Annotated in this window: 103 protein-coding genes, 4 tRNA genes and 1 pseudogene (1 of these 108 cut by a window edge); 57 read left to right on the forward strand and 51 right to left on the reverse strand. The window is 54.7% G+C overall.

What is annotated here, in order from left to right; all coding sequences use genetic code 11:
- Positions 1-693, reverse strand: the 5' portion of a protein-coding gene (locus NIG5292_RS02500; protein ID WP_048597787.1) for a diguanylate cyclase. 690 nt of this gene lie to the left of the window's left edge; only the first 693 of its 1383 coding nucleotides appear in the window; its start codon is at positions 691-693; the stop codon falls past the left edge of the window.
- A 95-nt stretch (positions 694-788) separates the two neighbouring features.
- Here NIG5292_RS02500 and NIG5292_RS02505 point away from each other — a divergent pair, with 95 nt between their 5' ends.
- The 4 genes from NIG5292_RS02505 to NIG5292_RS02520 all read left to right on the forward strand — a co-directional run bounded on the left by NIG5292_RS02505 (position 789) and on the right by NIG5292_RS02520 (position 3558).
- The gene (locus NIG5292_RS02505; RefSeq protein WP_048597788.1) at positions 789-1070 is read left to right on the forward strand and encodes a DUF3572 domain-containing protein; all 282 of its coding nucleotides are present in this window, start codon (positions 789-791) and stop codon (positions 1068-1070) included.
- On the forward strand, positions 1061-1777 hold the full coding sequence (locus NIG5292_RS02510) for an HAD family hydrolase (RefSeq protein WP_048597789.1): 717 nt from the start codon (positions 1061-1063) through the stop codon (positions 1775-1777). The genes NIG5292_RS02505 and NIG5292_RS02510 overlap by 10 nt, the downstream gene beginning before the upstream one ends.
- Before the next feature lie 163 nt (positions 1778-1940).
- Positions 1941-2525 carry a heme NO-binding domain-containing protein gene (locus NIG5292_RS02515; protein ID WP_048597790.1) on the forward strand — a complete coding sequence of 195 codons (585 nt, stop codon included), beginning with the start codon at positions 1941-1943 and terminating at the stop codon, positions 2523-2525.
- Entirely contained in the window at positions 2491-3558 is a 1068-nt protein-coding gene (locus NIG5292_RS02520; protein WP_048597791.1) for a GGDEF domain-containing protein, read from the forward strand. Before NIG5292_RS02515 ends, NIG5292_RS02520 begins: the two co-directional genes overlap by 35 nt.
- Before the next feature lie 39 nt (positions 3559-3597).
- On the opposite strand, the gene NIG5292_RS02525 is transcribed toward NIG5292_RS02520, so the two are convergent.
- The 7 genes from NIG5292_RS02525 to NIG5292_RS02555 form a co-directional block, all read right to left on the reverse strand.
- Positions 3598-4617, reverse strand: a complete 1020-nt coding sequence (locus tag NIG5292_RS02525; RefSeq protein ID WP_048597792.1) for a Fe(3+) ABC transporter substrate-binding protein — start codon at positions 4615-4617, stop codon at positions 3598-3600.
- Positions 4618-4795: 178 nt separating this feature from the next.
- Positions 4796-4870, reverse strand: a tRNA-Glu gene (locus NIG5292_RS02530).
- A gap of 96 nt (positions 4871-4966) precedes the next feature.
- The gene (recJ, locus tag NIG5292_RS02535; protein ID WP_048597793.1) at positions 4967-6730 is read right to left on the reverse strand and encodes a single-stranded-DNA-specific exonuclease RecJ; all 1764 of its coding nucleotides are present in this window, start codon (positions 6728-6730) and stop codon (positions 4967-4969) included.
- Positions 6731-6736: 6 nt separating this feature from the next.
- Positions 6737-7699, reverse strand: a complete 963-nt coding sequence (gene glpX, locus NIG5292_RS02540; protein ID WP_048597794.1) for a class II fructose-bisphosphatase — start codon at positions 7697-7699, stop codon at positions 6737-6739.
- 38 nt (positions 7700-7737) lie between these two features.
- Positions 7738-9033 carry a homoserine dehydrogenase gene (locus NIG5292_RS02545; RefSeq protein WP_048597795.1) on the reverse strand — a complete coding sequence of 432 codons (1296 nt, stop codon included), beginning with the start codon at positions 9031-9033 and terminating at the stop codon, positions 7738-7740.
- A gap of 155 nt (positions 9034-9188) precedes the next feature.
- Entirely contained in the window at positions 9189-9488 is a 300-nt protein-coding gene (locus NIG5292_RS02550; RefSeq protein WP_048597796.1) for a hypothetical protein, read from the reverse strand.
- 94 nt (positions 9489-9582) lie between these two features.
- Complete coding sequence (locus tag NIG5292_RS02555) at positions 9583-10494, reverse strand: pirin family protein (protein ID WP_048597797.1); 912 nt, start codon at positions 10492-10494, stop codon at positions 9583-9585.
- A gap of 171 nt (positions 10495-10665) precedes the next feature.
- Here NIG5292_RS02555 and NIG5292_RS02560 point away from each other — a divergent pair, with 171 nt between their 5' ends.
- Complete coding sequence (locus NIG5292_RS02560) at positions 10666-11181, forward strand: hypothetical protein (protein WP_048597798.1); 516 nt, start codon at positions 10666-10668, stop codon at positions 11179-11181.
- Between the two features lie 10 nt (positions 11182-11191).
- Here NIG5292_RS02560 and NIG5292_RS02565 read toward each other — a convergent pair whose 3' ends face one another.
- The 4 genes from NIG5292_RS02565 to NIG5292_RS02580 are packed head-to-tail and all read right to left on the reverse strand — an operon-like array spanning position 11192 to position 14228.
- On the reverse strand, positions 11192-11773 hold the full coding sequence (locus NIG5292_RS02565) for a TadE/TadG family type IV pilus assembly protein (protein ID WP_048597799.1): 582 nt from the start codon (positions 11771-11773) through the stop codon (positions 11192-11194).
- Positions 11773-12309 carry a TadE/TadG family type IV pilus assembly protein gene (locus NIG5292_RS02570; RefSeq protein ID WP_048597800.1) on the reverse strand — a complete coding sequence of 179 codons (537 nt, stop codon included), beginning with the start codon at positions 12307-12309 and terminating at the stop codon, positions 11773-11775. Before NIG5292_RS02570 ends, NIG5292_RS02565 begins: the two co-directional genes overlap by 1 nt.
- Positions 12310-13611 carry a hypothetical protein gene (locus NIG5292_RS02575; protein ID WP_143081927.1) on the reverse strand — a complete coding sequence of 434 codons (1302 nt, stop codon included), beginning with the start codon at positions 13609-13611 and terminating at the stop codon, positions 12310-12312.
- On the reverse strand, positions 13608-14228 hold the full coding sequence (locus NIG5292_RS02580) for a TadE/TadG family type IV pilus assembly protein (RefSeq protein ID WP_082136600.1): 621 nt from the start codon (positions 14226-14228) through the stop codon (positions 13608-13610). The genes NIG5292_RS02575 and NIG5292_RS02580 overlap by 4 nt, the downstream gene beginning before the upstream one ends.
- 245 nt (positions 14229-14473) lie before the next feature.
- Between NIG5292_RS02580 and NIG5292_RS02585 the strand changes: the two genes are divergently transcribed.
- From NIG5292_RS02585 to ribD, 5 genes are all read left to right on the forward strand, one after another.
- The gene (locus tag NIG5292_RS02585) at positions 14474-15904 is read left to right on the forward strand and encodes a Glu/Leu/Phe/Val family dehydrogenase (RefSeq protein ID WP_048597803.1); all 1431 of its coding nucleotides are present in this window, start codon (positions 14474-14476) and stop codon (positions 15902-15904) included.
- Positions 15905-15958: 54 nt separating this feature from the next.
- Positions 15959-17938 carry a DNA primase gene (gene dnaG / locus NIG5292_RS02590; RefSeq protein ID WP_048597804.1) on the forward strand — a complete coding sequence of 660 codons (1980 nt, stop codon included), beginning with the start codon at positions 15959-15961 and terminating at the stop codon, positions 17936-17938.
- Between the two features lie 218 nt (positions 17939-18156).
- Entirely contained in the window at positions 18157-20127 is a 1971-nt protein-coding gene (gene rpoD, locus NIG5292_RS02595) for an RNA polymerase sigma factor RpoD (RefSeq protein ID WP_048597805.1), read from the forward strand.
- 208 nt (positions 20128-20335) lie between these two features.
- Complete coding sequence (nrdR, locus tag NIG5292_RS02600) at positions 20336-20806, forward strand: transcriptional regulator NrdR (protein ID WP_048597806.1); 471 nt, start codon at positions 20336-20338, stop codon at positions 20804-20806.
- Between the two features lie 35 nt (positions 20807-20841).
- Entirely contained in the window at positions 20842-21870 is a 1029-nt protein-coding gene (gene ribD, locus NIG5292_RS02605; protein WP_048597807.1) for a bifunctional diaminohydroxyphosphoribosylaminopyrimidine deaminase/5-amino-6-(5-phosphoribosylamino)uracil reductase RibD, read from the forward strand.
- On the opposite strand, the pseudogene NIG5292_RS02610 reads toward ribD, so the two are convergent.
- From NIG5292_RS02610 to NIG5292_RS02620, 3 genes and pseudogenes are all read right to left on the reverse strand, one after another.
- Positions 21867-23870, reverse strand: a pseudogene (locus NIG5292_RS02610) (capsule polysaccharide biogenesis protein). The gene ribD and the pseudogene NIG5292_RS02610 sit on opposite strands and share 4 nt — an antisense overlap.
- A 5-nt stretch (positions 23871-23875) precedes the next feature.
- Positions 23876-25009, reverse strand: a complete 1134-nt coding sequence (locus NIG5292_RS02615) for a polysaccharide biosynthesis/export family protein (RefSeq protein ID WP_082136601.1) — start codon at positions 25007-25009, stop codon at positions 23876-23878.
- A 95-nt stretch (positions 25010-25104) separates the two neighbouring features.
- Positions 25105-26397 carry a capsule polysaccharide biogenesis protein gene (locus NIG5292_RS02620; RefSeq protein ID WP_048597808.1) on the reverse strand — a complete coding sequence of 431 codons (1293 nt, stop codon included), beginning with the start codon at positions 26395-26397 and terminating at the stop codon, positions 25105-25107.
- A gap of 200 nt (positions 26398-26597) precedes the next feature.
- On the opposite strand from NIG5292_RS02620, the gene NIG5292_RS02625 reads away from it, so the two are divergent.
- The 5 genes from NIG5292_RS02625 to NIG5292_RS02645 all read left to right on the forward strand — a co-directional run bounded on the left by NIG5292_RS02625 (position 26598) and on the right by NIG5292_RS02645 (position 30170).
- Positions 26598-27203, forward strand: a complete 606-nt coding sequence (locus NIG5292_RS02625; protein ID WP_048597809.1) for a riboflavin synthase — start codon at positions 26598-26600, stop codon at positions 27201-27203.
- Positions 27203-28339 (forward strand): 3,4-dihydroxy-2-butanone-4-phosphate synthase, encoded by a 1137-nt coding sequence (gene ribB / locus NIG5292_RS02630; RefSeq protein ID WP_048597810.1) that lies wholly within the window; start codon positions 27203-27205, stop codon positions 28337-28339. Before NIG5292_RS02625 ends, ribB begins: the two co-directional genes overlap by 1 nt.
- Positions 28339-28869, forward strand: coding sequence for a 6,7-dimethyl-8-ribityllumazine synthase (locus NIG5292_RS02635; protein WP_048597811.1), 531 nt, complete (start codon positions 28339-28341; stop codon positions 28867-28869). The genes ribB and NIG5292_RS02635 overlap by 1 nt, the downstream gene beginning before the upstream one ends.
- The gene (gene nusB, locus NIG5292_RS02640; RefSeq protein ID WP_048597812.1) at positions 28866-29336 is read left to right on the forward strand and encodes a transcription antitermination factor NusB; all 471 of its coding nucleotides are present in this window, start codon (positions 28866-28868) and stop codon (positions 29334-29336) included. The genes NIG5292_RS02635 and nusB overlap by 4 nt, the downstream gene beginning before the upstream one ends.
- Positions 29337-29720: 384 nt before the next feature.
- Entirely contained in the window at positions 29721-30170 is a 450-nt protein-coding gene (locus NIG5292_RS02645; protein ID WP_048597813.1) for an MmcB family DNA repair protein, read from the forward strand.
- Positions 30171-30204: 34 nt separating this feature from the next.
- Here NIG5292_RS02645 and NIG5292_RS15020 read toward each other — a convergent pair whose 3' ends face one another.
- Positions 30205-30381: a DUF6324 family protein gene (locus NIG5292_RS15020; RefSeq protein WP_177193412.1), complete on the reverse strand. Its 177-nt coding sequence runs from the start codon at positions 30379-30381 to the stop codon at positions 30205-30207.
- Between the two features lie 262 nt (positions 30382-30643).
- Between NIG5292_RS15020 and NIG5292_RS02650 the strand changes: the two genes are divergently transcribed.
- Positions 30644-32206, forward strand: coding sequence for an asparagine synthetase B family protein (locus NIG5292_RS02650; protein ID WP_048597814.1), 1563 nt, complete (start codon positions 30644-30646; stop codon positions 32204-32206).
- Between the two features lie 63 nt (positions 32207-32269).
- Positions 32270-32346, forward strand: a tRNA-His gene (locus tag NIG5292_RS02655).
- A gap of 56 nt (positions 32347-32402) precedes the next feature.
- Here the strand turns inward: NIG5292_RS02655 and NIG5292_RS02660 are convergent.
- Positions 32403-32702 (reverse strand): DUF6476 family protein, encoded by a 300-nt coding sequence (locus NIG5292_RS02660; RefSeq protein WP_048597815.1) that lies wholly within the window; start codon positions 32700-32702, stop codon positions 32403-32405.
- Here NIG5292_RS02660 and NIG5292_RS02665 point away from each other — a divergent pair.
- Positions 32701-33720, forward strand: coding sequence for an RluA family pseudouridine synthase (locus tag NIG5292_RS02665; protein ID WP_048597816.1), 1020 nt, complete (start codon positions 32701-32703; stop codon positions 33718-33720). The genes NIG5292_RS02660 and NIG5292_RS02665 overlap by 2 nt on opposite strands.
- 119 nt (positions 33721-33839) lie before the next feature.
- The gene (gene rpoH / locus NIG5292_RS02670; RefSeq protein ID WP_048597817.1) at positions 33840-34736 is read left to right on the forward strand and encodes an RNA polymerase sigma factor RpoH; all 897 of its coding nucleotides are present in this window, start codon (positions 33840-33842) and stop codon (positions 34734-34736) included.
- Positions 34737-34828: 92 nt separating this feature from the next.
- Here the strand turns inward: rpoH and NIG5292_RS02675 are convergent, their stop codons facing one another.
- The 5 genes from NIG5292_RS02675 to NIG5292_RS02695 all read right to left on the reverse strand — a co-directional run bounded on the left by NIG5292_RS02675 (position 34829) and on the right by NIG5292_RS02695 (position 41009).
- Positions 34829-35593 carry a hydroxypyruvate isomerase family protein gene (locus NIG5292_RS02675; protein WP_048597818.1) on the reverse strand — a complete coding sequence of 255 codons (765 nt, stop codon included), beginning with the start codon at positions 35591-35593 and terminating at the stop codon, positions 34829-34831.
- Positions 35590-36489: an L-threonate dehydrogenase gene (ltnD, locus tag NIG5292_RS02680; protein ID WP_048597819.1), complete on the reverse strand. Its 900-nt coding sequence runs from the start codon at positions 36487-36489 to the stop codon at positions 35590-35592. Before ltnD ends, NIG5292_RS02675 begins: the two co-directional genes overlap by 4 nt.
- 1 nt (position 36490) lies before the next feature.
- The gene (locus NIG5292_RS02685; RefSeq protein WP_048597820.1) at positions 36491-38290 is read right to left on the reverse strand and encodes a M3 family oligoendopeptidase; all 1800 of its coding nucleotides are present in this window, start codon (positions 38288-38290) and stop codon (positions 36491-36493) included.
- Between the two features lie 92 nt (positions 38291-38382).
- On the reverse strand, positions 38383-39972 hold the full coding sequence (locus NIG5292_RS02690) for an ATP-dependent DNA ligase (protein ID WP_048597821.1): 1590 nt from the start codon (positions 39970-39972) through the stop codon (positions 38383-38385).
- On the reverse strand, positions 39972-41009 hold the full coding sequence (locus tag NIG5292_RS02695) for a ligase-associated DNA damage response exonuclease (protein WP_048597822.1): 1038 nt from the start codon (positions 41007-41009) through the stop codon (positions 39972-39974). Before NIG5292_RS02695 ends, NIG5292_RS02690 begins: the two co-directional genes overlap by 1 nt.
- An 89-nt stretch (positions 41010-41098) precedes the next feature.
- On the opposite strand from NIG5292_RS02695, the gene NIG5292_RS02700 reads away from it, so the two are divergent.
- A complete protein-coding gene (locus tag NIG5292_RS02700; RefSeq protein WP_048597823.1) occupies positions 41099-41857 on the forward strand; it encodes an HpcH/HpaI aldolase family protein in 759 nt (252 codons plus the stop codon).
- A gap of 6 nt (positions 41858-41863) precedes the next feature.
- Here the strand turns inward: NIG5292_RS02700 and NIG5292_RS02705 are convergent, their stop codons facing one another.
- Together NIG5292_RS02705 and NIG5292_RS02710 are read right to left on the reverse strand one after the other, a co-directional pair.
- Positions 41864-42802 carry an alpha/beta fold hydrolase gene (locus NIG5292_RS02705; RefSeq protein ID WP_048597824.1) on the reverse strand — a complete coding sequence of 313 codons (939 nt, stop codon included), beginning with the start codon at positions 42800-42802 and terminating at the stop codon, positions 41864-41866.
- Between the two features lie 5 nt (positions 42803-42807).
- On the reverse strand, positions 42808-43098 hold the full coding sequence (locus NIG5292_RS02710; protein WP_048597825.1) for an SCP2 sterol-binding domain-containing protein: 291 nt from the start codon (positions 43096-43098) through the stop codon (positions 42808-42810).
- Positions 43099-43255: 157 nt separating this feature from the next.
- Here NIG5292_RS02710 and NIG5292_RS02715 point away from each other — a divergent pair, with 157 nt between their 5' ends.
- From NIG5292_RS02715 to NIG5292_RS02735, 5 genes are all read left to right on the forward strand, one after another.
- Complete coding sequence (locus NIG5292_RS02715; protein WP_048598169.1) at positions 43256-43768, forward strand: tetratricopeptide repeat protein; 513 nt, start codon at positions 43256-43258, stop codon at positions 43766-43768.
- Between the two features lie 102 nt (positions 43769-43870).
- Positions 43871-46579, forward strand: a complete 2709-nt coding sequence (locus tag NIG5292_RS02720) for a helicase-related protein (RefSeq protein ID WP_082136618.1) — start codon at positions 43871-43873, stop codon at positions 46577-46579.
- A gap of 7 nt (positions 46580-46586) precedes the next feature.
- Entirely contained in the window at positions 46587-46988 is a 402-nt protein-coding gene (locus tag NIG5292_RS02725) for an RNA-binding S4 domain-containing protein (protein WP_048597827.1), read from the forward strand.
- A 51-nt stretch (positions 46989-47039) separates the two neighbouring features.
- Positions 47040-47378 carry a ferredoxin FdxA gene (gene fdxA, locus NIG5292_RS02730; RefSeq protein WP_048597828.1) on the forward strand — a complete coding sequence of 113 codons (339 nt, stop codon included), beginning with the start codon at positions 47040-47042 and terminating at the stop codon, positions 47376-47378.
- A 284-nt stretch (positions 47379-47662) separates the two neighbouring features.
- Entirely contained in the window at positions 47663-48181 is a 519-nt protein-coding gene (locus NIG5292_RS02735; RefSeq protein ID WP_048597829.1) for a CarD family transcriptional regulator, read from the forward strand.
- A 20-nt stretch (positions 48182-48201) separates the two neighbouring features.
- On the opposite strand, the gene NIG5292_RS02740 is transcribed toward NIG5292_RS02735, so the two are convergent.
- Positions 48202-48966, reverse strand: coding sequence for an adenosylcobinamide-GDP ribazoletransferase (locus NIG5292_RS02740; protein WP_048597830.1), 765 nt, complete (start codon positions 48964-48966; stop codon positions 48202-48204).
- A gap of 48 nt (positions 48967-49014) precedes the next feature.
- On the opposite strand from NIG5292_RS02740, the gene cobT (NIG5292_RS02745) reads away from it, so the two are divergent.
- Positions 49015-50025, forward strand: a complete 1011-nt coding sequence (gene cobT, locus NIG5292_RS02745) for a nicotinate-nucleotide--dimethylbenzimidazole phosphoribosyltransferase (protein WP_048598170.1) — start codon at positions 49015-49017, stop codon at positions 50023-50025.
- Positions 50026-50027: 2 nt separating this feature from the next.
- On the opposite strand, the gene NIG5292_RS02750 is transcribed toward cobT (NIG5292_RS02745), so the two are convergent.
- On the reverse strand, positions 50028-51926 hold the full coding sequence (locus NIG5292_RS02750) for a monovalent cation:proton antiporter-2 (CPA2) family protein (RefSeq protein ID WP_048597831.1): 1899 nt from the start codon (positions 51924-51926) through the stop codon (positions 50028-50030).
- Positions 51927-51934: 8 nt separating this feature from the next.
- A complete protein-coding gene (locus tag NIG5292_RS02755) occupies positions 51935-54184 on the reverse strand; it encodes a hypothetical protein (RefSeq protein WP_048597832.1) in 2250 nt (749 codons plus the stop codon).
- A gap of 142 nt (positions 54185-54326) precedes the next feature.
- On the opposite strand from NIG5292_RS02755, the gene NIG5292_RS02760 reads away from it, so the two are divergent.
- Positions 54327-55028, forward strand: coding sequence for an SIMPL domain-containing protein (locus NIG5292_RS02760; RefSeq protein ID WP_048597833.1), 702 nt, complete (start codon positions 54327-54329; stop codon positions 55026-55028).
- Between the two features lie 85 nt (positions 55029-55113).
- Here the strand turns inward: NIG5292_RS02760 and NIG5292_RS02765 are convergent, their stop codons facing one another.
- Positions 55114-56403 (reverse strand): O-acetylhomoserine aminocarboxypropyltransferase/cysteine synthase family protein, encoded by a 1290-nt coding sequence (locus tag NIG5292_RS02765; protein ID WP_048597834.1) that lies wholly within the window; start codon positions 56401-56403, stop codon positions 55114-55116.
- Positions 56404-56476: 73 nt separating this feature from the next.
- On the opposite strand from NIG5292_RS02765, the gene NIG5292_RS02770 reads away from it, so the two are divergent.
- On the forward strand, positions 56477-56890 hold the full coding sequence (locus tag NIG5292_RS02770; protein WP_048597835.1) for a VOC family protein: 414 nt from the start codon (positions 56477-56479) through the stop codon (positions 56888-56890).
- Positions 56891-56896: 6 nt separating this feature from the next.
- Here the strand turns inward: NIG5292_RS02770 and NIG5292_RS02775 are convergent, their stop codons facing one another.
- From NIG5292_RS02775 to NIG5292_RS14930, 3 genes are all read right to left on the reverse strand, one after another.
- Positions 56897-58507: a DUF8728 domain-containing protein gene (locus NIG5292_RS02775; protein ID WP_048597836.1), complete on the reverse strand. Its 1611-nt coding sequence runs from the start codon at positions 58505-58507 to the stop codon at positions 56897-56899.
- Positions 58504-59517, reverse strand: coding sequence for a GT-B fold glycosyltransferase domain-containing protein (locus tag NIG5292_RS02780; RefSeq protein WP_048597837.1), 1014 nt, complete (start codon positions 59515-59517; stop codon positions 58504-58506). Before NIG5292_RS02780 ends, NIG5292_RS02775 begins: the two co-directional genes overlap by 4 nt.
- A 177-nt stretch (positions 59518-59694) precedes the next feature.
- Positions 59695-59778 (reverse strand) — tRNA-Tyr (locus tag NIG5292_RS14930).
- A gap of 164 nt (positions 59779-59942) precedes the next feature.
- On the opposite strand from NIG5292_RS14930, the gene rlmB reads away from it, so the two are divergent.
- The 3 genes from rlmB to NIG5292_RS02795 all read left to right on the forward strand — a co-directional run bounded on the left by rlmB (position 59943) and on the right by NIG5292_RS02795 (position 61645).
- Positions 59943-60725, forward strand: coding sequence for a 23S rRNA (guanosine(2251)-2'-O)-methyltransferase RlmB (rlmB, locus tag NIG5292_RS02785; protein ID WP_048597838.1), 783 nt, complete (start codon positions 59943-59945; stop codon positions 60723-60725).
- Between the two features lie 4 nt (positions 60726-60729).
- Entirely contained in the window at positions 60730-61080 is a 351-nt protein-coding gene (locus NIG5292_RS02790) for a hypothetical protein (RefSeq protein ID WP_082136619.1), read from the forward strand.
- A gap of 97 nt (positions 61081-61177) precedes the next feature.
- Complete coding sequence (locus NIG5292_RS02795) at positions 61178-61645, forward strand: YHS domain-containing (seleno)protein (RefSeq protein ID WP_048597840.1); 468 nt, start codon at positions 61178-61180, stop codon at positions 61643-61645.
- Between the two features lie 368 nt (positions 61646-62013).
- Here the strand turns inward: NIG5292_RS02795 and NIG5292_RS02805 are convergent, their stop codons facing one another.
- From NIG5292_RS02805 to hisA, 3 genes are read right to left on the reverse strand one after another with little or no spacing between them, the layout of a single operon-like run.
- Positions 62014-62331, reverse strand: a complete 318-nt coding sequence (locus NIG5292_RS02805; protein ID WP_048597842.1) for a phosphoribosyl-ATP diphosphatase — start codon at positions 62329-62331, stop codon at positions 62014-62016.
- Complete coding sequence (gene hisF / locus NIG5292_RS02810; RefSeq protein WP_048597843.1) at positions 62328-63089, reverse strand: imidazole glycerol phosphate synthase subunit HisF; 762 nt, start codon at positions 63087-63089, stop codon at positions 62328-62330. Before hisF ends, NIG5292_RS02805 begins: the two co-directional genes overlap by 4 nt.
- Positions 63090-63125: 36 nt before the next feature.
- On the reverse strand, positions 63126-63845 hold the full coding sequence (hisA, locus tag NIG5292_RS02815) for a 1-(5-phosphoribosyl)-5-[(5-phosphoribosylamino)methylideneamino]imidazole-4-carboxamide isomerase (RefSeq protein ID WP_048597844.1): 720 nt from the start codon (positions 63843-63845) through the stop codon (positions 63126-63128).
- A gap of 123 nt (positions 63846-63968) precedes the next feature.
- On the opposite strand from hisA, the gene NIG5292_RS02820 reads away from it, so the two are divergent.
- Positions 63969-64352, forward strand: coding sequence for a DUF2147 domain-containing protein (locus NIG5292_RS02820; protein WP_048597845.1), 384 nt, complete (start codon positions 63969-63971; stop codon positions 64350-64352).
- Positions 64353-64458: 106 nt separating this feature from the next.
- On the opposite strand, the gene hisH is transcribed toward NIG5292_RS02820, so the two are convergent.
- The 4 genes from hisH to NIG5292_RS02840 form a co-directional block, all read right to left on the reverse strand.
- Positions 64459-65097 carry an imidazole glycerol phosphate synthase subunit HisH gene (gene hisH / locus NIG5292_RS02825; protein WP_048597846.1) on the reverse strand — a complete coding sequence of 213 codons (639 nt, stop codon included), beginning with the start codon at positions 65095-65097 and terminating at the stop codon, positions 64459-64461.
- Complete coding sequence (gene hisB / locus NIG5292_RS02830; protein WP_048598171.1) at positions 65098-65685, reverse strand: imidazoleglycerol-phosphate dehydratase HisB; 588 nt, start codon at positions 65683-65685, stop codon at positions 65098-65100. It abuts the gene before it with no gap.
- 207 nt (positions 65686-65892) lie between these two features.
- Positions 65893-65967: transfer RNA gene (locus tag NIG5292_RS02835), tRNA-Gly, on the reverse strand.
- A gap of 184 nt (positions 65968-66151) precedes the next feature.
- Positions 66152-69595 carry a pyruvate carboxylase gene (locus NIG5292_RS02840; protein WP_048597847.1) on the reverse strand — a complete coding sequence of 1148 codons (3444 nt, stop codon included), beginning with the start codon at positions 69593-69595 and terminating at the stop codon, positions 66152-66154.
- A gap of 173 nt (positions 69596-69768) precedes the next feature.
- Here NIG5292_RS02840 and NIG5292_RS02845 point away from each other — a divergent pair, with 173 nt between their 5' ends.
- A complete protein-coding gene (locus NIG5292_RS02845) occupies positions 69769-72129 on the forward strand; it encodes an ATP-dependent helicase (RefSeq protein ID WP_048597848.1) in 2361 nt (786 codons plus the stop codon).
- A 14-nt stretch (positions 72130-72143) separates the two neighbouring features.
- On the opposite strand, the gene NIG5292_RS02850 is transcribed toward NIG5292_RS02845, so the two are convergent.
- The 3 genes from NIG5292_RS02850 to NIG5292_RS02860 form a co-directional block, all read right to left on the reverse strand.
- Positions 72144-72740, reverse strand: a complete 597-nt coding sequence (locus tag NIG5292_RS02850) for a LysE family translocator (RefSeq protein ID WP_048597849.1) — start codon at positions 72738-72740, stop codon at positions 72144-72146.
- Between the two features lie 9 nt (positions 72741-72749).
- Positions 72750-73355, reverse strand: a complete 606-nt coding sequence (locus NIG5292_RS02855; RefSeq protein ID WP_048597850.1) for a LysE family translocator — start codon at positions 73353-73355, stop codon at positions 72750-72752.
- 163 nt (positions 73356-73518) lie between these two features.
- On the reverse strand, positions 73519-73737 hold the full coding sequence (locus tag NIG5292_RS02860; RefSeq protein ID WP_048597851.1) for a DUF1127 domain-containing protein: 219 nt from the start codon (positions 73735-73737) through the stop codon (positions 73519-73521).
- 282 nt (positions 73738-74019) lie between these two features.
- On the opposite strand from NIG5292_RS02860, the gene NIG5292_RS02865 reads away from it, so the two are divergent.
- The 9 genes from NIG5292_RS02865 (at position 74020) to murD (ending at position 84954) form a co-directional block, all read left to right on the forward strand.
- Positions 74020-75114 carry an Mrp/NBP35 family ATP-binding protein gene (locus NIG5292_RS02865; protein WP_048598172.1) on the forward strand — a complete coding sequence of 365 codons (1095 nt, stop codon included), beginning with the start codon at positions 74020-74022 and terminating at the stop codon, positions 75112-75114.
- A 647-nt stretch (positions 75115-75761) separates the two neighbouring features.
- Positions 75762-76256, forward strand: a complete 495-nt coding sequence (gene mraZ / locus NIG5292_RS02870) for a division/cell wall cluster transcriptional repressor MraZ (protein ID WP_048597852.1) — start codon at positions 75762-75764, stop codon at positions 76254-76256.
- A 3-nt stretch (positions 76257-76259) separates the two neighbouring features.
- The gene (gene rsmH / locus NIG5292_RS02875; protein ID WP_048597853.1) at positions 76260-77249 is read left to right on the forward strand and encodes a 16S rRNA (cytosine(1402)-N(4))-methyltransferase RsmH; all 990 of its coding nucleotides are present in this window, start codon (positions 76260-76262) and stop codon (positions 77247-77249) included.
- A 3-nt stretch (positions 77250-77252) separates the two neighbouring features.
- Positions 77253-77606, forward strand: coding sequence for a cell division protein FtsL (ftsL, locus tag NIG5292_RS02880; protein WP_048597854.1), 354 nt, complete (start codon positions 77253-77255; stop codon positions 77604-77606).
- Positions 77603-79396 carry a peptidoglycan D,D-transpeptidase FtsI family protein gene (locus NIG5292_RS02885; protein WP_048597855.1) on the forward strand — a complete coding sequence of 598 codons (1794 nt, stop codon included), beginning with the start codon at positions 77603-77605 and terminating at the stop codon, positions 79394-79396. The genes ftsL and NIG5292_RS02885 overlap by 4 nt, the downstream gene beginning before the upstream one ends.
- 74 nt (positions 79397-79470) lie before the next feature.
- Positions 79471-80940, forward strand: a complete 1470-nt coding sequence (locus NIG5292_RS02890) for a UDP-N-acetylmuramoyl-L-alanyl-D-glutamate--2,6-diaminopimelate ligase (RefSeq protein ID WP_048597856.1) — start codon at positions 79471-79473, stop codon at positions 80938-80940.
- A gap of 1 nt (position 80941) precedes the next feature.
- Entirely contained in the window at positions 80942-82384 is a 1443-nt protein-coding gene (locus tag NIG5292_RS02895) for a UDP-N-acetylmuramoyl-tripeptide--D-alanyl-D-alanine ligase (RefSeq protein ID WP_048597857.1), read from the forward strand.
- Between the two features lie 30 nt (positions 82385-82414).
- Positions 82415-83497 (forward strand): phospho-N-acetylmuramoyl-pentapeptide-transferase, encoded by a 1083-nt coding sequence (gene mraY / locus NIG5292_RS02900; RefSeq protein ID WP_048597858.1) that lies wholly within the window; start codon positions 82415-82417, stop codon positions 83495-83497.
- 56 nt (positions 83498-83553) lie between these two features.
- Entirely contained in the window at positions 83554-84954 is a 1401-nt protein-coding gene (gene murD, locus NIG5292_RS02905; protein WP_048597859.1) for a UDP-N-acetylmuramoyl-L-alanine--D-glutamate ligase, read from the forward strand.
- Positions 84955-84965: 11 nt separating this feature from the next.
- On the opposite strand, the gene NIG5292_RS02910 is transcribed toward murD, so the two are convergent.
- Entirely contained in the window at positions 84966-86144 is a 1179-nt protein-coding gene (locus tag NIG5292_RS02910) for a BaiN/RdsA family NAD(P)/FAD-dependent oxidoreductase (protein ID WP_048597860.1), read from the reverse strand.
- A gap of 169 nt (positions 86145-86313) precedes the next feature.
- On the opposite strand from NIG5292_RS02910, the gene ftsW reads away from it, so the two are divergent.
- The 14 genes from ftsW (at position 86314) to NIG5292_RS02980 (ending at position 102006) form a co-directional block, all read left to right on the forward strand.
- Entirely contained in the window at positions 86314-87480 is a 1167-nt protein-coding gene (ftsW, locus tag NIG5292_RS02915; protein ID WP_048597861.1) for a putative lipid II flippase FtsW, read from the forward strand.
- A 3-nt stretch (positions 87481-87483) separates the two neighbouring features.
- Positions 87484-88581 (forward strand): UDP-N-acetylglucosamine--N-acetylmuramyl-(pentapeptide) pyrophosphoryl-undecaprenol N-acetylglucosamine transferase, encoded by a 1098-nt coding sequence (locus NIG5292_RS02920; protein WP_048597862.1) that lies wholly within the window; start codon positions 87484-87486, stop codon positions 88579-88581.
- A 30-nt stretch (positions 88582-88611) separates the two neighbouring features.
- The gene (gene murC / locus NIG5292_RS02925) at positions 88612-90012 is read left to right on the forward strand and encodes a UDP-N-acetylmuramate--L-alanine ligase (RefSeq protein WP_048597863.1); all 1401 of its coding nucleotides are present in this window, start codon (positions 88612-88614) and stop codon (positions 90010-90012) included.
- Positions 90009-90263: a DUF2484 family protein gene (locus tag NIG5292_RS02930; RefSeq protein WP_048597864.1), complete on the forward strand. Its 255-nt coding sequence runs from the start codon at positions 90009-90011 to the stop codon at positions 90261-90263. The genes murC and NIG5292_RS02930 overlap by 4 nt, the downstream gene beginning before the upstream one ends.
- Positions 90260-90505, forward strand: a complete 246-nt coding sequence (locus NIG5292_RS02935; protein ID WP_048597865.1) for a DUF2484 family protein — start codon at positions 90260-90262, stop codon at positions 90503-90505. Before NIG5292_RS02930 ends, NIG5292_RS02935 begins: the two co-directional genes overlap by 4 nt.
- Entirely contained in the window at positions 90502-91428 is a 927-nt protein-coding gene (murB, locus tag NIG5292_RS02940) for a UDP-N-acetylmuramate dehydrogenase (protein ID WP_048597866.1), read from the forward strand. Before NIG5292_RS02935 ends, murB begins: the two co-directional genes overlap by 4 nt.
- A 107-nt stretch (positions 91429-91535) precedes the next feature.
- Positions 91536-92468, forward strand: a complete 933-nt coding sequence (locus NIG5292_RS02945) for a D-alanine--D-alanine ligase (RefSeq protein WP_143081926.1) — start codon at positions 91536-91538, stop codon at positions 92466-92468.
- Positions 92456-93385: a cell division protein FtsQ/DivIB gene (locus NIG5292_RS02950; protein ID WP_177193411.1), complete on the forward strand. Its 930-nt coding sequence runs from the start codon at positions 92456-92458 to the stop codon at positions 93383-93385. The genes NIG5292_RS02945 and NIG5292_RS02950 overlap by 13 nt, the downstream gene beginning before the upstream one ends.
- Positions 93382-94713, forward strand: a complete 1332-nt coding sequence (gene ftsA / locus NIG5292_RS02955; RefSeq protein ID WP_048597869.1) for a cell division protein FtsA — start codon at positions 93382-93384, stop codon at positions 94711-94713. The genes NIG5292_RS02950 and ftsA overlap by 4 nt, the downstream gene beginning before the upstream one ends.
- A gap of 226 nt (positions 94714-94939) precedes the next feature.
- Complete coding sequence (ftsZ, locus tag NIG5292_RS02960) at positions 94940-96505, forward strand: cell division protein FtsZ (protein WP_048597872.1); 1566 nt, start codon at positions 94940-94942, stop codon at positions 96503-96505.
- Positions 96506-96705: 200 nt separating this feature from the next.
- Positions 96706-97629 (forward strand): UDP-3-O-acyl-N-acetylglucosamine deacetylase, encoded by a 924-nt coding sequence (lpxC, locus tag NIG5292_RS02965; protein WP_048597874.1) that lies wholly within the window; start codon positions 96706-96708, stop codon positions 97627-97629.
- 111 nt (positions 97630-97740) lie between these two features.
- On the forward strand, positions 97741-98637 hold the full coding sequence (locus NIG5292_RS02970) for an outer membrane protein assembly factor BamD (protein ID WP_082136603.1): 897 nt from the start codon (positions 97741-97743) through the stop codon (positions 98635-98637).
- Between the two features lie 7 nt (positions 98638-98644).
- Positions 98645-100306 (forward strand): DNA repair protein RecN, encoded by a 1662-nt coding sequence (recN, locus tag NIG5292_RS02975; protein WP_048597876.1) that lies wholly within the window; start codon positions 98645-98647, stop codon positions 100304-100306.
- Positions 100306-102006, forward strand: a complete 1701-nt coding sequence (locus tag NIG5292_RS02980; RefSeq protein ID WP_143081925.1) for a chloride channel protein — start codon at positions 100306-100308, stop codon at positions 102004-102006. Before recN ends, NIG5292_RS02980 begins: the two co-directional genes overlap by 1 nt.
- Before the next feature lie 3 nt (positions 102007-102009).
- On the opposite strand, the gene NIG5292_RS02985 is transcribed toward NIG5292_RS02980, so the two are convergent.
- The 6 genes from NIG5292_RS02985 to NIG5292_RS03010 form a co-directional block, all read right to left on the reverse strand.
- Complete coding sequence (locus NIG5292_RS02985; protein WP_048597877.1) at positions 102010-102351, reverse strand: DUF427 domain-containing protein; 342 nt, start codon at positions 102349-102351, stop codon at positions 102010-102012.
- An 11-nt stretch (positions 102352-102362) separates the two neighbouring features.
- Complete coding sequence (locus NIG5292_RS02990) at positions 102363-104129, reverse strand: aminopeptidase P family protein (RefSeq protein WP_048597879.1); 1767 nt, start codon at positions 104127-104129, stop codon at positions 102363-102365.
- Positions 104129-106009 (reverse strand): cobaltochelatase subunit CobT, encoded by a 1881-nt coding sequence (gene cobT / locus NIG5292_RS02995; RefSeq protein WP_048597881.1) that lies wholly within the window; start codon positions 106007-106009, stop codon positions 104129-104131. The genes NIG5292_RS02990 and cobT (NIG5292_RS02995) overlap by 1 nt, the downstream gene beginning before the upstream one ends.
- A 112-nt stretch (positions 106010-106121) precedes the next feature.
- On the reverse strand, positions 106122-107108 hold the full coding sequence (gene cobS, locus NIG5292_RS03000) for a cobaltochelatase subunit CobS (protein WP_048597883.1): 987 nt from the start codon (positions 107106-107108) through the stop codon (positions 106122-106124).
- A 94-nt stretch (positions 107109-107202) separates the two neighbouring features.
- Positions 107203-109551, reverse strand: a complete 2349-nt coding sequence (locus NIG5292_RS03005; RefSeq protein ID WP_082136604.1) for a methyl-accepting chemotaxis protein — start codon at positions 109549-109551, stop codon at positions 107203-107205.
- 90 nt (positions 109552-109641) lie between these two features.
- Positions 109642-110271 (reverse strand): DnaJ domain-containing protein, encoded by a 630-nt coding sequence (locus NIG5292_RS03010; RefSeq protein WP_048597887.1) that lies wholly within the window; start codon positions 110269-110271, stop codon positions 109642-109644.
- Positions 110272-110370: 99 nt separating this feature from the next.
- On the opposite strand from NIG5292_RS03010, the gene NIG5292_RS03015 reads away from it, so the two are divergent.
- The gene (locus NIG5292_RS03015; RefSeq protein WP_048597889.1) at positions 110371-110619 is read left to right on the forward strand and encodes a BolA family protein; all 249 of its coding nucleotides are present in this window, start codon (positions 110371-110373) and stop codon (positions 110617-110619) included.
- On the opposite strand, the gene NIG5292_RS03020 is transcribed toward NIG5292_RS03015, so the two are convergent.
- From NIG5292_RS03020 to pepN, 3 genes are all read right to left on the reverse strand, one after another.
- On the reverse strand, positions 110620-110949 hold the full coding sequence (locus tag NIG5292_RS03020; protein WP_053084823.1) for a DUF4177 domain-containing protein: 330 nt from the start codon (positions 110947-110949) through the stop codon (positions 110620-110622).
- Positions 110950-110980: 31 nt separating this feature from the next.
- Positions 110981-112492 carry an Asp-tRNA(Asn)/Glu-tRNA(Gln) amidotransferase subunit GatB gene (gatB, locus tag NIG5292_RS03025; protein WP_048597891.1) on the reverse strand — a complete coding sequence of 504 codons (1512 nt, stop codon included), beginning with the start codon at positions 112490-112492 and terminating at the stop codon, positions 110981-110983.
- A 153-nt stretch (positions 112493-112645) separates the two neighbouring features.
- Positions 112646-115255: an aminopeptidase N gene (gene pepN / locus NIG5292_RS03030; protein ID WP_048597893.1), complete on the reverse strand. Its 2610-nt coding sequence runs from the start codon at positions 115253-115255 to the stop codon at positions 112646-112648.
- Positions 115256-115343 lie beyond the last annotated feature (88 nt).

Raw genomic sequence — 115343 nt, forward strand, 5'->3', positions numbered from 1 at the left:
CACGATTGCCGCGTGACGGGTGCTGCTGCGGCTGCGTAAGTCCGTAATGACCGAAAGATCGCAGCCCGCGCCCAACTGCGGTGGTGTTACTAAAAAGATGTCAGAAGCAGCAACGCTTTCATGCTCAGGATCGAAATTATTCCACATAAATGTCTGCGTATTGAATTGGTTGCTACGTTTAAGCTGTTGTTTGGTATGGCATAAAGCCTGCGCGTCAGGTGACAGAACAGTTAGGTTCATGCGGCGCTCAAAAGTACTGATGGGTTCTGCAAAACCTAAAACGCGGTCCGTATCTTCGCGTAGGCGTGCTTCCTCGCGTGTGGTTCTTGCCCGCATGACGCGGCGGATGCGCGCCAACAGATGCTGATCGGCAACAGGACGGAAAAGGACATCCTCGGCGCCTGCACGCAAAACATCTGTGACGATAGAACCATCGCCCTCGGCTGCCAGAATAAGTACCGGTACGCTGGCAAGCGCGTGATCTGAATTGATATGCTGGCAAAGCTTTTGAGCGGTCATATCACCGCAGTCAGGAGCACAGATCACCAGATCGGCACCTTGTTTGCGCAGAATGCGCAGAGCGTCGTGTCCATTCTCCGCAAGCATCACATCATAGTTTGCCCGCGCGAGCCGCACTTTCAGAACGATACGGTTTGTGGCGACTTGATCAATGATGAGAATGCGTTCAGTCATAGCGGGGCGATCACTAAGGTTAATACGGTTAACTCTTTGAACGCTAAAAACGTTAACAAACCATTATTTGTAGTAAACTTTTAAAGGATTGCTTCATGATTTCGCAAGATGCTGCCGAAACGTTAGGGCTTAAGGCTTTGGCATTCCTGATTGGCGATGAGGATTTACTGCCAGTCTTTATGGGGGCGAGCGGTGCTAGTGCGGATGACTTGCGAACCCGCGCATCGGAGCCTGAGTTCTTGGGGTCAGTTTTGGACTTTTTGTTGATGGATGATGTGTGGGTCATCCGTTTTGGCGATGCAGCGGATGTCAGGTATGATCAAGTGATGCAGGCGCGTGCAGCCTTGCCGGGCGGGGGGCAAGTGCATTGGACCTAAGCCATATTCGCGGAATTGTGTTTGATAAAGACGGAACGTTATTCGGTTTCAACGCAACGTGGACCGTCTGGGCCAAGACGTTTTTGACCGACCTTGCCAAAGGTAATTTACAAATTGCCACAGACTTGGGGCAGGCCATTGGCTATGATTTTGAAGCTGAAGCGTTTCTGCCGACCAGTGTTGCGATTGCAGGAACGCCAGAAGACATCGCCGACGCCCTGTTGCCGCATGTGCCGGATCGATCAAAGAAAGACCTGATCTGGGTTATGAATGTGGCCGCAAGCGAAGCACCTCAGGCAGAGGTCACGCCTTTGGCTGCGTTTCTGTCTAAATTGCGCGATCGGGGCCTTATGTTGGGCGTGGCTACAAATGATGCTGAGATGCCGGCGCGCACGCATTTGCGTTCAGCCAATATTGAAGGGCAATTTGCATTTATTGCGGGATCAGACAGCGGGTTTGGCGGGAAGCCGTCAGCGGGTCAACTGCAGGCGTTTTGTCAACAAGTGGGCCTGACGCCAGACGAGGTTTTGATGGTTGGCGACAGTTCTCATGACATTGCAGCGGGCCGCGCGCTTGGCTGTTTGACATGTGGTGTTTTGACCGGATTGGCAGCACGCAAAGATTTGGAGCAGATTGCTGATTTTGTATTGCCTGATATTTCGCATCTGCTTGTGGCATTGGGAAAGGGCATAGAGGCTGACCAATGAATTCGTTCATTGCTCCCTGTGAAGTGTGCCTAGGGTGGCTCAGACCCTTTAACGCCAGATGAACGGAAACTGGATTTTAGCTCTATAAATAAAGACAATTTGAAGTGTTGAGGGCATGTTAACTTAGCCCATGCATAGCTGTCTCCAGCAGTCTGGAGGCGGTATGCACGGGTTAATAAATCGGTCAATTCAGTGTTTTATACGTGACGCGTACGGCGTGTCTGCATGGCAAGATGTTGTGCGTCATGCTGATCTGCCTGTGAGTGAATTTGAGGCAATGTTACATTATGATGACGGGTTGACCGAGAAAATACTGATGGGCTGCGCTAAGGTGCTTACCCGTGATGTTGAGGATGTTCTCGAAGACCTTGGAACTCATCTGGTCAGTCATCCCACGACTGAACCGCTGCGACGCTTGCTTCGGTTTGGTGGGTTCGATTTTGTTGATTTTCTGCTTTCGCTTGATGAGTTGCCTGATCGTGCGCGGCTTGCTGTTGCTGATCTGGAAATGCCGATGCTGAGTGTTCGGGACTGCGGAGCTGGCGCCTATACCTTGCAAATACGGGGCGCAATCCCAGGGTTCGGCGCAGTCTTTGTGGGTATTTTGCGCGCGATGGCGGATGATTACGGTGCTTTGGCGGTGATTGAGAGGCGTGCATTGGATGATCGGTTTGACGCACTTGATGTGCGCTTGCTTGACGCGGGTTTTGCCGATGGGCGCAGCTTTGATTTGGCGCGAGGGGCCTGAAATGAATGTTGCGGTGTCCCCTGCGTTTGATGTTGTTTCAGTCAACTTACTCCAGACGCTTTTACCTCTGCACATCGTGGTCTCGGATGGCGGTTTCATTACCCAAGCAGGGGCTACGTTAAGCAAAATTTCAGGTGATGGCTCGTTAGTTGGTGAATTGTTCGACGATGTATTTGAGGTGATCAAACCGGCTGGTCTGCAGGGGCGTCGCGCTCTGTTGGCGACAGTTGGGTCTGCGGTTCATCTGCGCTTCAAAAAGCCACCCTACACGCGTCTCAAAGGCGTGGTTGCGGTTGACCACCGCGAAGGGCTCACGGTTTTGACGCTGTCATTTGGGATTGGCGTTGTGGATGCTGTCCAGCGCTTTGGTTTGACGAGCCGCGATTTTGCGCCGAATGATCCAACGATTGAGATGCTCTATGTCGTGGAAGCAAAGTCTGCTGCAATGAACGAGTCGCGAAAGCTAAACGACCGGTTGCAGCACGCTAAACTTTCAGCAGAACACGACGCGCAGACGGACCCGCTGACCGGGCTACATAACCGCCGTGCGCTTATTCAGGTTTTGGAAAGTGCCATTTCTGCTGCGCGGAAGTTCACTTTGATTCATATGGATCTTGACTACTTCAAAGCTGTTAATGACAGGCTCGGCCATGCGGCGGGTGACGCCGTGCTGTCAGCGGCAGCTGGTGTGATGCAGTCGCATTTTCGCGGCTCAGACTGCATTGCGCGCACGGGCGGCGATGAGTTTGTCGCGGTCATGATGGATACGACAGATGGCAATGCAGTTAAGAAACTCTGTGAAAGATTAATCACTGCAATTGAGGTCCCAATTGAAGTTGATAGTAACTCGGCCGCAATATCGGGGAGTATCGGGTTTACCTGTTCTGCCCAGTATAATGTGCCGCAGATTGGACGCATGATGAACGATGCGGATCACGCGCTTTATGCGTCAAAGCGTGGCGGACGGGCCAGGGTAACTCAGTTTGAGGGTCTGAGTGACGGGGCTACAAAAATGAACGGTGGCCCCTCTTAGGGCCACCGCATCTTGATCGTACTTAGTGCCTGAGTAACGCTATTCCCAACCAACTTTCGCAAATATTTTTTGCGCGGCAGGGATTTGTTTTGCGACTTTGCTAAGATCGACAGCGTCCGCTTTGAAGTCATCAAGCTTTGCTACTGATGGTGCAAGGTCGGTGCCCTTAACGGCAGGGTATTCATCGTTGCCTGCGGAGAAATAGACCTGTGCTTGATCGCTGGCCAGATATTCCATGAACTTGACTGCGTTGTCTTTGTTCGGTGCATGTTTGGCAACGCCTGCACCAGATAAGTTCATATGTGCCCCGCGACCGTCTTGGTTTGGAAATACCCAGCCAATTTTGTCGATGCTGTCAGAGACACCTTTAACATCACGGCGGATCGCGCGTGCAAAGTAGTATGTGTTGGATATGGCAATCCCGCATTCACCGGAAACGACACCGCGAATTTGGTCAGTGTCACCGCCCTGTGGGTCACGCGCCATGTTGGCGACCACGCCTGTCGCCCATGAGGTGGCGGCTTCTGGACCGTCGTTTTCGATGATCGAAGCGAGTAGCGTTTGATTATACGTGTTGGTCGAGGAGCGGATGCAAACGAGGCCTTTGTATTTGGGGTCCGCCAAATCAGCGTAAGTTTGCGGTGGGTTTTCTACAGTCGCTTTGTCGTAGAAAAAGATGCGCCCGCGCTGTGAGAAGCCGAACCATTCGTTGTCACTGTCTTGAAGGTTGGCAGGGATTTTTGCTTCAAGCACGTCGCTATCGATGCTTTGCAAAATGTCTGCATTTTTGGCGCGCTCAAGCCGAGATGTATCAACAGTCAGCAGAATATCGGCCGGTGAGTTGGCGCCTTCGGCTTCCATGCGGGCGATTAGCTCGTCTGCTTTACCCTCGATACGGTTGATTGTGATGCCAGTTTGGTCCTCGAAATCCGTATAGAGACGTTCGTCTGTATCATAGTGACGCGAGGAGTAGAGGTTCAGTTCCCCATCTGCGAAAGCTGGAGCCGCCGTAAGGGCGGTAGCTGAAATAAGTACGGCGCGGAGCGCGAAAGCGGCCATTGGTCAGGGTTCTTTTATATCTGATTATTTTTATCGGATACATCGGAAGGCTAATTCAGCGCAAGTAAAAACTTATAAAAAAAGGCAGAAATAAAGTTGAGTACACAAAAACACCAACGAGCGCGGAAAACTACGCTGGGTTCTCTAGTATAATGCTGTTTTGGGGGGAGGTTCCGCATGGCAGCCCGTAGGGGAATCGAACCCCTCTTTCCAGGTTGAAAACCTGGCGTCCTAACCGATAGACGAACGGGCCACTGTGCGTGAGGGGTCAATAGTGCAAACTGCTGGTGATGCGCAAGTGGCTTTTTGCGAAAAAATCACAAAAAATTTTATGACTGTTTTTGCGCTATTACGCGAACGCTGCATCCTCAAGGCGCAGCTGTACAGAACGCCGTCCACCCCATGTGTTCAGCTCAAGCCTCCCTGCCAAATGGAAGCGTTTGCCGCCGTGTTCCAGCAGGGTTTTACCAAGGTCTGTTTCCATCGCGCCAAAGCAAATCGCGTCAATCCGCTGGCCCATGCCGTCGCCAAAATTGATCTTGAGGTGCGTTTCGCCTACGCGCTTGGCAAATCCGATTGCGACATCGGGAAACGCAAAACGTGGTGCGCGGGCACCGGCGCCAAACGGCCCTGCATTTTCCAACTGTTCGATCAATTCAGTCGTTGCTGCGGCAGGCATCAACATGCCGTCAAGTTTCAGATCAGCAGGGCCCGCTGTGCCCGCACCTTGCTTTTCAAGCAGGTCAGACAATCGTTCCATCGCGGGCGCCAGCATATCTCGGGTAAGGCTAAGTCCCGCTGCCATTTTGTGACCGCCGCCTTTACTCAAAAGCCCCTCGGAAGCTAGTTTTTGAATGGACGCGCCAAGGTCCACACCAGACACACTTCGGCCAGAGCCTTTGCCATCATTCTCGTCGAAACCAATCACGATCGCGGGCCTATTGTAGGTTTCCTTCAGGCGCGAGGCCACAATTCCCACGACGCCAGGATGCCAATTATCGCCAGCTGCCCAGATGAGCGGCGCAGAGGTATCACGGCTTTCGACCTGCTCAATCGCGGCGGCGCGCACCGCTGCCTCAATCTCGCGGCGTTCTGTGTTCAAGACATCAAGACGCTCGGCCATTGCGGCGGCGTCATGTGGATTGTCGGTGGCCAAAAGGCGCGCGCCTAAGTCGGCTTGTCCAATGCGCCCGCCGGCATTCACCCGTGGCCCCATGACAAAGCCCAAATGATAGCTGCTTGGCGCTGTGTCCAGTTTTGCAACGTCAGACAGCGCAACCAATCCGGCCCGCGCCCGTTTGCCCATCACCGTAAGGCCTTGGCGGACCAACGCGCGGTTGACACCAATCAAAGGCGCTACGTCGGCAACAGTTGCAAGGGCGACAAGATCAAGCATGGCCAACAAGTCGGGCGTTGCGCCACCTTCGGCACGCGCTTGCCGGTTGGCCTCGACCAGCATCAAGAATACCACTGCCGCTGCGCATAAATGTGCAAGATCGCCGGTTTCATCCTGCCTGTTAGGATTAACGACTGCCAATGCGGGGGGCAGTGTTTCGCCGCCTAAGTGGTGATCAAGAACGATCACATCTGCGGCAGTTGCGGCCGCTAACGCCTTATGGGACAGGGTGCCGCAATCGACGCAGATAATTAGATCATGATCCGCTGCAAGGCTTGCCATAGCCGGTGCATTTGGGCCGTAGCCTTCGTCAATGCGGTCCGGAATATAAAGGGTCGCGCGAAGCCCGACCGAGCGTAAATAATCAAGGAGCAGAGCAGATGACGCGCCGCCATCCACATCGTAGTCCCCAAAAACCGCAATGCGTTCGCAGTTTTTGATGGCCTGCAAAAAGCGCTGCGCAGCCTTTTCCATGTCGCGCAAACTGCGCGGGTCTGGCAGCAAATCACGCAGTTGCGGGGCAAGGTAACTCTCGGCAGTTTCGGGTGTCACGCCTTGGCGTACTAGAACATTGCATAACACGCCTGGCAGACCCGTTTGCTGGGCCATTGCGGAGGCGTGCCTGTCAATGTCCGCGGTTGGGCCTACCCATTTGCGACCCGACAAAGATGCCTCGACCCCTAAAAAGCTTTTGGCTGTGTCACCGGCCCCCAGCATCACAACTTAAACAGGGTTGCGATATGTCATGCGCCGGACGGATCCGGTTTTGGAGCGCATGAGGATTGTTTCAGTGGTAATATACCCAACTTCACGCTTGATGCCCGACACAATTGAGCCGTCGGTCACGCCAGTTGCTGCGAAAATCACGTCATCGGTGACCATCTCATCGCGGGTGTAGACGCGGTCAAGGTCAGTGATACCTGCTTTTGCAGCGCGCGCTTTCTCATCGGCGTTGCGGAAAAGCAGACGGCCATACATTTGACCGCCCATGCATTTCAGCGCAGATGCGGCAAGCACACCTTCTGGTGCACCGCCCGAGCCCATGTACATATCAATACCCGTCAATGCAGGTTCGGCGCAGTGCATCACACCTGCCACATCGCCGTCTGTGATCAGGCGAATTGCAGCACCCGTCGAGCGGATATCTTCAATGACTTGCTCATGACGGGGGCGGGCCAGAACGCACACTGTAATGTCGCGTGCATCGCCGCCTTTAGCAGCAGAGAGAGCTGCAACGCGTTCTTTTGTGGTCATATCAAGAGTAACCGTGTCCGTGGCGTAACCGGGGCCAATGGCCAGCTTATCCATATATGTGTCGGGTGCATGTAGCATCGAGCCGCGTGGCCCCATGGCGATGACTGTCAACGCGTTTGGCATATCGTTGGCAGTCAGAGTTGTGCCCTCAAGCGGGTCAAGTGCGATGTCCACGCCGGGGCCTGTGCCACTGCCGACTTCTTCGCCAATATAAAGCATCGGGGCCTCGTCACGCTCACCTTCGCCGATCACAACAACACCCGCAATTTCCAGACGGTTGAGTTGTTCGCGCATTGCGTTCACAGCCGCTTGGTCTGCTGCCTTTTCGTCCCCACGCCCGATCCAATCGGCGCTTGCGATGGCTGCTTGTTCTGAGACGCGGGCCAAGCCCAGTGACAGCATACGGTCGTGAAAGTCTTTGGGTGCGGTCATGTTCTTGGCTTTCTTAAGGGAAGTATTCGTGTAGCGGGTTAGACGTTTTCGATGCGCAGGGCGACAGGCGCATCATCGACAACACCGGTTGTCCCAAACGCCGCAAGTGCTTCATCAAGGGCGGCGCGGGTCGTGTCATGTGTGACGATGATAACGGGCGCACTTGTGCCTTCGTGATCAATCTGGCGCATGCGATCTATGCTGATGCCATGATCACCCAAGACGGCGGCCACTTTGGCCAGCGCGCCTGGTTTGTCTGTCAGATGCAGGCGCAAATAATACGGCGCTACAGTGCTTGCTTGGGCACGCGGCGCGCTTGTCAGTGTTTTTGCAGGTTGGCCGAATGTGCTGATGCGAATGCCGCGGGCAATATCCATCACGTCTGACATAACCGCACTAGCCGTGGGGCCTTCGCCCGCACCAGGGCCGCGCAGCACGATTTGCTCAACGCTGTCGCCTTCCAGAACTACCATGTTCGTGCCGCCCTGAAGCCGGCCAAGCGGCGATGTTGCTGGGACCAAGCAAGGTGTCATGCGCTGGACCAAGCCGCGGTCAGACATTTGTGCGACGCCAAGCAATTTGATCTTGAAGCCCATCTCACCGGCACGGGTAATGTCATCAAGGCTGACGCGTTGGATGCCTTCAAGCTCAACACCGTCAAAATCTACCTGCGTCCCAAATGCAATGGATGCCAGCAGGGCAAGTTTATGACCTGCATCGATGCCGCCCACGTCCAAGTTCGGATCTGCCTCGAGGTAGCCTAGTTTGTCAGCTTCGGCGAAAAGCGCCTCATACCCTTGGCCGGTCGCTTCCATTTGGGTCAGGATATAGTTGCACGTGCCGTTCATCACGCCCATCACGCGGCCCATCGCGTTGCCTGCAAGACCCTCGGTCAGTGATTTTACAACGGGAATACCGCCTGCGACTGCAGCTTCAAAACGGATAACACGGCCTGCGGTTTCTGCTGCTAAGGCAAGTGAGTGTCCGTGAATAGCTAGAAGCGCCTTGTTGGCGGTGACGACATCTTTGCCAGCCGCAATTGCGGCCTCGGTTGCATCTTTCGCGGGGCCTTCTGAGCCGCCCATGACTTCGACAAACACATCGACATCATCACGTTTTGCCAAAGCAACAGGATCGTCTTCCCACGCATAGCCATCAAGAGGTGCGCCGCGGTCTTTACCTTTTGAGCGTGCGGAAACAGCGGTAATTTGCACCGCTCGACCACTACGAGCAGCAAGCAAATCTGCGTGCTGTTGAACAATTTTCACAACACCAATGCCAACCGTTCCCAAGCCAGCAATTCCGAGACGAAGTGGGGGGAGGGTCGTTGTCATTGTGAGATCTCCGCGCGCATGGCGAATGCGCTGATTAGTGAACACTTTTGTCCCTGTTATCGCAGGCGCAACTGGCTTGCAACGCGCCAAAGCAGACAGGCGCTGTGGTTTGCGCTAACGCGGTTCTATCCGGTAGTTTCGGGCTTTGTTTTTGCTTAGTTGCTGGCGGTGCCGCCCGTAAGGCGGGACTGGTCATCCGGAGTAATTACTTCGCCGCTAAGCCGTGCTGCTTTGGCGCGCAGAGACGATGACCGCGTTGCAAGATTTTCAGCTGCGGCTTTATCGGCCTCATCGTCTGTTGCGGAGGCGATGATAGTTTCGAGAGAGATCAGCGCGGGGTAGGGGGCGGCTTGGGCGCGCGCAGAGACGGATTGTTCCAATTGCGGAATATCTGTGCAGCCTGCAATCATGCTTAGGGCGGCTGTTGCGAAGGCGAGTGTGGTGGTGCGAAACATGCGTCTGTTAGATCGAAAAACGCATACCTTTACAAGCGCGCCACGTGGTTGCTGGAAAAACAGCAGGGGTCGCGGCGCGCTTGGATCGTTTATTTTAGTGCGCGGGTTTGATGAATGTGCCGTTGCGCAACTCACGTACGGCTTGGCGCAATTCATCTTCGGTGTTCATCACGATCGGGCCGTGCCACGCGACGGGCTCTTCAATTGGCGCGCCTGAAATCAGCAAGAAGCGAACACCTTGCTCGCCGGCCTGAACCGTCACTTCATCGCCCGTGCCAAACCGGATCAACGTACGATCGCCGGACATATCGCGGATGTTGACTTCCTCGCCCATGACTTCTTTTTCGAGTAACACGCCAGATGGGGCTGACGCATCTGCAAACGCGCCTTCACCCTCAAAGACGTAGGCAAACGCGCGACGGTAGGTGTCAATTTTGAAGGTTTTCTTCACGCCAGCAGGCACGAAGATATCCAAATATTGCGGGTCTGCGGCGATGCCATCAACCGGACCGGTTTTCCCCCAGAAGTTACCGACAATGATTTTGACCTGAGTTCCATCATCGTCCGTTACCACTGGAATGTCCTTGGCGGTTACGTCTTGGTAGCGCGGTGCGACCATCTTTTGTGAGGAAGGTAAGTTACCCCAAAGCTGAAAGCCGTGCATTTGGCCTGCGGCGTTTCCGTGTGGCATTTCTTGGTGCATGATCCCGCGACCAGCAGTCATCCACTGCACGTCACCCGCGCCCAAGGTGCCCGTGTTGCCAAGGCTGTCGCCGTGATCCACGGTGCCGTTCAGCACATACGTAATGGTTTCGATGCCGCGGTGCGGGTGCCATGGGAAACCCTTTTCAAAATGCGCCGGAAGATCGTTACGAAAATCGTCAAACAGCAGAAATGGATCAAGCTCTGACGGGTCTTGAAAGCCAAATGCACGGTGCAGGTGAACGCCGGCACCTTCCATGGTTGGAATGGCCGGGCGAGTTTCTAGAACAGGACGGATCGACATATTTTCAGCCTCCAGATTGTAGGATCGACATGGGGTGCTTCCCACGTGTTGGGCAGAATTTACGCCGTAACAGAGGCGCACACAATTGCCGTGTTTCGCAGATTTGCAGTGCGTAAATGCACATAAGCGATGTGCTCTTTCCCTTGGCGCAATGGGGGGGTATCAGGTCGCATGGAATTTCCTTTTGATATCCCCGCAGATGGTGTGATTGCACGTGTTCGTGCCAGCGCCGGTCGTCGCTTTTTTGGTTGTGGCACATTGCTGGCGTTAGGCGCTTTGTTGGTGTTGTTGGGCTTTACCCGCGCCGAGACAGGTTTGGGCTACCGTTTGTTTTTGGTCCTTGGTGGCGCAGGTGTGTTGGCGGCGGCAACGATCATGTGGCGCTCGACGCTCATCGCGGTTGAATTGACAGTTGAGGGGCTGCGCGACACGACGGGCCGCGTTCTTGCACCGCTGGATGATATTGTGGGCGTTGACCGCGGCGTCTTTGCGTTTAAACCGTCAAACGGTTTCATGGTGCGTCGCAAGACAGCGGGCCTTAAAGGGTGGTGCCCTGGTATTTGGTGGGCGACATCCAAAATGCTTGGCGTAGGTGGGGTGACGCCAGCCGGCGAAGCCAAATTTATGGCAGAGAGCCTGTCCATGTTAATTGCTGCGCGCGATGCCGGAAATTTGCCGCGCGGCTAAGCTGCTGGTTTTAAGACGCGGTGTATGTTGGTGGGTTAGGCGCGCGTGATCGGGCAAATGTGCGCGCTTTTAGATAGAGGTTGTTTTCAAAAAACCGGCCCCACGACAGGCTAAACCGCGAGACTGTCTCAACCATTACAATCTGATCCCCTGCTGCGATTGGCGGCATGTCTTCTTTCAAAACGTTGATGCTGTCATGGCTATAACTGCTAAGATCGGGTCCGCGCGCCTGTGACCATGCGGTTTTGTAGGGCTTGTTCGTTTTGCCAGTCGGAACCACCATGGTGATGCTGATCGAAGTTCCTTGCGCTGCAGGTGTCATATACTGTGCGGTTTGTTTCATGCTGGTCACGAAGGTCGGGGTGATGGTGCCCAGTTCGCGGCTGATCACATCGGCCACAACGTAGCTTGCCTTCGTGGTTTGCGCGTTTGTCCGGAATGCCTCAAAGAACGTAGCCATCGCCATAAAACTCCAAAACAACAGCGGAAAAACCAGCACGGTTTCAATGGCAAGCGTGCCTCCTGTGTCATCGCAGAAGGCTTTGAGGCGGGCGGTGAAGCGGCTCAATGAAGGGGGATGGAAACGTCGCATCACGCGGGCTCCGTCACATACGAAGTGATGGCAACAAGACGGTACTCGCCGGTTTCGGTTGTGGGCAGATATGGGTTCAAGCCGATGGTTGGCAGCAATGGTGGCTGCAGCACGCAAACCCGCAGGAACATTAATTCATTCTGTCCGCCCGGTGAAAATGGTCCGGCTGGGTTCACGGCACTTGGTTTATCATGGCATTGTGGCGCGTTCAGGGTCACGCCTACGCGCGGGTCGCGGCGTACCATTTCAAGCTTAAGGCTGTTCGAGCAATTATTTAGGAAGGTTGCCTCGGCACACATGACATCCCGCAAATCTTGATAGGAGGGGGGTGCAATCGTGTTGAGGCGCACGTGGCGCACTGTTCGGTCAAGCGCCATTTCCAACATAGCTTGACGTGCCTGCATCACACCAAGTTCAACGCCCATGAACAAAATCCAGTAGAACAAAGGATAGAGGATCACGAACTCAATCGAAGACACGCCGTCTTCGTCGCGCCAAAATTGGATGATGCGGCTAAATGCGCGGCGGCCCAGCATCTACTGCACCAAGCGCAACTGGTTGATGTGGTTTGCGATGGCAGCGAATGCGGTGCTGATCTCGCGTCCTGAAACGTCAAAGTAATAGGCATCCCCCTCCGTTGCGCAGTCACGCATCGGACCTTCGCCAGTGTTTACTTCAAAACCGATCGCGTAAATCAAGATGCCTTTCGCGCGGGCTGCGGCACAGATTTCGGACAAGTTTGTATTCGCTTGCCACCAATTTGTTTGGGTAATCATGGAGGCCTTTAGCTTGTCCTCCATAGGATCTTCGCGGGTGCTCCACCCGTAGTAGCTGTGATAGTACCGTTCAGCCTCGTCCCAGAAAAACTCGGCCATGTAATCCACGTGAAAATCATCAAGCAGATCAACCCAGTCCATCTGCGCGATGCCGTCCCATGGGATTTCGCTGGTGCTGTACCATTGATCATCCCAAGACGTGTTGGGATCGCCGGGGCGGTACCAGCGGTTGGACCAGCTGTTGCCGGGCACGTAGATCAGATATTGATCATACCATTCCATATTGCGGTTCACGCTCCATCGATCGTGACGCTTACCTTCATGTGTGGACCAGTTTTTGAAGCGCCAAACCGGTGCTGGGCTGTTTTTAAAGTTGATGTAGGGATACTGGTTTTCTGTGGTTTGCCCGTATTGGGTCGTATTCACACCGTCGGTCATCAGAACGATTACTTTGAGAGTTTCATCCTGTGGGTTCGCACTTACAGATGGCACCCAGTAGTTTGCGGGTCTGTCGTTGACCCGTGAAGGCACAGGAATTGTGGTGTCATCCGCAAGTGTTTTGACGGCGGGTTGAATTGCCGGATCAAGCAGAGCCACGCCCCACTTCATCCCTACATCAATCGCTGTGTTGCCGCTTGCTGTTAAGGTGTCGATGTGCGCGTCCAGCTGTGATTTTTCCGTGCGGTGCACCATAATGTGTGGGCGTGAGTTTGCGGCATAGCGCGTATCAAAGCGGTCTTCCTGACACTCGAACTGAAGATAATTGGGAAAGCGTGTACTGCTGCTGCCATAGGCGAAATGCGCTTTGCGGGTCAGCTTCTGGCTGGGTGTTATAGCGGTGGATTTGAAGTCGTTTGGCGTGAATTCAATGCAGCTGCTGAACTGCTGTTCGCTTTGGACTGACGTTAGTCCCGGGGGATTGGTGATCGGGTTTTGCACGGAAACTGTGCCGCCATTTGCATTGAGTTGATCCAGCAGATCCTCGCCCACGTGAACAGTGTGATAGTAAGGCACGATAGAAACAGACGTAATGGCCGAGTCGTCATCGGGATCGTTTTTCACCACCGCGGTGAAGAATTCTTTGGCAGCCTTGCGCAGCTCGAATATCCGGTGGTCTCACCGGATGTAGACGGGTTCCCCATGGAACCTGACACGTCCACGACAAGAGAAATCTCGATATCGGTGATCCGCTCTTCCGCAGCACCTGAAACGGGTAGGTCCATGTAGTCGATACCAACCCAATGCATGAAAAGCGTTGGCACGCGGATTGATGCTTCGGCTTCAACGCGGCGGTATCCGATGCCCTCAACCGATGCGACGTCCACAGCGATATCTGCATCCGGCTCCGCCACACCGCAGCTTTCATATTGTGCGCCGTTGCGGGTGTGGTTCACGTGGACATTGGCAAAGCCCGCTGAGCGAAATTGCCCCTCCATGATGTCACAAGCTTCAAGCGTTTGCTGCAAATCTGCCGCCGACAGGGTTGCGCCATCAATTGTAAACTGAATGCGTGCGCGGCGTTCTTCAGCCATCATGATGTCTACGGCAAGACCGCCAATCATGATTATCGCCATCAAAATATAGAGTGTGAAGATGATCAAGGCACCGCTTTCGTCGTGCGCAAAAGCACGACATTTGCGCAGCCCAAGCGCATTTTTGAAAAGGCGGTGCATTCTCATGGTTACTCACAACGCTAAAATCGCCGCATACGAATCTACGCAGTACGGCCGGTTACGAAGCGTTCATGCAGAAAGATTTGGTTTCAATTATGGCAAAATGATGTGCCGCAGATGTGCTTTTGCCTAAATTGTGATGAAGCTCATACCCGATAAGTTTTCAAACAGCCTAAATAATGGGCAAATTAACTTGCGTATAACCGCATCTGTGCCACGGTGCGGACGATGCGATTTAGGGAACTGTAAAGATGTCTAACCAAACTGAGCCAAGCTTTCGCGAGAGTGTCGATTTAATGTTTAACCGTGCGGTGGGATTGATGGATCTGTCCCCGGGCTTGGAAGAAAAAATCAGGGTATGTAACGCAACTTATACAGTTCGTTTCGGTGTGCGTTTGCGCGGTGAAATCAAGACGTTCACTGGGTATCGCAGCGTCCATTCCGAGCATATGGAGCCGGTAAAGGGCGGCATTCGTTTTTCGCTCGGCGTAAACCAAGACGAGGTAGAAGCGCTTGCCGCGTTGATGACGTATAAATGCGCGTTGGTTGAGGCACCTTTTGGGGGCTCAAAGGGCGGGCTATGTGTTGATCCGCGCGCCTATGATGCCCATGAAATGGAGGCTATCACCCGCCGTTTCGCATATGAGTTAATCAAGCGTGATCTGATAAACCCGTCCCAGAACGTGCCCGCGCCAGACATGGGCACGGGCGAGCGTGAAATGGCGTGGATCGCAGATCAATATGCGCGGATGAATACAACTGATATCAATGCCAAAGCCTGCGTGACAGGCAAGCCAACCCACGCCGGCGGTATTGCTGGCCGTGTAGAGGCCACGGGACGTGGTGTGCAATATGCGCTGCGCGAGTTTTTCCGCGATGAGCGGGGTATGAAAGCCGCAGGGCTCAGTGGGTCCCTGAAAGGTAAACGGGTCATTGTGCAGGGGCTGGGCAACGTCGGCTACCACGCGGCCAAGTTTTTGGCTGAGGAAGACGGTGCGTTGATCGTCGGCGTCATTGAGCGTGACGGAGCTATCGTTGACACGAACGGAATTGACGTTGAGGCTCTTCGTACTTGCGTGGCGGAGACCGGAGGCGTGGCACAGTTTGAGGCAGGTGAATACATCAAAAACGGTGCTGAAGTACTTGAACGGGACTGCGATATTCTTATTCCAGCTGCCCTTGAGGGTGTGATTAACAAATCCAATGCGGAACGCGTGCAGGCGCCACTTATTATTGAGGCCGCTAACGGTCCGGTGACGGCGGGTGCGAATGATATTCTTGTGGCTAAAGGCTGTGTTATTATTCCCGACATGTATGCAAACGCGGGCGGTGTGACAGTGTCGTATTTTGAATGGGTCAAAAACCTGTCGCATATCCGCTTTGGGCGGATGCAGCGCCGCCAAGAGGAATCCCGTCACCAATTGATTGTGGATGAGTTAGAGCGCCTGAGCGCCGATAGCGGTGTCGGCTGGCAGCTTAGCCCAGATTTCAAAGAGCGGTATTTGCGCGGTGCGGATGAGTTGGAATTAGTGCGTTCGGGGTTGGATGACACAATGCGGATTGCTTATCAGGCGATGCGTGACGTCTGGCACGGCCGCGATGATGTACCCGATCTGCGCACCGCTGCATATCTGGTTTCCATTGATAAAGTGGCACAGTCTTATCGCGCCAAGGGCCTTTAGGATTTCATCTTAGGCGGTGTAGACTTTGCGCGTGCTACAGCGGATATTGCGCTCATGAGTCTGCCGCCCGGTTTCCTTGATGAATTACGCAGCCGCCTGTCGATCTCCGACGTGGTGGGGCGCAAAGTTATGTGGGACGCGCGCAAGTCGAACCAAGGCAAAGGTGACATGTGGGCGCCATGCCCGTTTCATCATGAAAAAACGGCCAGTTTTCACGTCGATGACCGAAAGGGATATTACTATTGTTTTGGTTGTCAGGCGAAGGGTGATGCGCTTTCGTTTGTGAAAGAAACCGAGAACGTCAGCTTTATGGAAGCGGTGGAAATTTTGGCGGGTGAGGCGGGCATGCAAATGCCCGCGCGCGATCCAAAGGCCGCTGAAAAGCTGGACCGGGCCAGCAAACTTGCCGAAGTCATGGAGCAAGCGGTGCAGTATTTCCGTTTGCAACTGCGTACATCGACGGCCGCCGAGGCCCGCCGATATTTGCAGGGACGTGGTCTGTCTGAGACGGCTCTTGAGCGTTGGGAGATCGGTTTTGCACCTGATGCGTGGCAGGGACTTTGGGATCATCTTGTCGGCAAAAACGTACCTGAAGACCTGATTTTGGGTGCTGGTTTGGCCAAGCCCAGCCAAAAAGGTGGTAAGCCATATGATACATTCCGAGGTCGGATCATGTTCCCGATCCGTGACGCACGGGGGCGCGCGATTGCTTTTGGGGGTCGCGCGATGGACCCTAACGACAACGCAAAATACCTCAACTCTCCAGAGACGGAACTTTTTGATAAGGGCCGCAGTCTTTATAACCATAAGCCAGCTCGCGAGGCTGCAGGCAAGGGCCAGCAACTTGTCGTGGCTGAAGGCTACATGGATGTCATCGCGCTGAGTGAGGCGGGGTTTGCCGCGTCTGTTGCCCCCCTCGGGACGGCCGTTACAGAAAATCAACTGGCGCTTTTGTGGCGGATCACTGATGAGCCGATCATCGCCCTTGATGGTGATACGGCCGGTTTGCGAGCGGCGATGCGCTTGGTTGATCTGGCGCTTCCGTTGCTGCAATCGGGCAAGTCGCTGCGCTTTGCAATCATGCCAGAAGGCCAAGACCCTGATGATTTGATCCGTGCTTCAGGGGCTTCGGCAGTTCAAAATGTGATGGACGGTGCTATCCCGATGGTCCAGCTGCTATGGCGGCGTGAAACTGAAGGGCGCAATTTTGACAGCCCCGAGCGTAAAGCGGCCTTAGACAAGGCGCTGCGTCAGAAAATTATGCTGATCACTGACCCAAGCATTCGCAGCCACTATGGTCAGGCCATTAAGGATTTGCGGTGGGATTTGTTCCGCCCTCAATCAAAAGCGCGCCTATCCGGTGGCTTTACGCCGCGCGGTGTTAAGCGTGGAGGCGGGTGGAAAGCGCCTGCCGAAGGTGCGATGCCAACGACGCAATCAAGTTTTTTGGTGAGTTCTGAACGGGCCGCGGAGGGGCATTTGCGCGAAGCAGTGGTATTGGCAACTTTGCTGAAAAATCCAGCCGTTCTGCCCGAATTTGAAGACGCGCTTGAGCGGCTTGAGTGCCATGATCCGGACCACCGCCGTATTCAGGGGGCTCTGCTGCGCCACATAGAGGCCGATGCTGATATGCTGATCGAGAGTGTTGAGCATGAGATCGGTGCGGCGCTTTTGGAAAAACTATTTGCGAATAAGCACGTGGCGATCGCACCGCCTGTACGCCGCCCCGGAAACATCGATCTGGCGTCCATGTGCGTGAACGACGCCCTCGCAAAACTTACGGCACAGCGTGGTCATGAAGTTGAAGTACGCGAAGTTTCCCAAGACCTTGACCGCAATGATGGCGAACCCGTTGATGAAAACCTGACGTGGCGTTTGCGCGAGGCCGCAGAAGGTCTGCAAGGGGGCGGTGATGACGCGGATGATACCGCTGATTTTGACGTTGCCGATAATGGCGCCAAACTAAGTCGTGATGAACGTGATGCATTTGCAGCACTTCTGGGCAGCATCGGTAAGGCTGAAAATAGTAATTAACGAAGGCTTATCCTCTTACAATTAGGGTTTCCAATGCCCATGTCTCGGGGCATGTGGTTAAGTTCACACCGACCCATGGTCGAATCAGTCAAAATGTAAGATGATTCGGAGGTGGGTTGATTCGTTTTCCTGATTCGCGTGCGCGTGGATTACGGCAGCCTAAAGTTACATCGCGCGGCCTTCACGCCGCATCGCCTCCGCCGCAAAGGACTTTGCTCATGGCCAAAGACACCGACGACCGCAAAAACGAAGATCAGGAAAACGCGCACAACTTGGACATGTCCCAAGCTGCTGTAAAGAAAATGATCTCCGAGGCGCGTGAACGGGGCTACATTACGTACGAGCAACTTAACCAAGTTTTGCCACCAGAGCAGGTAAGCTCGGAGCAAATCGAAGACGTGATGTCGATGCTGTCGGAAATGGGCATCAACATTATTGAAGACGACGAGGCCGAAGAAGAAGACGCCAAAGGCTCTACAGCTGTCGTGACCAAAGATGGTGCGCGTGAAGTTGCTCTTGCTGGCGCTGAAAAAGAAAAGCTGGATCGCACCGATGATCCCGTCCGCATGTACCTGCGCGAGATGGGCAGCGTTGAGCTGTTGTCCCGTGAGGGCGAAATCGCGATTGCGAAACGTATCGAGGCCGGCCGCAACACGATGATTTTGGGCCTTTGCGAAAGCCCTCTTACATTCCAAGCGATCACCATTTGGCGTGACGAATTGTTGAGCGAAGACATTTTGCTTCGCGATGTGATTGATCTGGAAACGACGTTTGGCGAGCAGCTGGCAGAGGACGAGGAAGAAGCCGTTGTGCCGACGCCTGGAGCCGAGCCCAAGCAAGAGAGCACGGCGCAAGAATTGGATGCCGACGGTAACCCGATTCAGTCTGATGATGACGATGATGAAGACGAGCAGGCGAACCTGTCTCTTGCGGCGATGGAAGCTGCGCTTAAGCCGCGCGTTCTGGAAGCGCTCGAAATCATTGCGCATAACTACGGCAAGTTGAGCGAGATGCAGGATCTTCGGATGTCTGCCACGTTGAACGAAGACAGCTCCTTCAGCGAGAAAGCTGAAAAGAAATACCAAAAACTGCGCTCTGAAATTGTTGCCCAAGTGAACGAGCTTCACTTGCACAACAACCGTATTGAGGCGCTGATCGACCAGCTTTACGGCATCAACCGCCGTATCATGTCCATTGACAGTGCGATGGTGAAACTTGCGGACCAAGCGCGCATTAACCGCCGGGATTTCGTTGATGCGTATCGTGGTCGCGAGCTTGACCCAAACTGGCTAACTGACATGGGTGATAAACCCGGCCGTGGCTGGCAGGCGTTGATTGAGCGCTCAACCGATAAGATCGAAGAGTTGCGTTCTGACATGGCGCAAGTTGGCCAGTATGTTGGTCTGGATATCTCTGAATTCCGCCGCATCGTACAACAGGTGCAAAAAGGCGAGAAGGAAGCCCGTCAGGCCAAGAAAGAAATGGTCGAGGCAAACCTTCGTCTCGTTATTTCAATTGCCAAAAAGTACACCAACCGTGGTCTGCAATTCCTCGACTTGATCCAAGAGGGTAACATCGGCCTGATGAAGGCGGTTGATAAGTTCGAATATCGCCGTGGTTATAAATTCTCGACCTACGCCACATGGTGGATCCGTCAGGCGATTACGCGCTCAATTGCGGATCAGGCGCGTACAATCCGTATTCCTGTGCACATGATTGAGACGATCAACAAGCTGGTGCGCACGGGTCGTCAGATGCTTCATGAAATTGGTCGTGAGCCGACACCAGAAGAATTGGCCGAAAAGCTTCAAATGCCGCTCGAAAAAGTGCGCAAAGTGATGAAAATCGCCAAAGAACCAATCAGCCTTGAAACGCCCATCGGGGATGAGGAGGACAGCCAGCTTGGTGACTTCATCGAAGACAAAAACGCGATCTTGCCACTCGATAGTGCTATTCAGGAGAACCTGAAGGAAACGACAACCCGGGTTCTGTCATCGCTTACGCCGCGTGAAGAACGTGTTTTGCGTATGCGTTTCGGTATTGGCATGAACACAGACCACACCCTTGAGGAAGTTGGCCAGCAGTTCTCGGTTACCCGTGAACGCATTCGTCAGATTGAGGCTAAAGCGTTGCGCAAGCTGAAGCATCCGTCGCGTTCACGCAAGTTGCGGTCTTTCTTGGATCAATAAACTACCCTGTTGAACTCTGGTTTTGCGGATATATCTTTAAAACGGCGCCTCTTGCAGGCGCCGTTTTTGCATCTGACGGCTCGGTTTGCCCCCAGATGTTGTTTGTGAATTTTTCTTCTACCCAAATCTAGATTGCTGTCCTATAGTCTGTGGATAAGTAGGGCGCAGACCCTATCGAGGCAGTAATCAACGAGAAGGGGCATAGCCAATGCGCTGTCCATTTTGCGGTAACGTAGACACACAAGTGAAAGATTCCCGTCCTGCTGAGGACCACGTCGCCATTCGCCGCCGGCGTTTTTGTCCCGCGTGTGGGGGTCGTTTTACGACTTATGAGCGTGTTCAGTTGCGTGATTTGGTTGTCATCAAATCTAACGGACGCCGTGAAGATTTTGACCGCGACAAGCTGGAACGCTCAGTTCGGATTTCTCTGCAAAAACGGCCCGTCGAGCCCGAGCGCGTAGACCAGATGATCTCTGGAATAGTGCGCCGGTTGGAAAGCATGGGTGAGACTGACATCAACTCCAAGCAGATCGGTGAGATCGTGATGGAGGCTTTGGCCCGCATCGACACAGTCGGATACGTGCGATTTGCGAGTGTGTACAAAAACTTCCAAGCAGCTGATGATTTTGACAAATTCGTCAGTGAACTTCGCCCGAACGTGTCGGCGGAAAACGATTGATCAATAAAGCTTTAGCATCCGTGGATGAGCAACACATGCGCCACGCGCTTGCCCTCGGGCGGCGCGGCCAGGGTCGTGTGTGGCCAAACCCAGCGGTTGGTTGTGTCATCGTTAAAGACGGCGTCATTGTGGGGCGTGGCTGGACCCAAGACGGTGGCCGCCCACACGCTGAGCCGATCGCGTTAGCGCAGGCAGGACGTCTGGCACGTGGTGCGACGGCCTATGTGACTCTCGAGCCTTGCGCGCATCATGGTAAGACACCGCCCTGTGCGAATGCGCTTATTGAGGCGGGGGTGTCTCGGGTTGTTTGTGCGATTGAGGATGAAGACAACCGTGTTTCAGGGCGCGGATTTCAAGCGCTCCGCGATGCAGGGATTACGGTAGATATCGGCGTGCTCTCGTCAGAGGCTGCTGAAGATCATCGTGGGTTTTTCAAAGCTGCGCGTGAAGGTTTGCCTTTTGTGACACTCAAGATGGCAACATCTTTTGACGGAAAAATTGCCACTTCAACCGGAGACAGCCAGTGGATCACTGGGGCACATGCGCGGCGCGCTGTCCATATGATGCGCGCCCGACACGATGCAGTAATGGTTGGCGCGGGGACTGTGCGGGCTGATAATCCTTTGCTTAATGTGCGGGGCCTCGGCGTTTCACATCAGCCGGTCCGCGTTGTCATCAGCGAGACACTGCAGGGTATGGCGCGTAGCGATGTGCAAAACGGCGGTTGGTTTGTTCACCCGAAAACAGCAGATGTGAGTGCGCTGTCGCCAAATGCGAGATCTGTCCCCTATCAAGGCAGCCTGACCGACGCGCTGCGGGTGCTTGCAGGGCAGGGGCTTACGCGTATTTTTTGCGAAGGTGGCGGCGGACTTGCCGCGTCTTTATTGAGCGAAAACCTTGTGGATGATCTGGTGTGCATGACGGCTGGTGTTGTCATCGGAGGTGACGGATTGGACGCTGTTGCACCCTTTGGGCAGCGTGTTTTGGCAGATGCCCCGCGTTGGACACTTGTTGAATGTCGTTCCATTGGCGGTGACGTGTTGTACCGGTGGCGCCGCGCTTAACGCCAAAGATGTGCGTAAGTTGAAAGCGCGCCTTGTGCTTTAGCCAACAGACGCAAACCAAGCCCACTGTAATTGCCTTTGGACATGGCTAAACGGTCAACCGCAACTTCGGGGGGGCAGGGATAACCTGTCTCAGGATCGTAATAGCGCGGGTAGTCGATCAAAGTTGCATGTGTGAATTGATCAAGGCTTGGGCGTGCGGTGCGGCGGTCAGGGGTGGCTGCGATATCCCTTGTCAGGCCCCATCCCGCATAAAATGGCGCGCCTAAGCAGGTGACAGGCACACCGCGCAAAAGCGCTTCAAATCCAAGTGTTGAGGTCATCGTCCAAACACTATCGACGCAGGCCAGCAGGCCCAAAGCATCCGCGTTCGTGGCTATGATATCCGCGACTGCTGCGGCCTCATTACTTAAGCCTCCATCGCGCAAACCTGCCTCTACGTCGGGGTGTGGTTTGTAGATCAAGATGGCGTCGGGATTGGCGCGGCGGGTCTCAACCAGTAAGTCGCTGTTGGTCTGCCATTTCGACGTGCCTAGCTTGATCGAAGCATCATCTTCAACTTGCCCCGGGACCAAAATGCGGTGGCCCTTTGGGAGCGATGGTAAAGCAGCCTTAATCCCAAGATTATATTTGCTCACGCCGCTCTTAATAATTTTTTGGCGTAAGGCTTCGGCCCGGCGTAATGCCGCCGGCTCCAGACTAAGTGACTGGGCTATCAGCCTTTCAAGGCGACTTTCGCGGATTGGGTCATAGTAAATACCAAGGTCATCAAGAACCAGCGATAGGGGCGGGACCAAGTTAGCACCAAGCCCTTTTGAACGGAGAAATCCGTCTTCTACGGTTGCTTCAGGACTATCATGCGCGCCCCAACGCATGATGCGCCGCGTATGTATGTTGCCCCCGAATTTTACAGGTCGGACGCTGCCAAAGAATGCCTGTGTATGCTTGCGTTACCAGAGCCGCATATCTGGTGCAGCCCAGCCGTTATGATCTTCACGCCAAGTACGAGTAAGCGCTTCGAGGGTGCTGAGTGCATCTTCAAAGCTACAGAGCGCATCGCGGTAGGGGTCATACCACGTCGGATATAAGATCATCGCGCCTGCAAAAAGTTGCGTTCGGGTTAACGTGCGGGTGCGTCGATCAATCGGTGCGCGATCTTCGCTTAGCCCCCAACCGGCATAAAAGGGTTGTCCGTACAGGATTGGTTTGTGACCGGCCATTATAGCCTCAAAACCCATTTGCGAGCTGACGGCGTAGACTTTGATCGCGCCTTCAAGCAAGCGGTGCGGGTTGGTGTTTTGATCCAGCACGACCACGTTGCCACCAATGTTTGCAGGGTCGAAATGACCGCCCTTGTGACCGGTTCGGGTTTCGGGATGTGTCTTCAGCACAATCGTTGCGTGCGGGTTTTCAAGCCGCGCATCCAGTAGCATCTCGCGGAACGTATCTGCATTGGCGCCCGAGTGTGTGATGGAGGCATCGTCTGCGGTTTGATCAATCACAAGGACATACCCAGCGTCTGGAATACCTTTTGGAAAGGGGGTCTCAGGCGCGAAGTTGTTGTATTTCGAAAGCGCGCTTCGCTTCATGCGAGCCATGCCACCGCGTGCACGGTCAAGCAGAGCGGTGTCATCAAGGGGGTGCGTGGCAACCAGGACCTCAAGGTCACTGGGCGCGCTGCTATCAAAATGTACACCGCGGGTATCAATGTTAAGCCCGATGGGCAGATCACCACCACTGGCAGGACGCACTGACCTCAAAAAGGCGTCTTCCACGCGCACAAGCTTTGCGTTGGTGCGGGCTGCAATCTTTTCGCCGCGGTGCGCGGTTGGTGATTTCCCCCACACACCGACCAGATCAGTTTCCGACGGCATGCCAATGCGGATGTCATAGCCCTTTAGCGCAAGGATACGGCGCACGCGTTTTTGACGCAAAAAGCCGCCATTGTAGACAAACAGCCGCTGACGGGTTGGGTCAGCGGCCGAAAGTGGGGTCGTCATTGGGCTTAGTTACCAGCCAGTGTATTTAGGGTATTCACAGAGTTAAGAGATCCTGTGAGTGCGGCAATTGTTTTGTTCCATTGCACGAATGGTGCCTCGGTCACATAGACCGTATCGTCATCACGTATGGCGAAATCACGTGCGTTGAACATGCCGTTAGGCTCGGTCAGATCCAGCACATAGGCCACACGCTGCGCGCCTTGCAGATCATCGCGGCCCATTACTTGATTAGCAATTTCGGCGGGTTCATTGCGGAACACAAAAACGCCTGTGGGGTCTGCTACGTTACTGCTTAAGCCACCCACTTGTGCAAGTGCTTCAATGGCAGAGATCGTGCGTGTAGTGAATTCAACGCGGTTCTGGCTGCCAGTGGCGCCCAAAACCGTATAGGCGCGGGTGTCTCGCTCGACCAAAATGCGGTCTCCGCCACGCAGGGCGATGTCAAAGCGCGGGTCTTGGTAAAGATCTTGGAACCAAACCTGCCCGCGATGTGTACCGCGGATAACGGTGATTTGTGCCACTTCGGCCTCAAGTCCCACGCCACCTGCACGGGCAAGCATGGAGGAAAGCGTGCGGGTGGGGCGCTCAATCGCGTAGACGCCTTGCGCGCCAACTGCGCCAACCACAGTGACTGTTGCACCATCACCGGCTACGCGGCGGACCTGCACTTGGGGGTCGGGGGTTTGTTCGTTCAGGCGCGTGGTGATCAGACGACGTAGCGCTTCCGGAGATTTGCCAGATGCCTTTAGGGTGCCGGCATAGGGGACGAAAATATTGCCGTTTCCGTCTACTTGTACTTCGTCAAGAATGGTGGCGTTTTGCCCCGCACCGGCCAGCAGGCCGTCATCTACGTTTTCCCAAACAGTCAGCCCCAATACATCGCCAGGACGGATCACGTCAGAGCCAACAACACCTGCGTTGATGAACGCATCCGAAAAACCAAAAGCCGGGGTGACAGCTGTGGCGCGGGTCACGCGGTCGTTGACAGAGACGATGAACGCATCGCCTTCACGCAAAACGGATCCTTGAAAAATTTCGGCTTTGTTGGGGCCTACACGCGGCAGACCGCATGCAGAAACAGTCGCAACGAGGCTTAGCAAGGCAATGCCTTTTACCACACGGGACACATTAATTTTCACTGCTCTGGTCCTTTCGACCTTATAGAACTGCCTCAAGTTTTTCTATTACCTTACTGGAATCCCTCACAGAAAGCTACCGCTAGGGGTTGTGGTTGTTAGGGAATGACACGCAACTGTTGCCGTGGGGCCGCTTTGCCAACCTCAAGTGCTTCGTAGGGATCGTGGGGGTGCAACATCAGATCAACGACTTGTCGCAAAAGCTGTCTGCGGCCTTTGGCGGCGTAAAACCCACCGGCGATCTGGCTGGTCTCAAGCAAGTAGCGCCGGTAATCGCGGTAGGCGGCAGTGTCCGGTGTTGTGGGTAAGCTAAAAAATTCATGGAGCGGCTGAGACGACACAAACTCTGGTTTGTTATAGACCGCCGCGCCAAAAACCTTGAGCGGGATACCGCGCCAAAGCACTTGCTGGCCGGCGGTTGAATTGACTGTCACTGCACTTCGGGCATGGTCCAAAAGCTGGGCCAGTTTGCCGCCACGAACATAGTGGCACCGCCCCTCAACGCCGTGCTGGCGGGCTAAGTTTTTGATCAACCGGCGGATGTTTGTCTGACCGTTTTCAAGCGGGTGCGCCTTGAGCACAAGATGGTGATGCGCCGGTGCCCCTTTGGCAAAACCTTCGATGATTACTTCGATGAATTCGTCGATTTTGGAGAACGGAGAGTGGGCTTGAAAGCTGGCGTCATGTTCAAGTTGCAGCAGCGCAATATGGTAGGGGTACCCCCCGCGTTTAATGCGCAGTGTGGAAAACACGCGGCTAAGCCAATAAAACGGCATTCCTAAAAGGCGCATGAAATACAGGGCAAACTCGGTTTTTACATCAAGGGCGCGGTGGCGTTGCATCTTGCGGTAGTGGCCGTTTCGAAGCATCACAAACCAATGGTAAAGCGCGCCGTAAAACACGTGCTGGCGCATGTCGCCCCAATGTGCCGGTGCTTGTGGGATGTCTAAATCGGCGTCTGCCAAAGTCTCGCGCATCTGATCCACGCTAAGCTGCATGAGCGCGGAGTTTCCGTTGGAGCCATCACGCTCGTAGCTGACCCAATAGGGCCGTAGATACCCTTCTTCGAATACATGGATCCGGATGCCCATTTGTCGCGCCATTTCTGCTGCTTGGGCGTGAACAGGCCGCGTGTCACCGTAAAGCACAATGTCCGTGATTGATTTGTCGTGAAGGGTCTGACGTAGGGTTTCGGCCCAGTCGTTTAGCGTGCCGCAATACCCGATGTAAGTTTTAGGCGAGAACCAAAAGGCGCGGTCACCTGCGTTGAAACCGACCCTCCAGACCTGTGCGCCAGCACGCTCCAGCATCTGCCCAAGGCGCCAGAAAAAGGGACCATGCGGGCCTTGCAGAAAAAGAAAACGCTTATTTTCGCCGGTAATGAGCGCCATATGATATGCCGTGTGTTTAGGTTTTGCGTAGGTCCGCGCAGGATTGTGAGTGGCGTAGCCTGAATTATTGGCGAAAATGTGACCTGCATTATGATTGAGGCGATGTGCGAAAAGGTATCACTGGAATGGGCGGCAAAGCCCTTGTCCGGATGGGTGCGCCGTTATAGGTGGTTTGCAACACGAAATTCGGGACGAGATTTATGTTCACTGGCATTATCACAGACGTTGGTCATATCGCGCAACTGGAACAGCGCGGTGATTTGCGGGCGCGCATTTCAACGCTTTACGATATGAGCAGCGTCGATATGGGTGCATCAATCGCCTGCGACGGTGTTTGCTTGACCGTGGTTGGCAAAGGTCTGGCCGAAGGCGATCAGCTTGGGTGGTTTGATGTGGACGTGTCCGCAGAGACTGTCAGTAAGACCAATCTTGATACATGGTCCGAAGGGCGGCGCATCAATCTGGAGCGTGCCTTGAAAGTGGGCGATGAGTTGGGCGGACACATTGTGTCCGGTCACGTCGACGGCTTGGCTAAGATTGTCGCTATGCATGATGAGGGCGATAGCACTCGGGTCACGCTTGAAGCGCCAGCGGCACTTGCAAAATTCATCGCGCCCAAAGGCTCGGTTACGCTTAATGGCACGTCTTTGACTGTAAATGATGTTGAGGGCACTGCCTTCGGGATCAACTTTATTCCGCACACAAAAAGCGTCACCACATGGGGTGATGCAGCTGTTGGTGATGCGGTGAACCTCGAAATTGATACAATGGCCCGCTATGTGGCCCGATTGCAGGAGTGGGCGTAATGAGCGCTGAAAGCATGTTTGAAAAGCCCGGTCCTGTTGAGGAAAACCTCTCTGATGTGATCAGCCCCATTGAAGACATCATTGATGATGCGCGTAATGGTCGGATGTTCATTCTGGTGGATCACGAAGACCGCGAGAACGAGGGTGATCTTGTTATCCCCGCGCAAATGGCCACGCCTGATGCCATTAACTTTATGGCGACCCACGGACGCGGCTTGATTTGTTTGACGCTTCCATCTGACCGGATTGATGCGTTGGGCCTGCCGTTGATGGCGACGCAGAATTCATCGCGCCATGAGACCGCATTTACCGTTTCGATTGAGGCGCGCGAAGGTGTTACCACCGGTATTTCTGCGGCTGACCGTGCGCGCACAGTTGCTGTGGCGATTGATAGCAAAGCAACCTCAGCGGATATCGCAACACCGGGACATGTTTTCCCACTGCGTGCGCGAGACGGCGGTGTGTTGGTACGTGCGGGGCATACTGAGGCGGCTGTTGATGTGTCACGGCTTGCGGGCCTGAACCCTTCCGGCGTGATTTGTGAGATCATGAACGACGATGGCACCATGTCGCGTTTGCCAGACCTGGTTGGTTTTGCGCAGCTGCACGGGCTGAAGATCGGGACAATTTCTGATTTGATTAAATACCGCCGCCGCCATGACAATTTGGTGCGCGTGCGCAGCACGGACACGATCCAGTCCGAGTTTGGCGGCGAATGGGATATGCGCGTCTACACCGACGAGACCCAAGGCGCAGAGCATATCGTCTTGATCAAAGGCGACATTTCGGGCGATGAGCCTGTGCTCGTACGTATGCATGCCATGGATCCGATGCTTGACGTGATTGGCACAGGCGGTACGGGCCGTGCTGCTGAATTTGGCGATGCGATGAAGCTGATCGCGGACCACGGGCGCGGTGCGCTGGTTTTGCTGCGTGATCTTACCATGAAGATCGTGCGGGATGATGAGGTCAGCCCGCAGACGCTTCGCCAATACGGTTTGGGCGCACAGATTTTGTCGTCTTTGAACCTGTCGAAAATTGTCCTTCTGACCAATTCACCTGCGCCAAAAGTTGTCGGGCTGGACGCTTATGGTTTGGAGATTGTGGACACGATGAAAATTTCGGAGATCGGATAATGGCTGGCGCTTCTCACTACATCATGGATACACCGCGCTTCGAGGACGCTCCGAAAATTCTGATCGTGCGGTCTCCGTATTACAAAGACATCGCTGACAATTTAGTTGCCGGTGCTGTTGCCGAGCTTGAGGCAGCTGGCGCCACCCATGAAGTGATTGATGTACCCGGTGCGCTTGAAATACCCACAGCAATTGGCATCGCTGAACGTATGTCTAATTTCGACGGCTATGTGGCACTTGGCTGCGTGGTGCGGGGCGAGACAACCCACTATGAAACAGTGTGCAACGACAGCAGCCGTGCACTGCAATTACTGGGCCTTCAGGGGCTTTGTATCGGTAATGGTATCCTGACGGTAGAGAATCGCAAACAGGCAGAAGTACGTGCAGATCCTGCAGACCAAAACAAAGGTGGCGGGGCCGCTGCGGCAGCCTTGCACTTGATCGCTATCGCTCGTAAGTGGGGCCGCGCGGATAAGGGCGTTGGATTTACCAGCGACATTCTGCTTGCAGGCGGTACACACAAAGCATGACTGAACTTTCGAATAACCAAAAACGCAAAATGAAATCAGCGGCGCGGCTTTATGCAGTGCAAGCACTGTTTCAGATGGAACACTCGTCGCAGTCAGTCGATGTTGTTATGCGTGAGTTTGAAGACCATCGTTTTGGCGCGACCTATGAGGGACGTGAAATGATGGAAGGCGATATCGACGTATTCCGCATGCTGGCCCAAGACGCGGTTGAGCATCAGCGCCCTATTGACCAAATGACTGATCGTGCTTTGGTCGCAAAGTGGCCCATCGCACGCATTGACCCCACTATTCGCGCGCTTTTCCGCGCGGCCGGTGCGGAGTTGCTGGGTAAAGTGACACCGCCACGCGTTGTTATTAAAGAATTCGTTGACGTTGCTGGCGCGTTTTTCCCTGAAGGCGATGAAACGCATTTTGTGAACGGTGTGCTTGATCATATGGCGCGCGAAGTTCAGCCCGACGCATTCTGATCTGATTTCCGAAAACTACTGCTGGCCTAAACACTGAATCTAAAGCGGCGTGTCGTAACCCGCGGGTTTGCCACGGGGGCACATTGGCTGCACGCATTGCTAGGTTGGGACGTGGAAAATGGGTGGCGGGCCCGCAGCGACCGTTGGACGATTATTCCCGAGGACCTGTATATACAGGTGGGCGCCAGATAACGCGGCCAGGACCGTGACAGAGCCAGCTCCCTCGGATTTGCTTAAGGCCACTGGAATGTATCGACCAGCTTACGTGAAGAGCAGCACCCGCCACCGCATCACCTATGGCGCTTGGTAACGTCTGACAAGAGCGTTTGCAGGTTTGTTTGAGTTTCTCTTGCCTTTTGTTTCCGTTTTGTTCACTCTTTGCTTATGCAACATAATCCAACGCTACCTTTGCGCGCGGGCGATGTTCTGGCCCGCGGTGTGTGCCGGCATCTTCTGAGCCATAACTTTGTTTCTGTAACAGAACTTGTGCCGACGCGTGGACTGCGCGTTGATGTGATGGCGCTTGGGCCGAAGGGTGAGATCTGGATTATTGAGTGCAAATCCAGCCGCGAAGATTTTACCTCAGATCAGAAATGGCAGGGCTATCTTGAGTGGTGCGATCGATATTTTTGGGGGGTGGATGAGGCGTTCCCAACTGATCTTTTGCCAGATGAAACAGGTCTCATCATCGCTGACGGGTATGATGCAGAGATCATTCGAATGCCGGATGAAGTGCGGCTTGCCGGTGCGAGGCGAAAAGCGATGGTTCAAAAATTTGCCCGCCATGCAGCACTGCGTGCTCACGCGGCGCGCGATCCCGCCGCAACGCAATAACACTTTCAGAATGCCGTAAGCCATCGCAGATGCCTTAGCCGATAACTTTGGCTGCCGCCGTAATTTCTTCTGCAATTTCCAGCGCTTCTTCAGGTGTGAAATCCATCGGAATTTCAACGCCATTGGCCTCAACAAAAATACGCACCATGCCTTGATCGGTTGGGCCGATTTGCAAGTTGGCTTCGATGTCGCGCTCGCTATTGATCCCCATGGGTGCATCCTTTGCTATAACTGTTACGGCAATTACAGGGCAGGGCGCATCAAGACAAGGGGCTGTGGGCGTGGTCGGTTTTCCTTCACAGGCGATTCGTTTCTTGTTAGGCTTTCGAATGTATTTGTCCGTGTAAGAGACATTCAACGAGTGCGAGAGTAACGATGCCCCTACGGCCTATAATGAACCCAACTAAGAACCCGCATGTGGGGATTTTGGAACGTCTCGTCTATGCCGCGTCCTACAAAATTCGGGTGCGTTCATGACTGTCTACGCAGAGCATTTGATTGCGCAGCATGAGTTGAATTTTGGTAAGGTTTTCTCCCAGCAATACGTGCTGAGTAAAGAGGCCAGTTTTGCGGTGACTAGCTTTGCGCCTCACACCCTACAAAATGACTGGGTTCTTCACGTCGGGCGGGGCCTAGAAATGGCGCTGGCAACCGATAGGCGCGCAGGTATTTCTGTGGCCGTATTGGGACTTGCGGTGGATGCAAACGGATTTTTCATCGACACGCCGCATCTACAGTTGCTGTTGGACCGTGCAAAAAGCCCCGGCGCACTTGCTGATACGCTCGAGATGGCTGCGGGACGCTATATCTTTGTGATTACCGCGCCTGATTTCAACCGCGTCTACCTTGATCCAAGTGCGATGATCCCTGCCGTGTATAATCGTGAAACGGGGCGTGTTGCGGCCACACTTTATCTCGCCATTGATGATGCTCCGGTTATTGAGCGTGAGTATTCGCTTGCGGAAAATGCGGGTTCTGGTGGTGGTGCGCGCTTGGCGTTCGGGTATACGCCCGATGCCCGTGTGCGCCGTGTCATGGCCAACCATTACTTTGATCTTGATGCGCAACAAACTGTTCGGCACTGGCCAAAAGCGGATTGCGACTGGCGTATGGAGGTGACCGAGCACGGGATACGCGAACGGTTAGACCGCGTTGTGCAGCGCCATAAGCAAGTGATGAAGCCACTCATATCACGGCAAAGCCCCAGTATATTGCCCATTACAGGTGGTGCGGATTCACGTTTGTTGTTAGCTTTTGCGAAAGAACTTTGGGGCGATATTGATCTGTTTTGTGTGCACGCCAACAATGCCAATACCCGCCGTGATAGTGGCATCGCGGCCCAGCTCGCTGATATCGCGGGCCTTGATTTGGTGCGCTACAATCTGCGCAAAGACAAATCGCTGCAAAAACGCCCCAAGTTGATCCGGCGGGTAGATATTTCAGAACGGATTGCAGAGGGCATGATCGGTGATCCTGAGCCGCAGGGACCTTTGAAAATACTCGAGCGGCTTGCACTGCCCGCTGGTGGCGTCCTCATTCGCGGACAGGTGACATCCATTAGCAAAGCGGTGTGGTGGCGGCAGATTGGCATCAACGAATTCAAGCGGACACAAGGCACCGAACAATCCGCAAAGATTGGTGTGAAACTTTTGATGCTGAATAATCCGCCGATGACGTCGGACTCGTTTTATCTCGATCATTACGATGCATGGGTGCAGACAATTCCCACAGGTGCACGGTGCAGGGCGCTTGATTTGATGGGGTTGGAACATTTTTACTCACACGGCACTGGCCCGCTCTTCAGCGGTTTTTATCATAATTTTTATATGTCATCCAGTTGCGACCGGCTGATCATTGAAAACCTGTCGCAGATACCGCCGCAACTTCGGGCGGATTTTTATGTAAATGACCTTTTGATGGAGGCGACTGCGCCGGAATTGCGAGATGTTGAGTATACCCGCGCCATCGATAACGAGATACGCGTAAGGCGTGCGCCGCTTGCTGAAGCGATAGCACAGATCAAAGGCCCTCAATAATCGCGCATTTGCAGACAAAAGAGGCTTGCAATGCCGGTCGTGCTTTCGTAAGTCGAGCCTGTTGCCGCCTTAGCTCAGCTGGTTAGAGCGCTGGTTTGTGGTACCAGAGGTCGGTGGTTCGAACCCACCAGGCGGTACCATCCTTGGTATCAACCCACATAGTTAGAAGTGATTGCCGTGCCGGTGCTATATGGCGCTATTTCAGGGGTATGCGTTTGATCATCTGACCGGTGGTTCGGTTATACACCAAAATTTCGTTTTCTTCGGTCACAATCGCAAAAAATTCTGCTGTTTGGGTAAAGGCCGTAGCTGTAGCGCCATCCGGAAGTGTGATTGCGTCAGGGAACGTGACACGCGGGGCCTGTAAGCGCATGACAAGCAATGTAATGATCGTTATCAGGCCGATAATCATTGTGGCCGTCAACACGGTTACGAGCAATCTCAGGAACCTCAGGTTAGCGGGTTCTGGTACTTGATCCGGGGGATTTTGGTCCATGTCAGCCGTCACTTTTTCTATCGCGGAAGCCCCGCCGTCGCGCCTTGATAAGGCGTTGGCCCGCGATGTGCCAGTCACCGCGAACCTTTCACGCTCGCGGCTTGGCAAATTGATCGCACAAGGCGCGGTTGAGGTGGACGGGACTGTCGTGACAGACATCAAGGCACGCGCGGCCGAGGGGATGCAGATAAGCATCACTGTGCCCGAAGCCACCGAAAGCCATATGTTGCCAGAAGACATTCCGCTGAATGTGATCTTTGAAGATGATGATCTGATTGTGATCAACAAGCCTGCAGGCATGGTCGTACATCCCGCGCCAGGCACGCCGTCCGGCACGTTGGTCAATGCGTTGATGCACCACTGCGGGGAAAGCCTGTCCGGTGTGGGCGGTGAAAAGCGCCCCGGAATTGTCCACCGTATCGACAAAGACACATCGGGCATTTTGGTCGTCGCAAAGTCTGATCAGGCGCACCATGGGCTCGCGGCGCAATTTGAGGCCCATACAGTTGAGCGGTATTACCGCGCCGTCTGTTACGGTGTGCCGGATGCGAATGATCCCCGCCTGCGCGGTATTCGCGGTACGTCCTTTGAGCCAGGTAATATTCTGAAGCTTAACACCCATCTTGCCCGCCACAAAACGGACAGACAGCGTCAAGCCGTACTGTTTGACGGTGGGCGTCACGCTGTAACGCGCGCGCGATTGGTCGAACGTTTTGGCCAGCCCGAGACCCTCGCGCTTATTGAATGTTGGCTCGAAACCGGTCGGACGCACCAAATCCGCGTGCACATGGCCCATGCGGGTCATGGTCTGGTGGGGGATCCAACTTATGGTGGGCGGCGCAAACTGCCCCCCAAAGCGCTGAGTGCCGGTGCCCATGCGGCGGTGGCCGCGTTTAACCGACAGGCGTTACATGCGGCGGTTTTGGGGTTTGAGCATCCTGTTAGCGGCGAAATGATGCGTTTTGAGGCCCCGCTTCCGGAAGACATGGCAACGATGATCCAAGCGTTGCGCGGATAATTATTCTATTCATGAGTTGGTAACAGTTTCGCGAGGATACCCTTGCGGGGGCGCATTTGCGCACCCATATCTATGTCAACGCGGACACTTCCGCTGACTTTGACCACGAGGGGCTTACAATGGCGAACTACACAACTCTGCCTGCACCCACACCTGAGGGCGGGCTTAACCGTTACATGCAAGAAATCCGGAAGTTTCCAATGTTGGAGCCGGAGGAAGAATACATGCTGGCCAAGCGTTATTTGGACCATGACGACAGCGGCGCGGCCCATAAGCTTGTGACATCGCACCTGCGTTTGGCGGCAAAAATTGCCATGGGGTATCGCGGCTATGGCCTGCCGCAGGCGGAAGTAATTTCAGAGGCGAACGTGGGCCTGATGCAAGCTGTGAAGCGATTCGATCCTGAAAAAGGGTTCCGCCTGGCGACCTACGCGATGTGGTGGATCCGCGCGTCCATTCAGGAATACGTTCTGCGGTCATGGAGCCTTGTGAAGCTTGGTACGACATCCGCACAGAAGAAATTGTTCTTCAACTTGCGCAAAGCCAAGAAGAAGATTGGTGCGCTTGAGGATGGTGATCTGCGTCCCGAAAACGTCGCACGGATCGCACAGGAGCTCAGCGTGACAGAGGACGAAGTCGTGTCCATGAACCGCCGTTTGTCGGGTGGAGATGCATCGCTAAACGCGATGGTATCTAACGACGGTGAAGGCGCGATGGAGTGGCAAGACTGGCTTGAAGATGAAGATGCAACCCAAGCGGATGACTACGCTGAAAAGGACGAGTTGGATACGCGCCGTGCGCTTTTGAGTGAGGCGATGGTGGTGCTGAACGATCGCGAGAAAGATATCCTGACGCAGCGCCGTTTGGCCGAAAAGCCAGTCACGCTTGAAGATTTGAGCGGTCAGTATTCTGTGAGCCGTGAGCGGATCAGGCAGATTGAAGTGCGCGCGTTTGAGAAGTTGCAAAACAAAATGCGCGAACTTGCCGGTGCCAAAGGTTTGCTGGAAGAGGCGTGAGCCAGAGCAAAACGTATGATTTGAAGCGAAGTAATGTGTTGATTATCCCCGTCAGTGCCTCCGGCGGGGATATTTTTTAACAAAAGAAGAGTTTAGGATTTGTATTTTGTAAGCCAGTCAAGTGTGGGTGGCGTTGGACCATTGGGCTTATATTCTGCACCAAGCGGGGCGGCGTAACCTAGTGACTTCAAATGCGCGAAGATGTGGTCATATGACAGCTCTCCGCGATCCGGTGTGCTGCGATCCGGCACAGAAGCAAACTGAATATGGCCAATGATGCTTTGCAGCTTTGTAAGGCGGTTGGTGATATCACCTTCCATCAGTTGCACATGATAGCAGTCAAACATCAGCTTTAGATTTGGCGCACCCACTTCAGTGATGATTTGCTGTGCTTGGGATGTGGTTGACAGAAAATATCCCGGTGCATCGTAGTGATTAAGCGGTTCAATTACGATCCCAATGCCGTGCGGGGCAGCTTTTGCGCAGGCGTATGTCAGGTTTTCACAAAATACATCGTGCGCCTCAACGCCTTGGGCAAACCCCGCCATTGCATGGATATTTGCAGTGCCGGTGATGTGTGCGTACTCAATCGCTTGGTCGATCGCCACGCGTGCCTCGGTCATTCGGTTGGGCAGGGCGTTTAGGCCGTTTTCCCCCTTTGAAAGATCACCGCGGATAGTGTTGAGGCCCAGCATGTTGAGCCCCGTGTCTGTCAATGCCAGCGCGACATCTTCTGCTGGTGTGTCGTATGGCCAGTGGCATTCGACCGCATCAAAGCCGGCTACTTTGGCGGCGCGGATGGCATCCGTCAGGGGCAACTCGCTCCATAAAAAGCCAAGGTTGGCCGAAAACTTCACGAGGGCGTTCCGCTTGGCAGGTTTAGCCCCGCTTGGGCGGCGTAGACTTTTGCGACGGCTGCATCGTCTTCAAGACCCAAACCTGCTTCAACTGCTTTGGCGTATTGTGCCAGCGCAGTTTTGGTAATGGGGGCGTCAAAAGCTGCCTGATCCGCAATATCCAGAACAATGCCGAGGTCTTTGGGCCAGATGTTAACCGATGAGCGCGGCTTGTAATCGCCGTCTGCAATATGAGGCGCGCGGTTTTCCAGCATCCAAGACGTGCCAGCACATTTTGAGATAACATCGATGAACGACGTAGGGCTAACACCTTGGGTCATGCCGAAGGTGATGGCTTCGGCCATGGCTGCAATATGAACGCCCGCCAACATCTGGTTCACGGCTTTCATGGCTGATCCCGCACCGGCTTCATAACCCAATGGAAAAACCGTTTCCGCAATGCTGTCCATGACGTCTTTCGCGCCCTCAAATGCATCTGCGCTGCCTGATGCCATGACAGAAAGCGCGCCATTTGCGGCTTTTACGGCCCCACCTGAAATTGGCGCGTCCAAATAATGCAGGCCGAGCGATTGAGCGCGGGCTTCCATGTCGCGCGCAAATTCTGGTGGCACAGTTGCGCAAGCAATGACGGTAGCACCTTTGCGCATTTGCGCAGCGATACCGTTTTGGCCGAACAGAACATCCTCTGTTTGCGCCGCGTTCAGAACAACCAACACTGCCACATCAATGTCAGCGTAATCGGGCAGGCTTGCCTGACCGCCTTCCGCGATGAATTTGGCTGTGGTGGCCTCAACGACGTCACGCCCCCACACTTTGTGACCACCGCGCAGGGCAGATTGCGCGATGCCGTATCCCATTGAGCCAAGGCCGATTACGGCAACATTCTTGGGGCTCATATTAGGCGTCCTCCATCGCTTCAAGTTCGTCGATCATTGCGCTGATCATCGACAGGCCCTTGTCCCAAAACGCCGGATCGGATGCATCAAGGCCAAATGGGGCAAGCAATTCTTTGTGGTGCTTTGACCCGCCCGCGCGCAGCATATCGAAGTATTTATCCTGAAACTCTGCGCCGCTTTCCTCAAAGACCGCATAGAGTGCGTTCACAAGGCCGTCGCCGAAGGCGTATGCATAGACGTAGAATGGCGAGTGAACAAAGTGCGGAATATAGGCCCAAAATGTCTCGTAGCCGTCTTGGAACTCAAACACGGGGCCAAGCGAGGCCGCTTGCACGGACATCCAAAGTGCGTTGATGTCATCTGGCGTCAATTCGCCTTCGGCGCGTGCAGCGTGCAGCTTGCACTCAAAATCGTAGAACGCAATTTGGCGCACAACCGTGTTGATCATGTCTTCGACTTTGCCCGCCAGCAAGGTTTTGCGCTCGGCTTGGGTTTTCGCCGCGTCTAGCAATTTACGGAACGTGAGCATTTCGCCGAACACAGAGGCAGTCTCGGCCAAAGTAAGCGGGGTCGAGGATAGTAGCTCGCCTTGCTCTGCAGCAAGTACTTGGTGAACACCGTGACCCAGTTCATGGGCGAGCGTCATGACATCGCGCGGTTTGCCAAGGTAGTTCAGCATCACATAGGGGTGCGCATCAGTAACCGTTGGGTGAGCAAAAGCACCGGGTGCCTTGCCTGCTTTCACAGCCGCATCAATCCAGCCTTTTGTAAAGAACGGCTCAGCCAGATCGGCCATACGCGGATCAAAATCAGCATAGGCTTCCATAACGGTCCGCTGAGCTGTTTCCCAGTTTACCGGTGTTAGATCATCCTGGGGCAGGGGCGCGTTTCGGTCCCATGTTTGCATTTTCTCAAGCCCAAGCCACTTGGCTTTCAAGGCATAGTAGCGGTGGCTCAACTTGGGATAGGCGGCAACAACCGCATCGCGAAGCGCTTCCACCACTTCGGGCTCTACGTGGTTTGACAGATGGCGTCCGGTTTGCGGCGTTTCCATTCCGCGCCACTTATCCTCGACCGATTTTTCTTTGGCCAATGTGTTGTGGATGCGCGCGAAGGTGCGGATGTTTTTGTCAAATACGCGGGCAAGCTCGCGGGAGGCCGCTTCTCGTTTTGCGCCGTTGGGGTCAGTTAGCAGGTTCAACGCGCTTTCGATGTTGACGGTTTCGCCCTCAATTTCGAATTCCAAACCTGCGATGGTTTCATCAAACAAGCGGTTCCATGCGGCAGCGCCCACAACGGACTGATCATGTAGAAACTTCTCCAACTCGTCTGACAGCTGGTAGGGCTTCATCGCGCGCATGCGGTCAAAGACTGGTTTATAGCGTGCCAAGTCAGCGTTTTGTGCAAGTAAGCCCGCAAGATGCGCATCATCAAGGCGGTTAAACTCAAGACCATAAAACACCAGCGGTGTGGTAAAGTTGGTGATGTTGTCTTGGCAGTTTGACATAAACTGCGCGCGCTCACCGTCTGTGGTGTTTTGGTAGTAGCGCAGTCCGGCGAACGACATGATGCGGCCTGCGATCATGTCGATTTTTTCATAGCGACGCACGGCATTTAGCAATTCAACTGCGCTTAAGCCAGCCAACTTGCCCTCATAGTTTGCGGCGAAATCAGCGCATTCGGCTTCGAGCCAAGCCATGTCTGTGTGCAACTGATCCGCGTCAGAGCTTTCATAGAGATCAGACAAATCCCAGTTGGGTAGGTCACCGAAATCGGTTTGGGTCGTTGGTGCATCAAGCATGTCGGTGTCCTTTTGTGATTTGTTATGGCGAACTTATGGCCGCAGGGGGCGGGTTGAAAGAGCACGCAGATGGAATTTTGAAAAAACAAAGCCTATCCGAATTGGCGCAGCATTTCTTGAAGGTCCTCAAGTGTGTTGATCTCGTCCAGCGGCTTGTCTTGGCGCCACCGCAGCATGCGCGGAAAGCGAAGCGCGATCCCCGATTTATGGCGCGGCGAGGCTTGGATGCCTTCAAAAGCGATCTCAAACACATGCTGTGGTGTGACTTGGCGCACAGGTCCAAAACGTTGCAATGTGTTCTTCTTGACCCATGACGTGATCTGTTTGAATTCCGCATCCGTCAGGCCCGAATAGGCTTTGGTGAAAGGCACCAATTCGTTGCCGCTTTTGACCGCAAATGTGTAGTCCGTAAACAAGGTGGCGCGGCGCCCGTGACCCGCTTGGGCATAGATCATCACAGCATCAATCGTGAGCGGGTCGACTTTCCATTTCCACCAATCGCCTTTTTTGCGCCCTGCCAGATATGGGCTGGAAAGACGTTTCAGCATCAACCCTTCCGCATTCACCTCTCGCGCAGTTTCACGTGCCTCTGCCAGCGTATCCCAAGAAGTTGCAGGTACCTGTTTGGACAGTGCAATTGGCAAGTCGGTTGGCAGATTTTCAATCAAGCTTGCGAGTAAATGCCGCCGCTCTGACAGAGGTTTTTCGCGGATATCAGTGCCGTGCCATTCAAGCAGATCATAGGCTTGCAAAATTACGGGTGCCTCGATCAGCATCTTTTTGGGCACCGTTTTGCGACCAATCCGTTTTTGCAAAACGTTGAACGACAAAGGTACGCCGTCTTGAAAAGCGAGGACTTCACCGTCGATAACAGTACCGTCGGGAAGAAAATCGCGCAGCTGTGCAAATTCTGGAAAGCGGTCTGTCATCAACTCTTCCCCGCGCGACCACAGATGATGTGCACCGCCGCGTTTGATGAGTTGCCCTCGGATGCCGTCCCACTTTAGCTCGGCGCACCAATTACTTACGGGCCCAAGCTGATCTATGTCATCAACGCCGTGGGCCAAGTAAAACGGGTAGGGTTTGGATAAATCTGCCTCGGGGTCGTCTTGCAGAACGAGTTGGTCAAATGTGATGCTGTCAGGTGTCCAACTGCCCATTAACTTGTGGGTAAGGGCGGCTTCATCTTGGTCAGTGCATTGCGCAAGTGCGCGTGTCACCAGCTTTTGTGATACGCCAACCCGGAAACCGCCCGTCAGTAGTTTGTTAAACAAAAAGCGTTCAGTCGTGTTGAGCCGGTCCCACGCGTCCAGAATGATTTTCTTGCGGGCAGCCTCTTCTTGGGGGGCGATCGATTGTACGGTTTTGATCCAATGGGTCAGCGGTTGATCGTCGTGTTGCCGTGCTGGGGGAAGAACAAGGGCGATGGTTTCCGCCAAGTCGCCCACGATCGGGTAGCACTCCTCAAAAAGCCAAAGGGGGATGCCCGCAAGTTCTGCGGCCCATTCCCGCAGCAGGGTTGTTGTGACTGCACGTTTGGGGCGACGCCCTGAAAAAAGGGCGATGCACCAGAGTTTGTCGCTGTCTGAGGCGGCCTCGAAAAACGCACGCAGGGCTGCCACTTTGCTTGTGGTTTTGGTGGTCTGGTCAAGCGTGGTGAAAAGCGTCGCGAAATCCCGCATTAGACTGCCGCACCCGCGTCTTGAGTATCCTGTTGCGGGGCGTCGCTGTCATCTGCCTCATCACCGCCGTAGTCTGTGCTGACCACATGGGCATCATAGCCTTGGTCGCGCAGCCACTTGGTGAACACGGAGGTATAGCCGTGTGTGACGAAAATGCGCTCGGCTCCTGTTTCGGCGATGGCGCTGTTCAGTTCGGTCCAATCAGCGTGGTCAGATATGATGAAACCCCTTTCGGCGGCGCGGCGGCGCTTGACCCCGCGAAGGGCCATCCAGCCGCTTGCGAAGGCTTGTGATTGGGGGCCGAATTTCTTGGACCATGGGCCAAACGCCGAAGGGGGGCAGATGACCAATGCGCTCGGGTATTTCTTTAGACCCGTCTCAGCTGTGACACGCACCGTGTCGGGCAGGTGCAATCCTTGGGCGCGCAGAATGTCGTTGGTGTTTTCGATTGAGGCATGGGTCAAGATCGGCCCGATTGAGGCGTCAACGCAGGACATCAAACGCTGCGCTTTGCCTAACGCATAGGCCCCAAGAATTGACGCCTTGCCTTCCGCGCGGTTTGCGGTCCACCACGTATTGATCTGATCCGCCACCACTTGTTGCGGCTGCCATTTAAAGATGGGCAGCCCAAATGTGCTTTCAGTAATAAAAGCATGGCAGCGTACAGGCTCAAAGGGTTCTGAAAAGCCGTCATTCGTTGTCTTGTAATCCCCCGAGGCGACCCAAACTTCGCCGGCCACTTCTACCCTTATCTGGGCAGACCCGGGTACGTGTCCTGCGGGATGAAAGCTGACTCTCGCGTCGCCAATTTGTACGGTCTCTGCGTAATTCACTGTGTCAATCGACACATCCCCTAGCCTGTGTTGCATCACCGGAGCAGCGGCTTTGGTGGCCAGATAGCTGCCCATGCCCCAACGTGCGTGATCCGAGTGCCCATGGGTGATCAATGCGCGCTCAACACGGCCCCAAGGGTCAATATAAAAGTCGCCCGCCGGACAGTAGATGCCCTTATCGGTAAAAGTTAGCACGTTGCTCATGGCCTAAAGTGTAGTGCGGGTTGCGCAGGGTGCAATTTGTGTATTTGTCTGTTGGCAGATTTACCTAATTCAACGCGGAGAGCCGACACATGGGCATTGCAGATTTCAAACAAAGAATGGCGTCTGGCGCGCCCTTGGCGGGCACTTTCTTGAAAACCGCAAGCCACGAGTTGGTCGAGATTTTTGCGCGCTCAGAGTTGGATTTTATCTGTCTTGATGCAGAGCATGCACCGTTTGATCGCGCACGGATGGATGCCTGCGTGGCCGTATCCCGCGCGTTGGATTTCCCGGTGTTGGTGCGTGTGGCCGACGGCAGTGCCAAAGAGATTTTACAAGCGCTTGATATGGGCGCAACGGGCATCGTTTGCCCCCATGTGGACAGCGTGCAAAAAGCGCAAGAGTTGGCGAAGAATTGTCACTTTGGCTTGGGTGGCCGCGGATTTGCCGGATCAACCCGCTGGGCGGGATTTGCAACGCGACCCATGCCCGAGGTATTGGCGCAGACAGATCAAACCGTTGTGATTGCCCAAATCGAAGAACCCGCCGGTGTGGAAGACATTGAAGGCATTGCGTCAGTTGAGGGCGTTGACGGTATCTTTATTGGTCCGGCAGATTTATCTGTGGGCTACGGCTATAACCACCAAACAAGTGATGAACTTTTTGCGGCGTTTGAACGTTGCGGCGCCGCTGCTAAAGCCAATGGCAAAACCTATATGAGCTGGGTCCCAAACGGTGCCAAGGCGAAAGAGTGGTCAAAATACGGGATGAGCATGTTCTTCATCGGGTCCGAGCACAGCTGGATGCTGCGGGGCGCAAACGCAGATGCGGCAGGCGTGCACGAAATTTAAGCGGCGCTATCTGTTGGCGTCGAAGTGATCAGCGCAGGCCGCAAGGAAAGCGGTGCGCGTTGCTTCGACTTCCATCAAAACTTCATGCTCGCCCTCTGCGTATTCAATCAACTTTCCGTTAGGCCAGTTGGCCATGCGGTGATGAATGCGGGATGGGTCAACGATCTTTTCGACGTCCCCAAGTCCGCAAATGGTTGGCACGGCGGGGCTGGGCATCTTTGATAGGGTGCGCATTTCGCGCAGTGCCTCGTTCAGCCAAGCAAGTGTCGGTCCACCCAAAGCAATTTCAGGAATACCTGCGAGGTGGCTGCGCATATACGCGTACATCTCAGGGTCGCGGGTCAACTTGTTTTCATCAAAGCTGTTGGCTGTCACGACAGGCTCAGCGCTGGTGCCGGGGGCAAGCATCGTGCGCAGGGGCGTGGGTTTCAGCAGGCTTGAGATAACCCAAGCAAGGGGACGCAAATGCGTGGCAAGCTCAATCCCCCACATCGGCGCAGAAAAAGCAGCCGCCTTTACATCAAGCCCGTTCATTAAGGCGCGCAACCCGATGCAGCCCCCCATTGAGTGTCCGATCAAATAATAGGGTTTTGGCAGGTTCAGGTCTTCTACGGCTTTAAGGAACGCCCGAACATCGCGCTGATAGTCGGAGAATTTCTCAACGTGGCCTTTTAGCCGATCGTCGATAAGGCGGTCTGCAAGACCTTGGCCGCGCCAGTCAACGCTTGCCACAGCATAACCGCGCGCGGCAAATGAAACTGCGGTCAGCCCGTATTTTTCGATATACTCCGTACGCCCGGGAAACAGCAAAACTGTTCCTTGGTGGGCGTTTTCTGTGCCCCAATGGCCCACGCGAATACGAACGCCATCATCTGTGTGGGTCCAAAACGCACCGCCGCCATATGGCCCCAGAGCCAAATCATTATGGAACGGTGCGCTTTTCATGTCGTTCAGCCCAATACGGACGACAGGGCCATTGCCTTGCCCATGTCCCCATCCACGCTTAGCTTGCCTGTCATGAAGGCAGCGGTGGGGTTCAGGGATCCGTCGAGGATGGATTTGAATGTGTCTGTATCTGCAGTCAGGGTCACATCTGCGTTGTCATCGGCGGCCCGTGCGCCATCGGCGTCGATTATGATCGCGCCTTCACCTTCGATCACAAATTTCGCGATACCTGCAAAGCCGTCTCCCCCCATTTTTTCGTTCAGGGCTGCTACTGCGATTTCGATTACGTCACTCATCTTGAGGCTCCTTAAGTCAAATATTGCCCCAAAGACCGGTGATCGCAGGCAGGTTGCCAAGTTTGATCTAGCCAACGGGGGGCTGTGCGCTAAACTCAACTTCATGGGAGAGCATAGAAGACGCAACCACTTATCTGCTGTGACGTTAGGTTCATTTTTGGGCCTTCAACTCTTTGTCGCAAACATTGCAATGGCGGGGCCTGCAGCAGAAATTGTTGATCGGCTCAAGAACGCCACACCTGACAGTTATGCCGTGATTGAACGTGAGCTGGAAAATGCGTGGTCGCGCTCAGGCTCTGCAAGCGCTGATCTGTTATTGCAGCGGGGGCGCAACGCGATGGAGGCGGGTGAGTTCAAAGTGGCAATCGGACATCTAACTGCACTTGTTGATCATGCGCCAGAATTTGCAGAAGGCTGGAATGCGCGGGCAACTGCGTATTTCAACCTTGAAATGTATGGCCCCGCTCTTGATGACATCAGACAGGCACTTGTCCTGAACCCGAACCATTACAAAGCCATGAGCGGTTTTGGCATCATCCTTGAGCGAAGCGGCAATTTGCAGGCGGCACTGGATGCTTTTCGCAAGGCGGCCTCTATACATCCAAACCGCGAGGACATAGCAACAGCCATAGAGCGACTTGAGCGCGAAGTGGGCGGCCAGCAGGCCTGACGGCGGCAGGTTCAAAGCAACATCTGAGGGGCAGGTCACGTGGCAATTACCGCCGTTCTAGGGCCAACAAACACGGGTAAAACGCACTATGCGATTGAGCGCATGTTGGCGCATCGCACCGGTGTGATTGGGCTTCCGCTGCGTCTTTTGGCGCGCGAGGTGTATGACCGGCTGGTTAAGCTCCGCGGTCCCAATGTTGTTGCATTAATCACCGGCGAAGAACGTATTGTCCCTGATCGGGCTGCCTTTTGGGTGTGTACAGTTGAGGCGATGCCTGTGGGCATTGGCGCAGATTTTGTGGCTGTCGATGAGATACAGCTGTGCGCTGATCTGGACCGCGGGCATGTTTTCACCGATCGCTTGCTGCACGCGCGAGGCACTCGTGAGACGCTCTTTATGGGCGCGGAGACAATGAAGCCCGCCATTGCCGCGTTGGTGCCAAAAGTGCAATTTCTCAAGCGCGAGCGGTTTTCGGCGCTGACGTACACAGGCTCCAAAAAGATCAGCCGTATGCAAAACCGAAGTGCGATTGTCGGTTTTTCGGTCGACAATGTCTATGCGATTGCAGAGGTGCTGCGCCGGCAAAAAGGCGGCGCTGCTGTGGTCATGGGGGCGCTCAGTCCGAGGACGCGCAACGCGCAAGTTGAGCTCTATCAAAACGGCGATGTTGATTTTCTGGTGGCCACAGACGCCATCGGAATGGGGCTGAACCTTGATGTAAAACATGTCGCCTTTTCGAGCCTGACCAAATTCGACGGCCGCCGCATGCGCCAACTTCAGCCTAATGAGCTGGCACAAATTGCGGGACGGGCAGGGCGCTATCTGGATAATGGTACTTTTGGCGTGACTGGTGAGGCACCCGCCCTTCACGACGAGGTGGTCGAGATGATTACCGAGTCGCGTTTTCCGCCAGTGACCAAATTACAGTGGCGTAATTCTGCGTTGCGATACGGCTCGATCAAATCGCTGCTGGCGTCATTGCAGGACAAGACCAACAATGACTGGCTGACGCGTGTGCGTGACGCGGATGATCTGGTGGCGCTGAAGGCGCTGTCTGGTGAGGCGGAAGTGGTTGCGCGTGCAAGTGACGGCCCTTCGGTCAAGCTCTTGTGGGACGTTTGCTGCATTCCTGACTTTCGCGGCATAAGTAACGCCGAACACGCCCATATGTTGTTGCAGATTTACACCTTTTTGCATCAATCGGGCAAAATACCCGCAGATTGGATGGCCAGACAGGTTAATCGCCTCGACCGAGTGGAAGGTGACATTGACACCGTGTCGAAACGTCTGGCTTACATTCGCACGTGGACGTATGTGGCCCAACGTAAAGGTTGGCTTGATGATAACGACCATTGGCGCGGGGAAACCCGTGTTGTAGAAGACCGCCTGTCAGATGCTCTGCACGAGCGTTTGACCCAAAGATTTGTGGATCGCCGCACCAGTGTTTTGTTGCGGCGGCTCAAGCAGAAGGAGGCCCTTGTGGCTGATATTAACGACACCGGTGAAGTCACCGTAGAGGGCCAGTTCGTGGGCCGTATTGAAGCATTCCGTTTCCAGCAGGACACAAGTGCTACCCCCGACGAGGCAAAGACCCTTCGCCAAGCAGCGCTCGCTGTTTTGGCTCCTGAATTCCATCTGCGCGCAGATCGTTTTTATAATGCCCCCGACACAGAGATCGATTTTACCGAACAAGGTGGATTGATGTGGGGCAGCAGTGCCGTTGGCAAGTTGGTCGCAGGAAGTGATCCGCTGAAGCCCGTTGTGAAGGCATTCGTTGATGAAGAGGCAGGCCCAGATGTGGCCGCCAAAGTCCAGCGCCGCTTGCAACACTTTATTGATCGCAAGATCGCGACGCTTTTTGAGCCACTGACCAACCTGCAGGGCGATGACGCGCTGAACGGTTTGGCAAAAGGCTTTGCGTTCCGCATGGTCGAGGCCCTGGGCGTAGTGCCCCGTGGTGAGGTCGCTGACGATGTAAAAGCGCTTGATCAAGAAGCACGTGGCGCGCTGCGTAAACACGGTATTCGTTTTGGCCAGTTCACCATCTTCATGCCGCTTTTGTTGAAGCCTGCACCTACGCGTTTGCGTTTGGTTCTTTGGTCTTTGGCCCAATCGCTTGATGATTTCCCTGAAGCCCCCCCCGCGGGTTTGGTTACTGTTCCGGCAGTACGCGGCCGTCCACGTGGGTATCACTCAATGGCGGGCTACCGCGCAGCGGGTGAGCGCGCGATCCGCATCGATATGCTTGAGCGTTTGGCCGATATGTTGCGCGATCAAGACACCCGTGGTGGCTTTGAGGCGACGCCGGATATGCTGTCCATAACGGGCATGACCCTTGAGCAATTCGCTGATCTGATGGCCGGTCTTGGATATAAAGCCGACAAAGGTGAGCGTGTTAAGGTAAAGCAAGCTGCACCTACAGAGGCAAAGCCGAGCGAAGCTGCTGACACCGCGGATGTGCCGTCTGAGGTTACGGCTGAAGCTGATCCGGCAACTGAGCAGCAGGATGCGCCTGTTGATGCGGTTCAGGCGACTGATGCGCCATCTGAGGAAACTGCCCCAGAAATGGAAGTGTTCTATACTTTTGCTTGGGGTGGCCGTGCCGCTGCCAAACAAGGTGGTCGGGGCGGGGATCGTAATGGCGGTCAAAACCGTAACGCCAACAAAGCGCGTAAAGGCGGCAAGCCGAACGCGGGCAAAGGTGGCGATAAGCAGCGCGCTCAAAAGTTCAGCGCAAAGCCTGAAAAGAAAGCCAAGATCGATCCTGATAACCCCTTTGCCGCTGCGCTGATGGGGCTCAATAAAGGGTGAATAGACGGTGACTGCTGAGGGGCCAGTTCCAAGCCAACGCCTTGATAAATGGCTTTGGCATGCGCGTTTTTTCAAGACGCGTACATTGGCCGCTCGGGTTGTGTCGGAAGGTAAAGTACGCGTCGATGGTGCGCCTGTGTCAAAGCCGGCGCGCCAGATCAGCCGAGGCGTTACACTGACGTTTAGCAAGGACGATCGCGTTCGTGTTATTTACGTTTTGGGCATTGGTGACAGGCGCGGCCCTGCGCCCGAGGCCCAAGCGCTTTACGATGATCAAAGTCCCGCGCCAGTGTCAGTTGACCCTGCCGCACGTGGGGCAAATCCGCGCTTTGAGGGCGGCAAACATGGAACCGGTCGCCCGACAAAACGGGACCGGCGGCAAATGGACCGCTTTGATGGTCTTGAATGATAGCGAGTGCTGGATTAGTGAACGTGCACGCTCAGAAAACGGATTACGAATATGACTTATATCGTCACTGATAACTGTATCGCCTGCAAATATACCGACTGCGTGGAAGTCTGCCCCGTCGATTGTTTTTACGAAGGTGAGAACATGCTGGTCATTCATCCTGACGAGTGCATTGATTGTGGTGTTTGCGAGCCTGAGTGCCCCGCTGATGCGATCCGCCCTGATACGGAGCCGTATATGGAGAAATGGGTTGAGTTTAACCGCAAGTATTCCGAAAGCTGGCCTGTGATCATCACCAAAAAGGATCAGCTTCCAGACGCAGAGGCGCTGGACGGTGTGGCCAACAAGCTTGAGACGCATTTCAGTGAACAGCCGGGCGAGGGTGGTTGATTCGCCGCGCTGTTAGGTATTTATGAAGAACACACGATAGCCTCATGTTTTCATGGGGCTTTTGTGTTTTTAGCGGGTCTTTCGATAGACTCGATTTTATGATATGACTTCACCGTGTTTATGCTCGTTTCCACTACCCATCTGATCGCTTGGACCGGAATAGCGGATCGCCATAAGGCGCTTTAACACACATATTTAGCACCCTGTCACGTCGTTGCTTTGCACCGGCATGTGCAGTGGTTTTGTCGCCTTGCTAGGCGGCTTGGAACAAAGGAACAATAAGAATGAGTAAGTCAAAAAAGCTCGACTTCAGCCCCAATCAATACGTGGTGTATCCGGCACATGGCGTTGGCAAAATCGTCAACGTGGAAGAGCAAGAAGTGGCAGGCCTGACGCTCGAGCTGTTTGTTGTTGCGTTTGAGAAAGACAAAATGACCCTGCGCGTGCCGACACACAAAGCAGTTGATGTGGGCATGCGTAGCTTGTCCACGGGTGATGAAATCGCCCACGCGATGAAGATTTTGAAGGGTAAAGCGAAAGTGAAGCGCGCAATGTGGTCACGCCGTGCGCAGGAATATGAGCAAAAGATCAACTCGGGTGATCTGATTGCGATCGCCGAAGTTGTGCGCGACTTGCACCGCAACGATGACCAGCGTGAGCAAAGCTATTCAGAGCGTCAGCTTTATGAGGCAGCTCTTGAACGCCTGACCCGCGAAGTAGCCGTGGTTAGCAGCGAAGATGAGGGGCAAGCAGGTTCAAAAATCGAAGACGTATTGAACAGCCGCGCACCGGCTGCTGCATAAATGTAACCTGCTAGAAGGGGCTAGCTTGCGAGTACGATTAGTAGGCTAATTTCTGTAAGTTGTTGAGTGGCACCCAGGACATCTCCTGTGGTGCCATTTATTTTGCGCATTGCAATCAAGGCCACAGCGCCGGTCACCAGACCAGCAGCGATCATCATCATGATTGGGCTCGGCGCAAAGACTATGGTCACGACTATTCCGATCAGGGCGGCGGCACCCACATGGATTGGCTCAGGCTTTCCAACGGACGCGGCCAGCCCACTGGGGCGTGCGTTTGGCAGCGCATACATCAATGCAACCATGCCAACGCGGGACAAAGCCGCAGTCGCTACTAAGAAAAGTGGGCCAAAGGCGGCAAGAGCAAGCCAAAGTGCCCCCCACCGCAATCCTGTGCTCATGATCAACGCGAGGGTGCCGTAGCTGCCGATCTGGCTATCTTTCATGATCTCAAGGCGTCGCTCAATGGTGTAGCCGCCCCAAAATCCGTCTGCGCAATCAGCCAGCCCATCTTCGTGAAGTGCGCCGGTCAAGATCATGCCGGCTGCAAGAATAAGCCCTGCGACCAACGGCACAGGCACGCCAAGCCATATCAGTATGGTCGCCAGAGTTGCTTGCAGACCACCGATGACCAGCCCCACAATTGGATACGACCATGTTGCAAATGCCGCGCGCGCCATAGCGTGATCCGCATCAACGCGCACCGGCAGGCGCGACAGCAATCCGACCGCTGCGAGGATATCGCGCAAATCAAACAGATCAGGTCGGTTTCGTTCGTTGCCCTTCATGCTGGGATGGGTAAACAAGGGCACAACAAACTGCAATGAGGCCTGATGATGACTGTAACTTTTAACACCCTTGATGAGTTCCGTGCCCTTTTGAAAACGGCGCCCCATGCAGATCAAAACGCCCTGTCGGAAGCTGCTGATCGTAACGGTCAGTTGACCAAGCCCCCGGGCGCGCTTGGCCGACTTGAGGATGTAGCGCTTTGGTATGCCAGCTGGCGCGGTGAGGCAGCCCCGCAAATCAGTGCCCCGCAGGTTATCATTTTTGCGGGTAACCACGGTGTAACAGCGCAAGGCGTATCCGCATTTCCTGCTGAAGTAACCGCGCAGATGGTCATGAATTTTGAGCACGGCGGTGCTGCTATCAACCAGTTGGCCAAAACTTTTGGCGCTTCGTTGAATGTACACGCGCTTGACCTTGATCGCCCCACGGCTGACTTCACCGAAGGCCCAGCTATGACCGAGGCCGAGGTCGTGGCTGCGCTACAAACAGGTTGGAACGCCGTCGACGCAAACGCGGATGTGTTGGTGACCGGCGAAATGGGCATTGGCAACACCACGTCTGCTGCGGCCATTGGCGCGGCTCTTTTGGGCGGTGCTGCCGCTGATTGGACGGGACGCGGCACCGGTGTTGACGATGCGGGCCTTGCTAACAAAACCCGCGTTGTAGAACAGGGGCTTGCGGCAAACGCGGGGCGTGACGGGCTTGAGGTTCTGCGCAAATTGGGTGGGCGTGAATTGGCAGCGATGGTCGGTGCAATCGCACGTGCGCGGTTTGGGCAGATACCTGTCATCTTGGACGGCTTTATCTGCTGTGCTGCTGCGGCGTGTTTGGAAAAGGAAGAGGCAGGCGCACTTGATCACTGCGTAGCTGGCCATCTGAGCGCCGAAGGTGCCCATGAAAAACTGTTAGCAGGCATTGGCAAAGAACCACTTTTGTCCCTTGGTCTTCGCCTTGGCGAAGGCTCTGGTGCAGCTTTGGCCTTGGGCGTTCTTAAGGCCGCTTTGGCGTGCCACTCTGGCATGGCAACTTTTGCCGAAGCGGGTGTCTCAGACGCGTAAAGCTACTCAGTGTTATCTTTGGCCGTGCGCTCTTTGAGGGGGCGCGCGGCTTCAAGACTTTCAAGGATGGCTGTCTCAAAATCTTTGTTGAGGGCGCGGGATTTCTCGATGTAGGCCGTGTTCTTCTGCACTGGTTGGCTTGGATCCCACAACTCGGCCAATTCTCGCAATGCGACACGGTCAAGTTTGTAGAACGTCTTTTGCGCCTCGGCGGCCTCAAACTCGGTCAGTCCCATGTTTTCAAGCGCGTAGCGGCCCGCACGAAGCGAGCTGTCAAACATCTCACGAACGATGTCATTGGCCCCCGCTTGATAAAGCGCATACACATGAACGCGGTCATAGGCCCGCGCGATGATGTGCAAATCGGGGCGCTCTTTGCGGGCGTATCTGACGAGCTTTATTGCGGCGTCTTTGTCATCAAGCGCCACAACCAAAATCTTGGCGTGATGCAGCCCCGCCGCATGCAGTGTTTCAGGGCGGGTTGGGTCACCGAAAAAGCCCTTGAACCCAAAAGTGCGCATCAACTGAATTGTTTGCAGATCGTTATCCAGTACGACAGTCTTGAAACCAGCCATTTGCACAAGGCGGTTGATCACTTGTCCAAAGCGCCCGATCCCGGCGATCAGGATATGCCCTTGTTCCTCATCGATGTCGTCGGGGTTTTGGGTGTCTTTGCTTGCATCCATAAGATGCTGAAAGCGGTCATATGCGATAAAGAGTAGCGGTGTGATCAGCATCGATAGGGCCACGACAAATAACAGCTTATCTGCCAGTTGCGTTTGCAGAACGTGCGTCTGAAGCGCAAAGCTGATCAGGACAAACCCGAATTCACCCGCCTGTGCTAACCCAAGTGTAAACAGCCATCGGTCGCGGCCTTCGACGTGAAAAATGATCGATAGCCCATAAAGAACAGCTGCTTTTATCACCATCACGGCCAAGGTTAGACCAATCAGACTGAAGGGGGATTTATAGAAAGTCGCAAAATCAATACTGGCACCGACAGTGATGAAAAACAGCCCAAGCAGCAGGCCTTTGAACGGCTCCAGATCGCTTTCCAGTTCATGGCGAAACTCGGAGTTAGCCAGCACGACACCCGCAAGAAAAGCGCCTAAAGCGGGTGACAGGCCAACAAGGCTCATCAAAACGGCCGTACCTACGACAAGCAAAAGCGCTAGCGCCGTGTACATCTCACGAAGATGCGCGTGATGGATATAGCGAAACACCGGACGAACAAGGTACACACCGATCAGAATGACCAAGCCAACGGCGGCGATAGTGACCAAAGTAACGCCCCATCCAGGCAAGCCATCGACTAGCGACATGGAGTGATGAGCGTCTTCTTCGGGCTTCATCCGGATTGAGCCATCTGGCCCCAGAGACGGCACAAACTGCAGGGCAAGCAGTGGCAAAAACGCCAACATTGGGATGACGGCGATGTCTTGGGTCAACAAAACCGAAAAGATGTTTCGCCCGCCGCCCGTTTGGGTCAATCCCTTTTCTGACAGCGTCTGTAGAACGATCGCAGTCGACGAGAGTGAGAAGATCAGCCCGATTGCCAACGCAGTATTTACGGGCTGGCCCAAAATCATTGCGCCCCCCATGATCAACAGCGTCGTCACACCAATTTGCAGACCGCCGAGGCCGATCAGCCTGTCACGCATATCCCAAAGGGCGCGTGGCTCAAGCTCGAGCCCGATCAGGAACAACATCATGACGATGCCGAACTCTGCAAAATGTTGAAGTTCTTTGGTCTCGGCGCCAACAAGCCCAAGCAGCGGGCCAATGACGATACCCGCCCCGAGGTACCCCAGAACAGAACCAAGACCCAATCGGGCGGCTAGGGGGACAGCAATCACTGCGGCTGCAAGATAAATGCTGGCTTGAAATAAAATGCTGTCCATGTCGCCTCTTAGCCGGAAGGTATTTCCAGTTTAACTTGTCTGCCGGACTTTGAATACCGCAGATCAGAGCGGCCAATTGCCGTCACGCGTCCACCGTCCAAACGGTCGCCGACAGTGACTTTGCGGTAGCGCCCGTTTTTCAAGCGGACCAATGCATTGCGCGCATTTGGTTTACCGGACACACCGATCAGGTTGATCCGGTTGAAGCGGATTGCATTGCGTAGCGTCGCGTTGCGCGCCACGGTTGAATTTACCGCACCATTTGGGCGCTGCGTGACGGGGGCTGTTGCTGCGGCTTGGGGTGTTTGGGGCACCAAAGCAGCTGTCTGTGTTGTTTCCAAATCGCGCGGACGCAGGTTGGGCTTTGGTGATACGCGGACCGCTTGTGCAGTGCCTTGGGGTATTTGCGCCGCAGCAGTCGCCAGCGCAGCTTCCACGGCTGTGTCGACTTGTGCCTGATCCAGCGGCACGAGCGATGGGTTGTTTGGGCGCGCCGCAACTACGGGTGTTGGCGCCAGATCAGCGGGACGCAATTTTGGACGCAACGCCGCAAGTTCAGCACGTGAATACCCGCCCAGTGTTTCACGTTCATTCGCGTCTGATAACGAATTTGGCCGTAGCCGTGGCCTGAACGCTGCAAGCGGGTTTTCGGTCTCTGCGACCTCTGGCGACGGCTCTGGGACGACAACTTCGCGCACTGGTGGGACTACGGGCGGCTTGCCTGCAAATACAGTAATGCCATCGGGCGTTGCGGCACCGTTGGCGGTTGGTTTCACCAGACCATTTTCGTCAAAATCAAATGTTTGCCCTGCCGCTGCCGGACTGCCGATACGCGGCACCGCTGCGTCTTGGCGCAGCAGTCGCTCTGACGGCAGTGCAACCGCGTCTGAGAAATTGATAAGCGGGTCGAGCGAGGCAAAGTAAGTTGCCTCAAGGTCCGGGGCAGGCAAAAGAGCCGCCGGTTCTACGCCGCGCTGCCAGATGCCTGAACGCTCAAACAATGCCTGCGCATTGTTGACCGTCATGGTTTCTATGGGTGCAGGTAACACCCGGCGCAGGCTCAACCTGTCTGGATCAAGCGGTTCAACAGGTAAGGTGGCGATGCCTTCGAAATCTTCGCTTGCCGCATCGTCGATTTCATCGGCGGTCGGGAAAGCGGAGAATGGTCCGGGCAGTAGGCCGTTTTCATCACGCTGCGGGCCCTGCTCATCAGGAGCGGGGATACTGTCGGCTGGTGCCGCGATCTCTGTCGCGCTTTGCCTGTCTCCGAACAGCCAAGATACTGCCGGGTTTTCAGAATTTCCCCAAATGAGCGCCGCCGCAAACAAAGCGGCCAATAGAACACCTGTGAGGATCAGCCCCAGAAAGTGTGGTTTGCGGGGCGTGTCTGCTGTTTGACGGGCGCCGAAAACGGTAAGTGCTTCGGCTTCGGGTAGGTCTGTTGTTTCGGCTAGCGGCTGCGTTGAGGTGGCAAGGCTGGCTCTTTGTGGCACTGGCGTTTCAGTTTGGCTTAGCGGTGGCGTTGCGCCCCCGGGGGCTGCCTTCGTTGCTGCGCCCAAAGCAGGCGCGGCCCCAAGTTGATCTGATGAAACAGTTCGGCGGCTGGAGAATGTTACGGGCGCATTTGATGTGACCTCGTCAGGCTTCTCAGTGGGTTCAAGCGCTGGCACCGGCTCGCTTTGCGGCGCGTCTTCCCATGGTCCGATGTTGATGGCCGGACCCGTTTCCCGGTCAATGCGTTGTTGCGCATCCAGTAAATTGGCGGCGGCTTTCGCGGTGCCAAAATAGGGTTCTCTGCTAAGGTCTGCTGTCCCGAAGTTGCCGGTTTCTGGTACCCCCACAAAGCAAATGGGTTTCAGCCCGTATTGGGTTGCAAAAGCCTCTGCCTCGGTCAGGGTTTCCACAGCGACTGCGGCGATGTTGGTGGTGGTGCCGGTTGTGATCCAATCATACCGCAATTCGTTAACGGGATAGGGGGTTTGCCCTTCCAAAGCATGTGCGCAGGCAGTTTGCCCATCACTGATTTTTTCGGAAACCGCAGCTACTTCAAGAAAACGAATTTGATCGTTGGGGATTATGAGTTTGCTGCGCATCGGTGCGCCCAAGATGTCTTCGGCGCGCAGGCGCAACGCCTCAAGAGATCCGGTCAGGTCAGGGTCATCAAGCGGAACTTGGCCGATGCTGCGCCAACCGTCATCGGCCTTCAGCAGGGCCGTTATTCCGTCAACGCTCAGCGACATGGCAGCATTTGGAAACATACGTAACGAGGCCTTTTAAACAGGGTACGCCACAGATTTACCGTGTCTGCCCCCCAAGGGAAAGGAAAAGCCAAGCATTAGGCGGCAGTTTGCGTCATACTTGGCAAAGTAATTGGTCGCTTTGGTGAAAACGAGGTTGGTGATGGGACGAGTAATAGATGTTTGCGCCGCGTTGGCGCTTTGTGCGTTTGGGCTGGCAGCGTCTGCATCCGCGCAACAGATGACGGGCGGGGATGGTCAAAGAACAATCACAGTCAGCGGTCAGGGGCAGGTTAATGCTGTGCCTGACATGGCAGAGATCAGCGTGGGCGTGTCAGGACAGGCGATAAACGCGCGCGATGCATTCGGGATTGTGAACAACACCATGCAAGCGGTATTGGGGCGCCTTGCCGATTTGGGGATTGAGCCGCGCGATATTCAAACCCGTGATTTACGTGTGCAGCCTGAGTACGCCCGTGAGCCGTCTGCCACGCGCGAGATCATCGGCTATACGGCGCGCAATACTGCTGTGGTGCGCGTCAGAAACATCGCTCTTCTTGGCGATGTCATCGATGCAGCCATTGGCGCGGAGGCGAACGAGTTTTTCGGCATTCAATTTTCACTTCAGAACCCAGAGTCTCTTGAAGACCAGGCGCGGGTTGAGGCGGTCATGCAGGCCCATTCCAAAGCGCGCGTTTATGCTGAAGCTGCGGGTGTGACATTGGGTGCCGTGCTGTCGATCCGCGAGGGCGGCACATCCGTGCAAAGACCAAACCAATTTGCACTTGCGCGCAGTGCTGAAGCAATTGCCACGGGTGAGGTCGGGGTGTCAGTGGGCGTAACGGTGGTCTACGCAATCGAGTAGGTCGCCTGTTTGGTAGGAAACGTGATTAATAAAAAGCCCCCGCCAGCGATGTGCCAGCGGAGGCTTTAGATGGTTTGGACCGCGATTACGCGCTGGCTTTGCTCAAGGCCTGATCCAGATCGGCGATCAGGTCATTCACATCTTCAAGGCCGATTGATACACGCACCACATTTGGCCCTGCGCCAGCGGCCTCTTGCTGTTCAGCGGTAAGCTGGCGGTGGGTTGTACTGGCTGAGTGGATAATCAAGCTGCGTGTGTCGCCAAGGTTGGCCACGTGGCTGAAAATCTCAAGGCTATCAACCAGCTTAACGCAGGCCTCATAGCCGCCCTTGACCGCAAAAGTGAACAGCGCGCTGGCACCCTTGGGGCAAATCTTTGCCACCAAATGGTTGTAGGGTGATGACTTCAAACCAGCGTATGTGACGTAGTCGACGCGGTCATCTGCCTCAAGCCACTGCGCGATTTTCTCCGCGTTGGCTACGTGACGGTCCATACGAAGCGAAAGGGTCTCTGTGCCCATCAACGTGTAGTGCGCGGCTTGGGGGTTCATGGTCATGCCAAGGTCGCGCAAACCAATTGCGATACCGTGGAAGGTGAATGCCATTGGGCCAAATGTGTCGGCGAAAACTGTGCCGTGATAAGCGGGTTCTGGCTGGCTGAGTGACGGGAATTTGTCATTCGCTTTCCAGTCAAACTTGCCGCTATCCACAACGCAGCCGCCTGTGACCGAGCCATTACCCGTGAGGTATTTTGTAGTCGAGTGCACAACCAACGTCGCGCCATGCTCAATCGGGCGGCACAGGTAGGGTGTCGCAGTTGTGTTATCCACAATCAACGGAATACCGGCTGCATCTGACACTGCCGAGATGGCATCGAGGTCTGTGATGTGACCACCTGGGTTGGCGACGGCTTCGCAGAAAACGGCACGTGTGTCATCGTCGATGGCGGCTGCTACGGCTTTGGGGTCATCAAAGTCAACAAACTTGGCGGACCAGCCAAAGCGTTTGATTGTCTGGCTGAACTGGGTGACCGTGCCGCCGTAGAGGCGCGTTGATACGACAACATTGCGCCCCGGCTGCATGATCGGGAATAACGCCATGATTTGTGCTGCGTGACCAGACGAGCAGCACACCGCGCCAACGCCGCCTTCCAGCGTCGCGATGCGTTCTTGCAATACTGCAACTGTCGGGTTTGTCAGGCGCGAGTAGATGTATCCCACTTCTTCAAGGTTGAAGAGTTTCGCGGCGTGATCTGCGTCGCGGAAAACATATGCGGTGCTTTGGTAGATTGGTGTGTTGCGCGCACCTGTTGCGGGATCAGGGCGGGCGCCTGCGTGGATTTGCAGGGTATCAAAGCCGTAGGTCGTGTCAGTCATGGGGTCGTCCCTTTCTCTTTACGTTGGGATAATAGCTACGCTACGAAGGCGGCAGGCTCAACAGGAGGACGCTATGCTGCACCCATTTCATTTGGCCATAAATGTGCATGATCTTGATGAGGCGCGTTCGTTTTACGGCGATGTACTTGGCTGTACCGAAGGGCGCTCAACACAGACATGGGTCGATTATGACTTCTTTGGCCATCAGCTTAGCCTGCATCTTGGGCCTATTTTGAAAACGGAAAACACTGGGCACGTCGGCGAACACCTTGTCCCGATGCCCCACTTTGGTCTGGCGCTTCCTCTGGCTGACTGGACTGCACTGGCGGGACGCCTTGAGGAGGTTGCGACCGATTTTGTGTTGTCGCCTCAGGTTCGTTTTCAAGGGGAACCTGGCGAGCAGTGGACGATGTTTTTCCGTGACCCAAGCGGCAATCCGATTGAGGTAAAAGGCTTTCCTGAAATGAGCGGCGTTTTTGACAGCTAAGCAGGCTTATGAGGGTTTCGGACAGGTCCGCGTATAATAATGCAGCCAAGGTCCCGCGGTCTCTAACGTTGTGTTGTAAAGCCCTAAGACTGGTGTAGTATCAATTTCACGGGTGACCAATTGGTAACATTCAAAAAACTCAGGTTCGTCCAAAAGCTCAAAATCCATTCGAAAAACAGGCGTTTGCGCGGTGAAGCCAGTCGTAGGGCCAAAAACAATGATGTCGGGCGCACGGCGCAAAACATATTGAGCATCACCTTTTGCGTGCCCTGGAATTTCTTGGGCAAACCCAAGGGGCGGGCCAACGGGATGTTTAGCGATATGCGCGTCATTTAAACCAAGTGTATCGATAAAGGTATGATGTGCTGCAACAAACGGCGTGGCACCAGCGGTGGCCACAGCAATTGTAAGTGGCTCGGGGTAAGTGTCGGCTAAATGCTTTCCCATGATGGCGCCGAAAACAGCGGCGTTATCTGCGTGAAGCCGCTCAAGCATAGTTGCGGTTAAGGCGCTTGCTGTAATCAACGCCACCGCCGTAGCCGTGTGCATCATTGGCGTCATCATTGCCATGATCGAGACGGCGATGATGACCAAGAGCGGAGTTAGGGGCACGAAGAACCGCGCATTTGGCATATGATCACCACCTGCCCACGTGATGTAGCAAAGCGAAATTAGGGCTGCGAAAGATGCTGCCAAAAAAGCGCGCTTTGCTTTGAGGTTGTCAGTTGAACGCAGCAAAAGTGCGCCGACCGGTAGCAAAAATAACGTGGGCAGCAGAGGCAGGCTTTCGCGCAAATATTCCAACCCAAGCATCAACCGCGTGCCTGTAGAAACGCCGACTTTGGCATAAAACGTAAGCGGAAGGAGTTCGCCGTAAATTGCGTGCCGCACAACAATATGCCCGCATAGGGTCAACGCTGATACGCTGCCGATTGCGACAAAGTGAACAATCCGTCTGCGAACAGGCAAATTTGCAAATGCCAGCAAGGCCAACCCCATCGCAAAATTGCCGATCAATGCATCCGGACGTGCAAGATAGGCGGCGGCAAACAGCCCCGAGGCTGTCAGTGATAGCGGCAGGCTGTCATCGCCTTGCAATACTCGGAACGCCAAAACGTAGGCGCCCGCGGCAAGTGCCGCCACAAGCACCGGCTCTAATCCGCCAAAAACCCACGTGATAACTGGTGCGCTTATCACGGCGCACATCGCGGCTACTTTTGCACCCATTGGCATGGCAAAGCTTTGCGCCAATCGCCAAGCGATCACAACAAGGCCCAAAAAAGCTGCGGCGTTAATGAACTGTGCAGCTAACATAGGGCCGATACCGGCCATGATCAGCGGCGTCACCAACAAGATGTGCAACAGGTTGGTGTATCCTTCGGCGTATTCGCCCAAGTTCCAGACCAGTTGGCCGTACTCTGCCAAATTGCGTGCATACCTTAGTGAGATCAGCGCGTCGTCGTGAAAAAAGCTACGTATTTTCCAAAGCAAAATTCCAAAGATGGTGAACAGGGCGATAACTGCGGTCGTTGAAAAAGTAATGCCAGAACCACGGACCGTTTTGATTGCCGTGTCGCTGGGATCTGCGGGTGGCTGTGACGTTTCAGACGCGCTCATCGCATCCAAAACCCTTCACGTTTGAGCGTGTTGCGGATGGCTTGCTCGCGGCGGGGTAGGTCATTTTGGTTAAATAAGGCGCGGGCTTTTTGGCCCCGGCCTTGGTAAATCATGCGCAACATTGGCTCGTACTCTTTAAGGACTTTTTTAATTTTGTTGGGGGCTGTGACCGTCTCAAGCGTTTCAACGAGATGGTCGCTCTCACGTGCATAGAGCAGTGGAAGGAGGCGGTAATGACAACTTGTCTTCCCGTCGAGAAACCCGTTTGGCAATGCGTCGCGCTTGCCGCCAAGACTGTGGATCACAAGGGGCAGGGCGACCTGATCAAGCCATGGGTCGAGTTCTTGCAAAACCAGCTCGTCGGGACGGTCATCGCGGATGGCTAAGGCATACTCTAAAAACCGTTCACCGAATATTTTAGGGCATTTGTAGTAGAAAAAGCCCGCGTTGAAATAAAGATGCCGCCGCCAGAACTCTGCCGGCTCATTCAGATCAAGGCTGCTATCGTAATCAAGCCCGAACTTGTCATAAAGGGATTTCCAAGTGGCCGCATAGCCTGGCCAGTACAGGTCTTCTTTTGGCCAAGTGCCCGTGACGCGGGTTGATGCAGACGGCACGTTGAAATCAAATGGCACATCGGTCAGCTCCCCCGTGATCAATGTGTCAGTGTCGAAAAAGACAAAGGGTTCGCCAGCAGGCAGAATGCCAAGCGCCTCAATCTTGTTGCCATAGGGATAAGCCTGTCCAAAGTGTTTGTTCTCAAACGGAATGATTTCTGCGCCGAGGTTCATCAGGAGGGTCCTGACCTCAGGCGAGTTGATGGTGGGGTCTTTGCGCCACAACGCCCCTGCTTGGGGTTCTGCCAGAATCAACCGTCCGGAAAACTTTGGGCTTTTTGCCCGCAATGAGGCCGCGAAAACAATGGCTTCGTACATCAGCCGTCCATTTTGACCGACGATCAAAATGTTGAAATCAGCCCGAGGCTGTTGGTGATTTGTACGTGGCGCCATGTATGCTGATCTTTGTCAGGTTTGCTTGGCGAGACGTTATTGAGGTTTTATCAAAATGTCATTTAGAAATATCGATTGATATTAATAGCGGTTTAAGACGACTACGGGACACACCAAGAGTGCCGCAATCTGCAAATCCAATCGCGGCTTAAACAGTTATCAATTTCTGAATTGAAGTGGTGGGCGACCCTGGAATCGAACCAGGCGTGCGTCTCCGCGAGGGAGTTACAGTCCCCTGCCACACCTTGCGGCCTGTCGCCCACTGGTGGGTCGGATACCGTGGCACACCTGGGGCGTCAATAATGAAAATTCGGGTTTGCGACGGTTTATTTCAGTTTATCAGTTTTTATGAAGAAAAGATGCTCACTGGTTTTTTCTGAGCCAAGGGATTAGGTGGCTGGTAACCAAAGATTGGATGGATTGAGATGAAAAAGCCGAAGTGGGTCGTCAAAAAAGAACAAGATAAACGCGCCGCTGCGAATGAGACTGTGTGGCTCTTTGGCCTGCACGCTGTGCGCGATGCGCTGATGAACCCCGAACGGCAGAAACTGCGTTTGATTGTGACGCGTAATGCTGCGGATCGGCTGGGTGAGGCAATGGCCCACTTTGAAGGTGAGCCGGAGATGTGCGATGCACGTAAATTCACAGCGCCTCTTGACCCGCAATCCGTCCACCAAGGCGCTGCTTTGGAAGTGAAGCCGCTGAACTGGGGGAAGCTGGATGAGGTGGTTATTGGCGGTGATCCGGATGCAGGTGCGCTGCGTGTGGTTCTTTTGGACCGCGTAACGGACCCCCATAACGTTGGCGCAATTTTGCGATCAGCCGAGGTTTTTGGCGCTCGTGCTGTGATCGGCACCCACCGTGGATCTGCGCCTGAAACTGGTGCGTTGGCAAAAACCGCAAGTGGCGCCCTTGAACGGCAGCCTTATCTGCGGGTGCGTAATCTGGCCGAAACAATCGAAGCGATGCAGTCGATGGGTTATCTTGTGCTTGGTCTTGATGGCGAAGCAGAGATGAGCATTGAGCAGGCTTTAGAAGGCAAGCGGACGCAGCCCGTTGCGTTGGTGATGGGCGCAGAGGGGCCTGGTCTGCGCGAAAAGACCAAAGAAACGGTGGATCAGTTGGTGAAAATTGATTTTGCAGGCGCGTTTGGTTCGCTCAACGTGTCAAATGCTGCTGCGGTGGCGCTTTACGCGGCACGCGGGTAGCGCATTGGCCGCGCAGAAACTTGCTACGTGTTGTTATTGCGGTACCCGTGCGGCGCTGGTGCTGCGCGGTGATGTGCGTCACGAGTTGTCATGCGTAAGTTGTGGCGCGCCTTTGCATGACCTTAAATTGATGCCGGTCAGCGCCCCAGCAGCCCGTCCCGTTGAGACCACCGTTAAAAAACCTGCGGGGCCTGCTCAAAAGGCAAAGCGGAGCAAAGAGCAGAAAGTGTTCAAACCCAAAAAGGGCAAGCGGCGTAAATTTGGCGTGAAGCTTGGACGCAAGCTTAGTGTGTCTAGGCTCGTCTCAAAAGTATGGGACGAGATTGAAGATGTCGTTGAAGACATCTTTGACTGAGCGCTGTAACACAGTCTGACAATACCGTGTGGGGGCTGGTGTAAGCGACTGGCTGCGCGCATCCTTGGGCCAAATAGTAGTTGGTAAAGGAAACCCCATGAACTCATATATTTTAAACCGTCGCGCGCTTTTGTCTGCCGCTGTTGCAGCCCCTGTTTTGCCGTTGCTTGCAGGAATTGCACATGCAGCCAAGTCCGCTGTTTTCACAGACGGAGGCGTAGCCATTCGCGGTTACGATCCCGTTGCATACTTCACTCAAAGCGCGCCTGTTGCGGGTGATGCTGCCTATAGGGCGGCGTATAACGGCGCTACATGGCTGTTTGCGAGCGCAGAAAATCAAGCCATGTTTGAGGCGCAACCAGAAGCCTTTGCGCCCCAATACGGCGGCTATTGCGCTTATGCGGTCTCTAAAGGCGGGACAGTGACTACATCACCTGATGCGTGGACCATCGTAGACGATAAGCTTTATTTGAACTTCAACAAAGTTGTGCGCGGCATTTGGTCGAACGACATCCCCGGCAACATTGCCAAGGCTGATGCGAATTGGCCAAGCGTTTTGGCGTGACAGAGGGCTTAATCTTCTGTTCACGTTTTTGCGACAGGCTCTGAATTTCTAGAGCGCAGCGCTTATGTGCTGTCGTGGGCAGGGGATGGAACACACCCTGCCCATGTTTACTGTCCCTCGTTCCGCACCTTGCGCCCTTGGTTATTTGACCTTGGGCGCATTTTCTTTTGGGCGGTGTGGCCAGATATATCTTGTGATGAGAATACAAAATATGCCCGCCGTGATGTAAAGCGCAACGCTTAGTGCCGCGTCTCTACACTGTGATCCGGGGCAACGGTTTATCGCGTCTAGAAACGCGATGATCGCTAAAACAAACGCGGTAAACGCAAAAGCGGCGCCAAGGAGGGCGGCTGCTTTGCGAAAGCCGTTCACGTATTTGAGGGGCGGTTTGCTTTTTCGGTCAGGCCTGATTGTCCCTGCCGGCGTGCCAACTCATCCAGAACGTCGCCAAGCGGCACATCGCGCGACGCCAACATCACAAGCAAATGGTATAGGACATCGGCAGCTTCACCAGTAAGGCCCTGCTTGTCATTCTTCACGGCCTCGATGATCGCCTCAACGGCCTCTTCGCCAAACTTTTCAGCGCATTTTTCGGGACCTTTTGAAAGCAGTTTTGCGGTCCATGAGCTATCAGGATCTGCCGTCTTGCGGGCTTCGATGATGTCGTAAAGATCTTCTAAAGTCATGAGAGCCTCATCGGTATGCCAGCGGCGGACATGTGGGCTTTTGCTTCGGCGATTGTGTATGTGCCAAAGTGGAAAATTGAGGCTGCCAGAACGGCGGAAGCCCCGCCTTCCGTGACGCCCTCGACCAAGTGATCCAAGGTGCCCACACCACCTGATGCAATTACAGGTACGTTCACCGCGTCAGAAATTGCGCGGGTCAGGGGCAGGTTAAAGCCTTGTTTTGTGCCATCGCGGTCCATTGAGGTTAGCAGGATTTCCCCTGCACCTTTTGCAACAACCGCTTTTGCAAATTCCACCGCATCAATGCCCGTTCCTTTGCGCCCGCCGTGAGTGAATATTTCCCACTTTCCGGGGCTGACGGTTTTTGCATCAATTGCCACCACGATGCACTGGCTCCCGAAACGGTTGGCGGCTTCGGACACCACATCGGGGTCCGCAACGGCCGCTGAGTTGAAGCTGACTTTATCAGCACCCGCGAGCAACAGTTTACGCACGTCATGATGGGTGCGCACACCGCCACCAACGGTCAGCGGCATAAAACAGTGTTCAGCAGTGCGGCGTGCCAAATCATATAGCGTGCCGCGGTTCTCATGGGTGGCTTTGATGTCAAGAAAACACAACTCATCTGCGCCAGCAGCATCATAGGCCTTTGCTTGTTCCACAGGGTCGCCTGCATCAATCAGATCGACAAAGTTGACACCTTTGACCGTGCGGCCCTCGGCAACGTCAAGGCAGGGGATGATGCGGGTTTTTAACATATGATGTGTCTACTGGGTTGGGGCGTGAAACAGAAGTTATGATTTGAGCGCTGCAAGAGCCGCAGAAAGATCAATCGCGCCGTCATAAAGCGCGCGGCCTGAAATAGCGCCCGAGATCACGCCGGTGTCCTTCAAGGCGGTCAGGTCTGCCATGGATGATACGCCACCAGATGCGATGACTGGAATGTCTACGGCGCGGGCCAATGCGGCGGTTGCGTCGATGTTTGGGCCTTTCATGGCACCGTCGCGCATGATGTCTGTGTAGATGATCGCGGCGATACCTGCGTCTTCGAACTTTTTGGCCAGATCAACCACTTGGATATCTGTTTCCTCAGCCCATCCGCGCGTGGCCACAAAGCCGTTGCGCGCATCAAGTCCCACGGCCACTTTGCCAGGAAATGCACGTGCAGCCTGCCGAACAAGATCGGGGTTTTCTACGGCAACTGTGCCCAAAATTACCCGCGCAAGCCCTTTGTCGAGCCAGCGTTCAATGGTGGCCATGTCGCGGATACCGCCACCCAACTGTGCAGGCACGTTTGTCTGGCTCAATATCGCCTCGACGGGGGCGGCATTTACCGGTTCCCCCTCGAAAGCGCCGTTCAAATCCACTAGGTGCAGCCATTCGCACCCCGCATCAACAAACGAGAGAGCTTGCGCAGCAGGATTGTCATTAAAAACCGTCGTTTGCTCCATGTCGCCGTGCACAAGGCGAACGGCTTGGCCATCTTTAAGGTCGATTGCAGGATAGAGGATCATGAGGCATCTCTTTGTTAAACGGTGTTGGCGCGGTTATAGGCATTCGGCCCCGCAACGCAACGTCAGCCTTGTCCGCGCGCGCATCGCGGTTGCAGGATATCTTAACTTAGGGAGGAGCTTGGTATGAAAAAGGTGATTGGCGCCGCTGTTGCGTTGGTGATGGGGGCAGGCTTTGCCGCAGCGGACCCTGTTTTGGGGACGTGGAAAACAGAAGTGGACGATGGCAACTACGCCCACGTTGAAATGAGCACCTGCGGCGACAAGATTTGTGGTGTGATCGCACAGGCATTTAATGCGCAAGGCCCGTGGGCATCCGATAACAAAGGTAAAAAGCTTGTCTGGGATATGGTTGCGCGCGGCGGCGGGTCTTACAAGTCTGGCAAAATCTGGCAGCCATCCACGGATAAGGTCTTTAACTCGAAAATGTCACTGTCTGGCGATGTTTTGAATGTCTCAGGCTGCGTTGCAATTATTTGCAAAAAGCAGGTCTGGACACGCGTAAATTAAATTTGGTCACCCTATCTGAAACGCCAAGGCCCAAAGGTTGATCCAAACCTTTGGGCTTTTATGCTTTTAGCAACTGGGTCTTTTGATGCGGCTTACGGGGCCAAGGCTACGGGGCCCACGTCAAAAAGTTACCGATCATGCGCAGACCCGCGCTTTGTGATTTCTCGGGATGAAATTGCACGCCGATACGGTTTTGCATGCCCACAACGGCTGTTACATCGCCGCCATATTCCACATGGGCCAGCCGTTCGTCCATGCTGTGCATTTCCATCTGGTAGCTGTGCACAAAATAGGCATGGTCGCCGTTTGTGACGCCATCCAAAACGGGGTGGGGGGCATCGATGATTAACTCGTTCCACCCCATGTGCGGGATCTTAAGGTTAGAATTTTTTGGAGCGATGCGTTTCACATCACCGTTGATCCAACCAAAGCCGTCAACTTCTTCGTATTCAAAGCCGCGGTTCGCCATCAGCTGCATGCCGACGCAAATTCCCATAAAAGGGCGACCTTTTTGCGTGACTGCCTCGTTGAGCGCCTCAAACAAATCAGAGCGTTCAAAAAGCTGGCTGCGACAGGCGGGAAAAGCGCCGTCACCGGGTAGGACAATGCGGTCTGCGCTGGCCACATCTTCCGCTCGGTCACTGACAATCACCTCGCCCGCGTCACGTTCCAGCGCCATGCGCTGAAACGCTTTTTCTGCTGAATGAAGATTGCCGCTGTCGTAGTCGATCAGGACAGTGCGCATTTAGAGAATACCCTTGGTTGAAGGGATTGCATCCGCTTTGCGGGGGTCTTGTTCCATGGCGCTGCGCAGGGCGCGGGCCACTGCTTTGAAAGCGGCCTCGGCAATGTGGTGGCTGTTGAAGCCGTGCACTTGATCGATGTGCAACGTGATGCCGCCATGGGTCGAAAACGCTTGGAAAAACTCGCGCACCAGTTCGGTGTCAAACGTGCCAATTTTCTGCGTGGGCATATCGAGATTGCAGATCAAGAAGGGGCGGCCAGACAGATCAAGCGCGCAGCGTACTTGTGCATCATCCATGGCAAGTGCGCATTCACCGTACCGGTTGATGCCACGCTTGTCGCCCAACGCCTCATTCAAGGCTTGTCCAATTGCGATCCCCACGTCTTCAACTGTGTGGTGGTCATCAATATGCAAATCACCAGAACAGCGCACAGTCATGTCCATCAAGGCGTGACGCGCAAGCTGATCCAGCATGTGGTCAAAAAAACCAACGCCAGTTTGGTTGTCATAGGTGCCAGTGCCGTCGAGGGTCAGTTCAACAGAAATATCTGTTTCCGCTGTTTTACGGGCAACTTTACTTGTGCGCATCATTTCATCTCCGCTGTGATGGTGTGACAGGCTCTAGGCGGTTTTGGCGCAGCGCGAAAGATCAGCGCTACTGATTTTTCCGAGGTGCGGCTTTGGGGTTTCAGCGGGTGCCAGTTACGATCGACCAAAGACTACCTAGTAGAAACACAAAAGGCCGCCGATTAGGGCGACCTTTGTTTGTGTCCGGCTTGGGTGAAACCGGCTAACTGGAGCGGGCGAGGCGATTCGAACGCCCGACCCTAACCTTGGCAAGGTTATGCTCTACCCCTGAGCTACGCCCGCATCCGCTAGTGCGCTTGATTTAGGATTTTCACGGGGTGGCTGCAAGGCGAAAATTACGAAATATGACATTTTTTTGTAAATGCTTTTGCGAAGGGTGTTGTCTGGAGCCATCGCACAGCAAAAAGCCCCACAAAACAAAGGCTTGCGGGGCTTTGGTCTTGGGTCGGTAAGTTGGGTTGGCTGGTTATTCGAACTCAACCAGAAGGTCTTTGGCGTCAATTTGACCCCCAGCCGCGACGTGAACGGCCTTGATGACCGCGTCGCGCTCGGTGTGGATGCCTGTTTCCATCTTCATTGCTTCGATTGTCAGAAGCAAATCGCCCTCACTGACTTTTTGACCAACAGTGACGCCGACGCTTGCGACAACACCGGGCATGGGGGCGCCGATGTGGTCCGCGTTGCCCAACTCTGCTTTGGGGCGGGCGGCGGTTGTTGCTTTGATGGCGCGGTTTGGCACGCGAATGTTGCGCGGCTGGCCGTTTAGCTCAAAGAACACTTTTACTTCACCGTCTTCGTTGGTGTCGCCGATCGCCTGCAGGCGGATCTCCAGAGTTTTGCCTGGGTCAATCTCGGCTGCGATTTCATCGCCAACGTCCATGCCGTAGAAAAACACTGGCGTTGGCAAGGCGCGAACGGGGCCGTACATATCGTGGCGTGTCGCGTAATCTGTGTAGACTTTTGGATACATCAGATAGCCTGCAAGGTCTTCGTCATCGATGCTGCTGCCACCACAGGCCGTGCTTGCTGCCGCGCGTTCTGCTTCAAGATCGGCAGGTGCGAGGTGTTTACCGGGGCGTTCAAGGTTAGGGCTGTCGCCTTTGAGCGCTTTGGAAACGATCAGATCGGGGAAGCCACCTTTGGGCTGCCCCAAGTTGCCCTTCATCATGTCGATCACACTATCGGGGAATGAGACATCCTTTTTGGGGTTTTCCACATCCGCGCGGCTAAGCCCTTGGGAGACCATCATCAGTGCCATGTCGCCGACCACCTTAGAGGACGGTGTGACTTTGACGATATCGCCGAACATCTGGTTCACGTCTGCATACATTTGCGCCACTTCGTGCCAGCGTTCTTCAAGGCCCAAGCTGCGGGCTTGTGCCTTGAGGTTCGTGAACTGACCGCCGGGCATTTCGTGCAGATATACTTCTGATGCCGGTGCTTGGAGACCGCTTTCAAATGCTGCGTATTGTCCGCGCACAGCTTCAAAATAATCGCTGATCTGACGGATCGCTTTGATATCGAGGCCTGTGTCGCGATCTGTGTTGCGCAATGCTTCAACGACTGATCCCAATGTTGCTTGGGATGTGTTGCCGGAAAAGCTGTCCATTGCACAATCAACGGCATCTACACCCGCTTCGGCGGCTGCAAGAATTGTCGCAGTTGCCATGCCTGCAGTGTCATGGGTGTGGAAGTGTATCGGAAGGCCGACTTCTTCTTTGAGCGCTTTGATCAAGATGCGCGCTGATGCGGGCTTCATAAGCCCTGCCATATCTTTCAGACCCAGCACATGCGCACCTGCGGCCTTCAGCTCTTGGCCCATATCAACGTAATATTTCAGATCGTATTTGCTGCGCTCTGGGTTCAGCAGATCACCAGTGTAGCAAATAGTGCCTTCGCACACTTTGCCCGCATCAATCACCGCGTCCATAGCAACACGCATGTTCTCGACCCAGTTTAGGCTGTCAAAGACGCGGAATACATCAACACCAGAGGCAGCGGCGCGTTTGACAAAGAACTCAACCACGTTGTCGGGGTAGTTCGTGTAGCCGACACCGTTTGAGGCGCGCAGCAACATTTGCGTCATGACATTTGGAAGCTGTGCGCGGATGTCGCGCAAACGCTGCCATGGGCATTCCTGCAAGAAACGATAGGCCACGTCAAAAGTCGCGCCGCCCCAACACTCAACCGAGAAAAGACCCGATAGGTTCTGCGCGTACGCTGGTGCCGCTTTGATCATATCAATTGAGCGCATGCGTGTGGCCAACAAAGACTGGTGCCCATCGCGCATGGTCGTATCTGTAATCAGCAAGTGCTTCTGTGCCGCCATCCAATCGGCCACGGCTTGCGGGCCTTGGGCATCCAGAATTGTGCGTGTGCCATCCGGCGTGTTCTGCGCAATGCGCACCGGTGGCTTTGGCGCACGCGCTTCTGCGGCGGGCAGGGGGCGGTCAACGGTCTCGGGGTGTCCGTTTACGGTGATGTCCGCAATGTATGTAAGCAGTTTCGTCGCACGATCACGGCGCTTTTTGAAATCAAACAGCGCAGGCGTGTCATCGATAAACTTCGTGGTGTACTCATTGCTGAGGAACGTCGGGTGCTTGAGCAGGTTCTCGACAAAAGCAATGTTGGTTGAAACACCGCGGATGCGGAACTCCCGCAGGGCACGGTCCATCCGCGCAATGGCGGCTTCTGGCGTTGGGGCCCAAGCGGTGACTTTTTCCAACAGGCTATCGTAATACCGTGTGATGACCGCGCCAGAATAAGCGGTGCCGCCATCAAGCCGAATGCCCATGCCCGTAGCACCGCGGTACGCTGTGATCCGGCCATAGTCAGGAATAAAGTTGTTTTGCGGGTCTTCGGTGGTGACGCGGCATTGAATGGCATGACCGTCAAGTTTGACATCATACTGGGTCGACACGCCTGTCGCCTCAACAAGTGACTTACCCTCTGCGATCAGGATCTGCGCGCGCACAATGTCGATGCCTGTGACTTCTTCGGTCACCGTGTGCTCAACTTGGACGCGTGGGTTCACCTCGATGAAGTAGAACTCGCCGCTGTCCATATCCATCAAGAACTCAACAGTGCCGGCACATTCATAATTGACGTGCTGACAGATCTTTTTGCCCAAGTTGCAGATTTGCTCGCGTTGGGTGCCACTTAGATAGGGGGCAGGGGCGCGCTCAACGACTTTCTGGTTGCGGCGTTGGACAGAACAGTCGCGCTCGTAAAGGTGGTACATCTCACCGTGGCTGTCGCCAAGTACTTGTACTTCAACGTGGCGCGCGCGGGTGATCATCTTTTCAAGATAACCTTCTCCGTTGCCAAACGCGGCTTCAGCTTCGCGGCGGCCTTCGAGGACTTTTTCCTCAAGCTCGTCTTCGCTAAAGATTGGGCGCATCCCGCGGCCGCCGCCCCCCCATGACGCCTTAAGCATCAGTGGATAGCCGACCTCAGCCGCTTGTTTTTTGATCTCTGCCATATCATCGCCAAGCACCTCGGTGGCGGGGATCACAGGAACATTAGCGTCAATGGCGACGCGGCGGGCGCTTGCCTTGTCACCCAAAGCGCGCATCGTGTCAGCCTTGGGACCGATGAATGTAATGCCGTTTGCAGCGCATGCATCCACAAACTCGGGGTTTTCAGACAACAACCCATAGCCCGGGTGGATCGCATCTGCGCCGGCCTCAAGAGCGACGCGGATCATTTCGTCAATGCTCAGATAGGCTGCAACGGGACCAAGGCCCTCGCCGATACGGTATGCTTCATCCGCCTTGAAACGGTGCAGCCCCAGCTTGTCTTCTTCCGCAAATACCGCGACCGTCTTTTTGCCAAGCTCGTTTGCTGCGCGCATAATTCGGATCGCGATCTCCCCACGGTTGGCAATAAGAATTTTGTTGAAATCAGCCATGGGATCATCCTTGTGTAGTCATGTTGCAGTGCAGCAATTTGAGTATCTTCTATGACGTTTTTGTAAATCCGTAAACATCGTAGAATTGGGTATGTGTCTGAGCAGCGCCTGTGCTGCGAACAATGAGCGAACATGGGTTTTCACCGCAGGGCAACCGCGCTACATAATTACACATGAGCGATTTTTCCGAAGATGACGCCTTCGAGGCGGCAAGCATCCCGCTAAGTCAACGTGCCATGCAGGCGCGCCCTGCGCCCTATTTGGACAGCTTGAACCCCGCGCAACGTCAGGCCGTAGAGACCCTTGATGGGCCCGTTTTGATGTTGGCGGGTGCCGGCACCGGTAAAACCAAGGCGCTGACCTGTCGAATCGCACATCTTTTGACAACTGGCCGTGCTCGCCCGAACGAGGTCTTGGCGGTGACGTTCACCAACAAAGCCGCGCGCGAGATGAAGGACCGTGTTGGCGCACTGATGGGCGCAACGGTTGAGGGGATGCCGTGGCTTGGCACGTTCCACGCTATTTGTGTGAAGTTGTTGCGCAGACATGCCGAGCTTGCAGGACTGAAGTCCAACTTCACCATTCTGGACCGCGACGATCAGAACCGCCTGTTAAAGCAACTGATTGTGGCAGATGGCTTGGATGAAAAACGCTGGCCTGCGCGGGCGCTTGGGACGGTAATTGACGGTTGGAAAAACCGTGCGCTAACGCCTGAGAACGTGCCTGTTGCCGATAGCAGTGCCTTTGATGGGCGGGGCGTTGAGATTTACGCGCAATACCAAGCGCGTCTAAAAACGCTTAACGCCTGCGATTTTGGCGATCTGTTGTTGCACGTCGTAAGCATTTTCCAAAACCATTCAGATGTGCTGGCACAGTATCAAAGATGGTTCAAATACATCCTTGTGGACGAATACCAAGATACGAACGTGGCGCAATATATGTGGCTTCGATTGTTGGCGGCGGGGCACAAAAACATCTGCTGTGTGGGCGACGATGATCAGTCGATCTATGGCTGGCGGGGCGCAGAAGTTGGCAATATTTTGCGCTTCGAAAAAGACTTTGAGAACGCGCATGTGGTCAAGCTTGAGCAAAACTATCGCTCGACCCATCATATTCTGGGGGCAGCATCTGGTGTCATCGCTGGCAACAAAGGGCGTCTTGGAAAGACCCTTTGGACCGAACGTGACGAGGGCGACAAAGTACGCCTTATTGGTCATTGGGACGGTGATGAAGAGGCCCGTTGGATTGGTGAAGAAGTTGAGGCCATGCAACGCGGCACGCGCGGGCAGGCCCCAATCAGCCTTGATGATATGGCGATACTTGTACGTGCGTCGCATCAAATGCGGGGCTTTGAAGATCGCTTTTTGACCATCGGGCTGCCGTACCGCGTGATTGGGGGGCCGCGTTTTTACGAGCGGATGGAGATCCGCGATGCAATGGCGTACTTCCGCCTTGCGATTAGCCCCACGGACGATCTGGCATTTGAGCGGATTATCAATACGCCCAAGCGCGGCCTTGGCGATAAAGCCCAACAGAAAATCCAAGTGGCGGCGCGTAGTAATGGTGTGTCGCTTATTGAAGGCGCGCGTTTGCTGGTCGCGGCCAAAGGGATCACGGGCAAAGGGTTCAAGGAACTTGAAAAGTTCGTAGCGGGATTTGACCGCTGGCACAGTTGGATATCTGAGGCACGCCGCAGCCACATCGAAGTGGCAGAGCTTATCTTAGAAGAGTCTGGCTACATCGAGATGTGGCAAAACGACAAAACACCCGAGGGGCCGGGGCGGCTTGAAAACCTTAAGGAACTTGTGAAGGCGCTGGAAGGCTTTGAGAACCTGCAAGGATTTCTTGAGCACGTCAGCCTGATCATGGACAACGAAAGCGAACAAGACGGCGAGAAAGTCAGCATTATGACTTTGCACGGCGCCAAGGGTTTGGAATTTCCCGCGGTGTTCTTGCCTGGTTGGGAAGACGGCCTGTTTCCATCACAGCGGTCCATGGATGAAAGCGGTGTGAAGGGTCTCGAGGAAGAGCGGCGCTTGGCCTATGTAGGCATCACGCGAGCAGAGGCGATTTGCACGATCTCATTTGCTGCTAACCGCCGGCTTTACGGTCAATGGCAATCGGCGATGCCCTCGCGTTTTATTGACGAGCTACCTGAGGCACACGTTGATGTGCTGACACCGCCGGGTCTTTATGGTGGTGGTTTTGGTGCCGCAGCCGCACCGCAATCAACACTGCACGAAGAAGCGGCCTCGGCCAATGTCTACAACTCACCGGGGTGGCGGCGGCTTCAATCACGTGCAGCGCAGCGCGGCATGACCCAACCTGCAGAGGCGAAAAACATCACGATCGATGCAACAGCGGTCAGCGCGCATACTGCCGGTGACCGTGTATTCCACACCAAATTTGGCTACGGCACAGTGATGGGTATTGAAGGCGACAAGCTGGATATCGAGTTTGATAAGGCGGGTGCTAAGAAAGTCGTTGCGCGCTTTATTGTGGCGGCGGACCATGCGGGCGACGTGCCTTTTTGAGTGGGTATTGCGGACTAAACCGGTACACCAGCACGCAAAATAGGCAAGATCGATGCGATCAGCATAAGTGCCATGGTCATGTTGAATGCCCGCAATCTGCGCGGGGCATTGAGCCAGCGTTTCGTTTTTGAGCCAAGCACGGCCCAGACGGTGACGCATGGCGTGTTGATCAGAGGAATGACGATGATCACCGTGAGGAACCCAAGCCAGTCAGCTTCTGGTGGTGCGAAAAGTGTCAGTGCGTTGAGATGCATCGCCCATGCTTTGGGGTTTACCCACTGAAAGGCAGCAGCCTGCCATAACGTCATCGGCTTAGCGGTGCTTGCCACGCCGCTTGGGGGTGCAGCAGTTGCGATTTTATATGCCAAATACGTCATATAAATTGCGGAGCAGATTTTGAGCACCGTATGTGCCGCAGGCATCACCGCGAAGATTTGTGCAAGCCCAAGACCCAAGCCGCCAATCATTATGACATGACCCAGACTGATGCCAAATATGTGCCTTACGCTGCGGCGAAGGCCAAAATTGGCCCCCGATGCAAAGAGCATCAGGTTGTTTGGGCCGGGCGTGATTGTGCTGGCGACAGCATAGGTGATCAAAAGCCAAAGCATCGCTTAAACCTAGAGGGTGAAATCAGCTGTGAGCATCGGATAGAGCGTAGCGATCAAAATGCCTGCCATAGCGTAATTGAAAATCCGCAGGCGTCTTGGTGTGCTTAGTAGGGATTTGATTTGCACGCCCATATATCCCCAGATGGATACGGCAGGAAAATTTGCGGCCATGAACAGTAAGGCAATTGCGATGGGTCCCCAGATGCCAAATTCGGGCTGGGCGTATTGTGATTGCGCCGTAATGGCCATGAACAGCGCCTTGGGATTGACCCATTGAAAGGCCGCCGCTTGTAAGAATGTAAAAGGTTTGCTGTCAGGTTTCGCATCCGCTGGTGGGGCGGCATTTGCGATTTTGTAAGCTAGGTACAAAAGATACGCAGCGCTGAGAAATTTCATCACAATGAAACTGGCAGGATATGCGTTGAACAACTGCAAAAGCCCAAGCCCGATCAGCGCCACCTGAAACGAGTGCCCAATCGAAATGCCCAACATATGCGGAAGCGTTCGCCGAAAACCAAAGTTTGCACCAGACGCCAACAGCATCACGTTGTTGGGGCCGGGGGTGGCGGAGCTGACGAAGGCGAAGGCCAGGAAAGGCAGGATGAAACTATACATTCGCGGCACATTAGCGACGGCGCGTCAGAAGGAAATGGCAAAACCACCGACAAAAAAACAATCAGGCAAAAAAATAGCGGCGATACCAGGGAGGATGGTATCGCCGCCTTTTAACAGAACAACCCCGGGAGGAGGAAAGGGCGTCCTGATCTCGTGTTGGCGCTTAGGCGCCGTATGCAGCCTCAAGGGCGATGCGTTTGATGTCGCAACGGAAAATTCCGAGGTCTGCCAGTTCACGGTTTGAAAGTACCGCAAGCTCGTTGAATGTTGCTTTGTAAGTGCGGCGCTGAGCGATCGCTGTTTTTACGTCGTCAAATTTTGCGCGCAGGATGTCTGCGAAAGTTGGGCGGAAGATCGATGGTGTGCTAACTGTAAAAGCCATTGCTTTTGTCCTTGTAAGTTTTGCCGGCGTCTTGTCCGCCGAGCCATGCTTCGAATGTCTTGCACCCAAGATACGGGCCATGCTGCGTCCGCACAACGCACAATGCTGCATTGCAGCTATGCGTCTTTTGCAACGCTTCGTCACAGGTCTTTTGCCGCGTACCGTTAGCGCTAGCTGAAAATCGGCTGTAATGGGGCGGTGGATGTGGCTTGTGATCTTTGCAGAACGGGTTATTTGCCGAAGGGAATGCGCAATGAGCCGATGCCAAAGGAAGGTCCACTGATGTCCAGTAAAGAAGAAGTCCTAAAAGCCCTGTCATCTCTTACGCTGCCTGATGGGGGCGATTTGGTGTCGCGCGATATGATCCGCGCGTTAAGTGTTGAGGGCGGCACTGTTCGGTTCGTAATCGAAGCGCCTGATCCCGAAGCTGCTGCGCGCATGGATGGTGTGCGCCGTGCGGCTGAGGCGGTGGTTGGTAAAGTTGCTGGTATAAGTAGTGTGAGTGCCGTGCTGACAGCCCACGGGCCATCTAAGCCCGCAGCTAAACCACAAGCTGAACCTTCCGCGCCTCCCAGCCTGAAGATTGGCGGACACCCGACAAAGCAAGAGGGCGGTCCCAAGCCTGTCTCCGGCGTTGACCGTATCTTGGCGATTGGGTCGGGCAAAGGCGGCGTTGGCAAATCGACAGTGTCGTCAAATCTGGCGGTCGCTCTGGCCAAGCAAGGACGTAGAGTCGGGCTGCTTGATGCAGACATCTATGGTCCCAGTCAGCCGCGTATGTTGGGTGTTTCAAAACGTCCTGCCAGCCCAGATGGCAAAACAATCATTCCGCTGCAGGCCCACGGCGTCACAATGATGTCCATCGGTCTGATGCTTGACCCCGACAAAGCGGTTGTGTGGCGGGGGCCAATGCTAATGGGCGCACTCCAACAAATGTTGGGGCAGGTTGAGTGGGGTAAGCTTGACGTTCTGATCGTTGATCTTCCGCCAGGCACGGGTGATGTGCAGCTTACGCTTTGCCAGCGCGCGGCAGTGACGGGGGCAATCGTAGTGAGTACCCCGCAAGATGTGGCGCTTTTGGATGCACGACGCGCGCTTGATATGTTTGATAATTTGCGCACACCGGTTTTGGGTCTGATTGAGAACATGAGCACGTATGTCTGCCCTGAGTGTGGCCATGAGGCGCATCTGTTCGGGCATGGGGGCGTTGAGGCCGAGGCTGCGAAAATTGGCGCACCTTTCCTTGGGTCGTTACCACTTGATCTGGATACGCGGCTTGCAGGGGATGCTGGTACGCCCATCGCGGCTGGTGACAGCCCTATGGCGCAGGCTTACGCCCAATTGGCTGAACGCCTTGTCGCAGGCGGTATGGCTTAGACAGACACCTCAATTGTATTGAAGTTTAAGGCGCTCCTTCGGGGCGCCTTTTTTGCTGCATATGATAATGATATGTGGGAAATCATGGGAGTGATAGGTAGTTTTCTATCTGTATCTCGTAGATTTTATCAAATAACCGCTCAAATTAGGTGGGATAGGTCGGCTTTTTTAGCTGAAGTGATGAAAATTGGGATTTTTTGGTAATTATTTGAACAATAATGCTACTACTACATTTAGTGTTATGGGCCATATGCTTCTACATTATGATGTCATTAAGGCGGTCTAAAGTATAGTTTGCTTCATGATTTACTAAGTTTTTAAGGCGTTTAGCTCAAAAAAAGTTGTTGCTTCCCATAAATTCCCATGTATTCCTAAATCTATCGAAGCGGTGAGCACACATTTAAGGGGCGTCTTAAGAACCCCACCCGGCGACCGAAAAAGGTTTCATACAGGCCTCACTTCTTCGATCAACGAGATCCGGCGCGTGAGCGAGCAGACATCCCCCCAGGTGGCGCGCGCAGTCGGACTTCCCCGCAAAGGGGCACAGGCGGGTTGATCAGTGGCAGCAGATCAGCCCGCCTTTTTAATTAAAGGGCCGCGCATTTCAGTGCGTAGGTCGCAAGGTAGCAACAGGAGCCGGTTCCTCGATGGTCCGTGCGTTCAGAGGCGAATACCACCAGAAGGTGGATGCAAAGGGCAGGGTCTCAATTCCCGCGCCCTTTCGGCGTGTCTTGGAGGCAGGTGATCCGGCGTGGGAAAATGGCAAGTTGCCAGAGTTTGTTCTAGTTTACGGTGATGATCGGCGTGCCTTTCTTGAGGGGTTCACTGTGGATGGTATGGCTTCAGTTGATGCTAAAATTCGCAAATTACCCCGTGGTTCCAAAAAGCGTCACGCTTTGTCGCGCCTTTACAGTGGTCGTTCGGTAACGCTTAGCGTTGATGAAACGGGGCGGTTCGTTTTGTCCCCCAAGCTGCGCGAAAAGTTGGGTATTACGAACGAGGCCTACTTCATCGCCAACAACGATACATTTGAAATTTGGACGCCTGAGACATTCGAAGCTGAGAATAACCTCGCTTTGGATGACGAGGATTTCGATCCGGATTTGGACCCGTCCGTTTATCTTGATGGGGATGAGGAATAATCAATGGGCGCCGCTTCTACACCGTCCGCTGATCCGCATATTCCCGTTCTTTTGCGTCCTTTGTTGGAGGCGGTAGCGCCTGTAGGTGGTGTCTGGCTTGATGGGACGCTCGGGGCCGGTGGCTATACGCGCGGGCTGCTTGAGGCGGGTGCAGAGCAGGTGATTGGCGTTGATCAAGATCCGCTAGCACTTGAGATGGCAAAATCGTGGGCCGATGATCGTGTGACACTGGTTGCTGGAAATTTCGCCAAACTCGATACTTATGCGGAAAACCTTGACGGCATTGTTTTGGACCTTGGGGTCAGTTCGATGCAGCTGGACCAAGCCGAGCGCGGCTTTTCGTTCATGAAAGACGGCCCCCTTGATATGCGGATGGCCCAAGATGGACCTTCGGCGGCTGATCTGATCGCCACATTGTCCGAAGCTGAAATAGCGAATGTTTTGTTTCTATATGGTGAAGAACGCGCCTCTCGCCGGATCGCAAAGGCAATCGTGAAGGCACGCGCTGCGGCCCCTATTACGACAACTCTTGAGCTTGCCGACCTGATTGCAGGTCAACTGCCGCGCTCAAAACCGGGTCAAAGCCATCCTGCGACCCGCAGTTTTCAAGCGATCCGCATTGCGGTGAATGGTGAATATGATGCGCTTTATCAGGGCCTTATGGCCTCTGAGCGGGCGTTGAAGCCCGGTGGTAAGTTGGCGGTGGTCACGTTTCACTCTACTGAGGACCGGATGGTGAAACGCTTTTTGCAAATGCGTGCGGGCACGACAGGTAATGCAAACCGTTATGCACCGGAGGCTGAACAAGAAACCCCTGCGTTTACTCTGAAATCCCGCAAAGCAATCGGGCCAGATGCGCAGGAGCTTGAGGAAAATCCCCGCTCGCGCAGTGCAAAGCTACGTGTTGCGATCCGTAGTGATGCGCCGGCTGATGTGGCGGGCGAAACACTGGCGCCGCGCGACATTGGCATGCCGACGTTGGGAAAGGGCTAAGCGATGCGTACGTTGCTTTATATCAGCGCGGCACTTGCGGTCATGGGGCTGGCTTTTTGGGCCTATCAGGAAAATTATCGAACGAAAGACGCCCTGGCAGAAGTTCGGGTCCTACAGCGTGATATCGCTGAGGCGCGCGATACACTGGGCATTTTGCGTGGTGAGTGGGCATACCTGAACCGTCCTGAGCGGCTGCGAGATTTAGCTGAGATCAATTTTGATTTGCTGGGTCTTTTGCCGATGGAGCCGCAGCAATTTGGCCGCGTTGACCAGATCAGTTATCCCTCTGTGATTGCGCCGCTTGGATTGATCACGGGCGCCGTTGATACGAACGCGACACTTGGGGATGCACAATGATCCGCACGCCACTTCGCCCCCTTGCTCGAATCTTGAAAGCCCGCGAAAGCGGCGAAAATCCTGATGCGATTGAACGCGATAACAAGCGTAAGCGTCATGAAGAAATGCGCGATCAGTCCCGCCGCCGTGCAGAGGGCAGTTTGGTGGTGTTGGGGTTGTTCTTTTTGACCGCATTCGGTGCTGTAGGTGGGCGCATGGCGACGTTGTCGGCCTCGGACGTGGCAGAGCCGCGCAGCTCTGCGATGAATGTGCAAATCCGATCAAACCGTGCTGATATTCTGGACCGCCGTGGTCGTATTTTGGCGACAAATCACGATACCTATTCGCTGTATGCACATCCTCATCAGATGATTGATAAGGACGGCACAATTGCAAAATTGCTTGAGATATTTCCTGATCTGAACGAGCAAAAACTGCGCAAGGAACTTGGCGGCAATCGCAAGTTTGCGTGGGTTAAAAAACGGCTTAGTCCCGAGCAAAAGCAAGCCGCACATGATATTGGTGACCCAGGGTTGCTGTTCGGGCCGCGTGAGATGCGTCTTTACCCCAACGGCGCAATTGCGGCGCATATCTTGGGCGGTACGCGTTTTGGTGAGCAGGGCGTAAGTAGTGCCGAAGTATTGGGCGTAGCGGGTGTTGAGAAGTTCTTCGATGACCGTTTGCGCGACCCTGCCAAAGCCAATGAGCCGCTTGAGTTGTCGCTTGACCTGACGGTGCAGGCAGCATCCGAAGAAGTGCTGTTCAACGGTATGAAGATCATGAACGCCAAAGGCGCGTCATCGGTGTTGATGGATGCAAAAACCGGCGAGGTGATCAGCGTCGTTAGCCTACCTGATTTTGATCCCAACAACCGCCCGCGTCCTTTGACGGTTGCTGACAAAGACAAAGACCAAAGCGACAGCCCACTTTTCAACCGCGCATTACAGGGTGTGTACGAGCTTGGCTCGACTTTTAAGATTTTCACAGCCGCACAAGCTGTTGATCTGGGTATCGCTGATGCTGACACCATCATTGATACAAAAGGTCCGATGCGTGTTGGAAGGCGTTCTATCGGTGAGTTTGAGAACAAGAACTACGGCAAGCTCAGCGTGTCAGACATCATGGTGAAGTCTTCGAACCGCGGCACCGGACGTTTGGCGCTTGAGATCGGCGCAGAGCGTCAGCAAGAGTTCCTCAAATCCTTGGGCTTTTTTGAGGCCGCACCCGTGGAAACTGTTGAGCGTGGCACGCCTTTGCTGCCGCCCAAGTGGACCGAGTTAAGCACCGTGACCATCAGTTACGGCCACGGCTTGTCTACCTCACCCATGCAGCTTGCGGCGGGCTATGCGGCCATCGCGAATGGTGGCACGGCGGTCACGCCAACCTTGTTGAAACAAGACAGCACAGTGCCGCTTGGCCCCCGCGTTATGTCGCCCGAGGCGGCACGCGAGGCGCAAAAAATGCTGCGCGCTGTTGTCACTGATGGCACCGCAAGTTTTGGTGATGTACCAGGATATTCAGTTGCCGGTAAAACAGGTACGGCAGATAAGCCAAAACCAACGGGTGGATATTATGAGGACCGCGTCATTGCGACCTTTGCGACAATGTTCCCAAGCCATGATCCAAAGTACGTTTTGATTGTGACATTGGATGAACCCGAGATCATGGGACTGGGTCGGATGCGTCGCTCGGCGGGATGGACTGCGGTACCGGTGACCGCTGAAATGATCCGGCGTGTGGCTCCGCTTTTAGACCTGCGCCCAACTGTTGAGCCTGCTAGCCTTGCGCGTGTAACACTGACCTCACAGTAAGGCCTTCGCGGGAGCGACGCGTGGCCGTCAGGGCGGGGCATCACCGGGTGTGTTTCTGAGGAGCATTGGCTGAAATGACGACTAAAACACTTTCGCAACTTGGGCTGACGGCGGCACGGGATGTTGCCATCACAGGGGTGGCTTTAGATAGCCGCGTCGTGGAAGCTGGCTTTTTGTTTGCGGCTTTTGCTGGTGCACACGTTCACGGGGCCAACTTTATCCAATACGCCCTGCGCCAAGGGGCTGCGGCAATCTTGACTGACCCTATGGGCGCCGAGATCGCCAAGGAAGAATTGGCCGCCTCTGAGGCGGTGCTGATCATAGCAGATGAGCCACGCCAAACGTTTGCACGCGCCACCTCCCTTTGGTTCGGCGCCCAGCCCGAGACTATGGTGGCGGTGACGGGCACCAATGGCAAAACATCTGTCGCCACTTTCGTGCGGATGATTTGGGAAGAGATGGGCAAGCCTGCGGTCAACCTTGGAACAACCGGCGTTGAGGGGCACTGGACCGCACCGCTAGCGCACACGACCCCAGATCCCATTACGCTGCACGCGGCTTTGGCTGAGGCTACGCAGAACGGTGTGACATATGCGGCGATGGAGGCGTCATCGCACGGGCTGGATCAGCACAGGCTGGACGGGTGCCATATCAAAGTGGCGGGCTTTACGAACTTCACCCAAGATCATTTGGATTATCATGAGACGTTCGAGGCGTATTTCGCCGCCAAGATGGGTCTTTTTGAGCGCGTTCTGGTCGAAGACGGCACGGCGGTTATCAATATCGACGACGCAATGGGACCGCGCGTTAAGCAGCTTTGCGTCGCACGTGATCTTAAGGTTATCACCGTTGGCAAGGCCGAGGACGCGGACCTGCGCATATTGGATCACCGTCTTGATGCCACAGGCCAAACACTGCGGATCGCGTGGCAAGGCAAAGCGCGGACGCTGCGCCTGAACGTCATGGGGCAGTTTCAAGCAGAGAACGCCCTTGTTGCGGCTGGCATGGTCATTGCCGCAGCCGGTGCAGCGGATGAAGTATTTGACAGTCTTGCGCATCTTAAAACCGTGCGTGGCCGCATGGAGTTGGCCGCAACCCGCCAAAACGGTGCGGCGGTTTTCGTAGATTACGCGCATACGCCGGATGCGGTGCGATCGGCTATTGCCTCGCTACGCGGGCACATCATTGGCAAACTGGTTGCTGTCATCGGCGCCGGCGGGGACCGTGATAGCACCAAGCGCCCGTTGATGGGTGCCGCTGCGGCCGCGACTGCGGATGTGGTGATTGTGACTGATGACAACCCGCGCTCCGAAGACCCTGCAGCGATCCGTGCAGCAGTCATGGAAGGGTGTCCCGATGCGATTAATGTGGCCGATCGGGCAGAGGCAATTCTGCGCGCAGTCGATATGCTGGAAGAGGGTGACGCCCTTTTGATTGCAGGCAAAGGTCACGAGACGGGTCAAATCATTGGTGCGGATGTTTTGCCATTTGATGACGTGGAACAGGCCAGCATTTCAGTGGCCGCTTTGGACGGGATGATGTGAGATGAGCTTATGGACCAGTGCACAAGCGGTTGCAGCCACAGGCGGGGTCGCCCAAGGAAGCTGGGCCGTAGATGGCATTAGCATTGACACGCGCACGATTGAGGCGGGCGATTTATTCGTTGCGCTGAAAGACGTACGCGACGGGCATGATTTTGTGGCAGCTGCCCTTGAGGCCGGTGCGGGTGCTGCCATGGTATCGCGCGTACCTGACGCTGTGCCAAGCGATGCCCCACTTTTGATTGTTGATGATGTGTTGGCCGCGCTTGAGCGTTTGGCCGTCGCCGCACGTGCACGGACCAATGCCAAAGTTGTTGGTATCACGGGAAGCGTCGGCAAAACCTCCACCAAAGAAATGCTCCGCGATGTGTTGTCTGCCCAAGGGCGTACCCATGCGTCTGTTGCCAGTTACAACAACCACTGGGGCGTGCCGCTTACATTGGCGCGAATGCCTGCGGATACACAGTTTGCCGTCATTGAAATGGGGATGAACCACCCCGGTGAGATTGCGCCGCTATCCAAGTTGACCCGCCCTCATGTGGCGATGGTGACAACAGTCGCGCCTGCGCATCTTGAGGCTTTTGAAAATATCGAAGGCATCGCGCGTGAAAAAGCCTCGATCATTGATGGCTTGCTGGCAGGCGGCGTTGCTGTGTTGAACGCTGATATCGCGACGAGTGAAATTTTACAAAACCATGCGCTCAAATCAGGCTGCGAAATGCGGCTTTTTGGCGAAATGTCATCTGCTTACCAATTGCGTTCAGCCCGCGTTTTGAATGACCTAACAATTGTGGAAGCCCGCATTGAAATAGACACAGGCACAGAAGACATTTTGTTCAAAGTGATGTCCGCAGGCACGCATTTTGCCATGAACGCGCTCGGTGCGTTGGCAGTTGTGGATGCGCTTGGTGGTGATCTGGGCCGTGCGGCGATTGATATGGCACGCTGGCAGCCGCCTGCGGGACGCGGCATGCGCGAGCGGATTGTGCTTGATGTTGTTGATACGGATGCTGTGATCGACCTTATTGATGATGCCTATAACGCCAACCCTGCGTCCCTTGCCGCGGCCTTGGCGGTGCTAAGCAGTGCAGAGCCGCAAGATAATCTTGGGCGGGTCAGCTCAGGCAGACGCATCGCAATCTTGGGCGATATGCTTGAGTTAGGCAGCGACGAAATGGCCATCCACGCAAGTGTTGCCCAAGATCCAAATTTGGCCGCCGTCAGCAAAGTGCATTGTGTCGGACCGCGCATGAAGGCGCTTTATGATGCGCTTGGGGCACCACAGCGCGGGCGGTGGTACGAAACGGCCCAGGAACTTGCTGCCGAAGTGAGCCATATCGTCGATGCCGGTGATGTGGTTTTGGTCAAAGGCTCATTGGGCAGCCGTGTCACGCAGGTCGTTGATGCCTTGCGTAAATTGGGTCAAAGCACTACCAGTACCACCTAAATCCTGACGAAGAACGGGGACGACCACAAAATGCTGTATTGGCTGACCGAGCTTTCTGACGGGGGCGATTTTTTCAACCTGTTTCGCTACATTACTTTTCGCGCAGGTGGGGCGTTTCTAACGGCGCTGATTTTCGGGTTTGTGTTTGGGCCGACCCTCATCAACGTGTTGCGCCGCAGACAAGGCAAGGGTCAGCCGATCCGTGAAGACGGCCCACAAGGTCACTTTGTTAAGGCGGGCACACCCACGATGGGGGGCTTGCTTATTCTGTCAGCTGTCCTGTTTTCAACGCTGGTCTGGGCGCGTTGGGATAATCATTTCGTCTGGCTGGTTTTGTTCGTCACGATGACGTTTGGGGCCATCGGCTTTGCGGATGACTACGCCAAAGTCTCAAAGCAAAATACCGACGGGGTCAGCGGCCGCGTGCGGCTTTTGTTGGGCTTTGTAATTGCGGGTATTGCTGGCTTTTGGGCCAGTCAGGTGCATCCGGATCAATTGGCCAATCAACTGGCGCTGCCGATTTTCAAAGATACGCTGATTAACATGGGCTTTTTCTTTGTACCGTTTGCGATGATTGTCATCGTCGGGTCCGCGAATGCGGTGAACCTGACGGACGGTCTGGACGGTTTGGCGATCATGCCTGTTATGATTGCTGCGGGTACTTTGGGTGTGATTGCCTACGCGGTGGGCCGCGTGGATTTCACCGAATATCTTGATGTGCATTACGTGCCAGGCACCGGCGAAATTTTGATCTTTAGTGCGGCGTTATTTGGCGGCGGGCTTGGCTTTCTTTGGTACAATGCCCCTCCTGCGGCGGTGTTCATGGGGGACACAGGTTCGCTTGCACTTGGCGGCGCGCTCGGCGCGATTGCGGTGGCCACAAAGCACGAGCTGGTTCTTGGTATTGTAGGCGGTCTGTTCGTGGTTGAAGCGCTTTCGGTGATCATTCAGGTGCTTTATTTCAAGCGAACCGGAAAACGGGTTTTCTTGATGGCGCCTATCCATCACCATTATGAGAAAAAAGGGTGGGCCGAACCACAGATTGTGATCCGGTTCTGGATTATCTCACTTATTCTCGCGATGATCGGTCTTGCGACACTCAAAGTACGGTAAACTGTGAGCCGTCGGGCTTGGATATTTATAAACAAAAGAAAAAGTAGGGTGCGGCGATGATCCCTGTGCAAGGTTTTGAGGGTAAGCGGGTTGCGGTCTTGGGCCTTGGGCGCTCGGGATTGGCTGCGGCGCATGCGTTGGAAGAAGGCGGGGCGGAGGCGCTTTGCTGGGACGACAGCGAACAAGGGCGTCTGCGTGCCGAGGGGCAGGGGCTGTTGTTGCACGACCTGACCAAACAAGGCGCGTTTGAGAACGTGTCTGCCCTGATCGTTAGCCCCGGAATTCCGCATCTTTATCCCGCACCACACCCTGTTATTGCGCTGGCGTGGGCCGCTGGCGTGCCCGTGGATAACGACATCGGGCTGTTTTTCCGCAGTTACGCTACCAACGATTGGAACGCATTTGACCGCACGCCGCAGGTGATCGCTGTCACAGGTAGCAATGGAAAATCCACAACATCTGCGTTGATCCATCACATTTTGCAGGCAAGCGGCCGGCCTTCGCAGTTGGCTGGCAACATTGGCCGTGGGGTGTTGGACATTGAGCCCGCGCATGACGGCGAAGTGATTGTGCTTGAGTTGTCGTCTTATCAAACCGAGCTTGCGCGCGCTTTGACGCCTGATGTTGCGGTTTGGACAAATCTAAGCGCCGATCACCTTGACCGTCATGCAGGAATGGGCGGGTACTTTAACGCCAAGCGCCGACTTTTTGCAGAGGGCGGTCCAGAGCGGGCTGTCATCGGCATTGATGAAATTGAAGGGCAGTTTTTGGCCAATCAGACGGCGACAGCTGCGGGCGAGGATCGGGTGATTTCTGTTTCGGTTGAGCGTAAGCTGACGTCAAACGGCTGGAGTGTTTTTGCCAAGAAGGGCTTTCTTGCGGAATGGCGCAAGGGTCGCCAAGTCGCCAGCATTGATCTGCGCGGCATTGCGGGTTTGCCGGGTGCACATAATCATCAAAATGCCTGCTCTGCTTATGCCGCTTGCCGCGCGGTGGGTATCGGCCCGCGCCAGATTGAGGCCGCACTTCATACCTTCGCAGGTTTGCCCCACCGGTCCCAGACTGTTGCAGAGCACTGTGGAATTCGTTTTGTGAACGATAGCAAGGCGACCAACGTAGATAGTGCCGCCAAAGCACTTCAGGCATTCCAAAAAGTGCGCTGGATTTGTGGGGGCTTGCAAAAAGAGGGCGGTCTTAACGCACTTCTGCCGCATCTAGGAAATGTTAAGAAAGCTTACGTCATTGGGCGCGAGGCAGAGAATTTTGCCCGCCAGCTCAGCTGCGACACGGCCGTGTGCGGCTCAATGCAAGAGGCTGTCTCTCAGGCCTTAGCGGATGCGCAGGAAGGTGATGTTGTCTTGTTGGCGCCAGCGGCTGCAAGTTTTGACCAATACGACAGCTTTGAGGCCCGCGGAGATGATTTTGTGGATTGCGTCAATCGTGTGATCGCGGAGTAGGTGGCGCTGCCTTAGCCCGCGATTGCCGTCCCCGCGGCCCATCCAGATGACCATGCCCACTGAAAGTTGTATCCGCCAAGCCATCCCGTAACGTCGACAACCTCACCGATGAAATAAAGCCCCGGTACGGTGCGGCTTTCCATTGTTTTTGAGTTGAGAGCATCGGTGTTCACGCCGCCAAGGGTCACTTCGGCGGTTCTGTATCCTTCGCTACCTGTTGGGCGCATTTCCAATTCGGTCAGAACTGCTTCAAGCTGCGCCAGATCATTGTCGGATTGATCGGCTAAATTTCCGCTAAGCCCCGCAATTTCGATGATGTAGTTGGCAAGTTTTGAAGGCAGATGCGCGCCCAATGCTGTATGAACTGCCATACGTCCGGCTTGTTGACGCTGGTCTTTGAGCGCCTGCACAATGTCGAGCGCAGGCTCAAGATGCAGAAACAAACTGTCTTTTTCGTGCCAATAGGAACTGGCTTGTAAGATCGATGGTCCGGAAAGGCCGCGGTGGGTGATCAACAACCCTTCTTCAAAAGCGGCACCATTACAGCTGACCCGCGCATTGAGTGACACGCCTGCCATGGGCTTTAGGGCCTCCATGATATCTTGCCCGAAGGTAAGGGGAACCAGCCCTGCGCGGGTCGGCAACACATCAATGTCAAACTGTCGCGCGATGCGGTAGCCGAAGTCTGTAGCACCCATTTTGGGAATTGATTTGCCGCCAGTGGCCACTACCAAATTCGCGGTTGAGACGGATGTAAGCTTGCCTTCGTGCATTAAGGCTACATCAAAACCGTTTTCGGCCTTGGCGATATGCTCAACAGAGGTGTTGAGGCGAATGTCCGCACCGCGAGCTTCGGTTTTGAGCAGCTTGATGATGTCTTTGGCGGAGGTGTCGCAAAACAACTGACCCAACGTTTTCTCATGATAGGGAATGCCTGCTGCTGCGACCATCTCGATGAAATCCCACTGGGTGTAGCGTGACAGGGCTGATTTGCAGAAATGTGGGTTTGCACTCAGAAAATTCTGGGGCTCTGCGTACATATTGGTGAAGTTACACTTGCCCCCGCCCGAAATGCGTATCTTTTCACCGGCCGCTTTGGCGTGATCCACAACCATAGTTTTCGGGCCGCTGTGGGCGGCGCACATCAAGCCTGCGGCGCCAGCGCCAATGATGAGTGTATTAATTTGCATATGTGGTGAGTGGCTCAGCTTACGCCCGTTGGCAAGCGGAGTGCCGCTTGGCGTACTCAGAAACCTCAAATTCATGCGTAATTTCCGTAGAATCACACGCGGTTTCGTAGTATTGTCCCTTTAGAGACCCCGAAAACGGGGCGATTGAGGCGGTTAGAGTAGGTAAACCATGACAGAAATGGTCTATGGCACGGTCCCCGTGCGTAGCGGCGATGCTGTGCTTCCACGCTGGTGGCGCACGATCGACAAGTGGACAATGTCGTGCATTCTGATCCTGTTTGGGATCGGCTTGCTGCTTGGACTTGCGGCGTCCCCTCCGCTTGCTGCCAAAAATGGCTTCGCTCCGTTTCATTACGTAGAGCGTCAGATCATTTTCGGATTTATGGCGATGATCACCATGTTTGTCGTGTCGATGATGCAGCCCGATATGGTGCGCCGCTTGGCGGTTCTTGGATTTATGGCTTCATTCGTTGCGCTTGCAGCTCTGCCTGTTTTTGGAACGGACTTTGGAAAAGGTGCGGTGCGCTGGTATTCGCTTGGGTTTGCGTCTTTGCAGCCGTCCGAGTTTTTGAAGCCCAGTTTTGTTGTGATGGCGGCGTGGATGATGGCGGCCAGTCAGGAACTTGAGGGGCCTCCGGGTAAATCCATGTCATTTATCTTGTGCGTCATGATCGTTTTGATGTTGGCGCTACAACCTGATTTTGGTCAGGCGTGCTTGGTGTTGTTCGGCTGGGGCGTGATGTGGTTTGTCGCTGGCGCGCCTGCGGTTTTGTTGATCGGTCTGATGGGGTTGGTCATCGCGGGTGGCTTTGTTGCCTATTCCTCAAGCGAGCACTTCGCGCGCCGCATTGACGGCTATTGGTCATCTGAAGTTGATCCCACAACCCAGCTTGGCTACGCGACCAACGCTATACGTGAGGGTGGTTTTTTTGGCGTGGGCGTTGGCGAAGGGCAGGTTAAGCAATCACTACCCGATGCCCATACGGACTTCATTATTGCTGTCGCGGCTGAGGAATATGGCCTCTTTTTAGTGCTGATTATTATCCTTCTTTATACCGCAATCGTGCTGCGCTCGCTGCACCGCCTGACCCGTGAGCGGGATCCGTTCATTCGTCTGGCAGGTACGGGGTTGGCGTGCACATTCGGTATTCAGGCTTTGGTTAACATGGGTGTCGCGGTGCGGTTGTTGCCGGCAAAAGGTATGACCCTTCCGTTTGTTAGCTATGGTGGCTCGTCGTTGATCGCTGGTGGCATTGCAGTTGGGATGCTGCTCGCGTTCACACGCAAACGCCCGCAAGGTGAGATTGGTGATATCCTGTCCCGCCGGGGCGTGTAAGTCATGGCGGGCAAACCCCTCCTGATCATCGCGGCGGGCGGCACGGGCGGGCATATGTTTCCCGCGCAAGCACTGGCAGAGGCGATGCTTGCACAAGGCTGGCGCGTCGTTCTGAGTACGGACGCCCGCGGTGCGCGCTACGCCGGTGGCTTTCCTTCCGATGTGAAAATAGAGCAGGTCAGCAGCGCAACGCTGTCGCGTGGTGGTATTTTGGCAAAAGTGTTGGCGCCGTTTCAGATCATTGCAGGCTGTGTGGGCGCAACTTTTGCAATGCTGCGCGACCGTCCTGATGTGGTGGTTGGGTTCGGTGGTTATCCCTCAATTCCCGCTTTGACAGCGGCAACTTTGCTGCGTCGCCCCCGCATGTTGCACGAGCAAAACGGTGTGTTGGGCCGAGTGAACAAACTGTTTGCGTCCCGTGTAAGTCGCGTTGCATGCGGCACGTGGCCAATGAGCCTTCCAGATGGCATCGAGGGTGTTCCAACGGGCAACCCTGTGCGTGAAACCGTGCTGACCCGCGCTGCAGCGGGGTATATTCCACCCGGAGATTATCCGATGTCGATTGTCGTCATTGGCGGCAGCCAAGGCGCGCGTATTCTGTCTGATGTGGTGCCAGCGGCCATCGCGCGACTGCCGGAAAGTGTCCGCGCGAATGTGCGCGTCATCCATCAAGCACGTGGAGAGGACGAGGCGCGTGTTACAGAATTTTACGCACAACACGGCATCACTGCGCATGTACAGCCGTTCTTTGATGATATTCCCACTCTGTTTGCAGAAGCCCAGTTGGTCATCAGCCGTGCAGGCGCAAGTAGTGTGGCGGATATTTCTGTGATTGGCCGGCCATCGATTTTGGTGCCACTTGGCATTGCGACAGATGATCACCAAACCGCAAATGCGCGCGGGCTTGCAGAAGTTGGTGGGGCTGTGGTGATGGCCGAAGATACTTTTACGGTTGAGGCGGTCGCAGCGCAGATCTCAGCTATTCTCAGCAACCCGAAAAAAGCAACTGCGATGGCGCAGGCGGCGCTTGGGGCGGGGCGGCCAGATGCGACCCAAGCCTTGGCTGATCTCACATTAGAACTGGCGCAAAGCCAGCAATAAGTACAAAAATGAAAGACGGTAGGCACGGATATGGCAGCAACGAAACTTCCCACGAAATTAGGCGCGCTTCACTTTGTGGGGATTGGCGGCATTGGCATGTCCGGCATTGCGGAAGTGCTTCTGGATCATGGCTACACTGTGCAAGGCTCGGACCTGAAGGCATCCAAAATCACGGATCGTTTGGCCGGTTTGGGGGCTAAAATTTTCGTCGGGCAGGCTGCTGAAAACCTTCAGGATGCGGATGTTGTGGTGATCTCTAGTGCGATCAAGCCTGGTAACGCTGAGTATGATGCAGCACGTGCGAAGGGCCTGCCAATTGTGCGCCGCGCCGAAATGCTTGCGGAATTGATGCGCTTGAAATCTAACGTGGCCGTCGCGGGAACCCACGGCAAAACCACGACGACAACCATGGTCAGCGCGTTGTTGGACGCGGGCGGTGTCGACCCGACTGTTATCAACGGCGGCGTAATTCACGCCTACGGTTCTAACGCACGCGTGGGGCAGGGGGAGTGGATGGTGGTTGAGGCCGACGAAAGCGACGGCACCTTCAATAGGCTCCCTGCAACGATTGCTGTGGTCACCAATATTGACCCTGAACATATGGAGCACTGGGGCAGTTTTGATAACCTGCGCAAAGGCTTTCTGGACTTCGTTTCCAATATTCCGTTTTACGGCTTGGCGGTGTGTTGCACGGATCATTCCGAGGTACAGTCCTTGGTGGGCAAGATCACGGACCGGCGTGTTGTTACCTATGGTTTTAACGCACAGGCTGACGTGCGTGCAGTGAACCTGACGTACCGCAATGGGGCGGCGTATTTCGACGTGGCTTTGCAAGGTGAGGATCAGATGATTGAGGGCTGTATGTTGCCTATGCCCGGCGATCACAACGTATCCAATGCGCTGGCCGCAGTTGCGGTGGCGCGCCATTTGGGTTTGAAGCGTGAGGAGATCAAATCAGCGCTTGAGAATTTCCGCGGTGTGAACCGACGTTTTACGCGTATCGGTGAAGTAGGCGGCGTGACCATCATTGACGACTATGCACACCATCCCGTTGAGATTGCTGCGGCCCTTCGTGCAGCGCGGCAGGCAACAGAAGGCCGCGTAATTGCCGTGCACCAACCGCACCGTTATTCACGCTTGCACGATCTGTTCGATGACTTTTGCAGCTGTTTTAATGACGCAGATGTTGTGGCAATTTCCGAGGTCTTTGCCGCGGGCGAAGATGTCATCGAAGGGGCTACCCGTGATGATCTGGTGGCGGGTTTGATCCGGCATGGCCATCGCCACGCCCGTGCGGTTGTGGGTGAGGATGACCTTTTGCGCTTGGTACGCGAACAAGCGGTGGCAGGGGATATGGTCGTATGCCTTGGTGCCGGTACCATTTCAGCTTGGGCCAATGGCTTGCCCGCAAAAATGGGAGCCGATCAATGATTGTTAGTGCATCCATCGTGTCATGTTGTGTTTGGGCCTTACTGGCCAGTGTCACAGCGCTGTTGCCGTTGCGGGTCCAGTATGCGCCCGCAATAATGTTGGCAATCGTTGTGCCATTTCTGCTTATTTTCGTGGGGTTTGAACATGGTCTTGGTGCAGTCGCACTTGGTCTTGCGGCGTTTGTATCGCTGTTTCGCGTGCCACTTTTGTATGTAGCGCGTCAAATGATTGGCGAGCCTGTACGCTCATGATTGCGACTGTGTTGATCTGCGGTTGGGTGGTTCTCGCGCAAATCCTTCAATCGATCCCGTCCAAAGACAATCATTGGGGGCGGGCGTATTTCTTGATAGCGGTCGGTATTCCGACCCTCGGCATGGCAACGTATTCGGGTGGCGTTTGGGCGGCTGTGCTGGGCCTTGGTGTTGGTATTGCTGTGCTGCGCTGGCCGCTGTATCGCGGTGTGAATTGGCTCAAAGAGAAGGCACTACGATGACGGATTGGCCCGATGTGCGCGGACGACTTACCCAAGGGCGCGCCCTTGCGGACCTGACGTGGTTGCGTGTTGGTGGTCCCGCAGACGTGCTTTTCCAACCTGCTGATGTAGACGATCTTTGTTCGTTTTTAGCGGCCCTACCTGCTGAGACGCCGGTGTTCCCAATGGGTGTCGGTAGCAATCTGATTGTTCGTGACGGTGGGCTGCGCGCGGCCGTCATTCGAATGGGGCGCGGTTTTAATGACATAGAAATTAGCGGCACTACCGTGCGGGCAGGGGTTGCAGCACTTGATGCTCATGTGGCGCGTAAAGCAGCCGATGCCGGTCTTGATTTGACGTTCTTGCGCACAATCCCTGGTTCAATTGGTGGCGCTGTTCGGATGAATGCGGGATGTTATGGACGGTATACAGCGGATCACTTTATCAAGGCAGAAGCCGTAACGCGCAGTGGTGAACGGGTTGAGCTTGGTCCTGACGATTTAGCCTTTGGGTATCGAACATCTACGCTGCCCGAAGGCTGGGTGTTGACCCATGCGGTGTTTGAGGCACCTACGGGCGCTCCGCAAACCTTGCACGACACAATGGCAGTTCAGCTTGCCAAGCGCGATGAAACCCAGCCAACCAAAGACAGAAGCGCGGGCAGCACTTTTCGCAACCCTGCGGGGTTTAGCTCAACAGGGCGAGCGGATGATGTTCACGACCTCAAGGCGTGGAAGGTGATTGAGGATGCTGGCCTGCGCGGGTTCACTCTTGGCGGTGCGCAGATGTCCCCAAAACACCCGAATTTTCTCATCAACACTGGGGATGCCACCGCTGATGATCTGGAAAAACTGGGCGAGCTGGTGCGAAAAAAGGTTTACGAAAACAGTGGCCTGACGCTAGAGTGGGAAATTATGCGAGTGGGTGAACCCGCCGCAAAATAAGCACGCAAAAAGCGGACAATGATAAGAATGGCGGGCAGAGCAGCCCTCGGACATGAAAAGAAGCGTGCAACCATGCGCGCGCAATCCGTTCTGACGAGAGCGGGGAGATGAGGCAAGCGGTGGGTAAGTCAGGCAGTGACCCCCTTAAAATTGCAGTACTGATGGGCGGGCCAAGCGCAGAGCGTGAGGTCTCTTTGTCGTCCGGTGAGCAAGTGTGCGCGGCACTCAGCACTCTTGGTCATGATGTTCATCCGATTGATGCTGGCAAAGATCTTGGCGCGCAGCTGTTGGCGCTTGCTCCTGATGTGGCGTTCAATGCGCTGCACGGACGGTGGGGTGAGGACGGGTGTGTTCAGGGCCTGCTTGAATGGCTTAATATTCCCTATACGCATTCGGGTGTTATGGCATCTGCGATCGCGATGGACAAAACCCGCACCAAAGAGATTTATGCCGCGGCCGCGCTGCCTTTTGTACCGAGCGTGATTGCCCGGCGCGAAGATGTGATAGCGTCTCACGTGATGCCTGTGCCGTATGTGGTCAAACCCAATAACGAAGGGTCCAGCGTTGGGGTCTATCTGATTGCTGATGGCGCCAATGGTCCTCCGCAGCTGTCCGACGACATGCCAGATGAGGTGATGGTCGAAGCTTATGCCGAGGGTCGTGAGTTGACGGCCACCGTTATGGGGGACCGTGTTTTTGCTGTGACTGATATTTTGACCGACGGTTTTTATGACTATGATGCAAAATATGTAGCGGGTGGGTCGCGCCATGTTGTGCCTGCGAATATTCCGGATGACATCACCAAGGCGTGTCAGGATTACGCATTACGCGCCCATGCCGCGTTGGGCTGTCGTGGTGTTTCGCGGACTGATTTTCGTTGGGACGAGGCGCGTGGAATTGACGGTATTATCCTGCTTGAAACCAACACGCAGCCGGGGATGACGCCCACATCGCTTAGCCCCGAGCAGGCGCAACACGCAGGGCTTTCATACGCTGAGTTTTGCGAATGGATGGTGAGGGACGCCTCATGCAACAGATAGGCAAGCGCCCAATTTTGCGTGCCCGCACGTCCAATACTGCACAGCCTGAGGCGTCAGCGCCGCGCCGTGACCCCGCGCCATCAAAGTGGGCATATCGTTATCACCGTCTGCGACTGCGCCCCGGTTACCGCAATTTTGTGCGCCTTGGTTTGCCGTTGTGTGTCGCGGCGCTTGTTGCGGGTATTTATTTTGCTCAGTCAGATAACCGCGCCAAAACAGTTGCTGCGTGGCAGCAGGCCCGTGCACAACTTGAAACCCGACCCGAGTTCATGGTCAACGTTATGGCAATCGATGGGGCTTCTGATGCGACAGCCGCCGCAATTCGTGAAGTTTTGCCTGTTGATTTGCCTGTCTCCAGTTTTGATCTGGACCTTGAGGCAATGCGCCAAACAGTTGAAAGCCTTGATGCCGTGAAGACCGCATCTCTTGCGGTTCGTACAGGAAATTTGCTGCAAATAGATGTGTATGAGCGAGTGCCAGCTGTTGTTTGGCGTCACCACGAGGGGATGGAACTGCGTGATGATGCAGGCCACCGTGTGGCAGCAGTTGAGGACAGAAATGCTTACCCGCATCTCCCACTGATCGCAGGCATGGGGGCGCAAGACCAAGTAGCCGAAGCGCTGCAAGTGATCGCTGCCGCGGCGCCAATTGCTGATCGTGTTCAAGGTTTGGTCCGCATGGGCGAGCGCCGTTGGGACGTTGTTCTGCAAACGGGGCAGCGTATAATGCTGCCCGTGGATGCGCCTGTAACGGCGCTTGAGCGTGTGGTGATTTTGGACCGTGCGCAAGATATTTTGAACCGTGATGTCATGGCCGTTGATATGCGATTGTCATATCGCCCGACTGTACGGCTGGGCGAAGCGGCCCGCGAAGATATCCGTAAAATCAATGAAATTGAGTTTGGAGGCCAACGATGAGCCAGCCCTATGCCATGCAGCGCGCCATGCGAACCGCCCGCAAAGCGGCCCTTCAAAAAGGTGTCATTGCGGTATTGGACATCGGCACATCAAAGACAGCGTGCTTTGTTTTGCGTTTTGACGGCTCTGAAGGCCTGTCCTCCGAAGGGATCGGGTCACTGGCAGGACAGTCAAGCTTCCGCGTCATTGGTGTTGCGACAACCCGTTCACGTGGGGTGAGTTTTGGCGAAATCACCACAATGGCTGAGACCGAGCGCGCCATTCGTACCGCCGTGCAGGCCAGCCAAAAAATGGCTGAAACCCGCGTAGATCATGTGATTGTTTCCTTCAGCGGCGCAAACCCGCGTAGTTACGGCCTTGATGGTAAAGTTGAACTTGAGACTGGCGTTGTGACAGATGCGGACATTGGCCGCGTTCTGGCGATGTGCGATGAGCCTGATATCGGTGCGGGCCGCGAGGTTTTGCACGCGCAGCCTGTGAACTTTGCGCTGGATTACCGGTCTGGCCTTGCGGATCCGCGCGGTCAGGCGGGGCAAGAATTGATGACCGATCTGCATCTGCTGACAGTTGATGCACCTGTCATTCAAAACATCGTGCAATGCGTGAAGCGCTGCGACCTAGAGCTGGCTGGTCTTGCTTCGGCGGCATATTCCAGTGGCCTTTCTGCCTTGATCGAGGACGAGCAAGAATTGGGTGCTGCATGTATCGACATGGGCGGCGGCTCCACCAGTATTTCAATATTCATCAAGAAACACATGATTTACTCAGATGCGGTGCGTATGGGCGGCGATCACGTTACATCCGATATCGCGATGGGTCTGCGTGTGCCAACACCAACAGCGGAACGGCTTAAGACATATTACGGCGGCGTTCACGCCACGGGTATGGATGACCGTGACATGATCCAACTTGGCGGTGACACTGGTGATTGGGAGCTTGATAGCCGTCAGGCAAGCCGCGCGGAGTTGATTGGTATCATGCGTCCCCGCGTAGAGGAAATTCTGGAAGAAGCGCGCGCACGACTTGATGCGGCGGGCTTTGAGCATCTGCCAAGCCAAAAGATTGTGCTGACTGGTGGTGCGAGCCAAATTCCTGGCCTTGACGGGTTGGCCAGTCGCATTTTGGGGCAGCACGTCCGCATGGGGCGTCCGTTGCGGGTTCAGGGGCTTCCGCAGGCTGTAACAGGGCCTGCTTTTTCGTCTGCTGTCGGGCTAGCGCTTTTTGCGGCGAACCCTCAGGACGAGTGGTGGGACTTTGATGTACCAACTGAAATGTACCCCGCGCGCAGCCTAAAGCGTGCGTTCCGGTGGTTCAAAGACAACTGGTAACCCCGAAATCTATTGCTATACCCCCAGATGAGGGGCGTTTGAGCGGTTTTTTGCCGTTATTTTGTGCTGAAATCACCGTTTTTCAGGTGACGCGCGCCAATTGTCGCGGTATCATGGTTGCTAATGAAGGCAGTACGTACCTGTAAAAGCAGGGCGAGCACAATGTTGAAAACGAGCCGCATCCAGAAATTTGGGGGCTGCGGCGAACTCAGGCGGATATATCACTATGGCACTTAATCTCTCCATGCCCGGACAAGAAGATCTCAAACCCCGCATCACTGTTTTCGGTGTTGGGGGCGCTGGCGGTAACGCTGTTGATAACATGATCGAAAAAGCCCTTGAGGGTGTAGAGTTCGTGATCGCCAACACAGACGCGCAGGCATTGCAGCAGTCTGGTGCGCCATCGAAAATCCAGCTTGGTGTTAAAGTGACTGAAGGCCTTGGTGCTGGTGCGCGCGCTTCTGTTGGTGCTGCCGCTGCCGAAGAAAGCATTGAGCAAATCGTTGACCATCTCGCGGGTGCGCACATGTGCTTCATCACTGCTGGCATGGGTGGTGGCACAGGTACAGGTGCGGCGCCAATCATCGCGCAAGCGGCGCGTGAGTTGGGTGTTTTGACTGTTGGTGTTGTTACAAAGCCGTTCCAGTTTGAGGGTGCAAAGCGCATGCGTCAGGCTGAAGAGGGTATTGAAGCACTGCAAAAGATGGTCGACACGCTGATCATCATTCCTAACCAAAACCTGTTCCGCTTGGCGAATGAAAAAACTACGTTCACCGAAGCCTTCTCGATGGCTGACGATGTCCTTTATCAAGGCGTTAAAGGTGTGACTGATTTGATGGTCCGTCCCGGTCTGATTAACCTCGACTTTGCAGATGTTCGCGCTGTGATGGACGAAATGGGTAAGGCAATGATGGGAACAGGCGAGGCGTCTGGCGAGGATCGTGCGCAGCAGGCTGCAGAGAAAGCCATTGCTAACCCACTTCTCGACGAGATCAGCCTCAACGGCGCGAATGGCGTGCTCATCAACATCACTGGCGGTTACGATCTTACACTGTTCGAACTGGATGAAGCGGCGAATGTTATCCGTGACAAAGTTGACGCGGATGCAAACATCATCGTCGGTTCAACTTTGGACACAACTCTCGATGGCATCATGCGCGTAAGTGTTGTGGCAACCGGTATCGACGCTGCTACCAGTGTCCACGACATGCCTGCCCCACGCCGCGCCAGCGCTACACCTGCTGCGCCACAACAAGCCGCTCAGCCGGAGCCAGCTCAGCCTGCACCAGTCGCAGCGCGCGAAGTCACGGCAGAGCCTAGCCTGTTTAATGAACTCGACGCAGAGCAGCCTGCTGAGGCTGATGCTGCAGAGAACATTTTTGACGCTTCTTCTGCTGGCGGTGACGTACCTCCTCCCGCGTACCAGCCAGCACCTGAGGCGCCTGCGGCCGAGCAGTATGTCGCGCCGCAAGCGCCTGCACCTGGACAGCCCTCTGCGGAAGCGCTTGCGCGTTTGAATGCAGCCGTGTCCAACACCCCGGCACGTGAAGCGCAGCCTGCTCCAACTGCAGCCGCTGCGCCTCAAGCGCCCGAAGCAGCAGAGCGTCCTCGCTTTGGTATCAACAGCCTTATTGGTCGCATGACTGGTGGGGCAGAGCAGTCTGAGCGTTCTGCTCCGGCGGCGATGCGCCAGCAGCCTCCGGTTCAAGAGGCATATGATGATGAGCAAAGCACAAATGCCGAGCAGGACCGCATTGAAATTCCTGCGTTCTTGCGCCGTCAAGCAAACTAGGTTTAGCTAAAAAACTTCAATGGGCCGCTTCCTTTGGAGGCGGCCTTTGTTATTTGATATTAATGACTTAACGAAAAGTATGGCGAGGTTCCGCCGAGCCGCAGATCGACTGTTACAAAACGTTACAAACTGTTAATTGTGACTTCGGCAGACTTTTCATAGCAAGGTTGCACAAAAGCATCACCCGTCTGAGGCACATCTTGCAAACAACACTGCGTACCCCTGTCACATTTACTGGCACCGGCCTGCACTCTGGCCGCGCTGTGCGTATGACAGTCGCACCTGCCTCTACGAATTACGGTATCTGGTTTCGCCGCACGGATGTGGCGTCCTCGAAAGACAATCTGATCCCAGCAACTTGGGACCGCGTAGAGATTTCTCCGCTTTGCACGTTGTTGGTCAATGATGCTGGTGTAACGGTTTCCACGGTTGAGCACGTTATGGCGGCATTGACCGGCTGCGGCATTCATAATGCAATGATCGAAATTGATGGTGGCGAAGTGCCCATTCTGGACGGCAGTTCGGTCACTTTTGCACAATCTTTCCTGAACGCGGGCGTGCAGACTTTGGGCGCGCCGCTGCAAGCGATCCGAATTTTGAAAGACATTGAAGTTACAGTAGACGGTGCGACTGCATCACTCTCCCCTTCAGATGCGCTTGAAATAGATTTCTCAATTGATTTTGCGGACGGCGCGATTGGTCGACAGCGCAAGCATCTCAATCTGCGCAACGGCACGTTTGTGCGTGAGTTGTCAGACAGCCGTACGTTCTGCCGTCAGTCAGACGTGGATGCGATGCGCTCAAACGGGTTGGCGTTGGGTGGCACATTGACCAACGCGGTTGTTGTTGATGGTGACGCAGTCCTCTCGCCAGGTGGGTTCCGCCACGCGGATGAAGCGGTACGTCACAAAATGCTTGATGCGTTGGGTGATTTGTCGCTTGCAGGCCACCCTATTTTGGGTCGGTACACCGGCGTACGCGCAGGGCACGCAATGACGAACCGTCTGTTGCGCGCGCTCTTTGCGGACCCAAGCGCTTTTGAAGTTGTCACATGCACACCTGAAATGGCATCTGGCCTTCCGGGGGCGGGTGTTGAGGTGTTGGATCTGCCGCAAGCCTGCTGATCAATCGTTTTTGTTCGTGTTCTGGGCGCGTCACTGCGGATAGCCTCTGGATAAATCTTTGAGCAGTCTTTACACATTTTGTTAAAGGACCGAGAGAGGGATCGACGGGCCATGCGGGAACGCGCGACGCAGTCACGAGTAAAACGAAAATCGCCCCAGATACAGGGTCGCTACGCCCGTGCTGCGCGTGCGACTGTAGCGGTAGTTGGGCTTGTTGCTATTGCGGGCTGTGCGGCGCTGTCAAACGAAGGGCGTGATCGCCCGCTGGAATCTTACACCGCTGAAGAAATCTACCAACGTGGTGAATTTGAACTTGCCGAGAGCAACCCCGAAGAAGCCGCCCGTTTTTTTGGCGAGGTCGAGCGGCTTTATCCTTATTCTGAATGGGCCAAGCGCGGTCTGATCATGCAGGCATTCGCGTTTCACAAAGACCGTGATTACCCAAGTTCACGCGCAGCGGCACAACGGTTTATCGATTTTTATCCGGCGGATGAGGATGCGGCATATGCGCAGTACCTCTTGGCGCTTAGCTTTTACGACCAGATCGATGAGATCGGTCGCGACCAAGGTTTGACGTTTCAGGCGTTGCAGGCATTGCGCACTGTGATCGAGCGGTATCCTGATACGGAATATGCGCGTTCTTCGATTTTGAAGTTTGATTTGGCTTTTGACCACCTTGCGGCCAAGGAAATGGAAATTGGCCGTTACTACTTGCGCAAAGGCCACTTTACGGCGGCCATTAACCGCTTTCGCGTGGTTGTCGAAGATTTCCAAACAACTTCGCACACACCAGAAGCGCTGCACCGCTTGGTCGAAAGCTACGTATCCCTTGGCTTGGCTGATGAAGCAAAAACAGCCGGTGCGATCCTTGGGTATAATTTCCAGTCAACTGACTGGTATCAAGATAGTTTCAATTTGTTGACGAGTAACGGTCTTGAGGCAGAGGCCAGCGGAGACAGCTGGTTGCGCCAAATTTACCGTCAGGTTCTCAAGGGCGAATGGCTGTAGCACGAAGATGCTGCGCGGGCTCGACATACGGGACATGCTTATCATTGACCGACTGGAGTTGAACTTCAGCGCGGGGCTTAACGTTTTGACGGGCGAAACCGGTGCTGGTAAATCCATTCTTCTCGACAGTCTTGGTTTTGTATTGGGCTGGCGTGGACGTGCGGAATTGGTCCGTCAAGGAGCCGACCAAGGTGAAGTGATCGCGTGGTTTGAGCTGTCACCGGATCATGCGGCGTTTGATGTTTTGCGTGAAGCGGGATGGGACGTTGAGGATGAGCTGATCCTGCGCCGGGTGAATACTCGCGATGGGCGCAAAACCGCGTGGATCAACGATCGGCGGGCCAGCGGTGAGGTGCTGCGCGCAGTTTCTGAGACTTTGGTTGAATTGCACGGACAACATGATGATCGCGGTTTGCTGAATGCGCGCGGCCACCGTGCTTTGCTTGATGAATTTGCGGGCCTTGAGGCTGCGTTGTCGGATGTGGCGACCCATTGGCGAGATGTTCGTGCCGCAAACCGTGCGCTGGATGCGGCGCGGGCCGAGTTGGCCGCCGTTAAAGACGAAGAAGAATTTTTGCGCCACGCCGTGGCGGAGTTGGATGCGCTTGCTCCTGAGCCCGGCGAAGAAGCCGCACTCGATACGCGCCGACGTTTGATGCAAGGCGCAGAGAAAATTCGCGATGATATTGCCCGTGCGCACACTGCCATGGGGCGTGACGGCGCAGAAGCGCAACTGGATGCGGCGATGCGGTGGCTTGATGATGCCGCGAGCGGCGCAGAAGGCGGCCTTGATGAGCCTGTTGCAGCGCTTTCGCGCGCCATGTCAGAACTCGCTGATGCACAAGCCGGCGTAGACCGTGTGCTTGATAGTCTGGCGTTTAATCCGTCCGAGCTTGAAGACACCGAAGAGCGGCTTTTTGCGATCCGTGCTCTTGCGCGCAAACATGACGTGTTCTCCGATGATTTGGCCGCGTTTGCAGATGAGTTGCGTATCAAACTGCAGGCTCTGGACGGTGGGGCGCACAAGATTGCTGATCTTGAGGCAGCATTGGCTGCGGCGCAAAAGACGTATGATCGTGCCGCCGATGCATTGACCGCGCAACGCCAGCTGGCCGCAGCTAATCTTGATGCTGCAATGTCGGCAGAGCTAGCGCCTTTGAAGATGGAGCGCGCGGTTTTCACCACTGATGTCACGCCTTGTGATGCTGGGCCGACCGGCAAAGACGAAGTTGCTTTTCGCGTGGCGACTAACCCTGGCGCGCCCTCAGGCCCGCTTAACAAGATTGCGTCTGGTGGCGAATTGAGCCGTTTTTTGTTGGCGCTGAAAGTGTGTTTGACGCGGTCTACGACAGGGCTGACCATGATCTTCGACGAGATTGATCGCGGGGTCGGGGGTGCCACAGCGGATGCCGTTGGCCGCCGATTGGCTGAAGTCGCAAGTGCGGGACAAGTTTTGGTCGTGACACACAGCCCCCAAGTTGCGGCATTGGGCGCGCATCATTGGCGTGTGGAAAAACGCGTGACTTCAGGAACAGACGGGGACATTACCACGTCGACGGTTGTGCCATTAAACGCGGACGATCGCGTTGATGAGCTAGCCCGGATGCTTTCTGGGGACAAAATTACAGACGAGGCGCGTGGCGCGGCCCGCGCTTTGCTGGGGGGCTGATGCTTGGCGGCGGTACATCAGGGCTGTGGCAAAACCTGCGTGCGTCACTTCGTCAGGCAGCACACACGCTGCGTGATGTGGTCCGCCTGATCCGCGCGAACGGCCCCAGTCAAATCCAGTTTTGGTTCATCGCACTTGGGGTCGGTATTGCTGCGGGTTTTGCCGCTGTTTTCTTTCGTAAAGGCATCACCGTGTTGCAAAGCTGGGTCTACGGCGCGCCAGATATTCAGCGTATTCATTCGTTTGCGGCAGACCTGCATTGGATTTGGCTGGTGACGCCGCCCGTGATTGGTGGGCTTATCGTTGGACTTATATTGCATAACTTCACCGAGGATGGACGCGTGCGCAGTGTTGCGGACGTTATAGAAGGCGCTGCGATGAACGAGGGACGCGTTGAACGGCGTGCCGGATTGGCATCAGCGGCAGCGTCGCTGATTACGCTTTCAACAGGTGGCTCAACAGGCCGTGAGGGACCTGTGGTGCACATGGCTGCAGTTCTTTCGACGTGGGTTAGCAATTGGATTAAGGCAGACGGAATTACGGGGCGTGATCTGTTAGGGTGTGCGGTGGCCGCTGCTGTATCGGCCAGTTTTAACGCCCCAATTGCAGGTGCGCTTTTTGCGCTTGAGGTGATCTTACGACACTTCGCCGTCCATGCGTTTGCACCGATCGTGATCGCCTCGGCTGCGGGTACGGTGATCAACCGATTGATGTTTGGCGACGTGACCGAATTCACGCTGAGCCAAGCAAACACCCTGTCATTTTATCAAGAATTGCCTGCTTTCTTGATGCTGGGCCTGACATGCGGCTTGGTAGCCGTTGTCATGATGCGGACAATTTTTTGGGCGGATGATGTCACGACACGCTGGCAGGCGCGGTTTGCCATACCGCGGTATCTACGCCCTGCGTTTGCCGGTCTTGCTTTGGGCGTTTTGGCTATCGGCTTTCCGCACATCATTGGCGTGGGTTACGAGACTACTTCAGCGGCGCTTACAGGAAGCCTGCTCTGGCACGAAGCGCTTGTATTTGCAGTGCTGAAAGTGGTCGCTGTAGCGATCACCATGGCTGGCCGGATGGGGGGTGGGGTGTTTTCGCCGTCTTTGATGGTGGGTGCGCTGACAGGGCTGACATTTGGATATGTGGCAACCGCGCTGCTACCTGATGTTTCGGGTGCTACAACGCTTTATGCCTTGGCGGGCATGGGGGCTGTCGCAGCTGCAGTTTTAGGCGCACCGATTTCGACGACTTTGATTGTGTTCGAACTTACCGGAGATTGGCAAACTGGACTGGCCGTGATGGTTGCTGTGTCGCTTTCTACGGCTGTGGCCAGTCGGTTGGTGGATCACTCGTTCTTTTTGTCTCAGCTTGAAAGGCGTAACATCCACCTCGCGGCGGGGCCGCAAGCCTATTTACTGGCACTATTTAACGTGGCGAACGTCATGCGCCCCGTGTCCGACGAGAATGCCGCAAGCACAGAACACTGCTGGGAACTGATCGAACAGGGTGTATATGTGGACGGGAACGCGACGCTTGAGCAGGCAATGCCTTTGTTTGAGGCCTCAAATATCAGCTTTATTCCCGTCGTCACATTGGGTGGTGAAGATGCGCCACCTGAATTGTGGGGCGCGCTTTTTCAAGTGGATGCCCTACGTGCGTACAACAAGGCGCTGGCCGAAACTGCCGCCGAAGAGCACAGCTAAAGCTTAGACGTTCTCGACAGTGACCCGCGATGTGTCAAAAGCGATGTGCCCTTTGATGCGCATGGCTGCTTCGGTAGGGTTTTCATATGACCAAGCGGCGTCTTCAAGAGCACCGGATTTTGTCTGAATGGTGTAGTGGCTCGCAGCGCCTTTGGCGGGGCAGGTGGTCACTGTCTCTGACGCATCCAAAAAGGCCATCGCCACGTCTGTAACGGGAAAGTACATCACTTCTGCCAAATCACCTTCGCTCAGGATCAGCGCGTCGCGGGTTTCGCCGATGACGGCACCAGCCACACGGACGACTGTCGTTGTATCTGCACGGCGAACGTTAATGGTGTTGGTCATATGTGATCCTTTCAAAGAGGCGCCGTGGCCAGTTCAAGCCATGCCGCCGCTGATTTTGACAGTTTACCTGATAACTTACGACTAATGTCCGCGTGATATGCGTTGAGCCACGCGCGTTCATCAGCGCTCAGAGTGTCTGTATCTATCAATCGGCGATCAATTGGAACCCATGTCAGTGTTTCAAAACACATCATTGGCGTTCGGGTCTGTTCTGCATCACGTACAATCACCAAATTTTCGATACGGATGCCAAATTTTCCCTCAACGTAGTAGCCGGGCTCATTCGACAAAATCATGCCTGCTTGCAAAGGCTCATGCGAGGCGCGGCTAATCCGCTGCGGGCCCTCATGGACACACAGGTAGACGCCGACGCCGTGGCCAGTACCATGACCGAAATCCAGACCCTCTGACCACAAAAACTGCCGCGCGAGGGGGTCAAGATCACGGCCTGCGGCCCCTTTCGGAAATTTAACCCGCGACACAGCAATCATACCGCGTAAAACCGCCGTAAAGCATTTGGTCATTTCGGCAGTCGGTGTGCCAAGCGCAACGGTGCGGGTGATATCGGTTGTTCCGTCGATATATTGCCCACCGCTGTCGATCAGCAGCATTGAGTTTGCATCAAGCTTGCGGTTGGTTTGTTCAGTCACGCGATAATGAACAATCGCGCCATTTGGCCCTGAGCCACAGATGGTTTCAAAACTGATGTCGCGCAGCGCGCCGGTTGCTTCGCGAAAGCTTTCGAGTTTTGTGACAACGTCAATTTCACTAAGCGTGCTGTGATCTGCGGCGTCCAGCCATGCCAAAAACTCAACCATGGCAGCGGCGTCACGGATATGTGCGGACTTGGTACCGTTTAGTTCCGCCTCGTTCTTGCATGCTTTCGGCAAGATGCATGGATCACGGGCCAGCACAGGCTGGGCAAGCTGCGACACCACGGCGACAGGAATGCTTGATTTATCAACAAGCACATCACCTTGTAAGGCTTGTAGGGCTGGCTCAAATTTGGCCCACTCTCGCAAAGTCAGCCCTTCTTGAGGCTTAAGTTTTGCAAATTTTTGGGTATCGCTGAAAAGTTCAACAGCACCGGTGGCATGCAAAATCGCAAAGGCTTGGACAATGGGGTTGCGGGGAATGTCGCTACCACGAATGTTCAAAAGCCAACAAATGCTATCAGGGAGCGTTAGTACCGCAGCGCTGTGACCCGCTTTTGACAACTCAGCCGCCAAAGTACGACATTTTTCACGGGATGTTTTGCCGGCAAGATCTTCGGGGTAGGCGATAGCTTGACCCTGTGGTCTGTCAGGTTGGCCCGCCCAGATATTGTCGATCAGGTTCTCAGTTGCGCGCAACGCAATGCCCGACCCGTCCAATGCTTTTGTCAGCGCTTCAATCTCGCCGGCGGTGTGCAGCCAAGGATCATAGGCAACCGCGTTGCCGCTCTTGAGCGTGTTGCGCAGCCATTCGTGGCGGGGCGTTTCGGTGCTCAGGATCACCTCAAAGTCATCGGCGCATTGGGTGCGCGCTTGTAACGTGTAGCGTCCATCAACCAACATCGTGGCGGAGGTCGCTGTCACAAGACATTCACCCGCAGAGCCTGTGAAACTTGTCAGCCAGCTAAGCCGTGCGTCGTGATCATTTACGTATTCGCCCTGATGGGCGTCGGCGCGGGGCACAAGGAAAGCGTCCACCTTTGCGCGCTGCATTTCACTCCGGAGTGCGGCCAATCGTGGCGGTCCGTCTTTGGGGCGTGTGCGCGTTACAAAGGCTTGATGCATTATCCGGCTTTCCTCATTCCCAGTACTTTGGCGCGGGCGCGTGGGTCCGTGTCAAACAGCGAAGCCAGTTGTTCGGTCATCGCGCCAGCAAGTTGTTCAACGTCTGTGATTGTGACCGCGCGATCGTAATAGCGGGTCACATCGTGCCCAATACCAATCGCAACCAGTTCAACTGCCTTGCGCTTTTCAACCATAGCAATCACGTCGCGTAAGTGTTTCTCAAGATAGTTGGCAGGGTTGACGGACAAGGTCGCATCATCAACGGGTGCGCCGTCTGAAATCACCATCAACACTTTGCGCGCTTCTGGTCGCGAGATCATGCGCCGATGCGCCCACTCAAGCGCCTCGCCATCAATGTTCTCTTTCAGCAAGCCTTCTTTCATCATAAGGCCAAGGTTTGGTCGCGCGCGGCGCCAAGGTGAATCAGCCGATTTATAAATGATGTGACGCAAATCGTTTAGGCGGCCTGGCTGCTGTGGACGCCCATCCGCGAGCCAGTTTTCGCGGCAAAGCCCGCCTTTCCACGCCCGCGTCGTGAACCCCAGAATTTCTACTTTCACCTGACAACGCTCAAGAGTTCGCGCCATGACATCCGCACAAATTGCTGCAATTGAGATGGGCCGCCCGCGCATGGAGCCGGAATTGTCGAGTAGCAGTGTCACGACCGTGTCACGGAACTCGGTGTCTTTTTCAACTTTGAATGAAAGCGGTGTGGTCGGGTTCGCAATCACGCGTGCCAAGCGGCCTGCGTCCAAGGTGCCTTCTTCAAGATCAAATTCCCAGCTTCGGTTTTGCTGTGCTTGAAGGCGGCGCTGAAGCTTGTTCGCAAGGCGCGAAACCGCGCCCTTCAAAGGGTCAAGCTGCTGGTCAAGATAAGCGCGCAATCTTTCCAACTCGGCAGGTTCGGCAAGATCTTCGGCGCGGATTTCTTCGTCGTGCTCTGTCGACCAAGCCTCGTAAAGGGGATCTGCATCAGAGATGGGCTGCGGCGCCGGTGGCTCAGTAGGGGCCTCGCCTTCGGGCATTTCGGTCTCTTCGCCCATGTCTTGGTCAGCAGCATCATCAAGCTGAACTGATGACTGCGCAGCATCCTGTTGCTGTTCTTGGCTTTGCTCAGGGTTGGCCTCGGCCTCCTCCTCACCAGTGTCATCATCCGAGCCAGTGCTATCAGGCTCTTGGGGGTCTTCAGATGCGCCGTCGCTGTCGTCTGCTTCATCATCTTCAAAGTCGTCGGGGTCATCACCAAGCTGATCGCCGTAGCCCAAGTCTTCAATAATTTGACGTGCAAACTTCGAGAAACTTTGCTGGTCTTGCAGCATGTCTGACAGGTTTTCGAGGGTGCCACCTGCGCGGTCCTCGATAAAGCCCCGCCAAAGCTCCATCACATTTTGTGCACCCGCAGGAAGTGGGCGACCCGTTGCGAGATGACGGATCAGGTAGCCCGCGGCAACCGCGAGAGGCGCTTCTGCGGGTTCTTTGATTTGGTCATAGCCTTTGCGCAGCGCGTCATTAGTAATTTTCACATCGATATTCGAAGCTGTGCCCGGCATGTATTCAGCGCCAACAGCTTCAATCCGAGCCGTTTCCATAGCCTCGTAAATATCGCGGGCCATCTGTCCATCTGGAACGTAGCGGTTGTGCGTTGATGGATCGTGAAACTTATGGCGAAGTGCCAAAGCATCCGCAGTGCCACGCGCAAGCAGCACCTCATCGCGGGTCATGCGGCGGCTGATCTGGGGCAGACGGATCGTTTCGTTTGTTGCTCCGGGTGGGTCGACTGAAAAACTGACGGACAACTCTGGGTCGTTGGCCATTACTTTTGTGGCCTCGGCGAGTGCCTTTTTGAACGGATCCGCGGGGTTGTCGTTGTTTTTCGTCATGATCAGCAACCTAGTGCGATTGGCGTAGGGCACAATCGAAATATTGAGCAACAGTTGGGGTTTTGGTGGCGTCCCATTGGGACGCCTGTTGGCTTATCGTCAGCCCTTTGCCTCAGCCCACACTGGCGTTTGCAGCACTTTCAGGGAGCTCTTCGTCAAAGCAGCGTTGGTAGAATTCTGCGACTGTCTGACGTTCGAGCTCGTCACATTTGTTTAAAAACGAAAGTCTGAAAGCATAGCCAACGTTACCAAATATCTCAGCGTTTTGCGCCCAAGCAATGACGGTGCGCGGGGACATAACCGTTGAGAGGTCACCGTTCATAAACGCCGTACGCGAAAGGTCGGCGACCTGCACCATTTGTTGAAGTGTTTTGCGCCCGTGATCCGTGTCGTAGTAAGGCGATTTAGCAAGAACAATCGCGGCTTCTTTCTCAACAGATAGGTAGTTCAACGTTGAGACAAGTGACCAACGGTCCATTTGACCTTGGTTGATTTGCTGCGTGCCGTGATAAAGTCCTGTTGTATCGCCCAAACCGACGGTGTTGGCTGTTGCGAAGATACGGAAATAAGGGTGCGGTGTGATCACTTTGTTTTGGTCGAGCAGTGTAAGTTTGCCGTCTACCTCTAACACCCGTTGGATCACAAACATCACATCTGCACGACCGGCGTCATATTCATCAAAAACAATTGCGGTTGGCGTGCGAAGGGCCCAAGGCAGAATGCCCTCTTGGAAATCAGTGACCTGCTTGCCGTCACGCAGCTTAATTGCGTCTTTACCAATAAGATCAATTCGGCTGATGTGGCTGTCGAGGTTCACCCGCACGGAGGGCCAATTCAGGCGCGCCGCAACTTGCTCGATATGGGTCGATTTGCCGGTGCCATGATAGCCCTGAATCATCACGCGGCGGTTATGTTCGAACCCCGCGAGGATCGCCAAAGTTGTATCGTGATCAAACTTGTACGTAGGGTCCAACTCCGGCACGCGGTCAGAGGCTTCTTCAAACCCATGAACCACCATATCCACGTCGATACCAAATGTTTCACGAACCGAAATTGGTTTGGTGGGCTTTGCTTCAATATCGATCATTCCGTCAGCCATTTGAAAGGGTCCTACCTACGTCTTGTCATGTTGTTGCGTCGTTGGGTGCAACATAATCCAAGTCTCGGCAAGGGCTAGGGCTAAAATACTCCCGTTAGGCGGCGCCCACATCCGCATAGGCAGATGTGCCTCCTCCGTTTGCGCTTGTGTCGCTGTGTTGGAAGACAGAAATCGCGCCTTGGATATTGGCCACTTGCGATTTTAGGTTCTGCGCAGTTTCGCGCCCCGTGAGTGCAATATTCGCGTTATGCTGCGTCAGCTTGTCCAATGCTTCAAGGGCAGTCGAAATTTCCGTAAGACCATCCACTTGCACTTCACTACCTTCACGCAAATCGCCAAGATTTGCGGACATCTTCTGAACTTGGGCCAGAATGTTTGTCAGCGCGTCTCCCGTGTTGCCCACTAAGGCGGCACCTTTTGTTACATCGCTGACGTTTGTTTCGATCAACGTTCTGATATCGCTAGACGCATTGGCCGAGCGCTGTGCCAGCGCACGCACTTCTGTTGCGACTACTGAGAAACCTTTGCCCGCTTCGCCGGCGCGGGCGGCCTCAACCGACGCATTGAGTGCAAGAAGGTTTGTTTGAAAAGCGATTTCATCGATCACGCCGACAATTTTACTGATTTCACCAGATGCGGTCTCGATGTCTTTCATTGCATCCACAGCTTTTGAAACGACGTTACTGGCGTTTTCGGCCTCCATAGAGGTGGTATCTGCAAATCGGCTGATGTCACCAAGTGTTTTTGTGGATTGGTCAACGCGGTCTTTGATCTGCAGCATGGCAGCTGTGGTCTCTTCTAGAGCACTTGCCTGTTGTTCAGCGCGTTTGGCCATGTCGTTTGAACTAAGTGTCATATCGGCAGACTGGTGGTCAAGCTGTGAGCAGTCTGTTTGAATGGTGCTCACCAATTGGGCGAGTGATTGTACCGTTTCGTTTACGGTTTCTTGCAGCCTTGCAAAAGCACCGTGGAAAGTACCCTCCATACGCGCCCCTACGTCACCTGATGCCAAACGCTCCATCACAAGGCCCGTAGTTTGTAGCCCGTCTTCAACTTGAGCGACCAGCGCATTGATGGAGGCGGCTACGTTCTGCAAATCACGGTCTTCAAATTTTGATACGATCCGTTTTGTGAAGTCGCCGTCTGACGCAGCATCCACCACGTTTGCGATGTCGGCGCGCAACCTGACCATTTCAGCATTTTCAACGGCTATTCGTTTTGCCTCTTTTTCTTGCTGCTCACGTTCTTTTTTGAGCTGCGCTTCACGTTGCTGGGCATTTGCTTGCTCAAGCTCGATCCGTTTGTTGGCTTCTTTTGCATTCTGGCGTGTCAGCTCTTTGGCGCGCGCCCCTTCTTTACGCAGAACATCCAATGCACGTGCGATCTGGCCAAGCTCATTTTTGCGGTCTAACCCGCTGACCTCTAGGTCGAAATCACCGTCTGCTACGGCCATCATTTCTGAAATTGAGCTTGAGATGTCGCGGCGCAAATTGGCTACGAAAGCTGCGGAAGATATCAACCCGAACAGAAGTACCGCGCCCGATGCGATGGCGAACGTAAGGACTGAACTGTCCTTTTCTGCAGCAAGCTCAGCTCGGTTGGTTGTATCAGCTTTTGCGGTTTGTTGTACAAGTTGTGCAAGTATGCTGCGCGCGGTGATGTTGTGACTATCGATTGTCGCGTAAAGACTGCGTCGCTCCGTGCGAGACGGGGTCAGCTGATCAATCACTGTGACATAGCCGCTGAGCAGCTTTTCGACTTCAATTGCGAAGACCTGATAAGGCTTATTTTGCGTCCGTTGGATAATTTGAGAGACATTATCAGCAGAAGTCGCGAGCAATGCGCGGGCATCTTCAAGCAGTTCGGGATTACCGGTCGCCAGAAAGTCACGCACGAAGGTTTGCGCTGTCATGGCATCAATGAGTGCCAAGTTACCACGGTATGCGGAAAAGCTGTCACCAATTGCGTAAGCCGCCTCAATAACGGCCTTCGTTTGCTTGATTTGTTCGTCCCCAATGTCGCGTAGTGACGTGTTGGCTTCTCTGAATTTTGTTTGCGCTTGTTTCAGTGCCACAACATCAGTGTCGAACGCGTTTAATGTGGTGTTGAGTTCAGCCAGCTTACCCGTAATGTTTGATGCTGAGCCGAGTGTTTGTTGTAGGATCTCCACTTCGGTCTGAGTGGTGTCAAGTTGGGCAACCAGTTGCTCTAGCGTGTCTATGGAAGGCGAGGCGTTGTATGTGCGTAGGGACGCGTCAACGGCGGTATATTTGAAACTAAGCGCATCAACCCGTGACAATTGGTCAGTTAACTTGAAATAGCGGTCCTGCTCGGCCCCCTGATGCTCTGTCTTGAAAATACCAAAACTAAAGACTGCGAATGCCAAGATTTGTAGGACAATCATGCCCCCCATAATTTGACGTCCTAAAGACCAATGCCGCATATCGAACCCCACGCGTTTGTGTTACGTGGGGACCCCTAGCAGAGACGTGCTTTCGAAAAGGTTACCAGAGTAGAAGTTAGCTGCGCAGATTTACTTAAAATTGCGGCTATCTTTGATCTGATCCCACGCCCAGACAACCTCTTGTAGCTTGTCTTCGTCTGAACGGTCGCCGCCGTTCATGTCGGGGTGTAAGATTTTGATAAGTGCTTTGTAAGACTTACGAATTTCCGTCTTGGTCCAGTGGTCCTTGGCTTCCAAAATCTCGATGGCCCGGCGCTCGGTTGGGGGCAGGCGGCGCGTTGTTGTCCCGGATGTTCGGCCAAGGTTTTGCGTGGCGTTCGCGCCCAAAACTTGGTGCGGGTCATCGACCCCAAGACGCGCCCATGCGCGCTGTTCATCAGGTGTGCGGAAAGGTTTTGTTTCGCGGTCCCAAACCCGATCTTTGTCCATTTGCTCGGCAAAGCTTTCTTCGGATGTGCCGTCGAAGAAGTTCCACTTCAGATTGTATTCGCGCACGTGATCTTTACAGAACCAGAAGTAGTCGTCCAAAATATCGGGGCTTTTGGGGGCGCGATATTGGCCACGTTCTTCACAGCCCGGTCGATCGCATACGCGGGTAGATGTTTCCGATGCACCAGACATTCCGCGGCGTCCGCGCGGGTTCTTTTTCTTTGCAGAAGACACAGACATATCAAAGCCAAATGGATCGTCTTTTTTCATCTTCAACATCCTTCAGAAAGTGGTGTTCGACTCGGAGAGACAAGAATAGTGTTTTGACAGCGAGGCGAAAGGGGTGAAATCAAGAATATGACGAATAGAATGACACGCAAAGAACGGATCGAGGTGGCTCTTCAGGCTTTGTCCCCAGAGCAGTTGATAGTGGAGGATCAATCAGAGGCACATCGCGGTCATTCGGGCTATCAAGACGGCGGCGAAAGCCACTTTCATGTGATCATCAAAAGCGCTGCATTGACCGGTAGCCGGATTGCAAAACACCGCGCGATCCACGCTGCTGTTGGCGCTGATTTGATGGCTGAAATTCACGCATTCTCGATTGATATCAAGTAGTCAGGGCGTTTCGCTGTCGTGGGTATCAGCCTCGAAAATATTGTCGTCAGGTTCTGATTTGCGTGGCACTGCCAGTGATTGTTCGTGTGGTGCGTCGTCCACGGGACGCCTGAACACAAGCATGTTGTGGTAGACGGTCACACGCCCAGTCAATCCGCTGCGTTCTTGCAGGGGCAGGGTGTCAGAGCGTTGATACTCCCACCCGCTGAGCGCCAGATCATTGATCATTTCCTGAACGGCAAACGCAAGCCGTCCCGCGCCACCTTTGCTGCCACGGTTGCGCTTTCCCTTTGTCGGAGCAGGCAGAACTTTATACTCAAATTGAGGCATGGCGCGCGTCTCTCCCAAACACAGTAACCGTTTAACCTTGTAGTTTGCGGGCGACCAATTCGTTCACAGCTTTCGGGTTTGCTTTACCGCCGGTTGCCTTCATGACTTGGCCAACGAACCAGCCTGCAAGTTTGGGGTTTTCCTTGGCTTTGGCGACTTGGTCAGGGTTAGCTGCGATGATTTCGTCAACGGCTTTTTCGATGGCACCCAAATCAGTAACCTGTTTCATGCCCCGTTCTTCAACAATCACGGCAGGGTCGCCACCGTCTGTGTAGACGATTTCGAACAAGTCTTTCGCGATCTTGCCGCTAATGTCACCCTTGCTAATTAGAGCAATCACGCCGCCCAGTTGTTCAGGGCTGACAGGACTTTCGGTGATGTCTTTGTCGTCTTTTTTCAGGCGCCCAAACAGTTCGTTGATCACCCAGTTCGCCGCCAGCTTTCCGTCTTGGCCATCGGCAGTTTTTTCAAAAAATGCTGCATTTTCTGTATCGGCAGTCAACACGGACGCATCATAATCGGATAGTCCGAAATCACTGATAAACCGTGCTTTTTTTGCATCTGGTAGCTCGGGTAAATTTGCGGCCAGGTCGTCAACCCATGATTGCTCAATCTCGAGGGGGAGCAAGTCTGGATCAGGGAAATACCGGTAATCGTGCGCCTCTTCTTTAGAACGCATCGAGCGTGTTTCGCCTTTGTCTGGATCATAAAGACGAGTTTCTTGCGTCACACTACCACCGTCTTCGACGATTGCGATTTGGCGGCGTGCTTCATATTCGATCGCTTGCTGAATAAAGCGCAGCGAGTTCATATTCTTGATCTCACAACGGGTGCCAAGATGGTTAAAATCTTGGGTTTCCATGTATTTCTCGTACGCGCCTGGACGACATACAGAAACGTTCACATCCGCACGCAGGTTGCCGTTTTGCATGTTGCCGTCACATGTGCCGAGGTAACGCATAATCTGGCGCAGCTTACTGACGTATGCGGCGGCTTCTTCCGGGCCGCGAATATCGGGGCGGCTGACGATCTCCATCAGGGCCACACCTGTACGGTTAAGATCCACGAAGCTCATATTTGGGTCCATGTCGTGGATCGATTTTCCGGCGTCTTGCTCAAGGTGGATACGCTCGATGCGCACAACCCGCGCAGTTCCATCACCAAGCTCGACCAGAACCTCACCTTCGCCCACAATGGGGTGGTAGAGTTGAGAAATTTGATAGCCTTGCGGCAGATCAGGGTAGAAATAGTTTTTCCGATCAAAAGCCGAGTAAAGATTGATATCTGCGCGCAAACCAAGGCCGGTACGGACAGCTTGGGCGATACATTCTTCGTTAATGACAGGCAACATACCCGGCATGCCCGCATCAACGAATGCAACGTTGGCATTTGGCTCTGCGCCGAACTGTGTTGAGCTTGCAGAGAAAAGCTTTGCTTTTGTCGCGACCTGAGCATGGACTTCTAGCCCAATCACCAGTTCCCAGTCATGTTTCGCGCCTGCGATCACTTTGGGTTTGGGGGCAGTGTGGCTCAGATCCAACATAGACGTATCCTCTTGGTTTTCGACGTCGCTTCTAACGGTGCCCGTAAGCAGGAGCAAGTGAGCACGGCCCAGTCAGCGATGGGTTTGTGTATTATTTCCAGCATACGGCCGAGGTCCATTGGTACGGAACCGCGGCAGCCGCCTTAAGATTTGCTATCCAAGTATCCGCGTTATCATTTCTGTCGTGTCACTGCTTAGGTTGGGCGTTGACAGGATGCGCTTCATTTCAACGCGCATTTTCTCGCCGCGGGCGCTGTCCCACATGGCCCATGTTTCAAACGCTGAAGTCATCCGTGCCGTGGTCTGTGGGTTGATTCCATCCAGCGTAATGAGCCAATCGGCCAATAGCGCATACCCGCTGCCACCCGCCGTATGAAACCCTGCAGTATTGGCGGCAAGGGCGCCGAGTGTCGCGCGGAACCTGTTGGGGTTCTTGACGTTGAACGCTTCGTGTTCAGTGAGAAACTTAGCGACTTTGCTGGCGTCAGCGGGTGCTGCTTGGCCGATCTGAATGCCGAACCATTTGTCGATGACCAGCCGCTCGTGGGCCCATTGTTGATAAAAGGCCTCAAGGGATTTGGTAGCATGTTCGGTACCAATAAGGCAGCCCAGTGCAGTGAGTTGGCTCGTCATGTTGTCGGCGTTCGCGTGCTGTTTTGCAGCCTCGGCACCGCCATCAAGACGCGTGATCAGCCCCAAGATACGACCACAAAGCGCACGCTTGCCTGATTGCTCCGCATCGGGGCGGTAAGATTGGGTGACTTGGTGCTGCGCAAAGAGCCTTTGCAAGCTGTCTTGGGCGGCCTCCGCAAATTGCTGGCTCAAAGTTTCGCGCGCATCATAAATTGCTTGTGGGTCTGGTGTGTGCCCTTGGGATTTGAGGTGCGTGGCGATGTCCATCGTAGAGGGTAACGCGCTGGCAAGTGCGCGAAACGCGGGCGCGCGGTCTTCGCTGCGCAGGCTCAAGCACCACGCATCTACGTAAGCATCGGACGGGGTTTTGATGCCGCGCGCCATGTCACCAAGAGTATTCAACGCCAAGGTCCGGCCTGCTTCCCACGCGCTGAATGTATCGCTGTCATGGGCCATCAGACGAAGCAGGTCATTCTCGCTTTGATCTGCGTGCAAAATGATTGGCGCGGCAAAACCACGGTTGAGCGAAAGGGTGGGGGCGTCGGACGCGTCGCTGTTTTGTTGGTCGCTGGCGGATGCGTTGGTGTCCCGCCAAGCCGGTGTGGTGGTGCGGGTATCGATCGTCCAGCTTTGTGTGGTATCGTTCAGCATCAAGACACTGGTAGGCGTCAGGTCGCGACCATCTGCATCAATCAACCCGACTGCTAAGGGGATAGGAAGGGCTTCTTTGTGCTGTTGCTGCGCAGAAGGGGGCGTTTCTTGGCGCGCCGTAAGCGTCAATTCACTGCCCTGCCATGCTTGTTCTATGGTCACATGCGGCGTGCCCGATTGGTGCCACCAGCGAGAGAAGCCCGCCAAACGCGGATCATCATCGCCAAAGCAGGCAAAGAAATCCTCAATCGTGACGGCCTGCCCGTCGTGCCGGTCGAAATACTCGGTCAGGCCTTTGTAATAGTCCTCTTCACCCAAGATCGTCATCAACATGCGGATGATCTCGGCGCCTTTTTCGTAGATTGTGGCGGTGTAGAAATTGTTGATCTCTACAAAACTATCAGGGCGGACTGCGTGGGACAGCGGGCCAGCATCTTCGCGAAACTGCCTGCCGCGCAGGGCGTTTACGTCATTGATGCGCGCGACAGCGGGATCACGGGTGTCTGCAGTGAATTGCTGGTCCCTAAATACAGTAAGCCCTTCTTTGAGACATAGCTGGAACCAGTCGCGACAGGTGATCCGGTTGCCAGTCCAATTGTGGAAATATTCATGGGCGATGATTGCCTCGATACGCTCAAAGTTGGCATCGGTGGCGGTTTCGGGGCTGGCCAAGACCGCGGAGGAATTGAAGATGTTCAGCCCCTTATTTTCCATCGCGCCCATGTTGAAGTCATCGACGGCAACGATGTTGAATATGTCCAGGTCATAGGCGCGTCCGTAAACACGTTCATCCCACACCATCGAGGCTTTAAGCGCCTCCATCCCAAATGCGCATTTGTCGATGTCATCTGCACGCACATAAATATTGAGCGCCACATCGCGGCCCTCAGATGTTGTAAAGCTGTCTGAATGCGCGACCAGATCACCGGCAACAAGCGCGAACAAATACGCGGGCTTTGGCCAAGGATCGTGCCACTCGGCCCAACCGTCACCACTGTCTGTTGGGTTACCGTTTGATAACAGAACGGGAAGGTCAGACATGATGCGGACGGTGAAGACTGACATAACGTCGGGCCGGTCCGGGTAATACGTGATACGGCGAAAGCCTTCGGCCTCACATTGGGTGCAGAACATTCCGTTGGACAAATAAAGCCCTTCAAGCGCGGTGTTAGACTGTGGATCAATCTCCACTTCCGCTTCCCAGATGAACGGTGCGTCAGGCACATCCGCAGTAAGGCCATCGGGTGTAAGGCTCACATCGACAGGCTGTCCGTCAATGCGCGCCGATATCAGTTTCATGTGCTCGCCGTGCAAATAGAAAGCGCGGTCCGCACTTTCTGGGTTAGGGCGAAATGCTATTTTTGAGGTCACCCGTGTTGCCGTTGGGTGCAGCTGGAACGTCAGATGTACGCTGTCCACATGATACGCGGGAACTGTATAATCGGCCAAGTAAATGGTTTGGGGGCTTGCATCTTTCATGGGGTATCCTTGCGCACAAATGTGTCAGCTACGTTGCGTCCAAACGTAGGCTGAGGCATGATGCGGAGCAAGTCGATCCGACGCATTT

The sequence above is a fragment of the Nereida ignava genome (assembly GCF_001049735.1).
In the GTDB taxonomy this organism is placed as follows: domain Bacteria; phylum Pseudomonadota; class Alphaproteobacteria; order Rhodobacterales; family Rhodobacteraceae; genus Nereida; species Nereida ignava.

Bases quoted from the DNA above. Each gene is read 5' to 3' on its own strand.
- NIG5292_RS02980 (WP_143081925.1), top strand. From the start codon at position 100,306: ATGCTTGGCGGCGGTACATCAGGGCTGTGGCAAAACCTGCGTGCGTCA.
- ribD (WP_048597807.1), top strand. From the start codon at position 20,842: ATGCGCCACGCGCTTGCCCTCGGGCGGCGCGGCCAGGGTCGTGTGTGG.
- cobT (WP_048597881.1), bottom strand. From the start codon at position 106,009: ATGACGAAAAACAACGACAACCCCGCGGATCCGTTCAAAAAGGCACTC.
- NIG5292_RS02760 (WP_048597833.1), top strand. From the start codon at position 54,327: ATGGGACGAGTAATAGATGTTTGCGCCGCGTTGGCGCTTTGTGCGTTT.
- NIG5292_RS02695 (WP_048597822.1), bottom strand. From the start codon at position 41,009: ATGAGCAACGTGCTAACTTTTACCGATAAGGGCATCTACTGTCCGGCG.
- hisH (WP_048597846.1), bottom strand. From the start codon at position 65,097: ATGCGCACTGTCCTGATCGACTACGACAGCGGCAATCTTCATTCAGCA.
- NIG5292_RS02945 (WP_143081926.1), top strand. From the start codon at position 91,536: ATGAGGCAAGCGGTGGGTAAGTCAGGCAGTGACCCCCTTAAAATTGCA.
- NIG5292_RS02765 (WP_048597834.1), bottom strand. From the start codon at position 56,403: ATGACTGACACGACCTACGGCTTTGATACCCTGCAAATCCACGCAGGC.
- NIG5292_RS02690 (WP_048597821.1), bottom strand. From the start codon at position 39,972: ATGCGGGATTTCGCGACGCTTTTCACCACGCTTGACCAGACCACCAAA.
- NIG5292_RS02755 (WP_048597832.1), bottom strand. From the start codon at position 54,184: ATGTTTCCAAATGCTGCCATGTCGCTGAGCGTTGACGGAATAACGGCC.
- rpoD (WP_048597805.1), top strand. From the start codon at position 18,157: ATGGCCAAAGACACCGACGACCGCAAAAACGAAGATCAGGAAAACGCG.
- NIG5292_RS02740 (WP_048597830.1), bottom strand. From the start codon at position 48,966: ATGAAGGGCAACGAACGAAACCGACCTGATCTGTTTGATTTGCGCGAT.
- NIG5292_RS03005 (WP_082136604.1), bottom strand. From the start codon at position 109,551: ATGCGGCATTGGTCTTTAGGACGTCAAATTATGGGGGGCATGATTGTC.
- NIG5292_RS02840 (WP_048597847.1), bottom strand. From the start codon at position 69,595: ATGGCTGATTTCAACAAAATTCTTATTGCCAACCGTGGGGAGATCGCG.
- ftsW (WP_048597861.1), top strand. From the start codon at position 86,314: ATGACAGAAATGGTCTATGGCACGGTCCCCGTGCGTAGCGGCGATGCT.
- NIG5292_RS02685 (WP_048597820.1), bottom strand. From the start codon at position 38,290: ATGCTTGATGCACCAACGACCCAAACCGATTTCGGTGACCTACCCAAC.
- murD (WP_048597859.1), top strand. From the start codon at position 83,554: ATGATCCCTGTGCAAGGTTTTGAGGGTAAGCGGGTTGCGGTCTTGGGC.
- NIG5292_RS02985 (WP_048597877.1), bottom strand. From the start codon at position 102,351: ATGACCAACACCATTAACGTTCGCCGTGCAGATACAACGACAGTCGTC.
- NIG5292_RS02890 (WP_048597856.1), top strand. From the start codon at position 79,471: ATGACGACTAAAACACTTTCGCAACTTGGGCTGACGGCGGCACGGGAT.
- NIG5292_RS02775 (WP_048597836.1), bottom strand. From the start codon at position 58,507: ATGAGCGCGTCTGAAACGTCACAGCCACCCGCAGATCCCAGCGACACG.
- NIG5292_RS02920 (WP_048597862.1), top strand. From the start codon at position 87,484: ATGGCGGGCAAACCCCTCCTGATCATCGCGGCGGGCGGCACGGGCGGG.
- NIG5292_RS02930 (WP_048597864.1), top strand. From the start codon at position 90,009: ATGATTGTTAGTGCATCCATCGTGTCATGTTGTGTTTGGGCCTTACTG.
- pepN (WP_048597893.1), bottom strand. From the start codon at position 115,255: ATGAAAGATGCAAGCCCCCAAACCATTTACTTGGCCGATTATACAGTT.
- NIG5292_RS02565 (WP_048597799.1), bottom strand. From the start codon at position 11,773: ATGCGACGTTTCCATCCCCCTTCATTGAGCCGCTTCACCGCCCGCCTC.
- NIG5292_RS02705 (WP_048597824.1), bottom strand. From the start codon at position 42,802: ATGAAAAGCGCACCGTTCCATAATGATTTGGCTCTGGGGCCATATGGC.
- NIG5292_RS02585 (WP_048597803.1), top strand. From the start codon at position 14,474: ATGTCTAACCAAACTGAGCCAAGCTTTCGCGAGAGTGTCGATTTAATG.
- NIG5292_RS02770 (WP_048597835.1), top strand. From the start codon at position 56,477: ATGCTGCACCCATTTCATTTGGCCATAAATGTGCATGATCTTGATGAG.
- NIG5292_RS03015 (WP_048597889.1), top strand. From the start codon at position 110,371: ATGACACGCAAAGAACGGATCGAGGTGGCTCTTCAGGCTTTGTCCCCA.
- NIG5292_RS02660 (WP_048597815.1), bottom strand. From the start codon at position 32,702: ATGGACCAAAATCCCCCGGATCAAGTACCAGAACCCGCTAACCTGAGG.
- NIG5292_RS02560 (WP_048597798.1), top strand. From the start codon at position 10,666: ATGGAATTTCCTTTTGATATCCCCGCAGATGGTGTGATTGCACGTGTT.
- NIG5292_RS02665 (WP_048597816.1), top strand. From the start codon at position 32,701: ATGTCAGCCGTCACTTTTTCTATCGCGGAAGCCCCGCCGTCGCGCCTT.
- NIG5292_RS02635 (WP_048597811.1), top strand. From the start codon at position 28,339: ATGGCTGGCGCTTCTCACTACATCATGGATACACCGCGCTTCGAGGAC.
- cobT (WP_048598170.1), top strand. From the start codon at position 49,015: ATGACTGTAACTTTTAACACCCTTGATGAGTTCCGTGCCCTTTTGAAA.
- nusB (WP_048597812.1), top strand. From the start codon at position 28,866: ATGACTGAACTTTCGAATAACCAAAAACGCAAAATGAAATCAGCGGCG.
- gatB (WP_048597891.1), bottom strand. From the start codon at position 112,492: ATGTTGGATCTGAGCCACACTGCCCCCAAACCCAAAGTGATCGCAGGC.
- NIG5292_RS02515 (WP_048597790.1), top strand. From the start codon at position 1,941: ATGCACGGGTTAATAAATCGGTCAATTCAGTGTTTTATACGTGACGCG.
- dnaG (WP_048597804.1), top strand. From the start codon at position 15,959: ATGAGTCTGCCGCCCGGTTTCCTTGATGAATTACGCAGCCGCCTGTCG.
- NIG5292_RS02855 (WP_048597850.1), bottom strand. From the start codon at position 73,355: ATGTATAGTTTCATCCTGCCTTTCCTGGCCTTCGCCTTCGTCAGCTCC.
- murC (WP_048597863.1), top strand. From the start codon at position 88,612: ATGGCAGCAACGAAACTTCCCACGAAATTAGGCGCGCTTCACTTTGTG.
- hisA (WP_048597844.1), bottom strand. From the start codon at position 63,845: ATGATCCTCTATCCTGCAATCGACCTTAAAGATGGCCAAGCCGTTCGC.
- hisB (WP_048598171.1), bottom strand. From the start codon at position 65,685: ATGCGCACAAGTAAAGTTGCCCGTAAAACAGCGGAAACAGATATTTCT.
- NIG5292_RS02555 (WP_048597797.1), bottom strand. From the start codon at position 10,494: ATGTCGATCCGTCCTGTTCTAGAAACTCGCCCGGCCATTCCAACCATG.
- NIG5292_RS02910 (WP_048597860.1), bottom strand. From the start codon at position 86,144: ATGCAAATTAATACACTCATCATTGGCGCTGGCGCCGCAGGCTTGATG.
- ftsL (WP_048597854.1), top strand. From the start codon at position 77,253: ATGCGTACGTTGCTTTATATCAGCGCGGCACTTGCGGTCATGGGGCTG.
- ftsZ (WP_048597872.1), top strand. From the start codon at position 94,940: ATGGCACTTAATCTCTCCATGCCCGGACAAGAAGATCTCAAACCCCGC.
- NIG5292_RS02550 (WP_048597796.1), bottom strand. From the start codon at position 9,488: ATGTTTCGCACCACCACACTCGCCTTCGCAACAGCCGCCCTAAGCATG.
- recN (WP_048597876.1), top strand. From the start codon at position 98,645: ATGCTGCGCGGGCTCGACATACGGGACATGCTTATCATTGACCGACTG.
- NIG5292_RS02865 (WP_048598172.1), top strand. From the start codon at position 74,020: ATGTCCAGTAAAGAAGAAGTCCTAAAAGCCCTGTCATCTCTTACGCTG.
- NIG5292_RS03020 (WP_053084823.1), bottom strand. From the start codon at position 110,949: ATGCCTCAATTTGAGTATAAAGTTCTGCCTGCTCCGACAAAGGGAAAG.
- NIG5292_RS02895 (WP_048597857.1), top strand. From the start codon at position 80,942: ATGAGCTTATGGACCAGTGCACAAGCGGTTGCAGCCACAGGCGGGGTC.
- NIG5292_RS02720 (WP_082136618.1), top strand. From the start codon at position 43,871: ATGTTGGCGCATCGCACCGGTGTGATTGGGCTTCCGCTGCGTCTTTTG.
- NIG5292_RS02860 (WP_048597851.1), bottom strand. From the start codon at position 73,737: ATGGCTTTTACAGTTAGCACACCATCGATCTTCCGCCCAACTTTCGCA.
- hisF (WP_048597843.1), bottom strand. From the start codon at position 63,089: ATGTTAAAAACCCGCATCATCCCCTGCCTTGACGTTGCCGAGGGCCGC.
- NIG5292_RS02650 (WP_048597814.1), top strand. From the start codon at position 30,644: ATGACTGTCTACGCAGAGCATTTGATTGCGCAGCATGAGTTGAATTTT.
- NIG5292_RS02805 (WP_048597842.1), bottom strand. From the start codon at position 62,331: ATGACTTTAGAAGATCTTTACGACATCATCGAAGCCCGCAAGACGGCA.
- ltnD (WP_048597819.1), bottom strand. From the start codon at position 36,489: ATGAGCCCCAAGAATGTTGCCGTAATCGGCCTTGGCTCAATGGGATAC.
- NIG5292_RS02990 (WP_048597879.1), bottom strand. From the start codon at position 104,129: ATGCATCAAGCCTTTGTAACGCGCACACGCCCCAAAGACGGACCGCCA.
- ftsA (WP_048597869.1), top strand. From the start codon at position 93,382: ATGAGCCAGCCCTATGCCATGCAGCGCGCCATGCGAACCGCCCGCAAA.
- NIG5292_RS02710 (WP_048597825.1), bottom strand. From the start codon at position 43,098: ATGAGTGACGTAATCGAAATCGCAGTAGCAGCCCTGAACGAAAAAATG.
- mraZ (WP_048597852.1), top strand. From the start codon at position 75,762: ATGGTCCGTGCGTTCAGAGGCGAATACCACCAGAAGGTGGATGCAAAG.
- NIG5292_RS15020 (WP_177193412.1), bottom strand. From the start codon at position 30,381: ATGGGGATCAATAGCGAGCGCGACATCGAAGCCAACTTGCAAATCGGC.
- NIG5292_RS02620 (WP_048597808.1), bottom strand. From the start codon at position 26,397: ATGGCGCTCATTACCGGCGAAAATAAGCGTTTTCTTTTTCTGCAAGGC.
- NIG5292_RS02950 (WP_177193411.1), top strand. From the start codon at position 92,456: ATGCAACAGATAGGCAAGCGCCCAATTTTGCGTGCCCGCACGTCCAAT.
- NIG5292_RS02795 (WP_048597840.1), top strand. From the start codon at position 61,178: ATGAACTCATATATTTTAAACCGTCGCGCGCTTTTGTCTGCCGCTGTT.
- NIG5292_RS02625 (WP_048597809.1), top strand. From the start codon at position 26,598: ATGTTCACTGGCATTATCACAGACGTTGGTCATATCGCGCAACTGGAA.
- fdxA (WP_048597828.1), top strand. From the start codon at position 47,040: ATGACTTATATCGTCACTGATAACTGTATCGCCTGCAAATATACCGAC.
- rpoH (WP_048597817.1), top strand. From the start codon at position 33,840: ATGGCGAACTACACAACTCTGCCTGCACCCACACCTGAGGGCGGGCTT.
- rlmB (WP_048597838.1), top strand. From the start codon at position 59,943: ATGAAAAAGCCGAAGTGGGTCGTCAAAAAAGAACAAGATAAACGCGCC.
- NIG5292_RS02820 (WP_048597845.1), top strand. From the start codon at position 63,969: ATGAAAAAGGTGATTGGCGCCGCTGTTGCGTTGGTGATGGGGGCAGGC.
- glpX (WP_048597794.1), bottom strand. From the start codon at position 7,699: ATGACCGCACCCAAAGACTTTCACGACCGTATGCTGTCACTGGGCTTG.
- NIG5292_RS02520 (WP_048597791.1), top strand. From the start codon at position 2,491: ATGGGCGCAGCTTTGATTTGGCGCGAGGGGCCTGAAATGAATGTTGCG.
- NIG5292_RS02570 (WP_048597800.1), bottom strand. From the start codon at position 12,309: ATGCTGGGCCGCCGCGCATTTAGCCGCATCATCCAATTTTGGCGCGAC.
- ribB (WP_048597810.1), top strand. From the start codon at position 27,203: ATGAGCGCTGAAAGCATGTTTGAAAAGCCCGGTCCTGTTGAGGAAAAC.
- NIG5292_RS02750 (WP_048597831.1), bottom strand. From the start codon at position 51,926: ATGGACAGCATTTTATTTCAAGCCAGCATTTATCTTGCAGCCGCAGTG.
- NIG5292_RS02780 (WP_048597837.1), bottom strand. From the start codon at position 59,517: ATGGCGCCACGTACAAATCACCAACAGCCTCGGGCTGATTTCAACATT.
- rsmH (WP_048597853.1), top strand. From the start codon at position 76,260: ATGGGCGCCGCTTCTACACCGTCCGCTGATCCGCATATTCCCGTTCTT.
- recJ (WP_048597793.1), bottom strand. From the start codon at position 6,730: ATGCTGGGGGCCGGTGACACAGCCAAAAGCTTTTTAGGGGTCGAGGCA.
- NIG5292_RS02580 (WP_082136600.1), bottom strand. From the start codon at position 14,228: ATGAGAATGCACCGCCTTTTCAAAAATGCGCTTGGGCTGCGCAAATGT.
- NIG5292_RS02970 (WP_082136603.1), top strand. From the start codon at position 97,741: ATGCGGGAACGCGCGACGCAGTCACGAGTAAAACGAAAATCGCCCCAG.
- NIG5292_RS02735 (WP_048597829.1), top strand. From the start codon at position 47,663: ATGAGTAAGTCAAAAAAGCTCGACTTCAGCCCCAATCAATACGTGGTG.
- NIG5292_RS02885 (WP_048597855.1), top strand. From the start codon at position 77,603: ATGATCCGCACGCCACTTCGCCCCCTTGCTCGAATCTTGAAAGCCCGC.
- NIG5292_RS02645 (WP_048597813.1), top strand. From the start codon at position 29,721: ATGCAACATAATCCAACGCTACCTTTGCGCGCGGGCGATGTTCTGGCC.
- mraY (WP_048597858.1), top strand. From the start codon at position 82,415: ATGCTGTATTGGCTGACCGAGCTTTCTGACGGGGGCGATTTTTTCAAC.
- NIG5292_RS02845 (WP_048597848.1), top strand. From the start codon at position 69,769: ATGAGCGATTTTTCCGAAGATGACGCCTTCGAGGCGGCAAGCATCCCG.
- nrdR (WP_048597806.1), top strand. From the start codon at position 20,336: ATGCGCTGTCCATTTTGCGGTAACGTAGACACACAAGTGAAAGATTCC.
- NIG5292_RS03010 (WP_048597887.1), bottom strand. From the start codon at position 110,271: ATGAAAAAAGACGATCCATTTGGCTTTGATATGTCTGTGTCTTCTGCA.
- NIG5292_RS02545 (WP_048597795.1), bottom strand. From the start codon at position 9,033: ATGACAACGACCCTCCCCCCACTTCGTCTCGGAATTGCTGGCTTGGGA.
- NIG5292_RS02935 (WP_048597865.1), top strand. From the start codon at position 90,260: ATGATTGCGACTGTGTTGATCTGCGGTTGGGTGGTTCTCGCGCAAATC.
- NIG5292_RS02700 (WP_048597823.1), top strand. From the start codon at position 41,099: ATGGGCATTGCAGATTTCAAACAAAGAATGGCGTCTGGCGCGCCCTTG.
- NIG5292_RS02525 (WP_048597792.1), bottom strand. From the start codon at position 4,617: ATGGCCGCTTTCGCGCTCCGCGCCGTACTTATTTCAGCTACCGCCCTT.
- NIG5292_RS02850 (WP_048597849.1), bottom strand. From the start codon at position 72,740: ATGCTTTGGCTTTTGATCACCTATGCTGTCGCCAGCACAATCACGCCC.
- murB (WP_048597866.1), top strand. From the start codon at position 90,502: ATGACGGATTGGCCCGATGTGCGCGGACGACTTACCCAAGGGCGCGCC.
- NIG5292_RS02505 (WP_048597788.1), top strand. From the start codon at position 789: ATGATTTCGCAAGATGCTGCCGAAACGTTAGGGCTTAAGGCTTTGGCA.
- cobS (WP_048597883.1), bottom strand. From the start codon at position 107,108: ATGGCTGACGGAATGATCGATATTGAAGCAAAGCCCACCAAACCAATT.